Raw genomic sequence first — 115343 nt, 5'->3', positions numbered from 1 at the left:
GCGCTTCATTATTTCCGGATCGTTCCGGAATATTGGCAGGATCGTTTGCTGAAGCTGAAGGCTTGCGGATTGAATACTGTTGAAACCTATATTCCTTGGAATTTACACGAACCAGAGGAAGGAGACTTCAATTTCGCAGGCTTTGCTGACATCGAGGCTTTCGTTAAGCTCGCCGGAGAGCTCGGATTGCACGTGATTTTGCGGCCAAGTCCTTATATTTGTGCGGAGTGGGAATTTGGTGGATTGCCAGCTTGGTTACTTGCAGACGATAACATCCAACTGCGTTGTAATGATAAGGTTTATTTATCTAAGGTGGATGCCTACTTCGATGTGTTACTTCCAAGATTGCGACCTTTGTTAAGTACTAAAGGTGGACCTGTGCTCGCCCTTCAGGTAGAGAATGAATATGGAAGCTTTGGAAGTGATAAGACTTACCTGAAGTATCTGAGAGAAGGAATGATCGCCCGCGGCATGGATGTTCTGCTATTTACCTCAGATGGAGCTGAAGATCATATGCTCCAAGGCGGTATGATCGACGGAGTGTTCGCCACAGTAAATTTCGGTTCACGGGCAAAGGAAGCCTTTGCTAAATTACGTGAATATCAGCCTACGGGGCCGTTGATGTGCATGGAATTCTGGAATGGATGGTTTGACCACTGGATGAAACCGCATAATACCCGCCCCGAATCAGAAGTAGCGGAGACTTTGGATGAAATACTGGCTCTAGGAGCCTCTGTTAACTTCTACATGTTTCATGGGGGGACGAATTTTGGATTTATGAATGGGGCAAATCTTTTTGACAAATATGAGCCCATCGTAACCAGCTACGATTATGATACACTGCTGGACGAATCTGGTAAGCCAACAGCAAAATTCTACGTAGCTCGAAAAATAATTGAGAAATACGTGACGTTGCCGCCACTGGAATTACCGCCGTTAATAAAGTCACAAGCTTATGGTAAAGTGTTGATGACAGAAGCAGCACCACTGTTCACTCAGGTAGACGTTTTGTCTCACCCAGAAAGTAGAGCATGTCCCGAGCCCATGGAGAAACTGGGTCAGCATTATGGATTTATCTTGTATTCAACGAAGATCAGTGGACCGCGTAGTCATATGGAGCTCGTTCTTCAAGAAGTACGCGATCGTGCGCTTGTATTCGCGAATGGGGGCTTTGTCGGTACAGTTGAACGCTGGGATCCGAGAGGAATTTCACTAGAGATCCCGATTGAGGGACTGCAAATCGACATTCTTGTGGAGAACATGGGGCGTGTAAATTATGGCCCGCTGCTCCGTGATCCGAAAGGCATAACCTGTGGCGTTAGACTCGGCTATCAATTTTTGCATGATTGGACCATTCGTTCCTTGCCATTAACCGATCTTAAAGGATTATCATTCACTTCGATAGATTGCGAAGAACGTCAGCAGCCCACTTTCTATCGGGGGTGTTTTCAAGTTAGTAAGCCTGAGGATACTTTTTTGCGGCTGGACGGATGGAGTAAAGGTCAAGCTTTTATAAACGGCTTTAATTTAGGTCGCTACTGGGAGAAGGGTCCGACAAAAACGCTTTACATACCGGCACCGCTTCTGCGTCAAGGTGGGAACGAACTAATCTTGTTTGAATTGCATGGCGTATTGGAGCCAGTGGTTACTTTTGTAGATATACCAGAGTTCACATGATATTTAATGGGTGAATAAGTATCGTGATTCTATAGTATTGATCTGATGATTTTTAATATATAATCAAGACAATTGCCATTTCATTAAATTACCACTTGAAGTGAATGATTGAAGTTTTTTCAATCCCGAAACTTTTTAGGAACTGAAAATGCACGATTAGGGTGGGTTAGAGGAGGATTTTAAATGAGCTATGATTTGATGGCGTTCGAGACGTCTAAAGCACCGCAAGAGAGAGCAGCGTTTATGAAGTGGTATGAGCAGCAAGTGCAGTGGTCGGAAGACCATGCCTATAGTGATCCATCAGTTTTATCGGAGGCGCTGCAACGCTTTTATAGTGAGTTGTCCGAGCAATTTCCAAATATGAATGTAGAGGATGAGATTTTTGAGGCGATGGAGGAGGCCGGAACGGATAACCGGTTGACTGACTACTCGCTTGGCACATCCGTCATCTATGCGGCGTTCGCGTATTCCGTAGCTGACGAAGCTTACACTTCGATGCGGGAGTTGGCTATAAAACACAAAGTAGGATTTTTTGATGTAAGCAGCAACGAAGGAGATATTATTTTTCCTTGAAGTAAAATGATTTAGAGTGTAGACAGCTGGTTGCTCTTCTTGATGTTAATGAAGTGGCAACCAGCATGTTTCTAACATTACTTTTTTACTCTACTACAGACGGAATTATACAATCCTTAATCAGAGGCCACCGGTCACGAGGCTGAAGTGTGAATTCTGAGGCGATAGCTACGACAAGTTTTTTTTCTGGAATGCAGCAAATGACATTACCACCATCCCCTAAAGCTGAGTAAGTGTAAATCCCATCTTCTTCGCGTAGCCACCACAAATAACCGTAATGATTAGGGTTCATCGCTGTTGATTCTTCAATCCATGTCTCCGAAATAATCTGATTGTTCTCCCATTTTCCGCGGTTCAAATATAATAAACCAAAGCGCGCCATATCGCGTGGAGACAACGTAAGTCCCCATCCTCCTGTGGTGATACGATTGGGGTCTTCTACCCATCCCTTCACATTTACCCCAAATAAATCATCAAATCCAAATGATTTCATCTCATAATCCGGGATTTCCGTCATACCGATCGGACTGAATAATTGCTCGTTACCAAATTCACGGGCACTTTTTCCTGTGCAACGAGTGATGATCGCCGACAGTAAGTGCGCCCCTGCGGTGGAATATTTAAAATCACCAACATTCCCTCGGTGGCCAAGGATATCAAGTGTGAATTTGACCCAGTCGGACGACTTACAGAGTTGCTCCAGTGGTTCATGCCAGTCTTCAAAAGCATAGGGAGCGGTCATGTTGAGCAAATGGCGTATCGTGATTTCTTGTTTTTGCGGGTGGGAAGCAGCATCGTCGGGAACATAGTCAGGGAAAAAATCCAGCACCTTCTGATCAACATGCTTGATATATCCGGCATCAATGGCAATACCAATGAGGGCGGATAAGATGCTTTTCGTTACAGAAGCCACATGATGCAGATCATCCGGGCCATAGCCATTGAAGTATTGTTCATAGGCAATATATCCATTGCTCACCACTACAATTCCGTTTATATTACTATAGTCGGATTTAATCTTAGCTTCTAGTTCTGAAAGTTGTTCAGTATCCATTTTTAAGCTAGCCGGATCTGAAATTTGCCAGTCTTTTGTAGGCCGGTAGTTTTTGTGCATATCGATAACTCCTTTAATCAAATTTTTATGTGATGATGAGTGCGGCTACGATCTTTTCTTAACTGGAAAATACACCTCAGTAACAAGATCCTCAGGATCAGTAGTTTGCGAGGGGTCTGTTATATATTTTTCATAGGGTGAGTTCACCATTTCATAACCTTCATTTTCTATCCATTCTGTGAGCTTCGCATAGACCGATGTCAATTCTGAATAAGGGCCTTTATAAACCGACCTCGCACATAGTTCCTCAGATAATTCTCTCGTTCCTTTTATATTCTCCTTAATAGGTAGGGCAAACTCTGTATCATTCCCGGCAGGATTATATTCCTCACTGTGATAAATGGTTATTGGCGTGCCCAGCAAGGTCAGCCTTTCAGTGGCAATGGTTTCATACAGCTTGCTAAAATAGTTACCATATCCGAGTGCATAATCATCACTGCTCAACATTTGACGCGTGAAAAGAATATGCATTGGTTTGGTTTCAACAAGTTGCACTTCTATCTTATTTAGGTAGGACATCATAGATATTCCATTCTCTAAATTTAGAACATCACTATTAATTTGCTTTAACGTATATTCGTAAGTTCGTAGTTTCTCTTGTATTTCTCTTTTTTTGAGATGAAGGACTGCACTAAGTTTCTCTTCAAACTGATCCTGCTCCCATTCCAGAATAGCTTTGATTTCTTCCAGAGAGAATTGATAAGATTTCAAACGGTTGATAAAGAGCATTTTTGATAGTTGTTTGATGGAATAATACCTATAACCGTTCTCAGGATTAATCTCATCGGGATGAATTAATCCGATTTCATCATAATACCGCAGCGTTTTGGTTGACACCTCGCATATCTTCGAGAATTCTCCTATAGAAAGCAACAATCTCATCTCCATTTCTTCGATATTAAATGATATATAAACTTTGAATTTCGTTGGTTTGTTCAATTCCACTATGCACCTTCCCCTAAGGGTAAAGTCAATAGCCAAACATGACAATCAGTGATGTAGCGGAGTGAAGATCGCAGGTCTTACTTTTTGCAGGTCCAGTAAATTTACTTTCTCTGTTGGAAGTTGGAGCTAGCTGTAGCGCGTTGAATCATGCTGCAAATCCAACATCACTTCACGATCTGACTTTTAGAACAGGAGGGGCATTCTCAGGAAATAATGATATCAGTCTAAAGATCAATAGTAATGATGTTATTGCTGATCAGCTCTGGATCTGGCGTGCGGATCATGGTGTGGGTACCGGCTGGACGTCTAATATCTCTAAGAACGGTCTTGTTGTAGATGGTAACAATGTGACGATCTATGTTTTGTTTAACGAACACCATAATGAAAACCAGACATTATGGAATGGTAATGGTGGTCGAGTATATTTCTATCAGTCGGAAATTCCTGGTGATGTTCCAAATCAACCGAGCTGGAGGAGCAAGAACGGAATTCGCCTGGCGGAAGCGATGGCTACACGCTGGAGTACCGGAGCGGCGATGGTACCCGTGCAATCGTTTAACGTGGACATGAAGGCGGTGAAGAGCATTAACCAGATCGTCATGGATTCAACAGGTAGCGATCTGGATGATGCACGGGGCTATGAGGTGTACGTCTCGAATGACGGAACGAATTGGGGTAACGCTGTGGCAAGTGGTAACGGCAACTGGTCCAGTTGTAACAGCAACCTTTGCAGCTCAGAACGCGAGGTAAATCAAAGTGGTGCAGACGGGGACAGCTTCAAGTTGGTGGTCTGTACGTGAAGGGATAGTCTTTTTTTGTAGTAGCTGTGTCTTATGAGTCGGAAGTGTTGGACAAAGTGTTTGGAGAGAATTTTTGATTTTCAACTGCTTTACAGTTTTATTATTATTATTTCGGCTTTCACATGATACGACTTGAAGTTAAAAAAATAATATTTATAATTTCAAGTGATAAGGTGGTGATAAAATGTTTAGAATAGGTGAGTTTTCAAAGCTAACCCAAGTATCAATTCGTATGCTTCGATACTATGATGAAGCAGGTCTTTTGAAACCACAAGAAATTGATAAATGGACAGGGTACCGTATGTATTCAATTGAACAAATACCCATTCTTAACAGAATAGTATATCTTAGAGATAGTGGATTTAATGTTTCGGAAATTGCAATAGCTCTTGATAAAAATAATGATATATCATTTATAAAGCAACTTGATAACAAATACGCTGAAATAGAAAAAGTTATTCAAGATGAACAAGAAAAGTTAAGGAAAATTGAATTGGCAAAAATAGAAATATTAGGGCAAAAGAAAGAAATGTACTATAATATTTCGATAAAAGCCATACCCAGTTATGCGGTTGTATCCTTGCGTAAAATAATTCCGAATTACTATGCAGAGGGAGAATTATGGCAAGAATTATCTACCTCCATACAAAGGCGCACCTGAAACTATGGGTATCTTTGCCACAAGGTCGCCGATGCGCCCAAATCCTATTGCTTTGACGGCGGTAGAGGTTATTCATATTGACTTGGAGCATGGTAAAATTCAAGTTCCCTTTATTGACGCAGACGACAATAAACAGAAAGGCTTATGCTTTGAAGAAACAGAACTGAAACGGTTACGGTCTATTGGCAAATTCGCGACGGTAAAATGGTGAAATGCTTACTGATAATTATTTATTCAGCTTAACTATTCGCCTAAACTATTCGCCTAAACAAAATAAAGATAGCCTAACGGCGGTTTTGAATAACAATCAAAGCCGCCGTTTCTCTTTTTAAAAAATACGAATACGGAGGGTATGTTAAAGTCACCCTTATTTGATATCGCCGTGTTTCTTCTATCGAAAAAATCCGATAATCTGTTACTTGTTAAAAAAAACAAATCAATAGGGTGAAGGAAATTCTAACACCATTCTACTAAAGAGTGCGGCCTTTTCTCTGACATGGTCAGGGAGTGGATAATCGCCATTCCATTATTTTGTCGAAACATGAAGGAAAATAGAAAATTTTATAGAATTATCTATCGTTATCTATTCTATTTATTCCAAGTGTGCACGATGCCCCAAGCGTTTGCTGCAGCTTTACTTCTCCATAGAAAAGGGGCCTACGATGCTCAAAAGGACGTTACTTATTTATTTAATCGCTTTCATCTCGATAGCAACAATACCGCTATCCGTTTTTATAGACAACGATCGGCATGCGAATCACCTGCAAGTTCAGAAGGGTAGTATGGATCTTTCAACGTGGGATTACCAAGAACAAGAGATTATCAAACTAGATGGTGAGTGGGAATTTTATTGGAACCAGTTGCTAACGCCTGAGCATTTTATAGGAGCAAACACAGAAAAACCAGTTCCTTCAGCATGGATGGAGGTCCCTTCACAGTGGAATGGCAAAGTGATTGATGGGGAACCATTACCTAAATTTGGTTCTGCTACTTATCGGATGGTGCTGAAAAATGTACCTGTAAACGGTGTATTTGCCATAAAAAAAACGAACATCCGCTTTTCAAGTGCGATATATGCGAATGGACATCTACTGATTGAGGATGGAAAGCCAGCTATGAGTACAGCCGATTACAAGTCGGGGAATATTCCGCAGGTTGGGCTGTTTTCATCTGAAAAGGGTGATGTTGAGATCATCATTCAAGTGTCTAATTATGAATATGTAAATGCAGGCATTCCCGTATCTCTGACTTTTGGCGAAGAAGCCGCGATGATGGAGAACCAGCAGAAGAGTATGGCTCGTGAATTTAGCACAGTTGCAATTTTGGGAACGTTATCCCTTATTTTTGTTATCTGCTTTGTAGCGGCTGCGTTATACCGTAAGAAGGACTACTCCTTATTAGTGTTTGCTATTATTTGTTTGGTGCTCGCGATTTATCATGGATTGATTGGAGAACGTTCGCTGTTACTGTTTTTCCCAAACCTTTCGTTTATTGTCTTATACAAAGTGAAAGATATTACCTCCATATCGGGTTTTATTGTTCTGGCTATATTTTTCTACCAAATGCAGAAAAGCATAATCTCTTTAAAACTTGCGCAAGCCGTAACGATTATACTAGGCAGCTTTATAATTCTGGTAGTGATTCTGCCTATTCGTACTTATACGGTCTTCTCTTCGTATGTGATTTTTGTATATGAATTGATGTTAATTTGGATGTTGTTTAGAGTGGCTCTCTTGTATATTAGAAGCGCAGAAGTAAATCGGATCAAATCGTTGCTGCTGTTCTTGGCGATTCTTGCTATTAATCTGTACTCCATAGACATTATTCTGTTTGCGCTTTCGATGAAAGAGAATCTTTGGCTTGGACAGTTCTACATTGTTGCTTTTAATATCATTATGATCGTACTAATTGTTCTCCGTTTTTTCGAGGCTTATCATACGATAGACGAAATGAAAAACCAGCTAATTGGATTGGACAAAATTAAAGATGAGTTTCTCTCCAACACCTCTCATGAGCTGAAAACACCATTGAATGCCATAGTGAATATTACCGCTACACTTCTTAATGGGGTTGAAGGTCCAGTTACCGACAGGCAAGCGCAGAATCTAGCGATCGTTTTGGGAAGTGGCAGAAGATTAACTTATATGGTAAACGAATTGCTCGATTATTCTAAAATGAAGCATGGAGATATCACATTATATAAAAGCACGTTAGATCTGAAAGCTGTAGTTGATTCTGTCATCGGTATTCATTCGTTCCTGCTCGGAGAAAAGTCGATCCTGCTCATAAACAGTGTTGCTCCAGATTTCCCTACGGTGCATGCGGATGGCAATCGGCTGATTCAGATTTTGCACAACTTGGTAGATAATGCGATTAAATTTACGGAGCAAGGTGAAATACATATTAGTGCAAGAGCTATGCATGAATGGGTTGAAGTTCGTGTAGCAGATATGGGAATTGGAATTGCACCGGATATGCAAAAACGTATTTTTATGGCCTATGAGCAGGTGGACGAAGCTGAAATCCATAGTCATGGTGGAACAGGTCTTGGACTCAGCATTACCAAAAAGTTAGTGGAGTTACATGGTGGGAACATTAGAGTGGAATCTAATATAGGTAAAGGTTCGGTTTTTATTTTTACCCTTCCACGCTGGGAGAAGTTATCTAATCAAATCACGGGTCCAATGGTTGAAAAGACACTTCCTTATAGAGAGGTTGTCTTCCCTCGTCAGGAGTACCCCGTATATATTAAAGGTAAAATCAATGAACCGATCTTGGTCGTGGACGATGATTTTGCTAACCTTCAATCGATGATCAACTTGTTCAAGCTAGAGGGATATCCCATTGTTGTCGTGAACCGCGGGCAGCTGGCACTCGATGAGCTATCGAAGAATTCAGACTTTTTCCTGGTTGTTCTGGACATTACAATGCCTGATATTTCTGGCTATGAGGTGCTGCAAAAGATCAGAGAAAGGTTCACTGCCTTTGAGCTCCCTGTATTAATGTTAACGGCGAAAAACAGACTTACCGATATGAAATTGTCCATGGACAAAGGGGCAAATGATTATGTGGGGAAACCGTTTGAAGCGGAGGAGCTAATGGCACGAGTGAAAAGTCTGACCCGATTGAGAGCTTCCGTGAAAATGGCAAAAGATGCCGAAATCGCCTTTTTACGTTCTCAGATTAAACCTCATTTCTTGTATAATGCCCTGAATTCAATTGCTGCATTATGTGTGGAAGAACCTGAGCAGGCAGAGGAATTAACACTGGAGCTATCACAGTATTTGAGAAGTAGCTTTGATTTCAAACAGTTGGATTCGTTAACGACCCTGGAGAGCGAGCTAGAACTGGTTAAAGCTTACGTTAATATTGAAAAAGTGCGCTTTGGTTCGAGATTACAAGTCCAATATGATATAACCGCAAATTCAGATAGCCGGATTCCTCCACTGATCTTACAACCATTAGTGGAAAATGCTATAAGACATGGACTGATGTCCAATTTACGCGGAGGAAAGGTCACTATAGCTGTGAAAGAGTCGTCGGATCTTGCTGTGGTCAGCTTTGTTGTAGAAGATGATGGATGTGGAATGAGCGAACACAAGCTGAAGGAGATTATGCGATCAGATGTAGATAAAAGAGGCGTAGGGCTGTGGAATATCAGTCAGCGCATCAAACTTCTTTATGGAAAAAGTGTATGTATTGAAAGTGTTGAAGGAAAAGGTACACGGGTTTCTTTTGACATCCCCAAACAGCATAGCAAGCGGGTAGGAGGTTGACACATGCTTCGAGCTATTATCGTAGATGATGAAGAACTATCAATTAAGCGGTTAAAAAGAATATTGTCTCAGAGTGGTGAGATTGAAGTATACAGTACTTTTCTGGATCCGACAGAAGCCTATGAATTTGTAAAGGGAAATTCGATTGATGTTGCATTTTTGGACATTTCTATGCCTGACACGAATGGAATGAAGCTTTCTGCCTTTTTACATGAACTAGATGAATCGATTGATGTGGTTTTTGTTACAGGGTATGACGAGTACGCACTGCAAGCCTTCGAACTGAGTGCTGTCGATTATCTGTTGAAGCCTGTAACTGCTCAGCGATTAACTAAAACTCTGGATAAGATCAAAAAAATAAATCGAGGAGTGACGGTTCAGCCTGTTATGGAAGTGCTTTTATTTAATGGACTAAAGATATACCGCCGGACGCAAGACAGAGAGCCCATTAAGTTGAGAAGTCCAAAAACCGAAGAGTTGTTTGCTTTTTTGGTTAGTAAAGGAACCGTTAGCCGTGAAGAAATTATCGACACCTTATGGAGCGGGCTGGAACCTGAAAAAGCGCTCAAAAATCTGAACTCTACCTTATATTATATTCGAAAAGCAATCGGTCCTAGTGTAATAAAGGCGAGTAGAAATGAAATTAGTATAGATGAACGCAGTGTTTATTGTGATTTGTATGAATTTGAGCGATTGTTGAAGCAAATTAGACATGTCTTGAAAAGAAATTCAGCATGGTTCAATCTAGTGGAAACATTGTATACGGGAACCTTTCTCAAAGGAAAATCATACGATTGGGCCAGTGGGAAGACACTCCGTCTTGAACAGGATTTTATTGGACTGCTGGAACTGGCTGGTAGATTTCACATGGAGCAGAACGAACCTCAACCATCTCTGCACTACTTTGAGAGAATATTGAAATTGGACCCCTTGAGGGAAGATATCCATCAGGAAATCATCCATTTATATATTGAACTAGGGCGAATGAATGAAGCCTATCGGCGATATGGGCAATTGGAAGAGACCCTTCAACAGGAGCTTGGAACTTCACCTGATCCTAAGCTCAAAGCGTTGATTAAGAAGATGATGAATTAGTATAAGAAAAAGAGAACCGACGAATCGATTAGATTTCGAGGGTTCTTTTTTTGTTTATTTTTCGTTTATCATAATTTTGTATAATACTCTCGATTATTGTCGAAATGATGACATGATTTAAGCTAGAGGGGGAAAAAGAGTTTGAAGCCATCATTTATGAAAATAGGCATTAGTATTTCGTTAGCCACTGGACTTGTGGTGCAAGGTGTGGGGCCGATCCATCCTCAAATCATGAGTGCAAAATCGAGCTTTGGTTGGCTCGAGAATAGCCCAGTAGTGATACCGTCCATTAATGAAGATGATACTTCCAACGCGGGCGTTGTTGTGTCAAGTCTTTTGGCAGCAAAGGTAACCGATCCAGCGACAACAGGGATTGCTGTGGTATCTTTTGATAATACCAATGGGGCCTGGCAATATTACAACACACAAGGAAATATCTGGTATAATATCGAGCCGGTGTCGGACACTAAAGCTTTTCTGCTGCTGAAATCGGAGAAAATACGTTTTGTCCCAGGGAAAGATTGGAACGGACAAGCTTCCATTCGCTTTAAGCTATGGGATACTACAGTAGCCGGTTATCAAAATTATCAAAAAAATGCGAATACCACAGTTTCTGCCGCATTCAATCCAGATTTAGGCACTGCCACAATTACTGTAAACCCAGTGAACGATGCACCTTATCTGACAGAACTGAATGGTGGGGACTATCTTAGTTTTGACGGTAGCGGGGATTATGTGTCGTTCCCGGATCAACGTATTTATGGGAACTCTTTTACAGTTGAAGGATTTTTGAAGGTCAATGGTTTTAATACATGGATGAGATTTTTCGAATCTTCAATCGGTGAGGCAGACCACAATATTTTTGTAGGCTTTAACGGAAAAAAAATGAACTTCACCGCGTACACCAATAAAGGAGACATTAATGTCGCTGAAGATTTTCCGATTTCCAAGTGGGTTCATGTCGCGATTGTTTATGATCACACTCAGAAAAAGGGACGTATTTATTGGGATGGCGTTCTTAAAGCAGAAGGACCTATGGATTTAAGCACGGTTGGTAACGTTGCGCGTCCGAACAATTGGCTTGGTAAAAGCACTTGGAGACAGGACGGAGACTATAACGGTGGAATGAGAGATGTTAGGTTCTGGAGTAAAGCCAAAACTCAGAGTGACATTGTGCGCGAAATGAACGTCGATTTGAAAGGGACGGAGCCTAATCTGGCTTTAAACTATAAATTAGCGAATAGTAATGATGGTAATGTTGCTTATAATACACTGGTCACTGCAGGTAAGAACGGAACAATTACGGGAGCAAGCTGGAAGCAAGACACTGGCTTCATGGGAAATACTACAACGGACAAAAATAAGTCGGTATCACGATCTTTTAAGGTCATTGATGTAGATGGAGATGACCTACAAGTATCCGCTACCTCCTCAAATACTCTTTTAATTCCGAATAGTGGCCTGAAGGTAAGTGGAAGTGGTGAGCAACGAACGTTAGAAATTACACCGGCGGTAAATGCTTTCGGTACCAGTGTGATTTCTGTCAAAGTAGATGATGGGAAATTAAGCAACACTTACACCTTTAACTTGACGGTAAACGATGTGGGGGATGTCATCGTAACCGGATTGACCTTGAATAAGACAACACTCCAGTTAACAGAGGGAGAAGCGGGAGATACATTGAAAGCTGTCATCGCACCTGCTAATGCCACGAACAAAACAGTAATTTGGAGCTCCAGTGATGAAACGGTTGCGACCGTTGTGAACGGTGTGGTGACACCGGTAGGTATTGGAACAGCAACGATCACAGCAACCTCTATGGATGGAAGTTATACGGCTACATCCGTAGTTACTGTGAGTGCTCCAATCCCACCAGTTGTGAACGTAACTGGAGTGAAGCTTGATCAGGAAACGCTAGACTTAACTGCTGGTGAAGCGGATGCCTTACTGAAGGCGACAATAGAACCTGCAAATGCGACGGACACAGATGTGTTCTGGAACTCTAGTGATGAAACTGTCGCAACCGTAGTGAACGGTGTTGTCATTCCGGTGGGTAAAGGAACAGCAACGATCACCGTGACGACTAAAGATGGTAGCTTTACGGCTAAAACGACCGTTAATGTGGCAGCCCCTAAACCGCCTATCGTTATCGTAACGGGAGTAACGTTAGACCAGACCACACTTAATTTAACAGTTGGAGAAGGCGATGAAACGCTACAAGCGACAGTGGCACCTGCCGATGCAACGAATAAGGGTGTCATCTGGAGCTCTAGTGATGAGACAGTAGCCAAGGTTGTTTACGGAGTAGTCACTCCAGTTGGTGTGGGCACAGCAATCATCACAGTAACGACCAAAGATGGAAGTTTTACAGCTTCAACAACAGTACATGTAAGTGAACCCATTCCACCAGTTGTGAATGTGACTGGGGTGAGGTTAGATCAGGAGACGCTCGATTTAACAGCTGGTGAAGCTAGTGGAACACTAAAAGCAACAATTGAGCCTTCAAACGCAACGGATCCAGACGTGATCTGGAGCTCTAGTGATGAAACGATAGCTAAGGTTGTGGATGGAGTAGTAACACCAGTTGGTGAAGGAACAGCCATCATTACAGTTACAACGAAAGATGGCAGTTATAAGGCTTCAACAACCGTTACTGTGAAGGCTCCTGCTAAGCCAATTACAGCACCGAGTGCTCCAACATCCATCACTGCAAGCGCAGAGAATGGTCAAGCGATCATCACCTTTACGCCACCAGCTAACGATGGTGGGAGTGAGATCACAGGGTATATTGTCACGGCTATTCCAGGAGGATTGACGGTTACGGGAACGGGAAGTCCGCTTACGATCAGTGGTTTGACGAATGGTACAAGCTACACCTTTACGGTACAGGCCATCAATAAGGCTGGATTCAGCGAATTCTCTGTGGCGTCCAATGCGGTCATCCCGAGCGCTCCATCCAGTGTTGATGTTCCTTCACAACCAACCCCATCAGCAACGCCGGCACCTTTGGCAAATGATGCTTCCATTCTAATTAATGGTAAAGCGGAAAGTGTGGGGTCCGCGACCAATGGTAAACGGAAGGATCAAACGCTAACTACTATTGCTTTAGACCAGAAGAAGCTGGAAGACAAGCTCGCCGCTGAAGGTAAAGGTGCTGTGGTTTCTATCACTGCCACTAGTAAATCGGATGTTATTGTTGGCGAACTAAATGGACAAATGGTTAAAAATATGCAGGGAAATCAAGCAGTACTTGAAATCAAAGCCGGAAATGCGACATTTACACTGCCTGCCGGGCAGATTGATATTGATGCCTTATCCGCGCAGATTGGCAAATCTGTAGCTTTACAAGATATTAAAATACAGATTGAAATCAGCGCACCAACTGCTGATCAAGTTAAAGCATTAGGAGCTGCTGCGCAAAACGGATCATTTTCATTAGTCGGGGCACCGGTGAACTTTACGGCTAGAGGTATTTACGGAGATAAGAGTATTGAACTATCTCAATTCAATACGTACGTAAAACGTACCATTGCTATTCCGGAGGGAATGGACCCGAACAAGATTACAACGGGTGTATATGTTGATGCTGATGGCACAGTGCACCATGTACCTACTAAAGTGGAAGTCATTGATGGTAAATATTTTGCTACAATTAACAGCCTTAGTGCCGGCACTTACTCTGTTATCTGGCATCCACTTGAATTTAACGATGTTGCTAATCATTGGGCAAAAGATGCAGTGAATGATATGGGTTCCAGATTAGTCATCGAGGGATCTGGCAATGGCCAATTTACGCCTGACCAAGCGATTACCCGTGCAGAGTTTGCGGCAATTGTTGTACGAGGCCTCGGACTTGAATTGAATCAAGCGGCAATACCATTTGCAGATGTTAAGACTACGGATTGGTATAATAGTGCGATCAATACTGCATATGCCTATCAATTAATTAATGGTTTTGAAGACGGCATGTTCCGCCCTGATGAACAAATTACCCGTGAACAAGCGATGCTAATTATCGCCAAAGCAATGAAAATCACAGCGTTAAAAGCTAAGCTTCCTAATCAATCCACTGAAGGATTCTTGAACCCATATACCGATGCCAGCAAAGCATCTGACTGGGCGATTAGCGCAATTACTGATTGCTTACAGGCAGGCGTAATCATGGGACGAAGCAGCAATGTGCTTGCTCCTAAAAATGATATGACCAGAGCTGAGGTTGCTGCAATCGTTAAACGTCTTCTTCAAAAGTCTGATTTAATTTAATAATTGACTTACAATAAACATTGAAAAGAAAGAGTATTCATTTGATAACCTTCGAATGAATACTCTTTTCTTTTTTTAGCAGGAGAATGGTTTAACTATCCAGAAAAAATAAACTAGATCGTTTATCAGATCAATCGAAAAGAGGCGAAATCTAATGGAATTACAGCAAAGCATTAATGAAGTTTTTCAGTCGGCACAACAAGGTGATGCTGTACGGCTAAAACAAATTCTAGAATCCCATCCGGCTCTGGTGAATACGGAAAATAATGAGGGACTTACCCCTTTGGGATATGCAGCACATTTTGGCAAAGAAGCAGCGGTGCAGGTGTTATTAGACTTTGGAGCTAACGTTGATGCTGTGTCTCACTCTAAGCTTAGCTATATTCCTTCCAATACTGCACTTCATGCTGCGATTGCTGGGGAGCGGGATATGGGAGTTATCCAGCTGCTATTGAACAAGGGTGCTCAAACACATATTTTTGATAGCGATGGGCATTCTGCCTTGCATTCTGCAGCTTTTCATTCGGATAATGTGGAGCTGATACGCTTGTTAATCGAACACGGAGCTGACGTCCATGCTAAAATTGAAGGTGGTGAATCCGTATTAGCAATAGCCATCCAACAAGAAAACCACAATGTAAAAGAGATTCTTATCGAAAAAGGAGCAATTTGAATGCAAATCACATTAAACCGTAAAGACAATTCAACAGTAGCCTTGATTTCCAGCGAGGGCATTGTAATTAATAATGTAAATGATGCATTGGATCTAATGGCGAACGTTAGATATCAAGAATGCGATAAAATGATTCTAAGAAAAGAGCAAATCACGGATGATTTTTTTGAGTTAAAGACGGGGCTTGCCGGAGAGATTCTTCAAAAGTATACAAACTACCAGATGCGAGTTGCTATTGTGGGAGAATTTACTGGCTATAATAGTAAAAGTCTGAATGATTTTATTTATGAATGCAATCAGGGGAATAAAATATTGTTCAAGAGTACTGAAGACGAAGCATTGGCAGCACTTCATCAAAGTTAAATGTGACTAGAAACAGTGAGGGTCTTAACATGGAAGGTAAAATCACGTATGAATCGATCGATGACTATATTTCCAAGTTTCCACTGGAGCTTCAAGAAATCCTTAATACAATAAGAAAAGTGATCAAAGAAGCGGCACCTGATGCAAAAGAAAAGATTAGTTATCAGATGCCTACTTTTGCACTGCACGGAAATCTGGTGCATTTTGCAGCTTTCAAAAACCATATTGGATTTTATCCAACACCTAATGGGATTGAGGCTTTTAGGGAAGAACTATCCGTCTATAAAGGTGCAAAAGGATCCATTCAATTTCCACTTAATCAGCCGATGCCCTATGAATTAATTAGTAAGATCGTGAAATTTAGAGTGGCTGAGAATATCAAAAAAGCTGAAGATAAGCGTAAGTAATTGGTGTGTAAAGAAAAAAGCGTCCAATTGCACACCTGAAGCTTTAGATCCTCACTGGTTTCAGGTGTACAATTCTTCCGTGTTATCATGTACCCGATACTGAACGACGCACAAACGACAGGATAATATCCTGTGAGTAGTCTCCGAAACCACTTCCGAATAAATTCAGGCCTCGTCTATTGGGGGCATCCTCGCGAATCTCAAAGCGTACTCGAATGGGCTCATTGAATGCCAGCTTTAGTGAGCTAATTGTAGTAGGGGAAGAAGCAATTCCATTTATTTTGCTACCCTGTTCTGAGGTACTCCACTCTGTCAGCATTCCATATTCTGTACCACTCTTCCAACGTTCGGGTGTTAACTTTCCTTTCCGGTTACCGAAATCTGATGGACAAGTCCAAGTACCGACATGTAGGTCGTTTATAGTTAATGTGATGTCACTTGCCCAATTTTCTCGGAATGCAGGTGCTTCAGAACAAACCTCAGCAGAAATCCGGATCTCATCAAGCTCGACACCTGGGGGTAGTGGATTGGCAAAATAGTATTCGACATAGCCAGAGTCAGCGAACCATAAGAGAGATGCATCAACTCTTTCCGGCATGTAGAATACCCGAGGATCATCCTGAGAACCGATGACTCCGCCGTCTTTTCCTGCCATACCACAAGAGGGTTGAATAGAGCAGTGGGAGAACATCCCGATGGGCATATGTAGTTCTTCCGTTTGATGCAGACCATCACCTAACTTCGAAGGAAGATCGAGATGGATGGATCGGCAGGTGACCGCGCATATTTTCTCACGATTTGCACCTTGTGTAGATGAGATTAAGTTAACTTGCTCAAGGGTCTGTACATTGATTGAAATTGTAGGTTGAGCTACACCAAGTGTCTCGGCCAATTGACTTACACTCATAGGCTTGTCACCAAGGGCTTCAAGAATGCGGACTCTGACATCTCCAGAAAGTGCTTTAGCAACATCTAAGATGCGTGATGCAGGGTAGCGTATCGTTTCTTGCGAAATATCATTCATGGGTTATATTCCTTTTCGTTAGGATAGGTTGAGGATATTGTACACTGAAGTTTAAATATTGTAAAATTATAATATACATTGCGAATTTTATATACTGATGCTAAAATGAGCTCAACTTCTTATTTTGAAAGGCTGTGCTCATATCATGACAACTCCCGTACTGAATGTTGAGAGTCTTCCGATTCCTCGTCCCGAACATCCGCATCCACATTGGCAGCGCAACGAATGGATGAATTTGAATGGGGAATGGTCATTTAGCTTTGATCCGAGCAACGAAGGAATTAGCGAACATTGGTATTCCAATTCAGAAATCACTTACAGTTCGAGGATTACTGTTCCTTTTTCATGGGTAAGTTCATTATCAGGTATTGGCAGTGATCATAAAGGGATAGGATGGTATCGGCGGACTTTGAAATGGCAGTCTATCGACTCACAGACACGACTATTTTTGCGATTCGGGGCAGTAGATTATTCATGTGACGTTTGGATAAACGGAGTGCATGTTGGTTCACACCAAGGTGGATATGGTTCATTTGAGTTCGAAGTTACTCAGTACTGGGTTGAAGATTTAGACAATACAATTGTCGTTAGAGTAGAGGACTTCGATCATGATTACCAAGCCCGTGGCAAACAAGGTTATGGAGAAATTCGCGGAATCTGGCAGTCCGTATGGCTAGAATCTCGGCCCCAGACTTATATGAAAGATGCTAAGTTTGTGACCACTATTGATGGGCAAGTGAATGTGACTGCAAGAATCTTTGCACAAGAAAATGGATCGGCAGAGTTCACGCTGAAATTCGCAGAGAATTCTATATTGCATACTGAGAACATTGATCTTACCGCAGGGGAGAATGAATTTAAGCTCTCTATCCATATAACAGATCCAATGTTATGGAGTCCAGATACACCTTATTTGTACGAAGGCGAACTACAGCTTAGCGGATCTTTTGGCACAGACACAGTCAGCACTTATTTCGGAGTTCGAGAAATCCAAACTGTACGCTATGATGAGCGTGGTTATCGCTGGATTACCCTTAATGGCAAGCCGATTTATTTAAACGGTACCCTTGACCAGTCTTATCACAAAACGGGCTATTTCACTTATCCGACTGATGAAGACATGCGGGATGAAATCTATCTAATGAAACGTTTGGGACTGAACTTTGTGCGTATTCATATCAAGCCAGAGGAACCACGCAAACTATATTGGGCGGATAAACTAGGTATTTTGGTGATGGAGGACATGCCTTGCTTTTGGGGAAATCCGGATGAAAAAGCACGTGCTGCGTATGAATGTGAAGCACTTGAGATTATTGAACGAGACTATAATCATCCATCGATTTTTTCTTGGGTAATGTTTAACGAGACATGGGGTTTGAAGACGAACGCTCAGGACACTAGTCTGACGAGTGATGTAGAGCAGCAGAACAGCTATCTTAAAGAAACACAGGAATGGGTTCGGGAAAAATATCATTGGGCAAAACGGCTGGATCCATCTAGAATCGTTGAAGATAACTCACCATGTAACTATGATCATGTGGAATCTGATATCAATACTTGGCATTTCTACATTAATGGTTATGATCAGCTTAGATCTCATTTGAATGAGGTTGTAGACAAAACTTTTCCGGGTTCAGACTTTAACTGTATCGGAGGTAATGTACAATCTGATGCCCCGTTGATGAACAGTGAATGTGGAAACGTATGGGGTATCGAAGGCGGGGCAGGGGACAGTGATTTAGCATGGCATTATCGCTATATGATGAATGAATTCCGGCGGCATGATAAGCTATGTGGTTTCGTATTTACCGAATTTCGTGATGTTACGAACGAGTTCAATGGTTATTATCGGTTAGACGGTAGCGATAAAGATTTTGGTTATGATGCCTTTGTTCCTGGGATGACGATTTCTGATTTGCATTCGCCGGACTTCATCGTGATCGATGCGCCGCCATGCCAGACAGTAAACGCAAAGGCTGAAGTTAAAGTTCCCCTTCTTCGTTCCAGTTTTTCAGATAAATATCATGGACAGCTTTTAAAGATAAAATGGGAACTTTGGTACGACAATTTGGGAACACGAGTTGTTTCACAAAGTGAGCATATGTCAGTGGAGTGGGACGGATATGGAGTAGCAGATTTACCTCCTCTTTATGTCCTTATGCCTGATCAGGACGCAGTTGCAGTGCTGGCAGTTTCATTGATAAATAATAAGGATGAGGTAATTACACGCAACTTCATTACGTTTGATGTTAGAAGCGGTAATCAGAGTGTAAGGTTTGAAGGGGATGGAGATTGTATTAATATCCCTGTGGATGCGTATAAAGAACACAATTTTGGACAACAATGGGAAGCTATTCAGTGCGCAAAAATCAATGGGGCTGGGCAAGGCCATTATGCATATGATATAACTCTTCCAGATGGTGTGGAGAAAAAGATGATTGGCGAGATCGAAATCATGTTCGAAGCCAGCGCAAAGCGAGTATTGGCTCGAAATCTTGAAGGTGCAAAACAAAATGAAATGGGACTTGATCTCATGCACGGTGCTGATGCCAGGGTGGAGTATAATCCGAATACGTATTATATGACCGACGAAGAACGTCATCCTTCATGTGTGAATGTTCTGATAGAAGGTCAACGGATTGGCTCCTTCTATTTGCCGGATGATCCTGCCGACAGCCGAGGTGTATTATCTTGGCATTATCAGCCATTAGCGAATAAGTTGGATGAGGCGGGCTCTTACGGCTATCTGTGTAAAGTAAGTGTACCGGGGCAGTTAGCAGCTAGACTAGACCGCAATCGTACTTTCCGTTTGGAGCTTCAAACAGAGGGGAGAGGCTTAGCCTTATATGGCCGCAACGCGGGTCGTTACCCCATAGATATATTGATTCGTTATCGATAACATAGATGGGTGAAGTTGGATCATTCCATTTTAAAAAGCAATCCAAGCCCTAAGGCAAGGATTGCTTTTTTTGTGATGAGCTTATCAGAGAATGGATTAAAGCTCTTTATCATTAATGCTGTTTAGCCAACCTTCAATATCCCCAATAACGGAGCTAATGCAGCCGTCTTCAAATGGTGAAGTCAGACCCGCTAGTTCAACTAGTTTGATAAAGGACTTGCTTCCACCAGCTTGGCATAGCTCCAAATAATCGCTCCAAGCAGATTTGAAATCTTCGTTCGAACGTTTCCAGAATTGGAAGGCACATAGCTGAGCTAGTGTGTAGTCGATGTAGTAGAATGGCGAGGCAAAGATATGGCCTTGTTTATGCCAGAACCCCCCTTGTTCCAGATAAGTGTTACCTTCATAATTACGATGTGGTAAGTATTTCTTCTCGATGTCTCTCCAAGCTTGCTTGCGTTCAGCAGGAGTTGCGTCAGGGTTGCTATAAACAAAATGTTGGAATTCATCGACAGATACCCCGTAAGGAATAAACTGAAGGCTGTCAGATAAGTGATTAAAGCGGTATTTATCCGCATCTTCCTCAAAGAACAAATTCATCCAAGGCCAAGCGAAAAATTCCATACTCATGGAATGAATCTCACATGCTTCATAGGTTGGAAAAGCATATTCTGGTACATTAATATTGCGGCTTTCATACACCTGGAACGCATGACCCACTTCGTGAGTTAGGACATCAATATCTCCAGAGGTTCCGTTAAAATTCGAGAAAATAAAAGGAGCTTGGTATTGGCTGAAATAAGTGCAATATCCACCGCCTTGTTTTCCTTTTTTGCTTACTAAATCCACCAGATTATTGTCTAGCATGAAGTTGAAAAACTCATCCGTTTCAGGTGAGAGTTCTTTGTACATCTTCTTACCATTAGCTACAATCCAGTCTGGATCCCCTTTAGGTGTAGCGTTCCCAGTCTTAAAGCTAAAGTTCTCGTCGTAATATTTCAATTCATCGAGACCCAGTCGTTCAGTCTGACGTTTCTTTAACTGCTGGGAGACGGGTACGATATATTCAAGTACTTGTTTGCGGAAATTTGCAACCATTTCAGCATTATAGTCGGTACGCATCATACGGTCATAACCAAGCTGAACAAAGTTGCTGTACCCAAGCTTTTTAGCTATGCGGTCACGGACCTTGACAAGCTCGTCATAGATGCGGTCAAATTCAGCCTCGTGTTCGGACATAAAACCAAATCGGGCTTCAGAAGCACTTTTACGCATATCACGGTCTGTAGACAATTCGAATGGTGCGAGTTGAGGCAGTGTACGCTCTTCACCTTCAAAAAGAATCTTGGCAGATGCGATAAGCTGGGAGTATTCTGTTGAAAGTTTATTCTCCAATTGTAAATCTTCAATGATTTCCGGACTAAACGTCCGCAGCGATACTTCAGCAAGCTGGAGTAACTGCGCACCCCATTCCTTTTCAAATTCGGCTCTATATTTGGAATGTACGAGTGCTTTGTAGTAGTCGGTTATGTATTCCTGTACGACAGGCCCGATTTCGTCCATGAATTCTTGTTCGGCTTTGTAAAATTCATCTGTCGTGTTGATAGAATGACGAACGCTAACCAATGTCTGCATCGTGTCAAACTCATTGCGAAGCTTGTTAATGGCAGTGACGGAAGCTTTTTGTACCTCTAGTGGTGATGTGTCGTTGAGATCTTTCAGCAGGGTGTTAAAATCTTGCTTGAATTTCTCTACATCCGGCCGCTCATAGCGGTAATCATCAAATTTCATAAAAAAATCAACTTCCTTTCTATACCAGATAGTCTCTATTATATAATCTGAACAGCCATTTACGATAGACCTGTGTAAGCTTTTTATGCTTGAAAAAAGAACAAATCTACAAAAGTGTAAAAACTTGTTAGATGAAGTGCGGTTTGATATTATCTATGAATATACTAGATCTCATCAAGAAAAAAATGGTCCATCCAGATATACGAGAGCAGCGACCGAAGGGATCAATGGCAGGTAAAGATGGTCCATGGTATATTGAATGTACAAAGAAATCGCTCCTTTGGGAAGGGTTGGGTCGTACCTCCATTTTTCCAAAACGAGCGATTTCTTTGTTTGTTTTTAAAGGATACAAGAGTCAATTCCCGCTTAAACAACGGTCCGTTCATGCAGCGTCCACTTAAGTGCACACGTTAATCCGACTCAAAAAAAGGAGGCGTCCCCGAAGCCATTACTTGGCTTTTGGGACAGCCCCTTATCTCTGTTTCTATACGAATCTTAGAATTTTTCCACTTTAAGCTATACTTCCTTCCTCCCTCTTTTTTTACCTGCTTCCGTTCAAATGTCGACAAACTTAATATATCATGATATATTATTATGTATAAAGATGAAAAAATTAGAGTCAGGAGATAACGAAAGTTATGAATGAGACAACGTCATCCAAACCGATGTATGAAAAAATATTTGATGAAGTAAAGCAGCTTATTGTTAATAAATCCTATGGACAAGGGGAGCGAGTTCCTTCAGAAAAAGAGCTGGCCGAAACCTATAATGTAAGTCGGATTACGAGTAAAAAAGCTCTGGAAATGTTAGCCGCCGAGCATTTGATTGTGAGAAAACCGGGAAGGGGTTCGTTTGTGGCTGATCCGGCAGTTGACTACTTAGATTCAGCTATGTCTTCTGAGACGATCTCCGACGGGACTGTTTTTAATTCCTTTAATCATGAGGAAAAAACGATTGGTCTGATTATTACCGACTTTGGCAACAGTTATGGAACAGGCTTGATTTATGGGATGGAACAGGCTTCCCGTGATAATGATTGCTTCCTCGTTCTACGAAGAACATTTGGCGTACCAGAGAACGAGGAACAGTCTATTCAGAAGTTGCTTAGCCTAGGTGTAGATGGTCTGATTGTTTTTCCGGCTCAAGGCGAATTTTTTAATGCTGAGATTCTAAAATTGGTGATTGGGCGCTTCCCTTTAGTTTTGGTAGATCGCCATCTGAAAGGAGTAGCTGCTGCTTCGATAGGCACGGATAACATACAGGCTGCACTTAAAGGGACGGAGTATTTATTTGATCTCGGGCATACTCATATCTCTTTCCTCTCTCCGCCTCCAGCGGATACGACAGCTCTTGAGGAGCGGGTGGAGGGATTTATTCAAGCGCATGCGGAGCGGGGGATAGCTGTAGATAAAGGGTTGTGGGTTAGTGATTTAACTTCAACATTACCTAATTCCTTTAATGATGCAAATATTGAACACGATATCTCACGGCTGGTTTCTCATATACAAGAGAATCCAACAATAACGGCGCTTTTTGCTGTGGAATATAATATTGCTCTGCTGGCTAGAACTGCGGTTGAACGGCTTGGGCTGCAGATTCCGGGGGATATTTCGATCATTTGCTTTGATAGTCCGCCAACTCCACTCGGCTCGGGTTATTCGTTCACTCATTTGCGGCAGAATGAAGAAGAAATGGGGCGACTCGCAGTTGAAAATGTATTGCAAATTATGAACGGCCAGGCTGTATCGAACAAGATAATGCTGGAAGCTAAGTTGATTTCTGGTGAATCCACAGGTCCTGCTAAATCATCCAATTCTAAATAATTTTATACGATTATCCATAAATTAGTTGCTATGAAAACCTATCTTTTGGGATAGGTTTTTTGTTTGTTTTAGATAGATGTTTATCATTACATAACTATTGATATATCATTATTGATAAATAAACATATTGACATACTAACTACATGACAATATACTAATTTGTGAAAGCGCTTCAAAGGAAAAAGAAAAAAGGGGGTATTATAACTGAAAGCAACCAGAGAAATCCCTGAGTCGATGAAGAAACTGGCATCTAATGTAAAGGTCCAGCTGAATGATCGTCCAAAACTAGCAGAGATGTTCGAGAAATGTATGGCTAATACCTGGAATACAACGTTGAAACGAATGGCGAATGGTACCACTTTTGTCATTACCGGAGATATCCCAGCGATGTGGCTGCGGGACTCGGCCGCTCAGGTTAGACCTTTCCTAATCCTTGCTTCCGAGGATGAAGATATTGCCGACATGATTGAGGGACTTGTACAAAGACAATTCGCCTGCATCCAGCTTGACCCTTATGCGAACGCGTTTAATGAAGAGGAAAATGGGAATGGTCATCAGGAGGATCTAACGGAGATGAGCCCAGGAGTATGGGAAAGAAAATATGAGATTGATTCGTTATGCTATCCGATCCAACTGGGTTATCTGCTCTGGAAGAATACGGGCCGAACTAGTCAGTTCAATGATTCATTTGTTAAGGGTGTAGAAAGAATCATTGCATTATGGACTACCGAACAGAAACATGAGAGCGATTCCAACTATCTTTTTCAACGCCTGAACTGTCCATCTACGGATACATTAGTACGTGAAGGAAAGGGGACGTTGACAGCTTATACCGGAATGACTTGGTCTGGATTTCGTCCTAGCGACGATGCCTGTGAATACGGGTATTTGGTTCCTGCCAATATGTTCGCTGTGGTTGTTTTAGAGTATGCATGTGAAATTGCCCGAGAGATTTTAAAGGATCAAGAACTGGAATTGAAAGCCAGAAGACTTTCTGAACAAATTAATGAAGGAATACGCCAGTATGGAATCGTAGACCACCCAGAGTATGGGTCAGTTTATGCCTATGAAGTAGATGGCCGCGGACAGGTGAATTTGATGGATGATGCCAATGTGCCGAGTCTGCTCTCTATCCCTTATTTGGGTTATGTGAGTGCCGAGGATCCTATCTACAAAAATACCCGAAAGCTTATTTTAAGTAGCTATAATCCTTATTTCTTCGCAGGAAAAGAGGCTGCTGGTATTGGAAGTCCGCATACGCCACCGCGTTACATCTGGCCTATCGCTTTAGCGATTCAGGGAATGACATCTACCAGCGATGAAGAACAGGATTCCTTGCTTAATCTGCTGGAGAAGACGGATGCGGGCACCGGATTTATGCATGAAGGATTCCATGTAGATCATCCGGATGAATATACACGTCCATGGTTTTCTTGGGCAAATATGATGTTCTGCGAGCTGGTGCTTATGCGCTGCGGTATGCAAGTGAAGCGAAGCTGATATTTGCAAGGTTGTAATTATCAACGCTAAAGGGGATTGAGAACATGAAAAAATGGCTGGTTACCATGCTTGCGCTGGTTATGACTACATCTCTTATCGCAGGCTGCGGGGGGACGAACGGATCAATCGATAAAGGAACAGGAAATGCAGGGAAAACTGGAAGTAATGTTGGGAAGAAAACGGAGCTTACCTTTTGGGGTGACTGGGGCGGAGAAGGGCAGAAACAATTCGAGACCATGGTGGATGCTTTTAATAAATCGCAGGATAAGATCCATGTGAAATACGTGCTACAGCAGGATATGATTACGAAATTCCTGACTTCAGCAACGAATGGCGGTACGCCAGATGTACTGTTTTGGGATCGCTGGAGAACATCGTTGTATGCGCCTAAGAACGTGCTGCATCCAGTGGACGAATACTTAACGCGTGACGGCCTTTCCAAAGATGATTTCTACGCTGAATCGCTTCGTGAACTCTCATATGCTGATAAATTATACGGGTTGCCACTTACGGTAGATGCTCGTGCTCTTTTCTATAATAAAAAACTGCTTGCAGATGCAGGACTTCAGCCTCCAACTACGTGGGATGAGCTAGAAGCAGCAGCTACTAAACTGACTAAATGGAATGGTAATAAATTGGAGACCGCAGGGTTCTCTATGGGAGATTTGGGGCTTTTTAATATGTATCTTCAACAGGCTGGCGGCACCATGCTTACGGAGGATGGAAAGACCAATTTTAACAATGATAAAGGCAAACAGGTGCTAGAGTTCTGGGATCGCCTGATGAACAAAGATAAGGTGTATAAAGTAGGGTTCGAGCTTGGACTTGGGGAAGGGCAGGATGCTTTTGTCACAGGTAAGGTTGCTATGTTGTATTCCGGTCCGTGGATGCTCAGCACTTATAACAAATATGGTAAAGATTTAGATTATGGAATCGTTCCCCCTCCAGCTGGACCAAACGGGGATAAAGGCAGTGTGATGGGCGGATTTGGTCTGGTGATTCCAGAAGGTTCCAAACATAAGGATGAGGCATGGGAGTTCATCAAATGGTGGACGGCGAACAAAGATAATGCGCTGCTCTGGGCTAAGACCAGTCTGAATTTGCCGGGCTTTAAGCCGTCCATGGAAGATCCGTTCTTCAAGGATGATCCCAAATGGCAGCCGTTTCTTGAAACATTGGAGTTTGCTAAGGTCCGTCCAAATCACCCAGGTTATTCTGTGATGGAGACCGATGCGTTGGCACCTAATTTGCAGCTCAATCAGCAAAACAAGATGAGCATTGAAGAAACCTTGAAGAAATCTCAAGAAGAGGGCGACAAGATGCTTAAGGATAATGAGGCAGTGAAGTAAGACATTAGAAGCGATGGGGAGGTTCTGCCTCCCTTTTGCTTAGGAGGGGGAGCTAATGGCTTCTATCAGAAGACTTGAAAAACATCAGGCGCGGACGGCTTATTTGTTCATTACACCCACGGTGTTGCTGTTTACAGTATTCACGGTGATCCCCGTGTTCATGGCATTATATCTAAGTTTCACTAACTATGATGTGCTCAGTAGAAACGACTGGATCGGTTTTGATAACTATCGTCGATTATTAGAGGACAATCTGCTGTGGAAAACATTCCAAAATGTATTTCTGTATTCGATTGTTTTCGTCCCATTAAATATCATTATTTCGTTATTACTTGCGATTCTGCTTAGTCGCACATGGCGCGGGGTGAAATTGTTCCGCACGTTGAATTATCTTCCAACACTTACATCCGCAGTTGCTGCGGCTACCGTTTGGATTTGGCTTTTACATCCTGAATTCGGATTAGTTAATGGGTTGTTGTCTTATGTAGGTATAACTGGACCCGCTTGGTTATCCGAGACTCGGACGGCGATGCTGTCGATTATCATGCTCACATTATGGCAGTCGGTAGGTTCGAATATGATTATTTATTTAGCAGGTCTGCAAGGCGTACCTGATTATCTTTATGAATCCGCAAGGTTAGATGGAGCCAATAAGCTCGATTGTTTCCGGTATATTACATGGCCGCAGCTACGACCAACGACCTTTTTAGTCAGTACGATGGCTATTATTGGTGCTCTGCAGTTATTTGATCAGGCTTTTGTACTAACGCAGGGAGGTCCGGCGAATATGACGAAGACTCCAGTCTATCTGATCTATCAGCAGGGCTTCAATCAGCTGCAAATGGGGTATGCGTCGGCACAGGCATTTGTGCTTGCTGTGGCTATTCTCATTTTCTCATTAATTAACATGCGGATCTCAAAGGCGGAAGAGCCCATTGTATAGGGTGGGCTTGCCGAGGAGAAGGAGGTTTAAGGTATGGATAATAGCGGAGGATCGCTACTAAAAAGAAACATAAGTAAATCAATTTATTATATAGCCTGCATTGTTATTGCAATTGTAATGTTCCTTCCCTTTTATTGGAGCGTACTTACATCCCTGAAGCCGGACGAAGAAATATTCGCCATGCCGATTCGATGGTTTCCATCACATATAACCTTTGAGCATTACCGCAAAGCGTTCACAACGGTTCCGTTTGCCCTATTTTTCTGGAATTCACTTGTGCTTGCTGTGGCTGGTGTGCTGGCGAATTTGTTCTTCGGTTCCCTCAGTGGTTACGCGTTCGCGAAGCTGAAATTTAAGCTCAATAAACCGATATTCCGCGTGTTGCTAGCAGCGATGATGATCCCGGGCATTGTGACGATGATCCCGACTGTTTATGTAATGCGTCATCTTCCGCTCTTCGGAGGCAATGATATTTTTGGAAACGGTGGAAACGGATTGATGAACTCCTTCTGGGGGATTATTCTGCCGGGAGCCTCCGGAACCTTTGCGGTGTTCTTTATGCGGCAATTTTTCCTTACACTGCCTAGCGACATGATGGAAATGGCCCGAATCGAGGGTTGTGGAGAATTTAAAATCTTTTGGCGCATTTACTTGCCGCTGACGAAACCTGCACTTGCTACCCTAAGTATTTTCACTTTTCAAGCGGGATGGAATAGTTTCCTATGGCCAATGATTGTGCTGAATGACCCGGATAAAGCGACGATTCAAATGGGGCTTCAGGCCTTTTCGTATAATTTCCAAACCGATTATGGTCCAATGATGGCTGGAGCGTTGGTAGCGATCATACCGATACTGGTGCTGTTTTTAGCGCTTCAGCGTTATTTTGTACAGGGGATAGCGTTCAGCGGGATTAAGGGTTAAGGGCTTCATAACCTATCGGGGAGATGATGTTTGTGTTGAAAGCCTTGAAGAAAACGTCGTTATTCGCACGTGGCGCGTTGGCGGCGGTTTTGCTTATTGCCCCTTTTAGTGGATATCAGCGAGCGGATGCGTTTACGGCGGCCAATGCCGATACGGCTATGAATAGCTTTGTTAATACTTTCTATGATGCATCTGCAAAATATTTCTACACAAACAGCGACCATCTTATTCATTCCGAACATGCTAGTGGTCCAAACGGTGGGCTGTATACCGATTTTTGGTGGGAGGCCCAGTTATGGGAGACGGTCATGGACGCGTATGAGAGAACGGGCAGTAGCACGTATCGAACGATGATCGATGATATCTATACTGGATTTAATACGAAGTATCCCGATATGATGCTCAATGATTTCAATGATGACTTAGGTTGGTGGGCCTTGGCTTGTATGCGTGCTTACGAGATTACAGGCACTGCTGAATACCGCAACCGAGCCTCTTTTCTATTTGACCAAATCTGGAGCGATTGGGATTCGACCTATGGTGGCGGGATATGGTGGAAGAGGGATGGGACCTCACCTCAGAAAAATATGGCTACAAACGCTCCGATGATCATGACAGCCATCAAGCTCAAGACTGCGACTGGAAATGCGGATTACTTATCGAAAGCACAAACGATGTACACCTGGATTAAAAGCAGACTTGTGCGGGCGAATACCATTTTAAAGCCCGGGGAATCGTTCTCGCCCTCGTACATCAAGGAATAAGAAAGCGTCATCTTATCCATCACATAAGCTGCGGCGGTATGTGCATCGGTCAAGTAAGACGGTCATGAGTAATAATTTGATTTTTACAAGCACAGGCGGCTGGAGTAATTGGAATACGGTCATGCTGAATGTACCTCTGAACGCTGGCTATAATTCGATTGAGATCGGCTTTGATACGGCCAAGGGCAATAATAACTATTTGAATCTCGACAAAATGACAGGTCTATAAGATCGGAATAGGGAGAGCGTCTAAATGAACAAATTGGAGATTGGGGTTTGGGAGGAACGGGCGAATCAAGCGCAGGAAGCGTTGGATACGTTATTCTGGAATGAAGCAATCAAAATGTATAATATCGAAACACCATGTCCAAACGGAGTATGCAATACGATTTTTCATTATTGGTGGATGGCTCATGCCGTGGATGTACTCGTAGATGGATTACTGCGAACAGGAGAGAAACGGTACGCCGAAAGGCTTGCCGCGCTTCACACAGGTCTTCTTAAGCGGAATGGGGGAGTGTGGCCTAATGAGCTGTATGATGATATGGAATGGATGGCTCTTGCATGGCTGCGTGCATATGAGGCAACAGGACTAGAAGTTTATAAAGAAACAACCCTTCTTCTATGGAAAGACATCCAGACGGGCTGGAATGAGCATATGAGTGGTGGGATCGCTTGGCAGAAGACACAGTTAGATTATAAAAATACACCTGCCAACGCACCTGCTGCTATTCTTGCAGCGCGGTTGTATCAAGCTTTTGGAGAAGCTGAGGATCTCGACTGGGCGCTAAAAATATACAACTGGCAAAAAGGGCATCTCGTAGACCCGGAGACGGGATTTGTATGGGATGGCATGAATCGAACCGGCGATGGCTTGATTGATAAGGATTGGAAATACTCCTACAACCAAGGTGTCTATATTGGTGCAGCAGTAGAACTGTATCGTATCACTAAAGGGCAGGGTTATTTGGATGATGCTCGCCAAACCTTTACTTCTGCTGCCCGTGAGCTCGCTGAACCTCAGGGCGGTGTTCTTCCTGACGAAGGGAATGGTGACGCAGGACTGTTTAAAGGGATCTTGATCCGCTATACAGCAGAATGGGTCAAGATGGACTTTACAGCAGTTGAAGCTGTTGATTTCCTGCGTACAAATGCTGAATGTCTCTGGGAACAAGGGAAGTCCGTTGACGCAGTCTTGTTCGGTACAGATTGGACTTCGGCATCCAATGGTGTCATCCAGCTAAGTTCCCAACTCAGTGCGATCAAGTTACTGGAGAAAATGAGCGAATTGACTAAGGAACAGGTCTGAGGTGATCTATTTATGACACAACCGAAGGAAACGCTGGAGATGATCAACTGGAAGGAACGGGCGGAATGGTTCCAACAATGTATAGAGCGCAATTATTATAATGCTGAGACGGGTATCATGAACCAATGGTATCCCAGAGCGTATAACGTTGAGGGCGAGAATTTTTATTATTGGTGGCAGGCGCATGTCATTGATATTCTTGTGGATGGTTATGAGCGCAGCGGAGATCCTGCTTATTCCTTGAGAATTAAGGAGCTCAGTCAGAGTCTTGCAATCTATAACGGTGGGACGTTCTTGCATAATTATTATGATGATATGGAATGGACCGCATTGGCGTTGTTGCGTGCTCATAGAGTCTCGGGTGATGAAGCTTATTTAAGCGCTGTACTTGATCTGTGGGCGGATATAAAAACCGCTTGGAACGATAAACTCGGTGGGGGAATGGCGTGGAAGAAGGATCAGCTTGACTATAAAAATACGCCTGCCAATGCGCCCGCTGCCATTCTAGCCGCCCGTTTATATGAACTTTGTCATAAACAGGAAGATCTGGAGTGGGCACTCCGCATTTATGAATGGAACCAGAAGAATTTGGTTGATCCGGCTACAGGTTTTGTGTGGGATGGCATGAACAGACTTGGGGACGGACAAATCGATTTCGATTGGGAGTTCACGTATTGTCAAGGTGTGTTTCTAGGAGCTGGTCTAGAGCTGTATAAGAATACGGGTGATGTCCACTACTTGGAAGATGCGAATCGAACCGCCGAGGCTTGTATAGAACGTCTATGCAATAAGGATACACTGATGCTTCCTGATGAAGGGATTGATGATACAGGGTTGTTTAAAGGGATTCTGATCCGCTACTTCGTACAGTTGTGTAAACAATCTCCTGAGGCAGCCCGCATTTATGAGGTAATAATGGCCAATGCTAACCGCTTCTGGGAAGTGGGGCTGGATAAACAGTTAGGTCTTTGTAGTCCATCGTGGGAAGTGAAACCGGATCTTCCGGTTCAGCTGAGCGCCCAGCTCAGCGGCTTGATGCTGCTGGAGGGTGCAGCGGCACTGATGGAAGTATAAGATACAGGTTTTAAGATAACCAAAATGTTAGTGAATTTAGGGATTTACCTTGCCTGTAGGCGTGGTGAAGCCCTTTTTTGCGTGAGATAAAATATCTAATCATGCATTTCGTTTTACGTTCCTATGACATTCAGTTGATATAATGATCTGAATTTTGAAATGGGAGAGGGGTCAATCAATTTGAAAAAAAAATAGTTCAGCGCTGGATTTCTGTCGCCCTTGTGACAGCAATGGTGGTGCAATCCTTATGGGTTCTGTCGGGGACGGGCTATGCGGCCGCAGAATCGGCGAACACCGATAATCTGGCGGAGAACATAGTAATCAGCCATTTTTATGGAGGGAAAAAAGACGATGTTCTCGATGTGTACTCAAGCGACTTTGTTGAATTATTTAATCCTACATCGAAGCCTGTTTCATTAAACGGCTGGTCTATACAATTCGCTGATAACCAGAAAAACAACTGGAAGATAGCAAATTTAGGCGCACCGACAGCACAGATTCCTGCTTACGGCTATTATTTGGTAGCGCTTGGCAGCAACGGAAGTGTCGGAGCTGAATTGCCACAAGCGGATGCCGTGGAGAGTTCTTTTAAACTAGGGAATAACAGCGGTAAGCTAGCCCTATTAAATACGAACCAAAAACTAACCGACAATGATCCGATGAAAGATTCGCTAAAGGATAATGTCGTGGATTTCGTTGGCTACGATGCGGTAGATGCATTTTGGGGAAGTCCAGCGCCGCAGGCTGGCAAGCAAAATACGATGCAGCGCTTAGTGTTCGATCCATTGGAGCCTGTGACCTACCAGACTTCGGCATCCTTCCCGAATAGCGGAAACAACTGGGATACGAAGAACAACGGAAAGGACTTTGAAAAAGTCAAAGGCGCAAAGGCCCGGAATTCCAGCAGCCCGGCGGCTTATGCTTTTGTGGAGAATAATCAGACTGTACAGATGAAGTCCAGCTCTGCCGTAGATTCAGATCATAATACTATTATTCTGAAAGCCTTCAATGCTGTTCTAAAACAGGGAGTATGGGCTTCGGCTGATTTCAACGTATTCGGTCTTCCGGCAGGTTTATCTGCAACGGCAGCCGCTAGTGGAGATCAAATCACTATTACGATTTCTGGAAATGCCTCTGGCAATTTAGATTCTGATGCCAATCTTACGTTTAATATTCTTCCTGGGGCATGGAATCAGGCCAACAAGCCTACTGAACCAGTGAGTGTTTATCAAAAGACCAATACAGTGACCTTGGCTAAGTTTACGCCTTCCAATAAAATTGTTGCTGTTCCAGATTCCTCTGCGATCCCTATGAGCAGCGCGAAGAATGTAAACGCACTTCTGCGGTTGCAGGTTAATGCAGGTGTTGCTGTTGATGGCTCGCTAAGTGCAAATGCTTACAGCGTGGAGGGGCTTCCTGCAGGAGATTGGAAGCTTACGGCTGAAGGACAAAGCAGCAGTAATACGATCACTATCGCCATCTCTGGTGCAGCAACATTACCGGTTATGGACACTGTGCCGCTTAATGTGACTTTGAAGCCGCAGGCAGTACAGGATAGTGGTTGGATAGAATCCGATGCTATCGGAATCTCATTACTCCGGTATAGTCAACCTGTTCTTTCTGACGAAGCTCGAAAGCAAGTGGTTGAACAAAGAATTATAGCGGACAATACCGGATTTAATGATCCGGTTACTAAAGCATATAAATATGGAAGTGATGCGATGGGAGCTAATGCTTATACTTTTTTACGGGGTACGAATTCATTGTTCAAATCCGATCAGGCGAATCATCTCATTCCATCCCCCGATTCGGTTATCGCAGGGTGGAAAGACAAAGATATTCAAACCTACACACAAGGTGATGCCCATATTCAGAATGTGGGAACCTTTAATGACAGCACAGAAACGATGGTATTTAGTCTGAACGATGTGGATTCTGCGGGAATCGGAAGCTTCTATAACGATTTGGTTCGTTTTGTGACAAGTGTTTACGTCGTGAGATATGATAAAGACAGCTCTGGCATCTTAAATTTACAGGACGCTGATTTCCGTGAAGTATCTGATAAATTCTTGGAAACGTATAAAGATACTCTAGTAGAAATTAATAACGACAATAGTAAGAAGACTACCAAGTTGACCAAAAGCAATGTCACGCCCTATACGAAAAACGTAATGGACAGTGTCTCCAAGGTGTCTTACCCTGAGGCACTGCAAAAACTATTAGGTAAACGCACCTTGAACGGAAAACTTAACATTGCCGGCAATTCGGATAAGTTTGAACTTGCGACTGAGGCTGAAATGACATCCTTGCGTGCAGATTGGGAAAATTATAAGACTCAGGTCAGAGGGAATTTCCCGAACCTAACCGATGAGCAATTTGAGGCTTATTTCACCATCAAGGACATCGCACGCCGCATCCACCAAGGGATAGGCAGCATCGGTGTTGAACGCTATAACGTGCTGATCGAAGGTCGAAGCGTGGCGAACACGGATGACATCCTGCTTGATGTGAAGGAGCAGAATACCAGCGCGTACATCTCCAAAGACGCTTATATCAAGACAGCGGTAGACCCTGATATTTATCTGGGTGTAGTCGAAGCTGCGAACCGTTCTTATCTGATCCGGGAAGTCTCGCCTTATAAAGGAGATTACACAGATAAGCCATTCAAAAATAAAGATGAATTGGAGCAATATTTAATAGATGCGGCAAAAGCCTATGCTTATTCGGATTCTCGTCTAGACAAAGTATCCGAAGCACTGAACTACAAATTTGAAGAGCGTTTTGTAACAGATGTACTTCCAGTGTGGAACGATCTTAAGAGCTTTATTCTGAATGCTGCCGAGGATTATTCACACCAAGTGGTAGCGGATTTTGCATTAGTCCAAAGCGATATGCTGGCAGGCAAGCTCATTGATGTCTCGACACTGAATGATTTGACTGTTCAGACAGGTACGTTATTCCCGTCATTCGCTACCGGTATCACCCAGTATGCAGTTAAGGTAGAACACTCCGTCGATTCTATTGAACTAATGGCGAAGGCTACCGATGACAAAGCGGAGTTGACTGCCCAAGGACAACCCTACAGCAACGGAACCGGAATATCATTTGAGCTTTCAGTTGGAACGAATGAAATCCCATTCACAGTGACGGCACGGGACGGCTCTACCAAGACTTATACCGTGATCGTGACAAGATCTAAGGCAGAAGAAGTGAAAGGTGTTACAGACTTGAGTGCTCTTACATTATCTAGCGGCACATTGGACCCTTCATTTGCTTCAGAAACCACCGAGTATTCGGTGCATGTGAATAAGGAAGTAACAGGCATTACGGTAACAGCTAGTGTGTACGATAGCTCAGCCACACTTACGGTGAATGGTAAACCGTCCACAAGCGGCCAGCTCAGTGACATGATTCATCTTGAGGTTGGAAGCAACAACATTCCGGTTGTGGTGACCGCGGTCGATGGCACGAGTAAAACCTACAACGTAGACGTTGTAAGAGGAGCTGAGGAAGCAGCCAGTCATGACATGGATTTAAGTGCTCTGATCCTGTCTAACGGTATACTGAACCCGGCCTTTAAACCAGAGGTAACAGACTATACTTCTAAAGTGGGCAATGAAGTGTCCAGCATTACGGTAACAGCAAGTGTATATGACAGCTCTGCTGCCTTTACTATAAATGGTACTCCGGCAGTGAATGGACAAACCAGTGAAGCGATTTATTTGAATGTTGGCAACAATGTTATTCCAATTATAGTGACATCATCAGACGGTATCCGCAAGACGTACTCTTTGACTGTGATCCGAGCTGAAGCTGTTACAACGTTACCAACGGAGCCTTCTAATCCGTCGACCTCGACAGGAGGGACGAATCATGTTAATCCTTCGGTCAATAGCGGAACAGTCACAGTAAATGGTGGTGTACTGTCTTTGAACGGGATAGAAATTAATGTTCCGGCTGGGGCAAAGGATAAAGGATTTACGGTAACAGTAACTAAACTAAGTGATATCTCGAACCTTTTCACTGAAGCTGAATTGATATTGCTGGGTGATATTTATGAGATCATCAAGAATGTGGAAGGGGATTTTGCTAAAGCGATCACAATTACACTACCTTTTGACAAGCAGAAAGTGGACTTTAACAAATCCGATGTAGGGTTGTACTGGTTGAACGAGCAGACGAAAAAGTGGGTGAAGCTGGATAATCTGCAACTGGATCTGGAAAGTGGAACGGTGTCGGGAACAGTTACGCATTTTACGAAATTTGCTGTTCTGGTCTCTGATAAAACAGTGGCCCCGACCCCTTCACCGGATGCGGATTTTGTTGATATCAAGGGACATTGGGCTGAAGCAAGCATCAGAGATTTGGTTAAACTTGATGCGATCAATGGCTATCCGGACAATACTTTTAAACCAGATAGTAAGATTACAAGAGCCGAATTCGTAACTATAATCGTCAAAGCCTTCCAGCTTCAGGCCGAAGTCGGCAAAGTGTTTGGCGACACGAAGACGCATTGGGCTAATGAAGCCATTGCAACAGCGGCAGCACTCGGAGTTGTTAATGGTTATAACGCTGGCAACTTCGGACCAGATGAAATGGTTACTCGTGAGCAGGTAGCTACAATTGTCGTTCGCGCAGCGCAGCTTGCAGAAGCAAATATGAGTATGAACTTCTCGGACAGCGCCAAGGTCTCCGCCTGGGCTCGTCCTGCGCTGGGTGCAGCTATAGCTGAGGGACTTCTTAAGGGATATACAGATGGTACATTAAAGCCGCAGGGCAGTACTACTCGTGCTGAAGCAGCAACTATTATTCTGAGAGCACTAGCTTTGAAAAAGTAAATCCAAATGAAAAGGGCTGTTTCCTGGCAGGCATTCACCTGCCAAGGAAACAGCCCTTTTACGTGTCTGGCATCTTTACGAAGAGAATAGCTGCTTATTGATTAGAGGCAGCATATATCGCTTCTACAGATTTGGAGAGGAGCGCGTTAAACTCTTCGTCTGACTGCCCGGCGCTTAGTCCTTGCGATAACGCACGCGAGAAGCTGGCGATTAATCCTTGATTACGGGCGAGTTTATCGTTGGCCTCTGCTTGTGTGTAACCGCCGGACAAAGCGACAATTCTTAAAACGTGAGGATCATCCATTAATTCACGATAGAAGTTATTCTCCGTGGGAATGGAGAGCTTAAGCATGACCTTCACATCTTTGCCCAGCTTAGACAATTGAGCTGAAAGTTCTTCTTTTAACAGTTTTTCGGACGCTGTTTTATCATCAGAATGGATATCAACCTCAGGTTCGATAATCGGGACCAGTCCCGCTTCTAAAATTTGCTTGCCGACTTCAAATTGCTGTTCAACCACTTTTTTGATGCCGGAAGGATTGGCTTCTTTAATCACCGAGCGCATTTTCGTTCCAAAGATACTCCGTTCGTTGGCCCGCTTCAGAAGATCACTTAAGCCGGGAATTGGCTTCATGAGCTGTACCCCGTTTTCTGGTTCGGCAAGTCCTTTATCGATTTTCAAAAAGGGCACAATGCCTTTTTCCTCCCACAGATAATCAGCAGTATATTTTCCGTCGATGAGACGGTCCATTGTGTTCTCGAATAAGATGGCACCCAGTATATACTTCGAATCAAATGCAGGGCTCTTGATAATGCGCGTTCGCATCTCGTGAACCATTGCATACATTTGATCTTCATTGGAGTAGCTGTCCTCTGTAATGCCATATTGCAGCAGCGCTTTAGGTGTACTTCCACCACTTTGGTCCAAAGCAGCTATAAATCCCTGTCCCGTCCGAATTCGATCCCATTGTTTCATATTCATGAAAAAATCTCCTTCCTTTCGTGAACTGAATGGCTATTCATGCGTTCTTTAATTATAACACTTAATATACTGGCCTTAAACAAGAGGCAGGGTGAACAAGGGGGTTGCCGTCCAACATGAGTGGGTCTCAAGCAAGGAGTTAGGGCTTCTGAGTCCGATTCAACCAAGGAGATCAGCACGAGTTAAGCATACTCTGATAATCTTCCTCGAAGAGGACCTTTTTTATGCTTAAAAATCTAAGTTGAGATAAAGCAAGATCGATTTGTAATATTTTATTGAAGTCGTCCATTTTAAAATGATCAATTACTTGAAGTTAGTTTAAAGATACAAGGGAGCGTGAGTAAAGTTGACGACTGGAAATTTTATTCTTGTTACTAATTGGCTGTTGTGATGGATTTTAAACCGGAGGGAGAGGATTCAAGTTTGTTAAAGCCGCACTGGGATTGGGATTTTTCTTTAATCAACGTGAATATCCGAGTAATTTAATGCGAATGATCCCATACTATTTTCTTTGTGACATTAATCATAATTTCCAATTCACAGCTTTGTGAAAATAATAACTTTTCGTAAATGTCGAAATGAGGTTGACGTATGAAAATATCAGTCGTATGATTGATTCTACTGAGTATGTTAGTAATTAAAAGTAAGTATATAAATAATATATAACAACAGGAGGAATGAAAGTGGAATCATCAACATTTGTGCTATTCGGCGCTACAGGAGATTTGGCAAAACGTAAAATCTATCCTGCACTATATAACCTCTTTTTAGATGGTCAAATTTCAGGTCCTCTTTCTGTGATTGGATTAGGAAGAAGAGAAGTTTCGAACGAAGCCTTCCGTAAGCAAGTACTGCAATCCTTACAGACTTTTTCTAGACAACCAGCCGTTGACTCACCGCAATTACAGGTGTTCTTGGAGGCTTTTGAATATAGTGTTCTAGATGTGGGGAATACCGAAGATTACTTGAAGCTCCTGGAGCATGTTAAACGTCGCGAGCAGTTGTTCAATATTCCAGAGAATCGGATGTTCTATTTGTCTGTGGGTCCTGAGTTCTTCAAGGAAATCGCAGCTAATATTCACTCAAGCGGTCTGGGTTCCACGAAAGGCTGGAAGCGTCTGATTATTGAGAAGCCTTTTGGCACAGATTTAAAATCAGCAAGAGAACTGAATGATAGCTTGAATGCCGTATTTACTGAAGAAGAAATCTTCCGTATTGACCACTTCCTGGGTAAACCGATGGTCCAGAATTTGGAGGTTCTGAAGTATTCTAATCCAGTGCTAAGAGCACTGTGGAAAAATAGATATATCGCGAATGTTCAAATTACAGCGAGTGAGACTGTCGGCGTTGAAGAACGGGCAGGCTATTATGATAAAGCTGGTGCACTTCGTGATATGTTCCAGAACCATATGCTGCAGTTGATGATGATGATGGCAATGCAGCTTCCTAAAGGCAGTACACCTGAAGAAATCCGTGGGAAGAAAATATACGTCATGGAACATCTCATTCCAATTAGCAAAGATGAGGTTAATAAACATGTTGTCCGTGGACAATATGCAGAGGGTGAAATTAAAGGGAATGCTGTAACAGGTTATTTGAATGAGCCGGGAATTAATCAATCCTCGCAAAATGAGACGTTTATCGCAGCGCGTTTATTTATAGATGATCCGCTATGGAATGATGTACCTTTCTATGTTCGTACTGGGAAGAGAATGAAGGAGAAATCCACACGTATTGTTATTGAGTTTAAAGAACCGTTTAATGATAGTAATAACTTGAATAAAGGAAATGACGTACCGAATTTACTAATTATCGAGATTGGACCGAATGAAGCCATAACGCTACAGCTTAACACGAAAGATCAGCTGCAAAAAGGAAAGCTTGAGCCTGTCCGCGCGACTTATGAAGCGGGTACCTCAGATGTTCCGGAAGCCTACGAGAATCTAATCTTCGATGCACTTCGTGGAGATGCTACCTTCTTCGCTCACTGGAGAGAAGTAGAGCTGTCATGGCAGTGGGTTACACCTATTCAGGAAGCGATGGAAGAGGGGCTTATGCCACTTCACACTTATGCGTCAGGATCATATGGTCCAGATGCGGCTATGGAGCTATTGGGTGAAGATCGCTGGTGGTTCGATGAGGCAGATCAGGAGACAGAAGTTACGTCTGCTCAAGCTGAAGTTGCAGCAACGCAAGAATCTATACGGCCAGGGGCGTAAGCCCCTGCCTGTTTTTTTTACCAAATTTGGAGAAATTACATCACAAGAAGCTATATATCGGAGGGGAATTACATGAAAGTAGGATTAGTTGGATTAGGAAAAATGGGCTTTAATTTGGGCCAGAATTTGCTGGATCATGGTCATGAGGTTGTCGCATTTGATTTGAATGCACCTGCTGTGGAGGAAATGAAAGCAAAGGGCGCTAAAGGAGCAGTAACACTTACTGAACTGGTACAACAATTGGAAACGCCTAGAATCATTTGGATTATGGTACCACATCAGGTTGTGGACTCTGTCATCGCTGAGATCACACCTTTTTTATCCAAAGGAGATATCGTCATAGAAGCGGGGAATTCCCATTATAAGGAATCCATTCGCCGTTATGAGCAATTGAAAGAATACGGAATCAGCTTTATGGATGCAGGTACCTCAGGAGGAATGGAAGGCGCGCGGAACGGCGCTTGTTACATGGTTGGTGGAGATCCTGAAGCTTGGGAGGTTGTGGAGCCCATCTTCCGTGATACGGCTGTGGAAAGCGGCTTTTTATATGCCGGTAAAGCTGGTAGCGGCCATTTTCTGAAAATGGTGCATAACGGTATCGAATACGGCATGATGGCTGCCATCGGTGAAGGCTTTGAGGTGCTGGAGAAGAGTGAGTTTGATTACAACTTTGAGGAAGTTGCCCGGGTGTGGAATCATGGATCTGTTATCCGTTCTTGGCTGATGGAACTGGTTGAACGTGCTTTCTCGAAAGATGCTAAATTGGATGAGATCAAAGGGATTATGCACTCCTCCGGAGAAGGCAGATGGACCCTCGAAACCGCATTTGATCTGCAAGCTGCAACACCAGTGATCGCGATGGCGTTATTAATGCGCTACCGTTCACTTGAGACCGATACCTTCACTGGTAAAGTAGTGGCTGCACTCCGGAATGAATTTGGTGGACATGCCGTTGAAACGAAGTAATTAATGTTAATCATTAGCCCGAATTTCCTCGCAATTCATTCTGCGGTGAAATTTGGGCTTTTGTTTTGCAAAAATTAATAAATGGAGAGAATAAATCGAGTACGACTTTAATCCTTTTAACATATTTTAGAGTTAGATGGGGAAATTACGATAAGGGGGAGTTGACATGCGAAGCGGAATTCGAGAAAGAATTCATTTTCTGTATAAATTTCTGCATGCGCCCCGACAATTAGGAAGCGTTACTCCCAGTTCACGCTGGCTGGCAAAAACGATGCTTGACATCCTTCCGTGGCAAGAAATGCATAACATCGCTGAACTGGGTGCGGGCACTGGAGCCATCACAAGATTTATTCCAAGCAGGGAAGAGACCGGGATGAATGTGCTCCTGTTTGAGAAGGATCCTGATTTTCGTCATCAACTAAGACTTAAATTTCCTGGCCGTATTTTTCTAAACGATTGCCTGCGGCTAAGGCTTGCACTTCATAATAGAAGGTTAGAGAAGTTAGACTGCATCGTGAGCAGTTTGTCTTTTAGGAATTTCTCAGCCTCAGATCGGACGCTTTACTTTGAACAAATCATCTCTTCTTTAAAAGAGAGTGGCTGGTTCATCACTTTTGAATATTTTCCTCAAATGAAGAAGGAATTAATGCAGCATTTTGATATAGTGAGTGTTAAATGGGTACTGTTAAATTTCCCGCCAGCGCTTGTTTACATCTGTAGGAAGAAGGCTTCTACACAAGTAAAGCAGGCAGATCCTATTCATTCTTCCATAGATGTAATATCAATTTCTCAGGTTTCTACAGAAAGATAAGGCTGAAAAATACAACAAATGCCGTCACCCATAGCGCAATGGGAACGGCATTTGTTAAATTAGGCTCAGTATGTTATTACCTATGTTAATAGAGAACCTCAATATTGTCCTCGTTCAGACGTTTCAGCCAAGCTTCAGAAGGCTTGCGGTCCGTGATCAAGAAATCAATTTGGCCAAGCTCAACCAGCTTCGTAAAAGCAGTCTTATCGAATTTGGTGTGATCCGCCAGGAGCACGACCTTGTTCGCTTGCCGTAGCATGAACTTCTTAAGCTCACACTCCGGTTCGTTGGAATCTGTGATGCCTCGTTCCATATCCATTCCTTTACAACTGATGACCGCAGTATCCACATTGTATCTTTGAATGGTGTCATGGGCTACGGGTCCCACCAGCGATAATGACCGGTAGCGAAGTGACCCGCCGGTAGAGATGATATCCATTCCTGAATTCGAGAACTCATGCAAAATATTAATGGAGTTTGTGATGATGGTTAAATTGTTTTTGTTGCCGAGCAATTTTAGAAACTCAAAGGCTGTAGAGCTTGGATCTACCATTAATGTATCTCCATCATTGATTAAATCGAGTGCCTTCAAGGCGATTCCCCGTTTAATATCTGTATTCAAGGCATTTCGTGTAACAAAAGGCAGATCCTCATTCGTATGACGATTCAGCATAGCACCGCCATAGGTACGACTAAGGATGCCATCCTTCTCAAGCTTCTCCAAATCTCTGCGTATCGTCTCTTCTGTAACTTCAAACATCCGGCTCAAATCAGAGACCAGTACCCGTTTATCTTGATGGACGAGATCTATAATTTTTTTACGTCTTTCGGCTGCAAGCATAGGAATCACCTTTCCAAAGCTATATTTTACAATCATAGCGCTAAATATCTGTGTTTTGCAATGAAAACAACGTAAAAACATCTGTACTTTTCAATAATATTCACAAAACAGATATAAAACAAACAAAAACAACATAAATTATATTTAAAATGTTGACAATAAAGATTTAGGGGCATACGATGAAGAAGGAAATAATTCCCTTAGAGATTAGTCGAGTTAGTGTGATGCAAGGCCGGCCCAGCTGCTATTCAGAGGCCAGCCTGAGGCGCAGCAGCCGGAATACTGCGCTCTAGAATGCAGAGTAAAGTGATTAAACTTGGTGTTGATGAATTAACATTAGGAGGCTGGTCAAGAAATGAGCACACATGTGTTTTACGTTCCACCCGATCAATATTCGTGAGTAAGTGGTGTATGCATTTTTCCTAGGCGGACTTGGTTATTTGCATGCGATGGTGCATCAGCTTGGAGTAGATGAGGTCGATCTTGATCTTTTAGCCAGAGAACTCCATGAAGGACGCTTGTGCACCGGGTAATCCTTTTATTCCTACGAAGGAAGAAGTCATTGCACTATTCAAAAAAATACTATAATTCATCCCTTACTTTAGGAGATTCTTTATGAATAATCATATCGCCGTGGATATTGGTGCCTCTAGTGGGCGGTTAGTACGCGGAATACTGCAAGAGGGCGTCCTCACCTTAGAGGAGCTTCATCGGTTTAGCAATCGTTTTGTAGAACAAGAGGATTCTTATTTCTGGGACATAGATTATTTATTCGAGCAGATTATTATAGGGCTTCAGAAAGCTAAGGGGCAAGGCATTACAGCGTGTACGCTGGGGATAGATACATGGGCTGTAGATTATGTTCTTGTGGATGCAGAGGGAACACGTATTCAAGAGGTTTACGCTTATCGTGATCGTAGAACCGATAAGGCTATGGATGAGGTAGCTAAGCATATTTCTCCTCAAACTATATATGAAAAGACTGGTATTCAACAGTTATCTTTTAATACGTTGTATCAGCTTTATGTTCACAGTGAAGAAGAAATAGCCCAAGCGGATCAAATCTTACTCGTGCCTGATTATCTGTATTACAGATTAACGGGGTGCAAGATCAATGAGGTTACTAATGCATCTTCAACTCAGCTATTGAATTTAGAGAGTCGAAATTTCGATAATGACCTGTTGGATTTTCTGAATATTAAAAGAGATCAATTCGCTACATTGACTGAACCTGGAGTAATTATTGGCCCCCTCGATGAAGCACTATTTCAGGAATATGATCTTCCGGATTGCCAACTGATCTGTGTAGCCACACATGATACAGCTTCTGCAGTGCTGGGTGCCCCTCTTCAAAGGGACTCCGCGTATATCAGCAGTGGAACATGGTCATTGCTCGGTGTTGAACGAACTCAGCCACTCAATTCTATGATGGCCATGAAGGCCAATTACACCAATGAATGGGGCGCATACGGAACCTATAGATTCCTCAAAAATGTTATGGGCCTTTGGCTCATCCAAGAGGTTCGCAGGCTAATGGACGATCGTTATAGCTTTGCGGAACTAACAGAGCTTGTACATGGAGAAGAAGGCTTCCGGAGCCTGATCTCCTGTAATGATCCAAGATTTCTCAATCCTTCAAATATGATAGAAGAGATTCGTAATGCCTGCGCAGAGAGCGGGCAGCCTGTTCCTGAGACGCCAGGTCAGTTGGCTCGCTCTATTTTTGACAGCTTGGCATTAACGTACCTTACTTACTTGGAAGAACTAGAAGAATTAATAGAAAGCCGGATCGAGGTTCTGCAAATTGTGGGTGGAGGTGCTAACAACAGCCTGTTATGCCAACTGACTGCTGATGTTATAGGCAGAGAAGTTAAGGCTGGCCCAACGGAATCCACAGCACTTGGTAATCTAGTGGTGCAGATGATTAGCACGGGAAGCCTAACTGATATTAATGAAGCAAGAGATATTATCGCTGAATCATTTGAGATAAAGTCGTTCACACCGCGCCAGACCGCTCATCTTGAAGAAATTCTAATTCGCTGGAAAGAGCTTCAGTTGTCCAAAATACAACATCAAATCTAATTAAACTTACGCTATATGATTTTAGGAGGTACTACAGCATGGATCAGAGTATTATCACTAGCTATAATGAAGCCAAAAAATTATACGCAGCCCACGGGATTGATGTGGAGAACGTGCTGGAGCGGCTCGCGCAAATTAAGATTTCCATCCATTGCTGGCAGGGCGATGATGTACAAGGGTTTCTTTTTAAAGATAAAGAACTAAGCGGGGGAATAGCGGTAACAGGAAGTTATCCCGGCCGAGCTCGCACGCCAGATCAACTGCGTCAAGATTTAGAAAAAGCATTATCCCTTATTCCTGGTAAGCACAAAGTAAATTTACATGCGATCTATGCAGATACAGATGAAAAAGTTGATTTAGATGAATTGGAGCCACGCCATTTCCAATCTTGGGTAGACTGGGCGAAAGAGCAGGGGCTGGGCCTTGATTTTAACCCTACTTGTTTCTCACATCCTAAAGCTGCAGACGGTTTTACGCTAAGTCACTCTGACGAGAAGATTCGTAACTTCTGGATTAAGCATTGTAAGGCTTCGCGGACGATTGCTGAACATTTTGGTAAAGAGCTGGGGCAGCCTTGCGTAACTAACTTTTGGGTGCCAGACGGATATAAAGATGCACCAGTCGATCGTTTAGCGCCAAGAGTGCGGTTAAAGGAGTCGTTGGATGAGATTTTCAGTGTGGAAATAGATCCTCTTTATAATATTGATGCTTTAGAAAGTAAATTGTTCGGAATCGGTTCTGAGAGTTATGTGGTTGGATCACATGAGTTCTACATGGGCTATGGTTTAACTCGCGGTAAAGCTATCTGTTTGGATGCCGGACATTTCCATCCTACGGAGATGATCTCAAATAAGCTATCTTCGATTCTTATGTTTAGCGAGCAGTTGCTGCTGCATGTAAGCAGACCCGTCCGTTGGGACAGTGACCACGTTGTAACGATGGACGACGAGCTGCTGGAAATTGCCCGTGAACTGGTGCGTGGGGATTTACTCTCCCGAACGAATATCGGACTCGATTTCTTTGATGGCAGTATTAATCATATCGCTGCTTGGGTGATTGGTACACGCAATACCATTAAGGCGTTACTTCGCGCAATGCTCGAACCGGTGGAAGAATTAAAGAGAATAGAGCGGATTGGTGATTACACTTCACGACTAGCGCTTACGGAAGAATTCAAATCGTATCCGTTTGGAGCCGTGTGGGATTATTATTGTGCATCACAAGATACATCCGTTCGGGAGCAATGGCTGGCGGAAGTGAAGAGTTATGAACAGGAAGTTCTGTCTGCAAGATAGAGTGCTAGAGTGGATGTGGAGAGCAGCATATACAAAGGAGAGATTGACAATGAGTACATCTGTTTTGGAATCCAAAGGGTATATTGCAAATAGTGAGGCTCCATTTATTCAGGAAATGTCAGAGATTACCCGTCATATGTGGGAGCTTGGCTGGGATGAGCTGAATGGCGGTAATGTCAGCTATCTGCTGGATGAAAATGAGGTTGCTAAATATATTAACGTCCTAGAGCCACTACGCACCATTAAACTTACCTTCCCTGTAAAAGAATTAGCCGGCAAATACTTCATCGTGACAGGCTCTGGCAAGTATTTCAGAAATGTGATCAAAGACCCGGAAGCCAATCTCGGTGTGCTTCGTGTTAGTGCCGACGGTGAAAGCGTAGAAGTGTTATGGGGATTACGGAACGGGGCTGTACCTACAAGTGAATTGGCTTCACATTTCATGAGCCATATTGAGCGACTGAAGGTTGACCCTACGCACCGTATCGTATTGCATACACATGCTACGAATGTTATCGCGATGACCTTCACGCATGATCTGGATGAATTGAAGTTTACGAAGACGCTTTGGGAAATGTGCACAGAATGCCTTGTTGTTTTCCCGGATGGCGTTAGTGTCATTCCATGGATTGTTCCTGGCAGCAGTGAAATCGGCCGCGAAACGGCTAAGAAAATGAAGGATCACCGCCTAGTGATCTGGCCGCAGCACGGGATTTTCGGCACAGGCTCCACTATGGATGCCACTTTTGGTCTAGTAGAGACTGTTGAGAAGGCTGCTAAGATCTACAACTTGATTGGCGGAAGAGAAATGAAGCAAAAGATCACGGATCAGCAGCTGTGGGATTTAGCTAAGGCGTTCGGAGTAACTCCAAAAGCTGGTATTCTTGAGGGTTAAGAAGTTCGTAATAGGATAAAACCGGGCATTCGCAGATTTTGCGAGGTCCGGTTTTTATGATTTTTTCTTACATGAAGATCTTAAAATTTGCATTTCCCATCTTTTGGGTGGATAATAAGCTTACTTAAAGTTATCTAATAATTAAATGGAGGTAACATATGAATACTGAACTCTTATTCACACCTTTTCAAGTGGGGAATCTTACATTAGCCAACCGAATTGTCATGGCACCTATGACACGGGTATACTCTCCGGATGGTGTACCAGGGAGTAATGTTGCCGCGTATTATCGCAGACGGGCAGAGGGTGGAGTAGGATTGATTGTTACCGAGGGCACAGCCATTAATCATCCTTCGGCAGTCAGCCACGCCAATATCCCCAATCTACATGAAGAAGCGGCTTTAGAGGGCTGGAAGCAGGTGGTAGAAGAAGTTCACGCAGCTGGAGGTAAGATCATACCCCAATTATGGCATGTGGGAATGGCGCGGACTATAGGGGAAGGCCCTAATGTTGAAGCCCTTCCTATTGGCCCTTCTGGTTTGAATTTAGCAGGAGAACCTGTGACAGAGCCGCTGACTACAGCTGAAGTTGAAAGCTTAGTCTCAGCATTTGCTCAAGCAGCAGCGAACGCGAAAAAAGTGGGTTTTGATGGCATTGAGATTCACGGCGCACATGGGTATCTGATAGACCAGTTCTTCTGGGAAAGAACGAACAAACGTACCGATCGATACGGTGGTGATTTGGCAGGTAGAACAACATTTGCTGTTGAGATCATTGAAGCGTGCCGTAAAGCGGTTGGGCCAGATTTTCCGATCGTGTTACGCTTCTCTCAATGGAAATTGGGTGCCTATGATGAGAAGCTGGCAAAAAATGCAGCTGAGCTCGAAAGCTTTCTGACCCCACTTAGCAATGCTGGGGTGGATATTTTCCACTGCTCCACTCGTCGCTTCAGTCAACCTGAATTTGAGGGATCTGAACTAAATCTGGCGGGATGGACTAAGAAGATTACTGGGAAGCCATGCATTACAGTGGGCTCTGTTGGCTTACAAAGCGACTTTTTCGCAGAAGATAAAGCTCAGAAGCCAGAAGATAACATAGATGAATTGCTGGAAAGAATGGACCGTGAAGAGTTTGATTTAGTGGCAGTTGGCAGAGCACTTATTAGCGATCCAGCTTGGCCTGCCAAAGTTCAAAGTGGAGCTATAGATGAGATTATTTCGTTCACTCCGGACGCTACTAAATCACTGTACTAATGCTTGTTGAACACAGCATGGCATTTTTTTGTGTAAGAGACCGTTTATCTGTTTCAATAGGATAATATCTGCTTATATTACAAGCATACCCCCCTTTAATATAATGGAATTTGACCCTGCCAATCGTTGGCGGGGTATTTTTTTGTAGAGAAGAACTATTCTATTCCGTCATTCAAAGGTCGGGTACTTCTAACTTAGCCCAGCAATATGTTATAATTTTAAATTAGCAAAGTATAAAAATAATTGTTTAACAATAGAGGACGTGAAAACAGCATGACTAAGGGGAACCATAACTCACCGGACTTAAAATCCGGCAAGGGTTCTAAAGATTATTCGAGATATTTTGATTTTAGCGACGCTAAGGTGATTAGTGAAGAAGAAGGTAAGATTACTTACCGGATTAAAGGAAGAAATGTGCAAATTAATAGCCAGCCTGATTACAAAGAAGGAAAACGGCGTGGCAAGGAAGAAATAGAAGTGCATTATGATTTCCAGATTCCTGAAGAAATGCAGAATTTCGGAGTAGACAAATATTATCATATTACGACTTATGGCTGCCAAATGAATGAGCATGACACGGAAACGATGAAAGGCCTATTAGAACAGATGGGCTACAAAAGCGTTGACGATCGGAATCATGCGGATCTCATTCTGCTCAACACTTGTGCCATTCGTGAGAATGCCGAGGATAAAGTATTTGGAGAGCTTGGTCATCTTAAGAACTTGAAGATTGAAAAGCCAGGTCTTTTGCTGGGCGTGTGTGGCTGCATGTCGCAGGAGGAAGGCGTTGTCAATCGGATTATGTCTAAGCATGGATTCGTGGATATGATCTTTGGTACGCATAATATTCACCGTCTGCCCCATCTCATTAAAGAAGCTGTATTCAGTAAAGAGCTTGTAGTGGAGGTATGGTCTAAGGAAGGCGACATTATTGAGAACTTACCGAAGAAACGTGAAGGTATGCGTGCTTGGGTAAACATCATGTATGGCTGTGATAAGTTCTGTACGTACTGTATCGTACCTTTTACACGGGGAAAAGAACGAAGCCGCCGTCCGGAAGACGTCATTGCTGAAGTAAGAGAGCTAGCGCGTCAAGGATTCAAGGAAGTGACTTTGCTAGGGCAGAACGTAAACGCATATGGTAAGGATTTTACAGACATCGATTACACCTTTGGTGACCTAATGGATGATATGCGTTTAATTGATATTCCGCGCATCCGCTTTATGACCTCGCATCCACGTGATTTTGACGATAAATTGATTGAAGTACTCGGCAAGGGCGGCAACCTGGTGGAGCATATCCATCTACCGGTTCAATCGGGAAGTACTGCCGTACTTAAGAAAATGAGTCGCAAATATACTCGTGAAGCTTATCTGGAATTAGTTCGTAAGATCAAGATAAGTGTGCCTAATGCGGTATTAAGTACCGATATTATCGTTGGTTTCCCTGGAGAGACTGATGAACAATTTGAAGATACCCTATCGCTAGTGCGCGAGGTTGGGTATGATATGGCATATACGTTCATTTATTCACCTCGTGAGGGTACCCCTGCAGCAGCTATGGAGGACAATGTACCGATGTCAGTGAAGAGCGAACGTCTGCAAAGACTCAATGATCTCATTAAAGAGAATAGTCGGATCATTAATGACCGTATGCTAGGTGAAGTCGTCGAGGTACTGGTAGAAGGCGAGAGTAAGAATAACTCGGAAGTCCTTTCTGGCCGTTCCCGTGCGAACAAGCTGGTCCATTTTGAAGGTTCGAAGGAGCTTATTGGCACCTTTGTAAAAGTGAGAATTACAGATACCAAAACATGGTACATCAAAGGGGATATTGTGGCAGAAGCTGCTGCTGTTCATTAATCATCACATACGAATGGGGAGATGGCTTGTGAGTACAGAGGAACAACGTTTGAATAAATATGGGATGAAGACTTATAATACCCGTGACTTGATCGTACGCGAGGATATTATGGGTAAAGCTAAAGAACTAGCTTCATTGATCTCGACAAGTGAAGAAGTAAAGCATTTTCAGCAGGCTGAGCAAAAAATCCTGAACCACGAGCGGGTTCAAGGTCTAATTGCAACGATTAAGAAAAAGCAGAAGGAGATTGTCGCCTTCGAAAGCTTTAATAATAAAGATATGGTAGCCAAGATCGAGCGTGAAATTGAAGTGTTGCAGGATGAAATTGACGGCATTCCAGTCGTGAACGAATTTCAACAGAGCCAGAGTGACATCAATTATCTTCTCCAGCTTGTCATTTCCGTGATTAGAGATACGGTTTCGGAAAAAATAAATGTGGAAGCCGGCACCGAAGCGCCTCCGACCACATGCGGATAACCCACACTCAGTTTAGGGGGCGGATGCAGATCCGCCCCTTTAAGTTTTACACTATACATAATCCTAATCTTTCTAAGTCCAGTTGTTGATTTTAGAAGTTAAGGTTTGGTACATTTAAAGATACGAATTAGTAAAATTATAGCTTCGGAAAAGGATGGGGCAAATATGAGCGAAAATGGGGAACAAACCTATAACGCCAAAAAATATCGTACACCGGACGGAGTTCCGGCCGACATCGTAATGTTTACACTGACCAAACGCGAACGTAAGACGGTCACGAAGACGCTTCCCTTACGTGAGCTTAAGGTAATGTTAATTAGACGAAAGAAATGGCCATGTGCTGGAATGTGGGCTCTCCCAGGCGGATTCTGTCAGGAGGATGAGTCCATTTATGCTGCGGCTACACGTGAACTCAAAGAAGAGACGGGTGTAGATGGCGGTCATTTGGAATATCTGGGTGTTTACAGTACACCAGGCCGCGACCCTCGCGGATGGATCATCAGTCATGCTTTTTTTGCTCTTGTAGAAGAATGGATGTTGGAGCAGAGACAAGCTTCGGATGATGCTGGCGAGGTAGGTTTATTTACGTTGCAGGAAGCACTTGAAGAGCTGGAGCTCGCTTTTGATCACCATGATATCATCAAGGATGCATACTTGCGAATTCAACAACAAATGCTTCAGACTACGATCGCAAGACAGTTTTTACCTAGACATTTTACTCTCAGTGAGCTCTATCAAGTCATTCAAACGGTAGTGCCGGAATTTAAGGAACCGAATTTTATTCGTAAAATCACTTCAACACGTAGCCGTCAGGGTATATTAAAAGAAGTAAGAGATGAAGAGGGAAATGCGCTTAGTTCAAATCAATACTCCCAGCGTCCAGCTCAGCTCTATATGTTCACAGATCATGAGCCTTTGTTATCCATCTACACGTAGTGGTTTAAATCAAGAGAGGGGATTCATCTCATGAGAGCACTAATAGTGATCGACTTTACGAATGATTTTGTCAACGGAAATCTGCCGGTGGGTCAGCCAGCCGTAGATATCGAGCCTAGAATCAGCCAATTAACGTCGGAGTTTGCCCAAAATGGCGATTATGTCGTTATGGCCGTGGATTTACATGAAGAGCAAGACCCTTACCACCCGGAGAGCAAACTATTTCCTCCTCATAATATACGCGGAAGTGAAGGACGTGAGTTGTTCGGAAGTTTGAAATCTGTGTATGAGCACAATCGAGGTTCTATTTATTGGATGGACAAAACGCGTTATAGCGCTTTTAGTGGAACGGATCTGGAAATTAAGCTGCGGGAGCGTGGCATTACTGAACTTCATTTAATTGGTGTCTGTACAGATATTTGTGTACTGCACACCGCAGTGGATGCATATAACAAAGGATTTGCAATTATTGTGCATGAAGATGCAGTTGCCAGCTTTAATCCAAATGGACATACTTGGGCGTTAGAACATTTCCGGGGAAGTTTAGGAGCAGACGTTATTAAGGCATAATACTAGAACAGAACATACACATATAGCAGCGTAGATATTAGGAGATGAGGACTTGAGAAGAGAACTTGCGCTACATACGGATAAGTATCAGATCAATATGATGTACGCTCACTGGGTGAACGGAACGCATAAACGGAAGGCTGTATTTGAAGCTTATTTCCGTAAGCTACCTTTCGGTAACGGCTATGCTGTTTTCGCTGGGTTAGAGCGTATTGTTGGTTATATCGGCGGTTTGCGGTTTACCGAAGATGATATCCGTTACTTGTCTGAGCAAGAAGAGAACTATGCGCCAGCTTTTTTGGAGGAACTGTTACAGTTTCATTTTCAGGGAACCGTTCATTCGATGAAAGAAGGCGCATTGATTTTTCCAGATGAGCCATTAATCCGTGTGGAAGGGACAATTATGGAGGCTCAGCTGGTGGAGACAGCCATTCTGAACTTCATGAACTACCAGACGTTGATCGCTACTAAGGCTTCACGAATTAAACAGGTGGCTCCGAATGACATCTTGCTGGAGTTCGGTACCCGGCGTGCGCAAGAAGCTGATGCAGCGGTGTGGGGGGCTAGAGCGGCCTATATTGGCGGCTTTGATGCTACTTCCAACATGCTGGCAGGCAAAATGTTTAGTATTCCAACCAAGGGAACACATGCACATTCCTGGGTCCAGAGCTTTGGCAGCGAGCAGGAGGCTTTTGATGCCTATGCTAAGGTGATGCCGGACGAAGTTACACTTTTGGTCGACACCTTCGATACACTCCGTAGTGGGGTGCCTAATGCAATCAATACGGCCAAGAAGCTTGAGGCTCAAGGTAAAAAAATGGTCGGTATACGTTTGGATAGCGGTGACTTGGCTTATCTATCCCGTCAAGCGCGTAAGATGTTGGATGATGCTGGTCTGGACTATGTGAAGATAGTCGCTTCCAACGATTTGGATGAGAACACGATCATGGATCTGAAGCTGCAAGGCGCAGCAATTGATACTTGGGGCGTGGGTACACAACTGATCACCGCCTCGGACCAACCCTCTCTGGGTGGCGTCTATAAGCTGGTGGAAATTGAGTCCGCTACTGGAGAAATGATCCCGACGATCAAGATTTCTTCGAATCCTGAGAAAGTATCCACGCCTGGCAAGAAGGACGTATTCCGGATCATAGGTAAAAATGGCAAAGCACTTGCGGATTATATCTGTTTCCCAGAAGAGGAAGCTCCGCGTAACGGTGCACGTTTGAAGCTGTTTAATCCGCTCCATCCATACATGCATAAGTATGTTGAGCGTTACGAGGCATTGCCTATGCTAGAACCTATTTACGTTAATGGATTTCAAGTGTATACTTTGCCGGATTTGAATGAGGTTCGCCGTTATCATCGGGCGCAAAAGGATCTATTCTGGCCGGAGTATCAACGTAAGTTAAATCCCGAGGTATATCGGGTGAATTTAAGTGAAAAGGTCTGGACTAGCAAGCAGCAGTTAATCGCTGAGCATATACGACCGGATATAGAGTAGATTTTGCAGGAGCAATTCTGTCAACAGTGTTAACGCGGGAGAGTGAAGTACCCGCGTTTTTTTGTTTTTTCGGGAGCAAATAAGGAGGAGAACCTGATGGACAAGGCTAAGCATGCTTTTACCTCGAACATGAACTTTAAGCGGGGCGAAATCATTACTTTTGGCACGTATTCACAATCGAAGGATGCTAAAGAACTGCCGATTGAATGGCGAATTCTACATAACTCAGGTAGTGAACTGTTTGTTTTGAGCGAGTACATTTTGGAATGCAAGAGGTATCACGGCAAGAGCGCAGATATTAAATGGCGTGATTGCGTGGATATTACGTGGCACGAAAGTGATTTACGAGTGTGGTTGAACGATGAATTCTATCATACCGCATTCAATGCTGCCGAGAAGGAATTAATAAAGACGACTCATTGCACAGACAACGGAGAGGGTACCCCTGATACAGAGGACAACGTTTTTTTGCTTAGTGTTGAGGAAATAAAGGCATTCTCAGAGATACATGGCAAAGAACTACGGCGTGCGGTTGGCACGGAATTTGCTAAAATGAAAAAGTCCGATGGATGCAGCTTATATGTATATGATAAAACGGATAAAGATAACTATATCATCAAAGACGGCGAAGAGACTGGTTGCTCCTGGTGGTGGCTGCGAACACAGGGAAACAAACCTTCGCGTGCTTTTTTTGTCGGTCCGAGTTGTAGCATTCGCAGCTATGCGAATGTTAGTGTAGCCCGTGACGGCGTGCGCCCGGCTTTGATAATTAATCTTCCATGATCAAAAAAATTGGTCTAGAATGTATACATTTAAAAGAGGCGTATCCCACTCTTCGCTAATGTGAAGAGCAGGGGATACGCCTCCCATTCTAATAACTACAGTCCGATAAACATATTTCTACTAAACGGCCCCCAGTTTGCCCCTGTATACCCGGATCTCCCTTCTAAATTAACAAAACAAGGGAGCAAGATATAAAGAACACCCATAGTAGCATTCGTATTGAAGGTCATAACAAATCTCATTTTTGAATTATCAATTGCAGCTATCATTCCCTTATCAGCACGAATCGTATTCTCTCTAGTAAGAGCCTCTCCCATTCCTACACTTGCTATGTCATTTGGATTTGGCATATTACTTCTTATCCAATAATTCGAAATATTTGTTGCTGATGCTAAATCCGCAGGTTGATCGTAAGTAACTAAAATTTGATTCATAGCAATTTGTCTTGCCTCTACGACGACAGGATGAGACATCACCATTTCTCTTTCGTTAACAGTTGTATTTCTCATCCCATTGGGATAAATCGAAGTAGGATTATTATACATAGACATTTCTGGTCCCCCCATTATTAATTACAATAGTCATTTGTCACGAGACATTGTATGTAAGGGAGTCATGATTAGTGTTAAATAAATAAATATACAAAAAAAGCGAGGGAGAGTAATGTAAACGCGTGGCTGCGAACTCGTTTTGAATGGCAACAATTAAAAGAGGCGCATCCCTCTCTTCGCTATTGTCGAAGAACAAGGGATACACCTCTTTTTGATACATCTGTCCTAGCTAAATACTTTAGTTCTTTTTCTTGAATTTTACGAACGACCAAATCGTTAGCATCAACAGGACTCCTAAACAGGTGCCTATGCTGATACGGTTCTGGGCATCAAAGAGAAAGGAAACCGCAATAATAGTTAAACATGCAAGTGTAATAGCAGTTATATAAGGGAATCCCCATACCTTAAAGGTTGGTTCTTTCGGATAGGATCTTCTCAGCTTAAGCTGTGACATACAAATACTGATCCATACGAGAATAACTACAAAGCCTGGAACAGCCATTAGTAAACGGAACAGTCCATCCTGTGCGAAGTACGCTAACAATGAACCGATAACAAGAACAACGGCACAGAGCTTCAGACTGTTGATGGGTACACCTTTTGCAGAGGTTTTTGCTAAGCTGCGTGGTGCTTCGCCCTGTGACGCCATAGAGTGCAGCATCCGGGTGGCGCCATAGATTCCAGAATTGGCAGCAGAGAGTACCGCTGTAATCAAAATGAAGTTCATAACGTGATCGGCACCCTTAAGTCCTGTAGCGGCTAACACCTGAACAAACGGGCTTGTATGCTCATTCAGTTGATTCCAGGGAATTAATCCGCAGATGATTAAGATCGGTAAGGTATAAAACAGAATGACGCGCAGAATGAAGCTTTTGACAACCTTAGGTAAGACCTTTTCTGCATCCTGAGTTTCTGTCAAGGTTAGCCCAATCAACTCTGACCCGCCGTATGAGAACATGACGACAAGTAGTGCAGAGAAGATGGGGGTCCATCCTCGTGGGAGAAATCCACCATAGTCCGTAAAGTTGTGTAAGTATGGAGTAGCTTCCGTCATTGGCAATAGCCCAAAAATCAATGAGCTTCCTAAGATAATGAAGATGATGATCATAGCAATTTTGATACCGGCTAACCAAAACTCCGTTTCTCCGTAACCACCTACACTCATCATGTTGATGCCGATAATTAAAGCGCCACTTGCTAGACTAAGCAGCCATAATGGAACATCCGGTAACCAGTATTGTAAGAAGCTTCCTGCTGCCAGTATTTCAATTACACAGACGGTCAACCACATAAAGCAATATAACCAACCCACGATAAAGGAGAGTCGTTCTCCAAAAGCTTCACGAATGAAGTCCTTCATGTTCCTATTCGGGTACACCGTAGCCATTTCGGCTATTGCTCCCATGACCACTAAGAGTAGCAAGCCTGCTAATACATAAGTAAGAATAACCGCAGGTCCGGCAATGCTTATGGTCTCAGAACTCCCTTTAAAAATCCCCGTACCGATTACTCCGCCCATCGCCATAAAGCTGATATGCCGAGGAAGCAATTTCTTCTGTAATGATGCTTCGTTTGACTTCACAATTAATGCCTCCTAAGCTGTCTTCGAAAAATTACACCAAGCATCAGTTTATCCTGAAATGGACTAGTTGAAAAGTAAAAATAACACACATTTTTATAAAGAAGGCTGTCTTTTCACTGGAGTGTGATATTTATCATGAAGAATGTGATGAATTTAACATCTTAATTTTTAATTTTATTGCTAAATAAAAGTAGCTAAATAAGTTTAGGTAACACATGGAAAATGCAAGATTTGTCACTTCGCGACTTGCAAAATCAAGATACAATCTTTGAAAAAGTCATAAGGATATTATACGGATGACATTCTGAAAGGGGCTATGTCGGTGGTACAGTTACCAAAAGTGAACGAACTCGGATTTTTTGAGATTCGTCTGGAATCAATTGGAGGGCTAGGCGCGAACTTAGCTGGTAAAATGCTTGCAGAAGCAGGAGTAGTCGGAGCTGGAATGAATGGAGTGAGCTTCTCATCCTATGGTTCTGAGAAAAAGGGATCAGCGGTAAAAGCACATATCCGTTTTTGTGATTTGAACACGCATATTCGCGACACTTCACCGGTAGAACGACCACATGTCGTAGGAATATTCCATGAAGCGTTGGCTAAGACCGTCAACGTGACTAGCGGAATTTATGATCATAGTACAGTGCTTGTGAACTCAGCCAAGTCACCGGAGGAATTGAAGTCTTCTCTAAACATGATGGCTGGAACTATTGCCGTTGTTGATGCTACGACGATCGCATTAGATGAGAAGAATCGCGTAAACATGGCGATGTTAGGTGCGTTGTTCCGGATGTGCGATTTCTTGGATCCTGAAATTATGAAGGGTGTTATCGAGAAATCTCTTGGCAAAAAATATCCGCAGGCTGTTCAATCCGCATTAACTACTTTCGAACGTGGCTTTAATGAGGTTACTTTCATGCATTTTCCATTGCCTGAAGGTGCGATTATGCCTGAGTTCGTCCGGTCCGATATTTCGGCCTTAGGTTATGAAACACAGCCGATCGGGGGTACCATTACAAATCCTGGCAGCAGCTTTTTAAAGAATCTCAGCATTTCAAGATCCGGTTTATTGCCTCATTTTAAATTAGATGATTGTATTCATTGTGCGCAGTGCGATACGGTATGCCCTGATTTATGTTTTGTTTGGGAGGAGCAACCGGATAAGAAGGGACGTCCGCAAATGTTCCTGCAAGGAATCGATTATCAATACTGCAAAGGCTGTCTGAAATGCGTAGAAGCTTGCCCTACAACGGCATTGTCTGGCGAGCGCGAGGAAGATGGCTACGCAGAGAGCCATACGGTCCGGCATATTTTCGATCTCGTTACTCAGGCCTAATATACGGAGGAAAGGTGGAACATACGTGGCTATTGATTATGAAAAAGAAGTAAGTTCTACGAAGGTAGAACAGAAATTCCTATATGAATCCGGCAATGAAATGGCAGCTTATGCTGCTCATCAGATTAATTATCATGTCATGGGTTATTTTCCGATCTCCCCATCGACAGAAGTGGCTCAATTTCTTGATACGATGAAAGCGAACGGCCAACATGATATTATGCTTATTCCATCAGATGGAGAGCATAGTTCTGCTGGAATTTGTTATGGCGCTTCGACGGCTGGCGGTCGTGTATTTAATGCTACAAGTGCCCAAGGATATATGTTTATGCTTGAGCAATTGCCGGTACAAGCTGGTACACGGATGCCTATGGTTATGAATTTGATCTGCCGCTCGATTTCCGGTCCGCTTAATATTCACGGTGACCATTCTGATTTGTACTTTGCGCTGAATACGGGCTGGCCGATACTGATGTGCCGTGATCCACAATCCGTTTATGATATGAACCTGATGGCATTAAAGCTTGCTGAACACGCCAAAGTACGTCTTCCAGTAATGGTAGCTTCAGACGGTTATTTTACTTCTCACCAGAAACGTCGTGTACAGGCATTTGCACATCGTGAGGATGTTCATAATTTCGTTGGGCCACAACCTCCGGTGGGCTTTACGGATACATTGGACCGCAATAATCCGGTTACTGTAGGTCCGTACATGAATGAACCTGACTACATCAACAACCGTTATCAGCAGTCGGTAGCCATGTATAATGCGGGTGAAGTCTTCGAAGAGATTGCGAAGGAATTCGCTGAATTGACTGGACGACACTATCCTATGATCGAAGAGTATCGGATGGAAGATGCGGAAGTAGCCGTATTCCTGATGAACTCTGCCTCAGAGATCATTAAAGATGTTGTAGATCAGCTTCGTTTGCAAGGGATCAAAGCAGGTGCAATTTCGCCGAATATGATACGTCCTTTCCCGCAGAAGCAAATTGCGGAAGCGCTGAAAAATGTAAAGGCAATCACCGTAGGCGACCGTGCAGATTCGGTTGGGGGTCACGGCGGTAATATGGTAAATGAGATCAAGGCAGCACTGTTCACCTATGGTAACACTACTACAAAGGTCATTAGCCGTATTTACGGGTTGGGCGGTAAGGACTTCTACGCAGAAGATGGTCATGCGTTCTTTGAATTGGCACTAGATGCTGTTGCTGCAAACCGTGTTGAAGTACCGTTTGACTACTATGGTCACAATCCAGGTACGCCGGACAAAGCGCCACAGCGTCTATTGAAGCCGATGAATTTTGATGCGTTGAAGACGGGGTTAATTACGGTTAAACAGGATGAAGCTACAGGGAGATTAAGTGTGCGAATACCCCCACTGCGCAGCTTGACGAAGAAACCTAAACGGCTGGCACCTGGTCATGGCGCATGTCCGGGCTGTGGGATTTTCTCAGGGCTGGAGACGTTCTTCAAAGGGATCGAAGGGGATATCGTTGCTCTGTATCATACAGGGTGTGCCATGGTAACAACTACAGGATATCCATATTCTTCTCATAAATCTACGTTTATTCATAACCTATTCCAAAATGGTGCTGCTACCTTATCTGGTGTGGTAGAAATGTTCTGGGAACGCAAACGCCGCGGTGAATTGGACGGACTTGGACTTCAAGACGACTTTACATTTGTAATGGTAACGGGTGATGGTGGTATGGATATCGGAATGGGACCTGCGATTGGGGCTGCACTACGCGGTCACAAAATGATTATCGTAGAGTACGATAATGAAGGCTACATGAATACAGGGGCTCAGCAGTCCTATTCCACACCATTGGGTCACCGTACTTCTACATCCAGCATTGGTAAGAATCAGCAAGGTAAAGTTACACAGCATAAGGATACTGCGCAAATCATGGCAGCTACTAACATTCCATATGTTTTTACTGGCTCTGAAGCTTACCCGCAGGATCTCGTGAAGAAAGCGGCAAAAGCACAGTGGTACGCTCAGAACGAAGGTTTAGTGTACGGTAAAATCCTGATTGCATGCCCGCTGAACTGGATGTCTGAAGATAAAGAAGGCACCAACATCGTCTCGCTGGCAGTAGAATCTTGCTTCTTCCCTCTATATGAAGTGGAGCATGGTTCTACGAATATTACGTACAATCCAGAAGATAAAGGCAAGCGCGTTGAGCTCTCCGCTTGGCTGAAGACCATGGGCAAAACCCGTCACTTACTGAAGCCTGAGAATGAGCCGGCTTTACGCAGCTTCGAGGCAGAAGTGGAGCGTCGCTGGAATCGTCTGAAAGCAAAACATGAGCATCCTGATTTGTAAAAGATAATGATGAATAACCCGGCAGATTTCTCTGTCGGGTTATTTTGTATATAACTGTATAGAACAGATGTACGGTTGACATAGAATACGTCAAAATGTAAGATGGGTTTAATTGGATTAGACATATTTTATGTCAATGAGGAATGGTGATCATGGAAAGTAATACTACTGTATCTGCCCTAACAATTTTGCAATACCTTGCATTAATTCATCAAGTGACGTACACCAATGTATGCAGAGAAGTAGGGCTGACCCCGCAACAATTTAGTGATTGGGTCAAGAAACGTCGTCCTGTACCCAAAGAAAGACTGCAAGCATTGGCAGAATTTTTCAAAGTGGATGCTGATCTGTTGATTGATGAGAACAATTACTTGCTTGATCTAACACCAGAAGTGAAAATCGAGGTGCAAATTCTTTTTTTAACCCGGATGTTAAGGAATGAAGAGGAGAATCCGGAGAAGGAAGGCTATCTACAGAAATTGCAACAGCTGCAATGGGAAAAAAGAAAGCAGACCTTGATTACAAGATTCTCAGCCCTCTTAGATCAAAAGAATAAGCAGATTGAAGAGTTATGTTTAGCTTTTCTGGATCATATGGAAAATGAAAATAAAGAGGTTCTAAACAAGCTGCTATAAGAAAAGGGAGATGAACATGAGTACGACCTTCCATATGCTTAAAAATGAATTCAATAGAGTCTGTAAAAATCAAGATGTAATCTACGATGGAGTGTATCTTTTTACGAACCAAAGAGGTTTACAGAAGACTGCATTAATGATGCCTCCAGCTCAGCCCGCTTCTTGGATTTCTCAGTATGGAAGCCTAACCATCTCACAAATTGGAAAAGAAAATCCTAATGGGGGGATGAATGAAGCAGGGCTGGTGGTGGAGCAAACGACACTTTGGCAGACTAAATATCCTGCGGTGGATGAACGACCCGCTTTAGGTGAACTGCATTTTATTCAATATTTACTTGATACCTGTGCTACTGTTCAGGAAGCATTGGTAGCAGCTACGACGGTTCGTATCGATCAAAGCACTTCTAGTTTACATTATCTGTTGGCTGACCGGAGGGGCAATCAAGCGATTCTTGAGTTTTTAGATGGAAGGTTGGTTGTATATAAAGGCAAGCTTTCCATGCCTATTATCGCTAATACAGTGTATGAGGAAGCTGTACAGGAGATTCAGAGGGTGGATTTCAAGGGCTGGGAAGATCGGGATGCTTATGAACAGAATTCACTGGATCGCTATAAGATTGCCTATGAAGCATTAAGCACATTAGCGGAGCAAACGCCTGACACGGATTTTGCATTTAAAGTACTTGCCGCAGCACGGCGCGAGGATACTGTATATAGCCTGGTATACGATCTGAATCAGCTACAGATAGAGGTGATGACTCAGCGAAACCAAGAAAGAATTAAGATTCGTTTAGAGGACTTTGATTTTTCTGTAAAGGGGCCAGCTCAAGCTGCTAACCTACAAAAGCTGCGTGCAAACCACGAAAGAGCCCAGTTCGAGAATTACTCAGCTGATTTTAATCATAAAGCAGTCCAATCCTTTTTTAGAGATCCGGTTCTGACTTCCGTTTTTAGATGGGAGATCTCTGATGACATGATTCAATTTGTAGCCAATTATCCGGATTCTTTTATAAGGACTGAGTAATAATTTTGGGTTGTAAGACATCCAAGGGAGTCCTCTTGGTACCCCCTTGGATGTGGTATTATATGGAGAATGTAGGAGAGAGGAGGACTGGTTTTATTGAGCTGGATCTTTTGGATTTGTTTTATTGTTTCATTACTAGTGTCCTATTGGGATCAGCGAAAAACATTGAGATTAAAGGATTGGGCGTTAATTATTGGAGCCTTTTTACTTTGTGAGTTCTACATCAATTTGTTCGGCTTACTGATTCCTGTGGGCTTTTTTATTGCATTAATTTATATGTATAAAAAGAAGCAGTTTCTTTTCTCGAAAGCGCTTATTTTTGGGTTAATTAGTGTCTGTGTTATTTTCTATGGGCCTAAGATTAGTTTGAATGAAATCCATGAGCTAACGAAGGCTAATAAATATACTGAGCAATTTAATCAGATTAAATCCGTTTCACAATTTTCCGTCGAATCAGATATGAATGGAGTTCTTAAGGCGGCTGCGAGTCAATTGAAAGAAAAGAATCCAAAGTCAGAAATACCTGTAGAGGATCCTCATGTTGCCCTCAGTATATGGGTTCTCCAGCATAGAAATGTAGCAATTAAGGATTTAGATTGGTTATGGTATGAGGCTCCGTTAGAATTACATTATTATTGGCAATCTAACCGCCCAGATCAGCGGGTTACATTGGAATACGTTATTTTTAATGAGGTTGGATACACGGGTGTTTTTGAAAGGAAAAATGAAAAAGAACCCTATCATCTCCGAACGATCTATGAGTTTGACCGCCTTAAAGCATGGTCTCCGATGATACCCTGACTCTGAGTTTAACAAAGATAAATCATGAGTACCGATTCACGACCCAAAATGGAATTTTATTCTCATAGTCATCCAAACTCTTCGCTAGACAAAAGAAAACTGCAATTACGGCTTGACCCCCTTAATCTGTAGTTCACCACGTTTCATTAAAGATGTACTTTTTGCAGGTTTATTCGACATTTTGTCTTTTACAGTGAGCGATTAGTTAAACGGAAGTATCTTCGAGTTACATTGTGCTGCTGTTTGACTTCTGATCGATCCTTTCTTTGAAAAAACAAGCCATTTGATTTTCAGAGGCTTGCTTTTATAGCTGTGCTATCGTGAATGACTAGAACAAATTCCAGTTGGCCCTTAACTCTAGCATATTGTTCTGTCTTAACTAATAGATAACGGGTAGAGATCACTGTCCCTGCGCTTCCCGCGATTGGTGCTCCGGTTAATAGAAGACATACAGACTAGATAAACGATCCATTTTGTCAAATGTTTTCTGCAAAAGAAGCGAGAGAAGACCCAATGCATTTAGCACGGGTCTGTCTCTCACTTATAGGGGACTTTTAATAGTGGTGTGAAGTAGAGTTATCTTCCGCCTCTAGGCATCATGTTATTGTCGCAAAAAACATCTTTCACAGAATAGGTGTAGCAATGGCGAGGAACGGGTACACAGTGATGACGTCTAACGATTTCAACTGGATGAATCACATTTACTACTTGTGGATGGAAGTGATCTTGATAAACCACCTTAGGTGGGTCAGTAACCGTTTGGGCCGGGCATTTTGGACATTCAGACATTTCCTTCAGCTCCTTTTGTGTGTGGACTTACCGTATTATACGCACAGAACAAAAGCCTGCTTGGTTGTTTGTCTATTGTATTTAAAAATGGGTATTTGCTTAACGCTTGTAAATTTCACGCATAACATGGCGAAGTTCCGGGATAATTAACCGTTCCATAGCCAGTTTTACGGCTCCAGCAGAGCCAGGCATAGAAAAAATTGCGGTCTTTCCCATGGTGCCTGCGATGGCTCGACTAAGAATAGCTGCCGAACCGATGTCCTCTGTAAAGCTTAGCATCCGAAAAATCTCACCGAAGCCAGGTAATGTTTTATCTAGCAAAGAGGCAACAGCTTCATACGTCGTATCCCGTGGAGAAATCCCTGTTCCACCTGTGAGGAGTACAGCTTCTATTCCGGCCTGGTCAACACATTTATACAATAGCTCACGGATATCCTGATAATTATCTTTCGTAATGGTGCTGCCTATCACTTCATACCCGGCTTCTTCGAGCATAGATTTAATCAAAGCTCCTCCGGTATCTGTTTCAGTAGTTCTGGTATCCGAGACAGTAATGATATAGCAGGAAACGGTTTGAGGCGCTTCTTTCCGATGTTCTTCAACAGATGACAAATGGCTCAACTCCTAGATTAGAGATGTTATCATGATAGGGGATGGCAGAAGTAAAGACAAGCTTACTTGTACACACAGAATACAGCTGGAATTTGGGGTGCCGCTTGCGTGCTTCGCGCGCATGTAGTACACTCGCTACACATAACTGTAATTTGCTGGGGAGCGATGAAACATGGAACAGGTCGTACCTGTGTATATATTGTCAGGATTTCTGGGGAGCGGCAAAACAACATTGCTGCAGCGCCTACTAGATCATTGGAAAAATCAGGGTTTACGCCCTGCAGTAGTGATGAATGAGTTGGGTGAAGTGAATTTGGATGGATTGCTAGTTGAGCAAACTGTCCCTATGGCAGAACTACTTGGTGGATGCATATGCTGTTCTATCCGAAGTGATCTTAGTACAGAGCTGGCAACACTCATTAAGAAGGAGACTCCGGATGTCGTAGTGATCGAGGCAACAGGAGCTGCAAATCCGCTGGAAATTGTAGATGGCGTAACCGAAATTTCGTTGTATCAAAAAGTAGAACTAAAAAGCTTGATCACCGTAGTTGATGCCGTGCATCTTCTTGAACTGTATCGCGCACAGCAGGGGGCAACTTATCGTTTGATGCAGGAGCAGATTCGCTGCGCTTCTGTCTTGCTATTGAATAAAATTGACCGTGTAACCGCTGAAGAGGCGGAAGAGGTTACCGCTGTACTACGGAAATGGAACGCTTATGCACCCATTCTGCCAACTGTGCGTTGTGATGTAGAACCGGAGGAATTGCTGCGTGATGCAGGTGGAGTTCTTACGGATGCACAATTGGAAGAGGTTGAGGATGCCAGTGAGAGCTTCTTGCATGATGAAGATGAACACACGACTAGAGGCACACATACTAGCCACGATCATGTTATGGCGTACACACATTATTTTAAACGTCCAGTAAACAGTGAACAATTCGAACAGTTCGTTAAGGAATTACCGCGTGATGTTTATAGAGCTAAAGGTATTGTGACCTTTAATGACACCTCCAGCCGCTTTCTTTTCCAATATGCCTATCGTGAAGCTGATTTTATGAAAATCACACCACAAGGCGAAGTGCCTGACGTTGCCGTATTCATCGGTGAACATTTCTCATCAAATGAACTGCGCACTAGGTTACTGGAGATGGAAGGGCGTACCTTCGTTCGTCCTAGTACAATTAAGAGAAGTCTATAATCAGATCTCCTTGTCAGAAGTTGTAATGGTTCATTCCTAATCTTGTAGGTTAATAGTATCGCATACCCTATAAAAATACAGGAGGTTTAAGGCTATGACCCGAATTCATTATCAGGAGTGCATTGACGCTTGTTTAGAAAGTATGAATGCCTGTAATTATAGCTATGTCTCAAGCCTAAAAGAATATGATCTTGCTTCTCTGCGTGAAAGCATGCGGCTAGATCGTGAATGTGCGGATATTTGTTCATATGCCGTACAAGCGATGACTCGCCAAAGTCCGTTTGTAGCCGGAATTCTCCGTCTATGTGCCGAAATTTGTGAAGCCTGTGCAGATGAAAGCAGCAAGCATATACATACACATTGTCAGGAATGTATTGATGCCTGCCGTAGATGTGCTGAGGCGTGCCGTCTAATTAGCGATGCGGTTGAGGTTTATGCGTAAATACATGTAACCTAACTCTCATATATGAACCGATAACCAGATTGTTGCTGTAGAAATATAGCAATAGTCTGGTTTTTTATATTCAGAACAGATGAAACCATTTATATAGCCAGAGCTTGCACAGATCTTTGAATATATTTTAATGGGTGGAGCAAAATAGCAGCCCGATGGACCCGCCTGATCCGGTTGGCTCTTCAGAGGGGACAGGTTTATTACGTGAGCTATATGATTTGCTTATGTTCAGTCAGATTACACCAGAGAAAGCTGCAGAACAGTTCCAGCTTCGAGCTGAAGATATTCTGTCACATACCAAATAAACAAAAAGAGGGAAAGGATTAACGGAAAGCAAACAATTTTATAATAAAACTTCTGGATTTAAGAAAGGGCTGCTTTAGCAGTTCTTTCTTTTTTTGATTAAAATTTGGTTCGTATAAGAGGAAATTCGTAGGGAACCGGAGAATTAACAGTAGATATGAAGGGAGCGCGATTAGTGACACACAGAGAAGAACTTAACTTTACTGACATTGGCATAGATGCTACTCCCCTAATAGTACTAGAACAAATTAGTAAGCAATTTGCACGACGAACAGTGTTGGAAGAAGTTTCGATGGTCGTTGAAATGGGAACTGTCACTGCACTTATCGGAAGGAATGGTTCAGGTAAAAGCACGCTGCTGTCTATCTTAGCTGGACTCATCCATGTTTCTTCAGGGAAGTTGAATCGCATTCATCATCATATGAGGATTGGATATGCGCCTGAAATTTTTCCAGGGTCGAAGCTTTCCCCAGAGCAGTATTTGCGAAGCATGGGTCAGATTAGCGGACTTGCACCAGCTCAGATCGAGCAGGAATTAACAATGTTATTCGAACTGTTTCTGTTGGAGAATTTTCGTACACAATCTATGCTAAACTTCTCCAAAGGGATGCTGCAAAAAATAAATCTGATCCAAAGCTTAATGGGAAGTCCTTCATTGCTGCTTCTGGATGAGCCTATGTCGGGATTGGATCTCACTTCCATGAATAAGCTTGTTGACCTTCTGATAAATTTGAAGAAAAAGGGCACAGCCATAGTATTCTCGGTACATGAGCCTCAGTGGATAGAAATGCTAGCCGACCATGTCCATGTACTTCAAGGAGGAAGGATTGTTAAGTCCATTGTGGGGTCTCAGAAGTTGAGAGCAAACCCCACTACTTATATCCGATTATCCAAGCTGTCCATTCAAAATCAGCAGTATCTGAAGGGTATGACAGGGTTTATTTCTTTAGGGGAAGTTAAGGATAGTGCTTATAGTGATTGTATAGGGCTGACTGTAGAGGCTTCACATTCTGACATCTTTCTGCGGTTTGTATTAGAAGCGGGTTGCTCAATACAATCGGTAGATCCCCGTGGGGGACGTGACGGTATAGAACTGTGGATGAGCCCAGCGACCAGAGCTAAGGAGGTCGATTCATGAATTCGCTTATCGCTTATATGCTGCGAAGCTATACCCGATCTCAGCGATATTTCGGCCCATTAGCAGGGATTGTGATTGCGGTGCAGATTTTGTATTCCTATAAACCTAATCCGGTAATGAATAGCTATGCAGCTACTGCAGTAATGCTTTTTATCAGCTGTGCCTGGATGGGCCTCAGCTTTCTAAATCATGAACATCCTGTACATCGGCAGATCGCAGTGGTTCATCTGCGGAGCGCGGTTAAGCATAGTGTAGGGGGTATTCTTTCACTTGCATTTCTTACGTTGCTGCTTGATTTAATCCTTGTTATTTATCCTTGGGTAACGGGCCACTTCGCAGAATCACCAGGGGTGTATCGGTTCAGCTTAGCTCTTGCTGGACATGGGTTATTAGGGATGCTTGGTGTGTCCATTTCCTTATATCTGCAATCTTCGTGGGTTAAGAAAGGCAGCCATGCTGCCGGTATCATGCTGGGAATTGTTATAATGTCACTTGGTGGGACCCAGATCAGTGATAGTTTGCCCGGTTCGTTACATTTTCTGATCTGGTTGTTACCACCTGTCGCCCCAGTTATGGAGGTTATGATGAAAGCTGATACTATACCATTAGCGGAGTTGTTAGGTTCATTTGCACATGCGCTCTTATATATAACACTGCTTATCGGTTTTTATTTGTACAGATCAAGACAGAGAGACTACAACAAAACATAAATTGTATAGATAAAAGTAAAAAGGATATTGAAGTGGAGGGGAAAGATGAAGCATACACAAGTACCAGAGAGTGAACAATCCAAGGAGTTATTTGCGTATTTTGGACTAGCAGTCTATTATGGTCAAGCCCTAGAACAGCAGTTGACCAATTTGTTATTGCTCACCAAATTATCGCAAGGCAAGACGCCCACTGAAGCAGATCTGACGGATCTGTATCAGCGAAAACTCAGCAATTCACTCGGTCAACTCATCAAAGAAATACAGCATCACTTTCCTTTCTCGGAGCAAGAAACCGCTCAGCTAGAAGAAGTATGGAAACAGCGAAACCATATCGTTCACGATTATTTCAAAGAACGGATACAAGAAACATTCACCCCTGCTGGAAGGGCAAAGATGATCGAGGAGTTAAAACGATTCAAAAATAAAGCTAGACGGCTAGAAATCAAATTACAAGGCTATTGTACAGAAATGTTCACGAAACTGGGGCTAGAAGAGGAGACCTTGCACTAATAACTCTTTTAATCCGCTGTCCTCTACAACCTCCGGTCTAAAATGAATCTTAGAAGCTCTAACGCAGCGTGATAGTGCAGATAGAGCTTCGCCTAATGCCGGAAGCATCTCTGGTGTTAGGCGCTCACCCGGTTCCCACCACCAATTCATAATATTCAATGTTTGGCTCTTCTTATCCACCACCGGTTCAAATCTCGCAATAAAACGATCATTATATAATAAAGGCAGTACATAATATCCATATTCTCGTTCCAAAGCGGGTTTATAGACTTCCCAGCGGTAATGAAATCCAAATAATTGTCGGATCAGTTCTCGATCCCATATCAAGTTATCGAGTGGAGCTATTACAGCTGCAAACGAATAACCTGATTGACTCTCAGCATCTTCTGACTCTTGCTGTATTACAGCTTCTAAAGTTAGAGCGTCCATGCTACGGATGTAGAGTGGGAGCTTAATACCCTCCACTAGAACTTCCCTGAGGCTATCGCTTTGTAACAGCCTTTGGATCGCTGCCGCACGTTCCTTGCTCTTCAGACCGGAAATCCCCAGCCATCCGTCTCCGGATTTATTCCATAACAGTCCGATACTGCCTATTCTACGCAGCACATACCAATCATGAAATTGTTCATCGGTGGGGTTAGGGTCTTTCGTGTTCAAAAGATGATGTGGTAGCAGACGTTCAGCGAAATCGTAATACCGGCGGGTATGAACACGATGATGAACGACTATCTCCCCCCAAAAGTACATACTTTCCAAAGCGGCACGTGATAGTCTAGCCGGAGCCCAAGCCCAATCCACCTTGTCCTTTCCTTCTACATCCAAGGAGGAGAGAGGACCGCGCTTTATTAGCTCCTCACGAACCTGCTGTACGGCAGCCATTACAGGTTCATTAACCTGATGGTACAAGGCAGAAGCTTCTCTTCTCCGTTTGAAATAAGGCCAGTCCTCTGTACAATAAATGGACATGTTCTTGTCCCAACCATCGAATAGAAGTCGGTCTTGATACAGTAGCTCTTGGGCTTGCTCAGGCGTAAACCCGGGAACTCGTGCTTGGAGGACAAGCTCATGGTTATGGCCTGCGATGTTAAGAGGATCATATTGGATACAGCCTACGTGACGAACATAATCATAAATACTAAGTTTACCGGCAGGAAGAGCGCCCCTGGTTAACTTTTGGTGTGCCAGGAGAAAAAGTCGAGCTTGTTTCTTAGTTATAGTGTATGTACGCATCAAATGCCTCCTTCACCTATATGTATTATTTTTCATTTTACAGAACAAACGTTCTAATATCAAGTGTAGAAAAACCCTGAATCACAGATGTGACTCAGGGCATCGATTACATTTTCTCTAACGATGGTTGCAAGCTGCCTAACGAAGTTCGGGAGGATGCACTCTTATTATTGTCTATACTGTTAGAACCAGCACCTACTTGCAGCTGATACATCCGGAAGTATCTGCCGCCGAGTGCCATCAGCTCATCGTGGCTACCGCGCTCTACGATCTCTCCGTGATGCAGAACCAGAATCTGATCTGCACTTCGAATCGTGGATAAACGGTGTGCGATGATGAATGTCGTGCGTCCTTTTTTAAGGACTTCTAATGCATCTTGAATGACGCTTTCGGTCTCCGTATCGATATTGGAGGTGGCTTCATCAAGAATCAGAATAGCAGGGTCGAAGGAGAGCGCTCTGGCAAACGAAATCAATTGTCGCTGACCTGCAGATAGGGTGCTCCCTTTTTCAATAACGGGTTCATCAAAACCTTGAGGAAGGTGGGCCAGCAATTTATCTGCTCCGACTTCCCGTAAAGCCCGTTCAACCCGCTCGCGTGAGATTCGTTCATCCCCCAGGCTGACATTAGAAGCAATCGTACCAGTGAAGAGGTAAGGGTCTTGAAGAACAATCCCCATGTGATTACGCAGCCATTGCTTCGGAATATCTGTGACATTCTGGCCATCAATCGTGATTTCACCTTTTTGCGGATCATAGAACCGGAATAACAAGTTGATTATCGAGCTTTTTCCGGAACCGGTATGACCCACTAGAGCAACCGTTTCTCCCGGACGTGCTTCAAAGGAAATATCGCGAAGGACGAAGTCTTTTTTATAAGCAAAGGACACGTTCTTAAACTCCACTTTTCCTTTATATCGCGGCATGGAACCGTCGGTAACATTTTCCCCAGGCTCATCCATAAGAGTAAACACACGACCCGCAGATACCATAGAAGTGTCGAGATTTGCAAGCTGATTCACCATACCTGTAATCGGTTGGAACAAACGTCCAAGCACATCGACGAAGGCGTATAGAACCCCTAAAGATACAAAAGTAGAACCCGTAATACTGCCATGTCCGAAATACCAAAGCACCATCACAAAAGAGAGACTGCGCAACGAGTTCACCAGGTTGTGGGAGGTAAAGGCATTCAAATTCAGCATTTTATTCTGATATTTCAAGTAGTCATCGTTCAGATGCTCAAATTCTTCACCAAGCTGCTTCTGACGGCGGAATATGCGAACAATGGACATTCCTTGAATCGATTCATTAATGATAGCGTTGATCTCACTCAGACGTGAGCGGATAATCGTATTATATTTTGTAGCGATTTTGCGATAGAGCACGATCCAAAGAATAAGAATCGGGATGATGAACAAGCTGATCAGACCTAGCCGGACATCGAGCAAGAACAAGGCGATGTATACGCCTGTAATATTAATAATACCGGTACTGAAATTGGAGAGAACGGCAATGAATAGATCTTTTATCGCCTCAGTATCATTGGTTACACGGGAGACTACCTTACCTGCTGGCAAGTTATCAAAAAAGTAAACCGGAAGTCGCTGGATATGCGCATACACATCGGTTCGCAGTTTTCGGATCACCTGATTCGCTGAAGATTGCAGCCAATAGGTTTTACCAAATTCGGCAAAGATCGAAATCACTAGGAAGATAGCGTACAAACCGACTAGCTGATAAATGCCTGGAAGCTCAGGTTTGTAAAAAGCGAACAGCTCATCTGCTGAAAGCTTAACCGCAGGATAGATGGCTTCGTCCTCACCACGTGTGATATGCATTTCACCATTGCTGAACTTTCGCTCACCATCTGGTTGTGTTACAGCTTCATTAATAAAGTAGAAGGTTCTTCCCTCTTGAAGAATGCGAATTTCTTGACCCTTAGCTTCCCCGGGTTCAAAACGATCTCCTCGTTTATAATAAGCGTTGTTATACTGAACGGCCTCATCTGGAGAAGTAGTGCTAAAATAAGGCTTTTCAATGGCCAGCATATGATTGTCAATCATACTTTTGGCGATAAACGGACCTGCCAGTTCAGCCGCTACCCCGATGGAGAGGAGTAGAAGGGCTGCAATAAAGGTTTTTTTTGCAGTCAATGCGTATTCAAGCAGGCGTTTGCCTGTACTCTTTGTCAACGGTGACACCTCCTAAAAGTTTTGCTTAGTCATAGCTAGTATGTCTATTAATCATTCGATAAATTATTCTCTACTTGCTGCCGGTCATACTGCTCGCGGTACCAGCCATTCATATCTAATAGCTCCTGATGCGTACCACGTTCAACAATGTGGCCGTTATCCAGTACAACGATGATGTCGGCATGTTGAACAGCAGAGAGGCGATGCGTAGAGATCAATGTTGTTTTTCCTGCACGCTCTTGGCGAATATTCTCAATAATCTGGGCTTCCGTACGAGCGTCAACAGCGGATAAAGCATCGTCCAGAATCAGTACATCTGGATTGGCGATAAAAGCTCTGGATAAGGATACACGTTGTTTTTGACCACCGGATAAGGAGACTCCACGCTCACCAACCAACGTATCTAAACCATCGGATAATGTGCCTAAGTCATTTTGGAAGGCGGCAGCTGTGATAGCTTTCAAGATCGTATCGTCGTCCGCGTTATCCAGACCAAATTGAATATTCTGACGAACAGATTTAGAGAAGAGGATCTGTTCCTGAGGAACATATCCCATCCAGCTGTGCAGTTGATCCAATGAAATCTGTTGAATTGGAACACCAGAGATGAGAATTTCACCATTACCTGTCGGATATTCTCGTAGCAACTGTTTGAGCAGCGTTGATTTACCGCTACCTGTACGACCGACTACACCTAGTGTTTGCCCTTGGTTCAAGGTCAGACTGACATTAGTCAAATTGTCAATCGTCGATGAAGGATAACGGAAGGTCACATCGTTAAGTTCAATTCGGGTAGGATTTGCAACATGAACCGGGTTAGCGGCACTCTGAACATCTGCTTTGGAGTTTAGCGTCTCATCAATACGTTCGAGAGAGGCACCCCCGCGTTGCATGATGTTGATCAGCTCACCAATGGCGAACATCGGCCATACAATCATCCCGAGGTACATATTGAAGGAGACTAGATCACCCAGCGTGATCTGATTACGGAATACAAGATAAATCCCATAGGTAAGACCGATAATGTAGCTGAGTCCAACGCAGAATCGAATTGTCGGTTCAAAGAAGGCATCTACACGGGCTACAGCCATATTCTTGTTGTATACATCTTCTGTAATATCCGAGAATCGTTTCTCATCGAGTCTCTCTTGCACATAAGCACGGATAACCCGCACACCGGAGACAGATTCGAGAACCTGATCATTCATATCTCCGAATGCATCTTGTGCTAAGGAATAACGATCATGTATTGCTTTGCCATAAAAAATCATAGCGATTGCAATTAACGGTAATGGTACTACCGCTGCGAGAGTCAGCTTCCAACTGACGAGAAAACCCATTGCAAACAGTACGACTGTGAGATAGATTGTTGAATCCACCAGAGTGAGCATTCCGAATCCCACGGTAGCTGAGACCGCTCTAATATCGTTGGTTGCCCGAGCCATCAGGTCACCGGTTCTATTGCGTTCGAAGAACGATGGGGTCATGGTCATCAAATGATTCATAAATCTCGAGCGCAGAAGGCGCTCTACGAGGTTGGAGCCTCCGAATAATTTGTGCATCCATATGTAGGTAATCCAATAAATGACTAGCAGTAAAATGAGGATCATGCCGATATACTTGGCTAATGATGCTGTAGTAATAGAACCGCGTACTATGTCGTCAATGGCATTGCCTAGCAGACGTGGGGGTAATAATTCAAGCACACCTACTCCAATAAGTAAGATTAGGCCAATCAGGTAACGCCTTTTTTCTCGGCGAAAGAACCAGCCGAGATTGCGGAGAACGGAGAACAAGTAAATCCCTTCCTTTCAAGTTAAAGTAATAGCTGTGATGTTGGAAAAAAGCGCAAGTGGTTATCTCTATAGCCAGAAGAATCGACGTTATCGTCCTTCAAAGAGGACAATCGTTTCTCGTAGAAATATAAGGAAAATTTATATCGTGAAATATATAAATTCTTATATTTAAACAAAAAAGGCATATCATCCGAAAACGGACGATATGCCTGTAATTTACAGCTATCATGCGCACGGTGCTATACAGCACCAGGCATGTGAGAGACCTACAAGAACTAAAGTTATACGATCGATCATTTACACTCGTATGAACTTCAGGATGGGTTCACCACTTGGGCTGCTTCGGTATTCAGTTGATTGGAAATTCCAACAATAGTTATTTGATATGGCTGTAACTTCGTAAACACCGCGCTCACCCCTTTCATTGTTTTAATGATTAATTTTGGTAATAACTAGCAGACGTTTAGTTATGTTCAGAGTTTATCACTCCGTTTGCAAAGTTGTCAAACTAATTTTTGAGGAGCTTGGGAAAACATTAATTACATAAAGGTGTTTGAAAATCGATTCATTTTCAGTATGATTAGACTATACAAAGGAGCTGAGAGAGATGAACATGGAAATTAGTCAAGCAGCGGCAGCTTGGTTTAAAAGAGAACTGGATCTTAAGAATGGCGACTATATTCGTTTATTTCCCCGCTATAGCTCGGGAGGTGGACTTCACCCTGGTTTCTCCTTGGGTATCGGGATGGAGGCACCTGGACGTCCAGCAATACAAGTTGAACAAGACGGTATTGTGTTCTACATGGAAGAGCAGGATTTATGGTATATGGAGGGCTACGGCTTAACTATTGTGTATTCTGAGGCAGAGGATGACATTGAATATAAGTATGAAGCCAATTCGGTGCCTGGCGGAGTACAGGTTTAAATGTCTTAATTTTGTTTTTTTACGAATGTGAAAAGCCCTTGCCAAAAGGCAGGGCTTTTTCTACGTTGATATAATCAGTGCGAATTGTGGAACGTTTCTTCCTCCATTGCAAAATCGAAATCGTCAATGTCGTATACTTGAACAGGGACCCCACCTTCAATAATGCGTTGAATCAGCTCGAATTGATCGGTAAGAATGGGCACCTTCTCACGTTGTGAAGACAATAGAAGCTCCGTTTCGATGGGATCGAATGTTTCGCCGTAGACAGCGGTATCCATGCTGTTAATGATGGTAATCTTTGATTGTCCGCCTAGTAGAATACCAGAGCTTTTTGCCCAAGGAACGGCCAGACAGCGGTTGATTTTTTTAGCATTTAGCGGCTCTTCGAAATAGGCAATGAGCTCACCAATCTTGAGTTTGACATGCTTGTCATCATCTGGACGGTTCATTAACGGATCATCACTGTCCCGAAGTTCGTATAATTCCATCACGGTCGTATAAGGCACTATATATTCTACAGGGCTGCTCGATATGAGAAGCTGGCCGTAAATCGCCATCATGACGGCTTCCGTCACAAATTGTCTAGACATCTTTATCCTCCTGAAGTTCGGGTACTGCAATCGTACTTATGGACTTAAAAATATAAAAACACTGTAGAGCGCAAAAGTCAACTGTACTTAGCAACTCAGTAAAGAGAAAGGATAGAATATCTCTGTGAAACAATGGAAATCATATTTTACTTTTGTACGGCCTTACATGAAATGGATTGTGTTTACGCTCTTTATAGGTATGATCAAGTTTAGCATCCCGTTGACACTGCCTATGATTCTGAAATACGTGGTCGATGACCTGCTGATGAACCCTGCCATGAGTGCTCAGGAGCGGGTATCGCAATTGATGCTTATTCTCGGAGGCGCTTTTATTTTATTCGTAATTGTAAGGGGACCGGTGGAGTATTACCGGCAGTATTTTGCCCAGCTGATCACAAGTAAGATATTGTTCGATATGCGCAATAAGCTATACAGTCACTTACAGCGCTTGTCGCTGCGGTATTATCAGAATACAAAAGTGGGCGAAGCAATTTCGAGATTTATAAATGATGTGGAACAGACTAAAAATTTAGTGGAAGTCGGAATGATGAATGTATGGCTGGATTTATTTACGCTAGTGTTTGCGCTTGGTTTTATGTTTTATTTGAATCCAGTGCTGGCGCTAGTATCTATCGCTGTACTTCCGTTTTACGCCTTTGCGGTGAGTAAACTATATAAACGACTTAAGGTGTTAACCAAAGACCGTTCACAGGCTCTAGCTGGCATTCAAGGCTATCTTCATGAACGGATTCAAGGCATTTCGATTATCCGCAGCTTCACGATGGAAAAAGTGGATCAGAAGCAGTTCGAAGATATCAACGGTAACTTTCTCAAAAAAGCGATGGCTCAAACCCGTTGGAATGCGATTACCTTCGCGATTATTAACACACTAACGGATATTGCACCACTGCTAGTCATCGGATACGGGGGTTATCAAGTGATTCATGGCCATTTGACTGTGGGAACCTTTGTTGCTTTCTTCGGCTATCTGGACCGGATGTATGCGCCGCTGCGTCGATTGATTAATTCCTCGACAGTGCTAACTCAAGCCTCGGCTTCCCTTGAACGGGTGCTTGAGCTGCTAGAAGAGCCTTATGATATCGTGGATAAACCGGGAGCAAGACCTCTGACGAATGCACGTGGTGAAATTGATTTTCATAAGGTTTGGTTCAAATACAACGAAGAGAATGATTGGGTACTGAAGGATATCAATTTAAGTATCAAACCTGGGCAGACGGTCGCTTTTGTCGGAATGAGTGGTGGTGGGAAGTCCTCTCTCATAAGCTTGATTCCGCGTTTCTATGACATCAGCAAAGGTAGCCTCCAGATGGATGGTCAGGATATACAAGGTTTGACGCAGGAGAGTTTACGAAGAGCCGTTGGAATGGTGCTTCAAGATAATTTCTTATTTAGTGGGTCTGTAAGAGATAATATCTTGTTCGGTAATCCTAATGCTACAGAGGAGGAAGTCCTCTCGGCGGCGAAAGCTGCCAATGCGCATGATTTTATTGAGCAGCTGCCGCTAGGCTATGACACAGAAGTGGGAGAGCGTGGAGTGAAGCTGTCCGGTGGACAAAAGCAACGGGTTGCGATCGCAAGAGTGTTTCTTAAAGATCCGAAGGTTCTTATATTAGACGAAGCTACATCAGCGCTGGATCTGGAGTCAGAGCATTTAATTCAACAAGCGCTGCAATCCCTCTCATCGGAACGTACTACACTAATTGTTGCACATAGACTGTCTACAATTACACATGCAGATCAGATCGTAGTGCTCGAGAATGGTGAGATCACAGAGCGTGGTACACATGAAGAACTGATGGGGCTAGATGGAAGTTATGCGAGATTGTTTAACGTACAGCATTTGGATACATGATAAGAACTAACCTTACAATAAATTACTTAGGTGGTCTTCTCGGGAGAGAGGGCCATTTTTTTTAAACCCATTTGAGTCTTTTTGAATATCACGTGCGTCTAAAAAGTATAAGCAACATGAAAGGTAGTGAGAACTTGAATACAACAGAGCTGGAGGAAAAGGCGATAGCGGGTGATGAAGACAGCTTTACTGCATTAATAGATGGGATGCAGGAGCGTCTTTACCGTATGGCATACTCCTATGTGAGGAATAAGGATGATGCGCTGGAGATTGTACAGGAGACCGTCTACAAAGCGTATATCTCTATTCATAAACTGAAGCAACCTCAATATTTTAAATCTTGGCTTACAAAAATAGCCGTCAATTGTGCTTTGGACTTTATCCGGAAATCTAAAAAAATCGTGTATATGGATAAAAATCCTGAAGTCAGCTATGTTTCAAAACCGATAGAAGATGTCATTGATCTAAAGGAGGCGTTAAGTGTCCTTGATAAAAAATCAAGAATGATCATTGTTATGAGATATTTCGAAGACTTACCTATTAAAGAAATTGCGGGAGTAATGGAAATGCCAGAGAGCTCTGTAAAAACCGTCATCTATCGGGGTTTAGGGAAATTAAAAATAAATATGAAGGGAAGTGAGTACTTTGGATAATCAACTTGAACGGTTACAGAAAGCATACAACGATATTGAAATCCCCGAAGAACTCTCACAAGCTTCTCGTAAAGGGATTGAAAGAGGAAAACTTCATAAACAACAGAAAAGAGGAACGAAAATGAATGGATTAAAGTGGACAGGATCAGTTGCAGCAGCAGTTATTATTTCTTTTACAGTAGGGGTAAATACGGTGCCAGCCTTCGCGGATAGTATGAATGATGTCCCAGTGCTCGGTAAGCTTGTAAGTGTATTGAAATTTACGGATGGAAGTGCAGGCGGCGGTACGATTCAGGATGGAGTAGATGTCAATTTCATTTCATTGAAACATCAGAAGAACAGTGATCAAATGATTTTAAACTTTGCAAATTCGGACAATACGCAAGACCTAGCAAGCTCTTATAACGTAAAATTCACTGACAATCCTTATACAATGACCGTAACCGTGAGCGGGGCAAGGAACTTCTCAGCTGTTAAAGATCTCGAGACATTAAAGGAAAGCAAGTATGTTCAAGATGCTTATCCTTTAATTACATTGGATGACTCGATGATACGTTTCAATGTAACCTTCAAAGAGCCAGTTGCTTATGAGGTGAAGGAATATAAGGAACCGGCACAGGTTGCAATTACATTGAAGGATAAGAAGGGTAATGTGGGGGAAGGAATTTCTATATATTCCCTTAGAACACTCTCAGAGCCAGCTGGCGAGAGCCAAGGAATGGCTGAAGAGATGTTATTCGGGTTAGAGAACGTGCGCGTATTAAAGGATCAGAAGGGATTATTCCTGGTGGAAGCTGGGTATTTCAATACAGAAGCAGAAGCTTTGGCTCAACTGAAAAAAATTCAAACAGAGCATGAGGTTGGTGATCTGTTGTTTGTAGAAAAACGATCGTCACATGAAATTCCACAGTCCATTTCTCAGGCTGAGTAAATACACAATAGAGCAGCGATTCTCTCGTTAGTGGAGAATTGCTGCTCTATTTTTGTGTTGAATGGTTACCCACCGGTTACATTTTGCCAATCAAGAGCGACAATATACCGGCTGCGATAAGCGGCCCTACAGGGACACCCTTGAACAATGCAACGCCAATCACTGTTCCGATCAGGAGACCCGCAACAACTGTGGGCTGGTTGGTCATAAGGATGGCTCCACGCCCGCCAAGATAAGCGACGAGAATGCCGATCGCAATTGCAAGAAGAGACTTCCAGTGGAGGAAGGACTGACCGACCATCTGCAGCGATATTTTACCGCTGGCCAAAGGCGTCATGACCCCGATCGTAAGAATGATTATCCCGATGGTTAAACCATATTTCTCAAGCCAAGGGAAGGTCTGCTGCAGGCCAAGAACTCTTAGCAGTAGTAGGACGACCATTGCTATTGTTACAGGGGAATTACTGCTTATAATACCGAGCGCAGCAAGACCAAGCAAAAGCAAAGAGGTCATGTCCATCTTAATCGTTCAACTCCTTATTGTGAGAACTGCGCTTCGCAAGAATGTGATCCGCGATAAGTTTACCATGCCCACGACCTGTCTCGATAAATACTTCATTCGCATTACGGCCTGAAGCGATTACTCCTGCAACATAAAGACCTGGAACATTACTTTCCATAGTTGAAGGATTAAAAGCTGGCTTATCCATATCGTCATCCATAACAACGCCGGCAGAAGTGAGAAGCACTCGGCTGGGCCGGAAGCCAGTCAAAGCAAGGACGAAATCATTATCTATGGATTTTTTGTCTCCATTATGACTTGTAACTATAACCGAACTAGCCGTAATTTCAGTAACACGTGATTCCAGATGTAGAGTGATCTTGCCCTTTTGTACCATCCCTTCAAAGATTGGCCGAACCCAAGGCTTAATATTCGAGGAAATGCTCTCACCACGATAGACCATATCGACTGTAGCTCCAACACGCATAAGCTCCAGTGCTGCATCTACTGCAGAATTACTGCCACCAATGACAGTAACTTTCATCCCTGTATATGGATGAGCTTCACCGAAATAGTGGGTAACTTTAGGGAGTTCTTCCCCTGGAATACCGATCATATTCGGTTGATCAAAATAACCTGTAGCGATAACGACATTTGCAGTTATACGTGTGTGATGCTCACCACGCATATTGGACGTATGTACAGCATAGGTTCCATCTTCCAGTGGCTCAATGGATAACGCTTCTTCATAAGCAGCAATATCTAGACTATACTGCTCCGCAGCCCGGCGGTAATAGACAAGAGCTTCGTGGCGGTAAGGTTTATCATTGGTCGAGGTGAAAGGAACGTCTCCGATTTCTAATAACTCAGCAGTACTAAAGAATTGCATACTTGTTGGATACAAATAAATGGAGTGAACGATAAAGCTTTTTTCAATAATGAGACTGGACAGTCCTTGGCGCTGGCATTCGATAGCTGCCGAGAGGCCGCATGGACCTGCACCGATAATAATTACATCTTTCATACAGTGGGTTACCTCCTGATTGTTACTATCTTTTCTTTAAATCCTACCCTAAATTCATTCATTTTGCCATAACCATAAGATTAAACATAATAACCATTGCAAGCATAATGTTGATTGTTATATAATTAGATATATATCTAATGTTCATCTAGCTTATGAAGGTGAAGGAGTGTGATTCCAATGCAGTTAGAAAAAATAGTGAACTATCATAAAGCTTTGGCTGACCCAACGCGTCTTCGTTTATTGTTGCTTCTGTCACAAGGAGAAATGCACGGACAAGCGCTGGCTGAGAAATTGAATTTATCGCAACCAACAGTAACTCATCATGCTGCGAAATTACGTGAAGCGGCATTAATTAAGGAACGACGTGATAAAAATACGGTTTATTTCAAGTTGAATCCAGAGTTCATTAGCAGTGGTGCTGAGTCTTCACTTCAGTTTATTTTTTCGAAAGGAGCGAGGAATATGGAGGAGAAGTCACCTGGAAGTAGTCTAAAGGAGTCTGTACTGCGTAACTTTTTTTCGAAGGATGGGCGGCTTCGGCAAATTCCGGCACAATATAAGAAGAAACTGATCGCACTTCAGTACATGGTTGAGAAGCTAGAGCCGGGGGTGGTTTATTCTGAGAAGGAAATTAACGAGTTCATTAAGCAGTTTCATGAAGATTTTGCTACTATTCGGCGTGAATTTATAATGCATCAGTTTATGTATCGAGAGAATGACAAATATGAGCTTAATCCTCAAGAAGTATGGACTCGTTGGGAAGATGTCAAATAATGTTCATGAAGTTATTAACAAAGTGTGTCTATTAGGTTTATCTTGATTAAGAGGGAGGAATTCGAATATAATATAATTGTAAGCGTTAACAAAGATAGTTTTTCGAAAGGAGACTTGTCTTATGTTTTTCAAACGCACAAAAAAACAACCCCAATCGGAACATTTCACCGTTACCCTAAATCAAGTCAAGCAGGCGATCAGACAGTTTGAAGAGGATATGCCTGCGCTCATTAATAGAACAGCTTTAATCCTTGATGACAAAAGAATAGATTTGAGCAGACTAACACGATATTTAGGAGGCATTCCAGAACAGAATTTCTACATGTCACGCGAGACATATGAAGTTTTCGAGGAAGAAGATAAGCTTGTTCCATATTACCTTGATATGGTCCAGTCGGCTGTCGATAATTATATCAGTGATACAGGTCAGCTGCCACTTGTTGAAGATGCCTGGTTACCTGAGGTCCATTATCGATTGTTAGCGACAGAAAGTTATCTCAAAGAAACCCCTCCTTTTCCACTGTATATTACAGAAGAGGAAATGATGCTGACACATCGAGCGGAGCATTTTGAGCAATGAAACAATCTAATTTAAAGCATATAGAGACTGTTCGGTAGAAGGGGAGACAGCTTTTCCTTTTTACAGAATGGTCTTTTCATTGTCTTTAGAGACATAGTACAATAGATTTCTGAATATTCAATTCTGAAATCAACAGCATATAAGGGGAATCGCTTGATGAAAGAGATACAAGCTATATTATTTGATTTGGATAATACGTTAATGGATCGTGATCATACCTTTCGCAGTTTTAGTATACAGTTTGTTCAGGACTTCCTAGGACATTTGGAAGCTGAAGAAGCGCAGAGGGTAATCGAGGATATGATTCACAGAGATGCTGATGGATACCGTGATAAGGACGGATTCTTCGTAGAGCTAAGCGAGGTACTGCCTTGGGAAACGCCAGTTACGGCTGAACATATTCGTGCGTATTATGATGCAAGTTATATCAATCATGGTGTTACAATGAAGGATGCGGTGGACGTTCTGAAGTACTGCAAGGAGCGAGGTTATATACTTGGTCTGGTTACCAACGGCAAAGTAGATATCCAGAACACCAAAATTGATACCCTTGCCCTGCGAGACTACTTCAAGGCTATTGTTATTTCTGGAGAAGCAGGAATGGCTAAGCCCGATCCTAAGATTTATCAACTTGCATTAGACAGATTGGGAGTTACTGCAGATCAGACTTTGTTTATTGGAGATCACCCTGTAAATGATATTTGGGGTGCAGGCAAAGCAGGGCTACAAGGCATTTGGCTGCAAAGAAAACATGCCTGGGACGATCAGTTGGACATACAACCTTGGAAGATAATCTGCGAGTTGAACGAGCTTAAGTCCATTTTGTAATTTATCAAAATTTATAGTTGACATTATACGGCAGCGCCGTTTATGATAACAGCATCTTATTTCGGAAGGAGACGATGTTTTATGACAGTTTTAAATGTAATGAACTCAACTGTTGTGGATACGTGTCTTCCGGGAACAGCGGCTGCCGAATAAGTTATTCGTGCAGTTTAGCAGGTAAGCTCTATTACGCTTATTAGAGCCGCGGGAACCGTATTGGGTCCGGCGGCTTTTTTGCGTATATAGAATCGATAGGAATTGTAGTTAATTGTCTATTTCTCTATATATCGCACGGGAAAATGAACTTATCCTTGTCTTTAGGATGAGACATTTTTCTGATTATGTGTGCACTTTTTGTCCTTTTCGCCCTAGAAGAGTTCATGAAGTGTGACCGCCGCCGGAGTCTTAAATCCTGGCGGCTTTTTATGTTCTCGGAGAATGCTGGAAGTACTTAGTAAATAAAAATAAAAACTTAAACAGATCTTTAGGAGGATTCGAATGACTAACATACAGCAATATGGTTGGAATGAAAATTGGAGTTCAAAATGGGGTGAAAAGTGGAAGGAGACGGAGGATAAACGCCTTGTTCCCGGAAGAATTGTAGGCGATTTTGGTAGTAAGTATAGGGTAATGACTGATTTGGGAGAGACATGGGGTGAGCTATCAGGCAAGCTGAGACATACGTTTGTCGCTTCAGGTGATTTTCCGGCGATCGGCGACTGGGTGGCTCTTTCCATGCAGGATGGCGGCGAGCATGCGATTTTACATGGGATATTGCCTCGGCATAGTGTCATCTCACGCAAGGTAGCTGGTAACACACAAGAGGAGCAGATTGTTGCCTCGAATGTAGAAACTTTATTTCTGGTCAGTGCTTTGAATGATGACTTTAATGTTCGGCGGATGGAGAGATACTTAATCATGGCTTGGAACAGCGGAGCCAATCCAGTCATTCTACTGACCAAAGCGGATCTTTGCCTAGATGCAGAGAGTAAAATTGCCGAAATGGAAAGCGCCGCTCCAGGTGTGCCAGTTCATGCGGTTAGTGCATTGCAAGATAATGGCCGTGAGAAACTGCTGCCTTACATTGGGAATGGACAGACAGTAGCTTTAACGGGTTCATCTGGCTGCGGCAAATCAACGATGGTCAACTGGTTATGTGGAAAGAACCTTCAGCTTACACAGGATGTAAGAGAAGGCGATAGCCGTGGACGCCATACTACTACCCACCGTGAACTGTTTATTATGCCGGACGGAGGAATCATAGTGGACACACCAGGGATGCGTGAGCTGCAGCTATGGGAAGATGAAGGTGGATTAGATCTGGCGTTTAGTGATATTAGCAGCTTAGGTGCTGGATGTCGGTTTAGTAACTGTAGACATGAACGTGAGGAGGGCTGTGCGGTACTTGAAGCGGTTCAAAACGGTGAGTTGGAAGAGAAGAGACTGCTGAACTACCGGAAGACACAGCGGGAGCTGATGTACCAAAGCACGAAAGAGGTGAAGCTCAAGAGAAAAACCGCAGCTTCTTCTAAAGTTCATTCGACAAGGACTAGAGGGTACGGCTGGCGTAAAGAACTTGATGAGTATTAGAAGAACTTTATAGACAGCGACGGGGCCAAGGGTAGTATTTAAATAGGCTAGATAATCAAAAAAAAGGGTGACCACTCAGGGTCACCCTTTTTTCTAAATTCTTTTATAGGCTTGTATTAGAACGATGCAGCAGTTTCCTTAGCCAATTGTAATCCGTTCTCAATGATTTCAGCGGATTGTGCAGGAAGTTGGTTATGACCTTCGATGATGACTTGAGTAATATCTTTAATACCCCAGAGGTTAAGGTTACCAACGATGAAGTTTACAGCCATTTCAGCACTTGCTGCAGGACCTTCGGAATAAATACCACCTCTAGCGTTCAGAACGATTGCTTTTTTACCTGTCAAAAGACCAACTGGACCTTCAGCAGTGTAAGAGAAGGTTTTGCCAGCTTGGCAAAGGTAATCGACATAAGTATGCAATACAGCTGGTACAGTCATGTTCCACAGTGGGAAACCGAATACTACTTTATCAGCAGCGATAAACTGTTCCAAATATTTATTAACTACAGCAGCACCTGCTGCTTCTTCAGCTGTTAGTTCGTAGCCTTGAGCAGCTTTGTACATACCAGAGATCAGGGTATTATCGTAGTAAGGAAGTTGCTCTGCAAACAGATCAAGTTCAGTGATTTCATCTTCTGGATTGTTGAGTTTGTAGTTCTCCAAGAATTCATTGTAAAGCTTAACGCTTACGGATTGTTCTGCTGGACGGTTGTTTGCTTTGATAAATAAAACTTTAGACATTATGATTGCTCCCTTGAATGTGTGTATTTAATATTAACTATAAATAATATAGCATGTATTCTTTTGTTTGTAAATTATTTTTTTGTAATTGTTTTTTGGGGGAAATGAGTATTTTATAAAGGAAACAGAGTTTGAAAAATACAAATCCCGGTTAATAAACTTACAAGGTAACAGGAAAATATTCCCTATATCCATAAGGATCTGAATGAATTAAAAGGAGCGATGGACATGTCCATTGATCGGTTTATCATTAAGAAATTGGATAGCTGTCACGAAGAGCATACACGCCAAAATTTAGTGAGACTCTTTAAACTTCGGATACAGAAAGCTGAAAAAGCAGAGAATAAGAACTATAAAATTAGCTGAAATTGCTCCAAACTCATGTAATCATTCATTACTAAAGCAGCAAACTTAAAAACAGCAAGTCTCTTTCTGAGACTTGCTGTTTTGTCTGCCAAAGGATAAAAGAAACTTAACAAAAAAACTACCCCTCTATTAATAGAGGGATAGCGCCAATGAATCATTCTCACTATAACTGTGCAATATAGCCTCAGAGCCTTTAATTTCGATACTAATTAATGAATTCAGGCATTTCTGGATGGCATTCTTGCCCTTTTGAATTTTGAGCTCCAACGTACTGTTAAGTAATCTAAGTACTTTTTGAGTGGGCTGTTTATTTTCTGTTGTGAAATACACAGGTACAAGTTTGTTCTGAAATGTGATGAGCATTCTCATTTTGAAGACACCTCGCTAAAAGTATTTCATGTTAATGATAATACCCTTTGTTTCTTAATTTTACCTTAAAATTAGCTTATGATAACATAAAGATTGTTAGATTAATATACATATATATGAAATACAGGAAGGATACAATGATGTGAATGACAATGGATTGGCCGATTTAACGCATTTTTTATTTCCAGATGAAGCAAAGGGGCAAGCAGTTCTGGATCAGTTACATACAGGTTTAACCGCAGAACGGATCTGTAGATTGAAATATAAAGAGAAGGAGGAAATGAAGGATCTGTGTCTGCAAATACATAAAGACAGGATACTAGTAATCTGCAATAGTAACCCGGAAACCCTTCCCTATGAATTAAAGGATGAAAGTGAAATGGAGAGCTTTTGTCTTCAGCTGTTCGAATGTGAGAACATGAAAGAGCTTTACAATCATGGGATTCCGGCATTACTAATGTCAAAAATAAAGTTTGAGGAGCTGAAAAAAAGCTCATGTTCATCCACGCTGCAAATGCTCTCAGATTGTTTAGCAGCTGAGACAGGGGATGATGTACATTCCATCCAGCTGGCACGGGTGATGAAGTGCTTCATGTCGGAGGGAGAATTACGACTTTGCACATCCAGTGACAGTGGATGGAGGTTCCAGAAAGCACGCTTCTTGGGCGATCATTCCAGTGGCTGGTTGTTACGAATGAGCAGTGATCCATCCAAAGACTGGCTTATAGCCCTCCCGATTACAAAAGCTCAATTATGTGGGTCAGTAACAAAGTGGGTGTTACATTCTTCCTCATTTCTCACTCCACAATAGCGGTTGAATAAGGAGGGAGGGTAAGTTGATCTGAATTCAAGATCGATTTGACAGCAATCGTCTTTAGGATCTTGGAGTAAGAGAAACCCTCGACATTGGGTTGCAGTACAACGGTTTGTTCTTCTCCAGTAAGGTTATGAACGACGAGCACCTGATCCTGTGTTGTTAGTCGTTCGTAAGCCATAACCCCGGGATTGCCAGAAGCATAGTCACGGATTCCGCCATCCCGGAGCGCAGGAATCTCATTTCTTAGCGCAATAAGCTCACGATATCTTTCTAGCATTGAACCACTGTCATTCAGCTGGCTCTCAACATCAACGTTTATCGCACCCGCATTATTACGTCCGGCCTCCCATGTAGTCTGCCCCTCTCCTTGATCGGCTGCACTCCATCTCATAGGCTCTCGAAGTCCTTCATCTGGCTTCACACCGAGCATTCCAATTTCTTCACCATAATAGATAAAAGGATTCCCAGGCAAAGTTAACAGTAGGGCTGCTGCCATTTTTGCATGATTCGGGTTATTGTCTAATTGACTCATAACTCTGTTTTGATCATGATTTGTCAAGAAAGTAGCATCGGTAAATTGGTTATCGGATATTTTGGAATACAATTTATAGGTTCGTTCCAGCGTAAAGGCCGTCCCGCTATCTTTTTCAGTTTTTACAGAGTTCACTAGTGTTTCTGCTAAGCCAAAGTTAAAGCTTGAGTCAAATGCTTGATCTAAATAAGCTCCGACAGTGACAGCAGAATTCTCCCAGACCTCGCCAACAATGTATGCCTCTGGGTTTACTTCATTCATAGCCTTGCGGAACTCCTGCCACCAGGATACATTTTTAGCAGTAGTAGCCTCACTTTTGTCACTCAAAAGATCTTCGTAGATATGCTTCGCAGCATCTAGTCGGAAGCCATCCACTCCTTGCTCCAGCCAAAACTTTCCGATGTCCTTCATTTCAGTACGAACTTCTGCATTATCGAAATTCAGATCAGGCATGCCTTCCCAAAATCCGCCCAGATAATGACTGCCAAGGATAGAATGCCACGCATTGCCACCGCCAGCAGCGCTGGCTCCATTTGCGGGACGACCTTGATCCTCGGCCCAGACGTACCAATCACGATATTTGCTGTCACTGTTTTTAGCCGAGTCTACGAACCATGGGTGTTCTTTGGAGGTATGATTCACAACCAAGTCCATAATTATTTTAATTCCTCGTTTATGCGCCTCTGTAATAAGCTCCTGCATATCCTCAATCGTCCCATATTCAGGATTAATCGCACGATAATCAGTTACATCATATCCATGATAGCTTGGTGATGGGTTGATGGGCATGAGCCAAATCCCGCCAATCCCCAAATCAGTCGTGGTTTCAGGATTCCCATCATTTAAGTAATCCAGCTTCTGGGTGATCCCTTTGAGATCTCCAATGCCATCGCCGTCTGAATCATAGAAGGAACGAACAAATAATTCATAATAAACGGTGGAAGGTTGTTCGTCCGTCTTATTTATAACTTTTCCAGCTTGGGGTGCAGCGGTGCTCTGAATGGAGCCTGCTCTAGGGGAGGGCGTGGCAACAGGTGTTTTGTTGATTGAATTACCAGTGCAACCAGACAGCAGTAATGTGGTTAGGCTGATGCCCACCAGAGAGCATATTGTAATTTTTTTGGTTTTGAACGTAGCACCTTTATACATATGTAAAAACTCCTTCTATTGCAAATTTTCTAATACAAGAAATGGAAAGCGCTTTATTTCCTATAGTACTCGAATGCATCCCCTTAGGTAAAACGTTTGCACAGATACAAAAACAGCAAATGAATCGATATTTATCCATTATTTCAATAAAAGTCGCTAGTATCATGGTTATTCTCGGATTTCCCTATGTTATTGAAGGTTTTAACCTTTTAGTAGGCATCTGCATATGCTTTAAGCAAGGGTGAAGGACCCGGTAAGAAAGGAGAATGAAGAATGAAGATTAGGAAAAAGCTGTCATTGTCGCTCATGATCATTACTTTATGCTTTTCAGTGCTTGCCGGTTGCGGCGGAAAGTCAGAGTTGGTAAAGGTGAAGATTGGTGAGGTCACCCGTTCTGTCTTTTATGCACCCGAATATGTTGCCTTATCACAAAATTTCTTTAAAGACGAAGGACTTGACGTAGAACTACAGACGATTCCCGGTGGAGATAAAACCATGACTGCACTCCTCTCAGGTGCCATCGATGTTGCATTGGTAGGTTCAGAAACCTCCATTTATGTGTATCAACAGGGTTCAGATGATCCGGTCATTAATTTTGCACAGCTGACTCAGAGGGATGGAACGTTCCTGTTTGCCCGCAAGGCAGACGGAGCGTTTAACTGGGATAAAGTGAAGGGTTCTACCTTCCTGGGGCAAAGAAAAGGCGGAATGCCACAAATGGCAGGTGCGTTTACTTTATCTAAAAAAGGAATAGATCCAACAAAAGATATAACCTTGATCCAAAATATTGACTTTGCCAATATTGCCGGTGCTTATGCTTCAGGTACAGGCGATTATGTGCAGCTGTTTGAACCGCAGGCTTCAATCTTTGAACGTGAGGGCCGAGGGTCAGTAGTGGCTTCGTTTGGTGTGGAGAGCGGCTATTTACCGTACACCGTGTTTATGTCTAAGAACAGCTATATTAGTAAAAATGGAGACACGGTGCAGAAGTTCACAAATGCGATCCAACGTGCACAGCTTTGGGTGAAGGAACATAGCCCTGAAGAAATTGCGGATGCGATAATGACTTATTTTGATAAGACAGACAAAGATATCGTGATTTCTGCAGTCAAACGTTATAAGGAACAGGATACCTATGCGGTTAATCCGATTATTGATCAAGAAGAATGGAACAATCTGCTCGATGTCATTGATAATGCTGGTGAGCTTAAAGAACGCGTTCCCGCTGACAAAATAGTGAATAATAGCTTTGCTGAGAAAGCAGAGAAGAGCATAAAGAGCAGCACTTCAAAATAAGAGAGAACCGAAGATCCTAAATAAGATGTGTAAAATTGAAGGAGGGGCTGACAATGCTTCCAGTAGTGCAATTAAAGGGAGTAACGCATGCCTATCTTGGCGACCGAGAAGCTTCACTGGCCGTTGAGGACCTAAACCTTAATGTCGAGCAAGGAGAGTTCGTTAGCTTAGTGGGACCAAGTGGTTGCGGCAAGACGACTCTTCTATCAATTATTGCAGGACTGCTGCAGCCCTCTCAAGGCGATGTATTCGTAAATGGCCAGCCCATTACGGGTCCCTCACCAGAGGTTGGGTATATGCTGCAGCAGGATTATCTTTTTCCTTGGCGGAGTATTCTGGACAATGCCGTGCTAGGTCTGGAGCTGACTGGAAGCTTGAACGAGGAGAGCAGAAAGCGGACTTTGGAGCTTCTTCAAGAGATGGGTTTAGAGGGAAAAGAGAACGCCTATCCTTCTCAGTTATCAGGTGGGATGCGCCAGAGAGTCGCTCTGGTACGTACCTTGGCTACGAATCCTGGACTGCTTCTATTAGACGAGCCGTTCTCGGCGCTTGATTACCAGATCAAATTACAGCTGGAGGATTTGGTCTCTGAGACCTTACGCAGCAGGGGAACGACTGCAATCTTAGTCACGCATGATCTATCAGAGGCTATTGCAGTAAGTAGCAGTGTTATTCTTCTACAACGAAATCCAGGGAAGATCCGTAAAGTATTTTCAGTGCCAGAGCAAATTCGGTCAGCACCTCCGCTGTTTGCGCGAGATCTGCCAGGCTTTTCGGAGCTTTTTCATGAAATATGGAAAGAGATGGAGATTGCAGGGAGGGAAAGCTAATGAGGCATACGGAGCAATCGGGATTATTAGCTTCCCGTGAACAGTGGCTGCAGCAAATGCACGGAAATTATAAAAAAAAGAAGCACCGCTGGCGTAATCAGGTGATGGTCGTAAGAAGCAGCCTGTTACTTCTGTTTTTTGTTCTCTGGGAAGCAGGGGCAAGGATGGGATGGATTGATGAGCTATTATTCAGCTATCCCACAAAAATCTTCCGACAGATTTGGGGAGATATGGTTAGTGGAAGCCTGTGGCCACATCTGGGGATGACGGTAGGTGAGACTGCGGTAGGCTTTGTACTGGGAACGCTGCTAGGGACACTGCTCGCTGTAATTATTTGGTGGTCTCCTTTTTTATCAGCAGTGCTTGATCCGTATATGGTCGTATTTAACAGTATGCCGAAGGTGGCGCTGGGGCCGATTTTTATCGTCATGTTCGGAGCCGGATTCACTGCTATCGTTGTTACTACTTTATCTATAACGGTAATTATTACGACGCTTGTTGTATACAACAGTTTTTGTAGCGTGGACCCGAATCTGGTCAAGGTGGTTCGCTCTTTCGGAGCTTCCAGAGTTCAGGTGTTCTTTAAAGTGATTCTCCCAGCTTCATTCCCAACGGTGGTATCCACCCTAAAGGTGAATGTAGGGATGTCATGGGTAGGGGTTATTGTAGGGGAGTTTCTGGTCGCTAAATCGGGTCTCGGATATCTGATTATTTATGGTTTTCAGGTGTTTAATTTTACGCTCGTAATGTCCAGTCTTTTGATTATCGCGGCCGTGGCTACGGCAATGTATCAATTAGTGGTATATCTTGAGAAGCGATTGTTATCCCGGCGATGAACCTTATGTAATATTGTGTCTGTACACAAAATCTTGTAACATGTCTATATCTTTACCTATTTATTGGGTTAGTGCTTGTAAGGAGAGATAAGGCTATGGGATTTCGTGTGATTAAAACAGCAGCAGCTACGTTATTATCCGTACTAGTTGCATCTGCAGTAGGTATACCTAATGCGCAGAGTGCAGGCTTGCTGGCAATTTTGGGTGTAGAGGTTACTTTGAAAAGGAGTTTCCGAACGATAACGGCTCGTTTTTTAGCCTCGCTCGTGGGACTCTTTTTTGGCTGCATCCTATTCTGGCTTCTAGGGTTCCATTACTGGGTGCTCGGGCTGTATGTACTCATAGGCTTCCCGATGATTGTAAAGTCTGGCTACAAAGAAGGGATTGTCACCAGCTCGGTTATCGTGTTTCGCGTGTTTGGACAAGCTGAACTATCGCTTCATGTCCTGTTGCAGCAAATAGAGCTTCTGGCTATTGGGCTCGGTTCAGCAGGGCTGGTAAACTTGATTTACATGCCTCAGACTAGTGGAGTCATTTATGGAATCCGTAAAGAAGTGGATCGCTATTTTTCGGTTATTTTTACCCAGATGGCCCGAACGCTTCGAGATCCTGCGTATATTTGGGACGGCAAAGAATTAATTGACGCAGATAATGCAGTACAGCGGGGACTAACGGCCGCTACCCGTGAAATGGAGAATCATGTTATTCATCCTGATGAAGCATGGAATGTTTATTTCTACATGCGGAAGGAGCAACTGGAATCGATTCAAAGTATGGTGCAGCTGCTCTCTCAAGTGTATCGCCATTTACCACATGGGGAGATGGTTGCTGAGTTATTTGACCAGCTTAGCGGGGATGTGCTTGCGGAAGAATATACTGGACGAACTGAGCATTTACTGGACGAGTTGACACGAGAATTCGAAGAAATGGATCTGCCAGAGACACGTGAGGAATTTGAAGTGCGCTCAGCTATCCTTCAATTATGCAGGGAACTGGCACTTTATTTAAAGATCGCTAAGCGACATAAAATCCCGGTCAGTTACAAGCCGGAGAAACGTCTGAAGATTCGAAATAAGGCTTAAATTGAGGCTTTAATAAACTGAAGTATTAACTATCTCTGTCAAAATCACGATAAGATATGTATGAGCTAAAAGTTGATCACAGGATATGATTAACGATTTTATGGTGAGTTCAAATAATAGCAGGAAGTTCGGTAGGCGAATTTTCCGCATTGGCAGGTGAGGCGTATGGATAAAGTTATGGAATCATTTATAGGAAAACAGCTTATAGCTAATCTTTTTAATGACAAAGGAGTATTTGTTTTACCCGCATTGACTTTATTAAGTGCTGAGCATATACGATTAATCCATCAACATAAGATCACGCTAGAGTCTCATGACGTCGTACAGCTGGATAGCGCGGAATTTTTCCAACTTGCAATCGATGATTGCACAGCTGCAATAGAGAATATTTTTGAACAGCTTCGTCAGAACAAAAACAAACGGATTCCTATGCTTGAAGTTCGAAATGAAGTCATTCCGTTTATCCAGCAGGTAAGCGAAAAGAATGACTTCTACGGCGTATTGGCTGCCTTGCAGTCCAAGGATGATTATACATACAGACATAATGTAGCGGTTGGTATTTTATCTACATTGCTAGGTAAATGGCTAAAATTAAAGCCTGAGGATTTAAGTATGCTAACGATCGCAGCGACCCTTCACGATATCGGAAAAATGAGGATTCCGGATGAATTATTAACCAGGCCGGGCCCGTTGACCGCTGAAGAGTATCAGCTAATGAAAAAGCATACGACCTATGGTTACGAAATGATCCGGGACACTATTGGAACCAATCATTTGCAAGCGCTCGTCGCCCTGCAGCATCATGAAAGAATGGACGGCAGTGGTTATCCCTTCGGCGTACTTGGGAATCGGATCACTGATTTCAGTAAAATTGTTGCAGTAGCAGATGTGTTCCATGCGATGACATCCGACCGGTTCTATCGTAAAGCTTCACCTCTTTATGAAGTGTTGTTGCAGATGGAGGAAAGCGTATTTGGCAAGCTTGACCCTTATATTTGTAGAGTCTTTATTAATAAGTTAATGCAGTCAATGATAGGGAATGAAGTGGAATTGACAGATGGACGGACAGGAAAAATCATTATGATTCTTGCTACTGATCCACTGCGTCCCCTCGTGAATATTGATGACGATTTTATTGACCTGAGCAAACATAGATCTATTGGTATTGTGCGCGTAATCCCGCAATAACGGGCTTTATAAAGGTTTTTTAACGTTCAGAACGGATATGTATTAGGCTGGACCATTTTTATAATCTACTCATATCTGTACAAATTTTGAAATAAAATGAACTATAAGTCTCCTGATAAGACGCTCTGGAGGGCTTACTCAAATTTATTTATAGACTAACAATCAACAAATGCCTAGAACCTGCATACACTTGATAGTGAATGATTGTATGGAGGAGGTTTAAAGATGTCATTAAGCCATAAACGTCAAACAAGGGAGATCATTACGAAGGCAATTTGCGGCAAAGGTCGTAAGTTCTCTACAGCAACCCATACCGTGACTCCGCCACATCACCCGACTAGTATTCTGGGGGCTTGGATTATCAACCACCAGTACGAAGCGGTTGCCGCCGGGAACGGAATCGAAGTAATTGGTACTTACGATGTAAACATCTGGTACTCGTACGACAAGAACAAGCAGACCGAGGTAGCTAAGGAAACGGTCTCCTATGTGGAGCTCATTCCGCTTTCGTACCTGGACACGAGACACCGCACTTCTACCGTTGAGGTCTCTGCGGAGGCAACGCAGGAACCCAACTGTGTAGAAGCGGGCGTATCGCCAGGCGGAGGCAGTGTGACGCTTCGCGTAGAGCGCGAATTCGAGGTGGAGTTGGTGGCTGAGACCAAAGTCCGTGTGTATGTCACTGAGCAAAGCGATGATCCGGAAGACAAGGATTATGATTTTGAAGGTGATAGCTTCGATTACGATGATCTAGACCCTGACAATCTGGATGATGAGCTGTAAGGAAGGATACGCCGCCGCTAACTGAGTACTGATGGGTTATGGTCCATTATATGTAGGGAGGGCGGCGGCGTAGAGGGCGAATGCCCTCCTTTTTTTTATTTATTTTTAGAATTAAAAATGGAATCAGAGCGGATTATGAACAACTTGATTCGTATGAATGGGCAAGAAGTGCTAATGCAGGGCTTTCAATCTTAGGCTGCGATGGATGGAGGGTCTGAAGGATGAATGAGGGCTTTAAGGTGTATTCGGGATTATCAACAGCACAGAGAGTGTCCAGATTATTACGGAGTGGGATTGAAGCGGCTCTTACTTCGTCTAGTAAGCAGGAACTATTGCAAATGAAGGGCTCAGAAGTATCTCTGCGGAGAAAACAGATCACTGGTGAAAGAAATCGCTTAGAAGTTACATATGATTCTCTGTCTTCCCATAAGGCCCATAAACAGTGTTATAACATACTCGTGTATAATTTGAGTGTTCTGCAGATCACTCCACTAGGAGCAGGTCCGGGTATGCGCGCAGCCTCCGATGTGCTAGCCGGGGCTGTACCAGGAGAGTGGCGAGGAGTAATGAAATTACTTCAGCGTATTGCGGTCCGGACTTTGTACAGCTTGGGGCTGGATAGCGGTGAGGTCGTGCTGAGGGCAATGGGGAACCGGAGGTATGTCGTGGAGGGAGTCACTCCACTACTACAAGGTTCCGGCAAATCATTGCCAGAGCCTTACCGTTCCGCAGCATTAGCGCTGGAACGTAGCCTTGCTCTGGAGCAGCCAGGCCGCAGCGGCATGCTCATGGGCATGGACCCGGAGTTTATCATCCTCCGGGAGTCCACAGGCCGCGTCGTGCCTGCGTCGCGGTACCTGCCCACGGACGGCGTCGCAGGCTGCGACGCCGGACCTCCGGGAACACGCGGCGCGTTCCCGGTCGCCGAGCTGCGCCCCCAGCCGCGCGGGGAACCGCGCGCACTGCTGGCGCAGCTGATGTCCGCCGCGGCTACGGCGGACCGGCTTATCGCCGACCGCTCGCTGCGCTGGCGGGCGGGAGGCATGCCGCTGACGGGCTGGGCCCTCGGCGGCCATTTGCACTTCAGCGGTGTGACGCTGACGGCGCCGCTCTTGCGCGCGCTCGATAACTATCTCGCGCTGCCGATGCTTTTGCTTGAGGACGTCCGCGCGGGAGCGCGTCGTCCTCGTTACGGCGTGCTCGGCGATTTCCGGATTCAGCCGCATGGCGGCTTTGAGTACCGGACCTTGCCGAGCTTCCTGGTATCCCCGGTCATCGCTAAAGGCGCGGTCTATCTGGCTCACCTAATCGTGAGCCATTATGAAGACCTGACGCTGCGCCCGCTCGACCGGGAAGAACTGCATATCGCCTACTACGGCGGCGATAAATCCCCGCTGCGCGACGCAGTACCCCCTCTGCTGGCGCAGCTACGCTCTCTAGGCGGCTACGAGAAGGCCGCCCAATACATAGAGCCTTTATTTCAGTATATCGCCGCTGAACGAACTTGGGATGAATCTCGCGATATCCGTGAGCTGTGGTGCAGCAAAGTTAAAGCTTGAGCTTATATTTCAAAATATTAGAAAGTATAAGTTTTTCACATCTCCCTTATATCTAATATTTCTCGCATAACGTTTACCGTCCTAATAAGAACGCCGAGGGCGTTTATGCTTGTCTACATGTACACGATGCTCCAAGAACCGATATCTTGGAATCCAAGTCGTTTGTATATGACCCCGGCATGAGGGTTGTCATAAAAGAGGCATAAAGTTTTCCCTTCAGAGAGTAAGTCTGTGCATAGCTGTGCAACTACGCTTGTAGCTAATCCTTGCTCTCTGAATGCTTGATGAGTGGCAACCCCTACGATCATAGCTGACATGGAATTTTCCGCTGATGTTGAGGCCGTTGTAATCACTTGATCTTCACGTTTCATGTAATATGTGCGGCCAGTGCCAGTAGACAATGTTTTACGTAGGCTTGTCCTCGATCCATCCCGACTGCTTTCAAACTCTTCGATTGTATCTGTAAGCGAACAAATCGCCTCCACATCCTGAATGGTTGCTCTATTAATGTCTTCAACGGAAGAAGAGTACCGTTTAATTTTGGAGTTCATTTCCTTTAATTCAGCAAAGTACAATTGCTTTTCTTGTTTAAAGTTAATTACTCCGTCAAAGGCTTTTACCACTTCGGTTACACCGGAAATCATATGGATATCGTTATCTTGTCGCATGATTGTTGCGAATCCTTCCACATCAAACGGCCCATCTGCATAAGGAAGATAGCTTCTATAGAAACGTAATAGAACGGCTTTTATAAGGCCATCAGATGGATCTATCTCTCCCCACAATGCCATGAAATCCTGTTCAAACCCGAAATTCTCTACATCTCCAAGGATGAACAAATTAAGAGCAGGCTCTTTTTGTAGCAACGCCATTAGAAGTTCCCGGTCATCCTCCGTAAGTCTTCGTATCATTTGATATTCTCCTTTGATTTTCTTATGATTTAACGCTCTGTGTTAAGATTCTACAATATTAAAATGCAGAAGAATACACCTCTGTCTAATGAATAATGGATGCTTGAAAGATAAACAAAAGGTACTACCCTTTGAGCTTCAGTAATAGTGTCGGATTTTGTGTTTTTTTGTCTGAGGATCGAGAAAAATGAACTTTTATGCGGTTGCAGGGTGATTTTGTACAAATTTAAGATAGTATAAGTTTCACCCTATACATAATCCTTATATTTCTCGCACAAACGCTTAACGTCCTTTAAGGGACGCCGAAGGCGTTTTTGCTTGGCCTACTTTCTGTTATAATGGAGGACAGCAATAAATAGGCTTGGAGGTTGACCATGGCACAATATACGCCGATGATTGAGCAATATTTAAAAGTGAAGGAAGGGGCAAAGGATGCCTTCCTATTTTTTAGACTGGGCGATTTCTATGAAATGTTCTTTGAAGATGCCATTTTGGCTTCCAAGGAGCTTGAAATTACGTTGACAGGTCGCGAAGGCGGGGGCGCAGAGAAGATTCCGATGTGTGGAGTACCTTATCACGCCGCCGAGGGTTATATTCAACGCCTGATTGAAAAAGGATATAAAGTCGCTATTTGTGAACAGTTAGAGGATGCTTCTGTCACAAAGGGAATGGTGAAGCGGGATATCGTACGTGTCGTGACACCTGGAACGGTTATGGATGGAAAAATCATTGCCGACAAAAGCAACAATTATCTTGTTTGTGTAACCGAAAGTGATGGGATGATGGCATTAGCTGCATGTGATTTAACTACAGGTGAATTGTATGTTACTTCAGTTTTATCTGGTGCAGAGTGGCTGCGCGATGAGATTGGCATTTATGAACCGGCTGAGATCATCGGGGACCCGACGTTATTAGAGCTTTTACGTAGTGAAACGCCTCTGTTGGCGAAACCTGTTGTGTACACACCTTGGGAGAAACGTGAGGAGGAGCTGGCACGTAGACAATTCGGTGAAGCCGCATGGGTTCGTCTGGAGAAAGAACGTGGACAATGTCTAGCGCTGCTAATCTCCTATCTAAACGAGACGCAACGGCGTTCAATGGGACAACTTAGTCAAATTTCTCCTTATGAACCAGGTAATTATATGATTCTTGATCCCTTCACACGCCGGAATCTGGAGCTGACAGAGACGGTCCGAGAACGTTCTAAAAAAGGATCTCTTCTGTGGCTGCTAGACCGTACTGAAACATCCATGGGTGCGCGATTGTTACGTCGCAGAATAGATAAACCGCTGTTGCAGCGCGCTCCGATCGAACGCCGCCTAGAAGCAGTTGATTATTTGTACAATCAGTTTATTGTTCGAGAGGACCTGCGTTTAGCGTTGAAGAAAATTTATGACTTAGAGCGGCTGGTAGGTCGTATTGCCTTTGGTAGCGCGAATGGTCGTGACATGAATGCCTTAAAGCTATCGCTGGCACAAATCCCTGCTTTGAAGGAATTATGTATGACTTCGGGATCTGCAACCTTACGCGAGATCGGTGCTAGCATGGATGAATGTGCCGAGATACGGGAGGATATAGATCGAGCAATTGTTGAAGATGCGCCGGTGTCCGTGCGAGACGGAGGGATTATCCGTTCTGGTTATCATGCCCGGTTGGACGAGCTGCGGGAAGCTAGCAGTAATGGTAAACGTTGGATCGCCGAACTGGAAGCGAAAGAACGGCAAGCCACAGGTATCAAATCACTGAAGATCGGCTATAACAAAATCTTCGGTTATTTCATAGAGATCACCAAATCCAATCTGGCTTCGTTGCCGGAAGGGCGTTATGAACGTAAACAGACGCTTGCAAATGCAGAGCGATTTGTTACACCTGAGCTTAAAGAGAAAGAGGCTCTGATTCTTGAAGCGCAAGATAAAATGACGGATTTGGAGTACAGCCTGTTTACTGAACTGCGTGATCGAATCAGCGGCCAAATTCCGCGACTGCAGAATCTTGCGGAAAAGGTAGCTGAGATTGATGTGTATCAATGTCTGGCAGCCGTCAGTGCCGAGCATCGCTTCGTAAAACCTGTCCTATCGGATGGGTACGGTCTCCGGCTTGAAGGTGGTCGTCATCCTGTCGTGGAGGCTGTGTTAAAGGATTCGGCATTTATAGCAAACGGAAGCACGCTAAGTAAGGAAGAAGGAAATATTCTTTTGATCACCGGTCCTAATATGGCTGGGAAAAGTACTTATATGCGGCAGGTTGCACTTATTTGTATTATGGCTCAAATTGGCTGTTTTGTTCCGGCCGCCAGTGCGGAAGTTCCGCTTATTGATCGAATCTTTACACGTATTGGGGCAGCTGATGATTTGATCGGAGGTCAGAGTACGTTTATGGTAGAAATGGCCGACATTCAGGTCATGACAGAAAAAGCAACAGCCAGGAGTTTGATTATTATTGATGAGCTTGGAAGAGGAACCTCGACCAGTGAGGGCATGGCGATCGCACAAGCGGTAATTGAGTATGTGCATGATACCATTTCTTGTAAAGCTTTAGTTTCGACGCACTTTCATGAATTGGCCCACTTGGAAGAAAGTCTTAAGGGGCTTAAGAATTACTCTATGGCCGTACAGGAGAGCGGGGATAAAGTAAACTTCCTGCGTAAGCTTGTTCCGGGAGCGGCAGACAGTAGCTATGGGATTTATTGTGCACGCCTAGCAGGGCTTCCTGAAGGGATCATTGATCGTGCTTACGGTCTGCTTCAGAGTATCGAGCAGGCGGCTCATCCAGGTGGTTCCTCTATTCATTATGGGGGTGGACTAGAAAGTCAGGCCGCTGCAAAAGAGATCGCGACTACATCTATCCAACAACCCGAAAATGTCATCGCAGAAACTTCGGGCATTCCTGCGGACTCCTATTCATCAGTAGCAGATGAAGTAGTTCAACTGTCTATCTTTGGCGAGGAAGAACCGCGTAAGAATCGGAAAGGTAATGCGAATCAGTCGGCTGTAGTAACTGAAGTACAAGAGGATCCTGCGATAAAAGAATTCATCACTTCTGTGCGTAACGCAGACCTTATGAATATGACTCCGCTTCAAGCTATGAGTCTGCTGAACGACCTGAAGATGAAAGCAAAGGATCTTTAATTATTGATTGCCTAAATAAGAGGTGAATGAAATTGGCCAAAATTCATATATTGGACGAGCATATTGCCAACCAGATTGCTGCAGGTGAAGTTGTAGAGCGACCAGCTTCTGTTGTGAAGGAGCTAGTTGAGAATGCTATTGACGCAGGAAGCACAAGGATTGAGGTTTCGGTGGAGGAGGGCGGTTTACAGAGCATCCGAGTAAAAGATAACGGCTCGGGGATCGAGCCTGAGGATTGTGAGACCGCCTTTTATCGTCATGCCACAAGTAAAATCGCTAATGGGCGTGATCTATTCCAGATCACTAGCTTAGGGTTCCGTGGTGAGGCACTCCCCAGTATTGCTGCGGTATCCAAAGTCTCTCTTCTAACGGCTACTGCCGATGACGGCAAAGGACGCCTGATTGATATTGAGGGTGGTAATTTAATTCGGAATGAGGATTCCCCTTCGGGCCGCGGGAGCGATCTAGCGGTGCGTGAATTATTTTTTAACACACCGGCACGGCTGAAATATATGAAGAGTATCCAGACAGAGCTTGGTCATATATCGGATGCCATGTATCGAATGGCGCTTGCCCATCCGGGAATCTCTTTTACCTTGCATCATAATGGCAATCAGCTGCTGCACACGCTTGGTAATGGTGATCTGCTGCAAGTGATCGCAGCGGTGTACGGAACCTCCGCAGCCAAGGCTATGCTGCCGATTACGGCAGAGGATTTGGATTATCGTATTTCTGGTTATATAAGTCGTCCGGAATGGACACGCTCAAATCGAAACGCTGTCACTACCATTGTGGGAGGACGATATATTCGCAGCAATGGTCTGAACGCAGCGATCATGCGTGCTTATCATACTTTGCTTCCGATTAACCGCTATCCACTGCTGGTGCTCGAACTGGACATGCATCCTACACTTGTGGATGTCAATGTTCATCCAGCTAAGCTGGAGGTTCGGTTTAGTAAGGAGAATGAGCTATACACGTTTGTTGAACAAGAAATTCGTAAAGTGTTGTTAGGGCAAAGTTTGATCCCGCGTCCAGGTAAAGAAACCATTGGGCCAAAGGGCAGCAGTTCATTTATACAGGAGCAGTTTGCTTTTTCTAAAGGGTCAGTTCCGGTACCCCCACCGTCGGAGGTAGGCAAGGATTCAGTTCCTCATGGATCTGGTAGTTCCTTTAGTAGACAACAACCATCAAATGTTGAGCAGAGCGCCAGTGAGTTCAGAAAAGAGGGGCAGATTGATACTCCGATGACCCGTGAAACGGCTCCATACTATGGGTCAGGATACCCGTCTTCCTCTTCGCAAGGACGTCAAAATAATGTAAGCAACAATTATGCTAATAGCTATCGCCCGCAAGAGAATTTAAGCTCGCCCAAGCAGATTCTTTCTGCTCAAGCGATATGGGCACCGCCAGCCGAGGAAGAAGCTGGGCTTCCTGCCTTCCCGGAACTAAATTATATCGGACAGCATCATGGGACTTATATTATCGCTCAGAATGACGGCGGGCTGTATCTCATTGATCAACATGCGGCTCACGAACGCATAAATTACGAGTTTTTTTACGAGAAGTTCGGTCGTCCTGAAGACGCTTCTCAGGATCTGCTTTTGCCAATTACGCTTGAGTTCACGCCTTCGGAAAGTCGTCAGCTTAGTGAACGTCTACATTGGTTTCAACAGGCTGGAGTGTACCTAGAACATTTTGGAGGTCAGACTTTTCTGATTCGATCTTTGCCGTATTGGTTTCCTGAAGGCGAGGAGAAAGCGATCGTAGAAGAAATGGCGGAGTGGGTCTTGAGTGAACGATTGATTGACCTAGCAAAGCTACGAGAGAAATCGTCTATTCTATGCTCGTGTAAAGCCTCCATCAAAGCCAACCAGAAACTAACAGAACAGGAAGTCGAGGCGTTGTTGTCTCGTCTGGCAGTATGCAGACAACCGTATACTTGTCCACATGGGCGTCCGATTGTGATTTCTTTTTCATCCTATGATTTAGAGAAATTGTTCAAACGGGTGATGTAATTGTACGATTAGAAATTTGTTGTAAGTATGACTGGAGGCAACATGATTATAACTACGGGTTATAGCCCGATAATGGAAATTGTAGAGCGAGCTCAGCATCTCGCAGAGAGAACGGGCTGTAAATACGCTCCACGCGAGAAATTCTCCATACCCAAGATGGTGGAACATTACGGAGATGAGGATATACTAATTATTTCTCAAGAAGCCGTTCGTTTACACCGTTTAGGGATGGAGCCAATGGAGTTTCACCCAAGCATGGGTTTCGTTCGTGCGAAACGGATTCTGAAGGGTGATATAGAACCGATGCTTGTCGCTGCTCGAATGCTTCCCGGAGATAGCGTACTAGATTGTACAGCGGGTCTAGGCGCTGATTCCTTGCTGTTTGCTGTGCATGGGGGGGAGTCCTCGGTGATAACCGCTCTGGAGAGCTCATTGCCGCTGTACGCGCTGCTCTATGAAGGGATGCGGCACTATACCTCTGGACAAGTAAGGGTAAATGAGGCCTTGCGTAGAATTAATGTCGTGCATAGTGAACATTTAGACTACTTACGTGCGCAACCGGATCGAAGTATAGATATTGTGTACTTCGATCCGATGTTCCGCGTGCCACTGACTGGTTCAGCTTCGATTTCCCCGTTGCGGCAGTTTGCTAATCGTGCAGCGTTATCACCAGAGAGTGTAGCTGAGGCAGTGAGAGTTGCTCGTAAAACTGTTCTTTTGAAAGAAAAGGCTCTGAGCGGCGAATTCGAGAGGCTGGGCTTTACAGAGCTGCTCCGGAGCAACTCCAAAACATCGTACGGGGTGATACACATTGACAACTAAAGAGAGACATAAGGTTCTAGTCTTACTAGGACCAACAGCTGTTGGTAAAACCAGGTTAAGTTTGGAGCTTGCTGCTGCATATAACGCAGAGATTATTTCTGGCGATTCGATGCAGGTTTATCGTGGTATGGATATTGGTACAGCTAAGATTACTCCAGCTGAGATGATGGGAATTCCTCACCACCTAATCGACATTCATGATCCACAGGACCCATATTCTGCTGCTGAATTTCAGGAACAAGGGAGCAGACTTATCGAGGAGATAAGCAGTCGTGGGAAACTTCCATTTATTGTTGGTGGAACGGGTCTCTATATTGAGTCCTTGTGTTACGGTTTTCAATTCTCTGAAGCTGTGGCTGACGAAGCTTTCCGGAAAGAACAGGATCAATTTGCAGAAGAACATGGAGCGCTTGCACTGCATGCCAGACTTGAAGCCGTTGATCCGGTCAGTGCAGCGAAATTGCATCCGAATGACCGTCGAAGAATTATACGGGCACTGGAAATTCATCACCAGACAAATACCACACTTTCCGCTTCTCATGCAGCTCAAAAGAAGGAGTCGCCCTATGACTTATGCCTTATCGGTTTGACAATGGACCGGAAAATACTATATAAACGTATTGAGGACCGAATTGATAGCATGCTTGCGGATGGTCTTGTTGCTGAGGTGAAGGGACTGCTGGAAAACGGCTACAGCAGAAGCCTTGTGTCCATGCAGGGATTGGGCTACAAGGAAATTGCCGCTTACCTCGCAGGGGAACTGACGCTTGAGGAGGCTGTGATACTGCTTAAACGCGATACTCGCCGATTCGCCAAAAGACAGTTGTCATGGTTTCGCCACATGAAGGAAATCGAGTGGATCGATGTCGAAGGTGAGCAAAACTTTTCTGAGAATTTCTCGAAAATACGTGCTATAATAGCAGGAAAGTTTCTCTCAGGTCTTGAATATACTTCTGAACAATATAATTGAACCATTGGGGGTACGTCATATGAACAAGTCCATTAACATCCAAGATACATTCTTGAACCAACTACGCAAAGAAAATATCCCTGCTACAGTATATTTGACCAACGGCTTTCAAATCCGGGGAATTATTAAAGCATTCGACAATTTTACAATCGTTATTGACAGTGATGGACGCCAGCAAATGGTGTATAAGCACGCGATTTCCACCTTTACACCACAGCGCAGTGTGTCGCTTATGCAGGACAATAGTAACGAAGAATAACATTAACAAAATTGAAGTGAAACCTTTCTTGTTAATAAATCGTTTGAATAGAGTGTGAGAGAGCAACCTGAGAAGGTTGTTCTTTTCATTCAGAGAAGTCCATACATGATTTATTCAAGGAAGGGAGTCAGGAGGCATCATGTCTAGAGATGATACATCAAGGACGAACAACAATAGAAATAGAGGATCGTCCAGTTCCAATTCAAAACCAAAACCGAAAAGTAAGAAGAAAAAGAAGTTTTTGACTAAAAAGCGTGTGCTGTGGAGCTTGTTCTTTGCTACAGCTTTGGCCATTTTCTGTGCGCTTGGCGGTTATCTGTTCATTATGCTGAATGGGCAAAAACTACTCCTAGAGAACCAAGATAAGCTAACTGTTAATGAAACGACAAAAGTATATGACCGCAATGCTAATTTAATCGGTGAATTATCACTTGAGAAAAGTGATCCTGTAGAGTATGAGAAGATTCCACCGTTATTGATCAATGCCTTTGTGGCTACGGAAGATAAACGCTTCTTTGAGCATTCTGGTGTGGATTTATGGTCAATCGGCCGGGCAGCGGTAAAAGATATTGCTGCACGCAGCATGGTAGAAGGTGGTAGTACCATTACTCAGCAGTTGGCCAAAAACATCTTTTTGACACGGGATAAAACATTTTTCCGTAAAGCCACTGAGGTGTCCATTGCTGTAGCATTGGAGAACCAGAAATCTAAAGAAGAGATCATTACGATGTACCTGAACCGAATAAACTTTGGGGGTACGATCTACGGAATTAAAGCAGCATCGGAAAGATATTTTGGTAAGAGTAATCTGAATGATCTGAAGGTTTGGGAAATTGCGACATTGGCTGCGATGCCTAAGGGGCCGTCGCGTTATAACCCTCTGCGTAATCCAGAGCTTTCAAAGGAACGACGCGCAGTAGTACTTCAGCTTATGAATGAACAAGGGTATATTACGGAACAAGAGAGAGACGAAGCACAAGCCGTGGATTATAATTATAAGCCACCTGAAAAGAAACAGCGTTATCAAGCTTTTATTGACTTCGCAGTGGAAGAAGCAGAAGAAAAGTTTGGACTATCCGAAGATGATCTGAATATTGGTGGTTACAAGATTTACACTACCATGGATAAGCACGCTCAAGAAACCGTAGAGGATGCTTTTGCAGACAGTGATAACTTCGAGAAGAGTGTAGACGATGAGCTGGTACAAGGTTCTATGACCATCGTGAATCAGGAGAATGGCGGCATTGTCGCACTTCTAGGTGGACGGAATTATGAGAAAAAAGGCTACAGCCGTGTAAATGGCAGCCGACGTTCTCCAGGTTCAGCCTTTAAACCAATCGTTGCTTATGCTCCAGCACTGGAAACTGGAAAGTACGACATGTATTCTACGTTAAGCAACGAGAAGCAGTGTTTTTCTAACTACTGTCCAACTAACCTTCACGGGTATTCCAAGAGCATCAGTATGAGTGATGCTATACAGAAATCAGAGAATATTCCTTCGGTCTGGTTGCTTAATGAAATTGGAGTGAATACCGGATTTAAGTTTGCTAAGAAATTGGGGATTGGACTGGAAGATGAGGACAAGAACCTCTCTTTGGCTCTCGGTGGCATGAGCAAAGGAACGAATACACTGGAAATGGCACAAGCCTACAGCGCTTTTGCAAATGGCGGTGAACTTCGAGAATCGTATTCCATTAAATCGATCACTGATAGTAGTGGAGAGACCGTCTTCAAAGCAAATATTTCACCTGAGCGTGTTATGAGTCAGGAGACGGCTTTTCAAATGACCGAGATGATGCAAAAGGTTGTAGAGAGTGGTACGGGCAGAAAAGCAAGGATTGATCGTCCAGTTGCTGGTAAGACCGGTACGACTCAAAGTGGATATTCTGGAATCAGCTCAAACCGTGATGTTTGGTTTGTGGGCTACACACCTGAATGGACAGCTGCGGTGTGGATGGGTTATGACAAGCCAAGCAAGAAACATCTGCTTAAGAATAGCAGTGGGCTTGCCGCAGCATTCTGGGGTAAGGTGATGGAGGAAGCGTTAAGGGATGTTCCTAAGAAGTCCTTCCCACAGCCGGACAATGAAATCCCTCCTGCACCTACAGAAACACCTGAGCCAGCTAAGAATGTTAGTGGACTTACTGCAGCTTATGATCCATCTACGATGACAGTAAATCTAAGCTGGCAGGCAGTTCCTGTTGCAGGTGTAGAATATCGTATTTATCGCAGGGAGACATCCGAGGCTGATTTCGGTTTACTGTTAAATACGGTCACGACTAGTGCAGGAGACTTTAGTGCTATGCCTGGTCTGGTTTACGAGTATTATGTTACTTCCTACGATCCTGCAACCCAAGTAGAAAGTGAACCATCGAATGTGGTAACTGTCGCTGTGCAGGATGAGATGCCAACACCTGAGCCAACCATTGATCCTAATCTTCCGACACCAACCCCTGAGAATGGTGGAGATAATGGCTGGGATAATGGCAACGGTGGTAATAATGGTGGTGGTAACGATGGAAGCGGGAATAATGGTGGAACAGGAACCTTGCCTGAGTTCACTACGCCTCCACCGTCAGCAACACCGATACCTACCGCTCCGCCAGATGTACCTTCTGGAGGCGGAAGTTCGGGGAATGACAGTGGTAATGCAACACAAAGCCCTGATCAAGAGGCTAGTAATGTGAATGGCGATACTTCTGTTCAATAGTGACGCTTTGAATTTATGAAGTTAGCTTTTCTTTTCCTGAGGCTGTCTCAAAAGTAGTGAATGCTACTTATGGGACAGCTTCTTTTTTATAACTCCATATGTTCTATTATGATCAGTGATAAAAATTTGCTGTATTTTGCGGGATGTTTTGAGTGTATCCTCTAAATGTGGTAAGCTGAAGAAACCATACTGGAGAGGGTAATTTCTATGAAACGTAAATTCGGAGACCGGGCCAACTGGCGCCGGATTACGCGTCGCCATTTTGCCTGCCGCTATGTGGAGAGCCGGGAATTCAGCGGATATATTACGCTTTATACCATCTACGGGCTGAAAGAACCACTGTGGAAGAGCTATGGACGGCATACATATCGTATTGCGGATAAAGGTTATTCCTGGCTGCAATATTTCCCCAAAGACAGTCACTATATTGTGACGGCTATGTTCGACGAACGGCAAAATATCATTCAATGGTACATAGACACCTGTAAGGTTCAAGGTGTCACAGACCAAGGCGTTCCATGGTTTGATGATTTGTATCTGGATGTGGTTGTGCTTTGGAACGGCGAGGTGTTCTTGCTTGATGAGGATGAATTAGAGGAAGCGCTGGAGAGGGAAGATATTTCCGAAAGTGATTATAAACTCGCCTGGGAGACAGCCAATACTATTTTACGCGGCATCGATGCTCATGCTTTCCCTTATTTCTCACTATCTTTGAAGCATCGTGCCGAATTATTTCATCATGGAGAATTCAGGAGGAAATAAAGAAATGGAATGGTACGTCTACGGAAGAGGTTCTTCCCCGATTCGGATTGTTTCCAAAAAACGAAAATTCTGGACTAAACGAACGTTGTTTGTTGCTTTAGCGTTTATTGTAATTGCTGGATTGTTGTGGTGTGCTTATGCGTTAAACAATATAAACAAAGCTGCCACGACAAATCCTATGCAAAAGGCGGATGTTGGGATCATTCTTGGCATGTCGATGTGGGGGGATGAGCCTAGCCCTGGTCTGAAGGAACGGCTGGATTACGGGCTGAAGCTTTATCAAGAAGGAATGTTCCCGCATCTTATTGTATCTGGTGGTTTAGATAAACCTGATTTACAATACACCGAAGCACAAGGAATGCGTAATTATTTGGTTGCTAAAGGCGTGCCAGATAGCGCCATTTACGTAGAAAATGAAGCTACCAGCACTTACGAGAATCTTTTGTTTAGTAAAGAGATTATGGGACGTGAGGGTTTGTCTTCGGCAATAATCATTACGCATACTTATCATGGGTGGCGGGCTCATGAAATTGCTGACGAGCTTGGATTTGTGAATTCTGAGCTGGGACTTACAGAATCCACCGTTCTATCGATGACAAGACATAAAACACGTGAGGTTCTAGCCTATACGAAATGGAAGCTTCAGCAGCTATTCCTGTGATTTGTCCAAAAAATCCCGAATCTTCTAATAACACTTCATTTACTGGAATAGACTTGATTAGAGAAGTCAGCCCTGGATAATGAGGTGATACCGATGAGCGGACGCGTAGCAGCGGCCAGTGGACGGGAGGAAGAAAGACCGTCCCGACAAATCAATATTGTATTGCGGAGTCAAGAGCCTCCGGCTATAACTAACCCTTCTGGAGAGAGTCGGCCGGTACCTCCCAAAAATCACGGCCACACTAGCCTGTTCCAAGAGTTAACGCAAGAATTGGAAGGTTTAGTGGGTCTGGACAATATCAAAGAGCTAGTCTTTGAAATCTACGCCTTGTTACAGATTGCTCAAATGCGAACTGAGGCAGGCCTTGCAAGCGGCGGGCAAGCTTATCACATGGTTTTTAAAGGGAATCCCGGAACTGGCAAGACAACCGTGGCTAGAATCGTAGCTAAGCTGTTCCAGCGTATGGGTGTACTGACCAAAGGACATCTCATTGAGGTGGAAAGAGCCGACCTTGTAGGAGAATACATCGGTCATACTGCACAGAAGACTCGCGACCTGGTAAAAAAGGCTTTGGGCGGTATTTTGTTTATCGATGAGGCTTATAGCCTTGCTCGCGGTGGAGAAAAGGATTTTGGAAAAGAAGCGATTGATACGCTCGTCAAGGCCATGGAGGATCATCGCAGTCAATTTATACTTATCTTAGCAGGGTACTCTGGAGAGATGGAGTATTTTTTGATGAGCAATCCCGGATTGCCTTCACGGTTTCCGATACAGGTCGAATTTCCTGATTATACGATCGATCAACTGCTGCAAATTGCTGAACTGATGGCTAAAGATCGCGACTATATTTTGATGCCACAGGCGATACTCAAATTAAAGCAGCATTTGTTAGTAGAGAAGACGGAGAGTCTTCATGCTTTCAGTAATGCGCGGTATGTTCGCAACGCCATTGAGAAAGCTGTTCGGGGTCAGGCTGTAAGACTGTTAAACCAGTATGAAAGTACCAGCCCTGGCAAGCAGGAATTAATGACGCTTCGAACTGAGGATTTCAAATTATGAACTACAGGATACTATCACCGTCATAAGGAGCATGACATACATGGCAATAACTACGCATGATACGGAAACAGATGTACAAGATCGGGCGATATTGGTAAGTCTCGTCACAGATAAAATTAAAAGAACCGGAATTGATCCGGAACTTTCACTACAGGAATTAGTACAATTAGCTGAAACGGCTGGAGTTGAAGTTCTGGATGTGCTGCGTCAAAACAAGGAAACGCCTGATTCTAGATGGTTTATTGGTAAAGGTAAAGTAGAAGAGCTACGGATGGCTGCAGATGCTCTCGGCGCTAATACAGCTATCTTTGATCAAGAATTGTCCGGAGCCCAAGTACGGAACCTTGAGGAGGCTCTGGATCTTAAGATTATTGACCGGACGCAGCTTATTCTGGATATTTTTGCGGGGCGTGCGAAGACGCGAGAAGGAATTATTCAGGTAGAGCTGGCACAATTGTCCTATCTGTTACCTCGGCTTTCCGGCCAGGGGAAGAACTTATCCAGACTAGGTGGAGGAATTGGTACCAGGGGGCCGGGTGAAAGTAAACTGGAAACCGATCGCCGACATATTCGTGATCGGATTACAGAGCTGAAACGCCAGCTGGATGAGGTTGTTAAGACTCGTGAGCTGCATCGGGAGCGTCGCCGCAAGGCAGGAGCGGTGCAAGTCGCACTTGTTGGGTATACGAATGCAGGGAAATCAACGCTGCTTAAGCAACTAACCGATGCGGATGTCTATATTGAAAACCAGTTGTTTGCCACACTGGATCCTACTTCTCGTGTACTTGAGCTAGCAGGTGGTAAAGAAGTTGTGCTTACGGATACTGTAGGCTTCATTCAGAATCTTCCGCATGATCTTGTCGCATCTTTCCGTGCAACGCTGGAGGAAGTGAATGAGGCCAATCTGGTGCTACATGTGGTGGATGCCTCTTCGCCAATGCGTGAGGAGCAGATGGAGATTGTCCAATCCATCTTGCAGGATCTAGGTGCATCTGGTACTCCGCAAATCGTACTTTTTAATAAAATTGATCTATGTCAGCCTGAGCAACTGGAAATGTTGCCTACAGGTACAGGGTACTTGAAGATCAGTGCATTTAATCCTGAAGATTTAACTCGAATTACCGAAATGATCGCCGATGAACTGGCTGGCGACACACTCAATTTCCGCATTCCCGGAGACCGAGGAGATATTTCTTCCTTGCTCTACAGGGTGGGAGAGGTTTTGGAAACAACTTATGATGAGAACGATGTGCTCTATAACGTTCGTCTCAATAAAGAGGATTATGAAAAATGGGGTTACATGCTTGCTGATTTTGTAGACCAGCAGTAATCTTGTCAGTCATTCCTAAAGTGAAATGCTTCGTTTATAGGTATAAAATAATAGCTAATCTAGAAAGCGTCAGTTTACTGCCGCTTTCTGTCATTATGATGGCAAGTAAATGTAAGGAGCGAATAAGAACGAATGGTAGTTTTTGCAGAGGATATTTTGAGCGCGGCAGAGGCCGCAGAAGTTGAAATAGAAGGCGCTGTCAAAGCCCTTGATCGTATTGTAGATAAGAATCAGTGGAAGGTTATAGAAGCATTCCAGCGTCATCAAGTCAGTGATTTTCACTTTGCCGGTTCAACGGGGTATGCGTATAATGACCGTGGCCGTGAAGTGTTGGATCTTGTCTATGCTGACGTTTTTGGTGCGGAATCTGCTCTGGTGCGCCCGCATTTCGCTTCAGGAACACATACCATATCAACAGCCCTGTTTGGAGTACTGCGTCCAGGAGATGAGCTGCTATACATCACAGGACGTCCGTACGATACCTTACATAAGGTGATTGGTCACCTAGGGGATGGGACAGGTTCTCTTGCAGATTTCGGAATTACTTATCGAGAGGTCGCTCTTACAGCAGATGGTAAAATCGATTGGGATGAGGTAGCTCTCGCTATTAACGAAAATACTAAAGTGATTGGTATCCAAAGATCTCGAGGATATGATTGGCGTGCTTCTTTCACGGTAGCTGAAATTGGTGAAATGACTTCGAAGGTAAAGGTATTAAAACCGGAAGTGATTGTCTTCGTAGACAATTGTTATGGTGAGTTTACTGAGGAGCTTGAGCCACCTCAAGTTGGTGCAGATCTAGTGGCTGGCTCCTTAATTAAGAATCCAGGTGGAGGCATTGCTGAGACGGGCGGTTATATCTGTGGCCGACAGGATCTCGTGGAACTGGCAGCTTATCGATTAACTGCTCCTGGCATAGGTGGTGAAGTAGGCGCTATGTTAGGAACAACTCGTGGGCTTTACCAAGGGTTGTTTATGGCTCCTCACACTGTCGGACAAGCTTTAAAAGGGAGTGTTTTTGCTGCATCCGTATTTCAGCGTTGCGGTTTTGAGACAAAGCCAGCGTGGAATGAGCCTCGTACAGATTTGATTCAGGCGGTTTCCTTTGATGGACCAGAACACTTAATTGCCTTTGTTCAGGGCATACAACGCGCTGCGGCTGTGGACAGCCATGTGGTACCAGAGCCTTGGGATATGCCAGGTTATGAACATCCTGTTATTATGGCTGCAGGTACGTTTATACAAGGTGGAAGCTTGGAGTTATCTGCAGATGCGCCTATACGAGCTCCTTATATTGGCTATATGCAAGGTGGATTAACCTATTCACATGTTAAATATGGCGTTTTGATGGCACTTCAAACTATGCGTGAAAGAAAATTGCTGTAAGAATATCTCACATACCATTGACACGCTGTATTAGGAAATGTACAATGAAATCAGAAAAAGATCATTGGAAGGTTGGATGAGTCATGGGTGATGAAATCCGCAGAAATATGGCACTATTTCCTATTGGAATTGTAATGAAGCTGACAGATTTGTCCGCGAGACAAATTCGTTATTATGAGCAGCACAGTCTGATCGTACCAGCACGTACGTCGGGGAATCAGCGTTTGTTCTCATTTAATGATGTTGAGCGCCTATTAGAAATTAAAGCTCTGATTGAGAAGGGTGTTAATATTGCTGGCATTAAGCAAGTAATGAATCCTGTCTCTAAGGAATCCGAGGAAGCTACTGTTATTACCCCTGACACAGAGGTTAGACGTAGAGAGCTATCCGATTCCCAGCTTCACCGAATGCTGAAGCAAGAACTAGTTTCCGGTAAAAGACCGGGACAAGTGTCTCTGATTCAAGGTGAGTTATCCCGGTTTTTTAATAAATAATAATATATAGAAGTTCGAAAGGGAGAGGATCACATGAGCTTTTCTAAAGAGGATATTATACGCATTGCCAAGGAAGAGAATGTTCGTTTTATTCGTCTGCAATTTACGGATCTATTAGGTACTATCAAGAATGTAGAGATTCCAGTTAGCCAACTGGAAAAAGCACTTGATAACAAAATGATGTTTGATGGTTCTTCCATCGAAGGTTACGTACGGATTGAAGAATCTGATATGTATCTCTTCCCTGACCTAGATACATGGGTAATCTTCCCTTGGGTGACAGATAGTCGTGTAGCTCGTCTGATTTGTGACGTCTACATGCCAGATGGTACACCTTTTGCCGGAGACCCGCGTGGTATCCTCAAACGTTGTCTGAAGGAAGCGGAAGAAATGGGTTTCACAGCTATGAATGTTGGACCAGAACCTGAATTCTTCCTATTCAAGACAGACGAAAGAGGCAATCCTACAACGGAATTGAATGACCAAGGTGGTTATTTCGATTTAGCGCCAACAGATTTAGGGGAAAATTGTCGTCGTGAAATCGTCTTGACCCTTGAAGAAATGGGCTTTGAAATCGAAGCTTCCCACCATGAAGTAGCTTCCGGCCAGCATGAGATTGACTTTAAATATGCTGACGCGATTACTGCTGCTGACCAAATTCAAACCTTCAAGCTCGTCGTGAAGACGGTAGCCCGTCAACACGGCCTGCATGCAACTTTTATGCCTAAACCATTGTTCGGTATCAACGGATCGGGTATGCACGCTCACCAATCCTTGTTTAAAGGTAAAGAAAACATGTTCTACGACGAAAGCGACAAGCTGGGTCTGAGCAAAACTGCACGTTACTACATGGCTGGTATTTTGAAGCACGCTCGTGCTTTTGCAGCAATTACGAACCCAACAGTGAACTCATACAAACGCCTTGTTCCTGGTTATGAAGCCCCTTGCTACGTAGCATGGTCTGCAAGTAACCGTAGCCCAATGATTCGTATCCCGGCTTCTAGAGGTCTTAGCACACGTGTTGAAGTTCGTAACCCGGACCCAGCAGCTAACCCATACCTTGCACTTGCTGTTATGTTGAAAGCAGGTCTAGACGGAATTAAACGTAAGCTTGATCTTCCAGCTCCGATTGACCGTAACATCTATGTGATGTCTGAAGAAGAGCGTATCGAAGAAGGTATTCCAAGCTTGCCATCCGATTTGAAAGAAGCACTTAGCGAAATGATCCGCAGTCATGTGATTACCGAAGCTCTCGGCGAACATGCTTTGGCTCACTTCTACGAGCTAAAAGAAATCGAATGGGATATCTATCGCACACAAGTTCACGAGTGGGAAAGAGCACAATACATGACTCTTTACTAGGACTTTAAAACCCTTGACGCCTTTGGCGTTGAGGGTTTTTTTTGTGGGCAATTTAGCATTTTTTTTCATTGCATTTATTAAGTGCCCACAAAATGCCACGAGCAGAGTTTTCGCCAAACATAGTAAAAGAATTGATAAAAGAAACGGATGGTATCTGCCAGCAATGCTTATCAGAGCCTGGAACAACAACCCATCACGTTTGGCCTCGTGGTTGAAAATACTTCAATATAGGATTGATGTGTTTCGGGAACGGCATGGTGAATACTTCTGGTTTGATGCTCTTAATGGCTATGCTGCATAGGGATCTTTTCAAGAAAATGGCCGATCTGAAGATTAGAAAATTTATATCACAACGTTATAAAGGTGGAATGGATCGGGAAGAAAGAACAAATAACTGCAAGGCAACAAGACATGCAAAAAAGAGCTGTTTTCACAGCTCCTCATAATCGTAAATTACTCAGGCATGATCCAAACAATCTCACATATCCGGACAAAGAACTTTCTACCTCTAGCATCTAACACAACATGGTCTGGTTTGACATCAACTACGCATCCGCTGATTCCACCACGAGTAGTTTCTAACACGACTTGTTTTCCAATAACGGATTTTAAGGTTTCTACAACATATGGATCAACAGGGTATACCACGATGGATTGTGGCATTTGGTGCATTTGATGCATTGAGTTCATTTGATTCATTGGATAGTTCAACATATTACCTCCCAATTGGTTATACGTCATCCTATGCTGATGCCTAGCCAATGTACTGGGCAGTAACCCATTTTCAAAATAAGCCTAAGCCATTAATTGGGTATAGCCCATAAGGAGAGATACACGATGCACTCTGAATGTAAGTATTGCGATAACTCTATGCCCAGTAGACCCATACGGTGACATAAAAAAAGATAAAAGTGATTATACACCCTTATCTTTTTCAAGCAATTCTATTATTCTGTCAAGTTTTTTCTCTATGCTAGCAGTTTTATCTGGAACTTTGTCTTTGGTTCCACCTTTTAACAGTAAAACCAAGGGAATTGCCCAAACAAATGCCAACGGTATTAAAAAATAATATTGCAAGATAACACCTCATTAAAATGTTTTTATTTTATTATAACAAATTTCAAAAAAAAGGATCTAATTAAAGTATTTACTGCGCAGTACGAATATACACCACAATACCAATCTATTAAGGGGTGAGAGGATACAAGAGCAAACTTAAAAGTGTTTCGAAATTGATAAATATTTCATAAATGGACGGATGGAAGTCGATAGCGTTCCATGGAAGATAGAGAAAATCAGAGGATTTAGGGTTGAATATTTGCCACAGGCCCCCGAATCGACCGAACAAGCTCAAGCCGTAAAAGAGGGTTAGAGAGTTAACCCTCTCTATCTACACAAGGAGGATATAAGAGATGAATGAGTTAGGAAAAACTCAAAAAACACCCATGACCTATGAACAGTTGAGGCAGTCTCCTGACGAATGGAGAATGCTTGCAATGAACAATTACGGAGTGGCAATAGCAGCAGAGGGACGGGAACAACGACTGAAAGAGGCAATCGAGAAAAGGTTCGAAAAATTCCAGCATAGCAGTGTAGCAATGATGATTATGATCCTTACAGACGCTTGACATCCTTTACCCAGATACCCCAGCACCCAAGGAGGGCGAATAGATCATGAATGCCCTTGAATCAATAAATCATATGCGGAAATATAACGAATGTACAAACTGTGGAAACGACAAAATTATACCATATTTTGCAAACCGAATAATTTTAGTGATCAACCATTAAAGATAAACCATAGTAATCCATAAGCTATTCCGAAGTAAGTAAACACAACCAGTAAAGAGATGGACAGAAGAATAATTATAACTTTCTTGCCGTTCATAAAATTCACCTCGTAATTCGAATAAAACCAATCTTCAGTGTAGGGGAGAGGCCGAGAAAGAAGGATTGGGCACAGCCCTCATCATCCAACTTGATTATAAATTAATAAATACTTACCATCAATTGATTTAATAACTGGAGGTCATACCAAATGAACGATTTTTTTGAATTAGCATGTCGAGCAGTTTCACAAACGAAGTTTGCGAAACTTCGTAAGCGAACTAGGATTAATGACTTCATCTTCCGGCGCTATATCTAAAAAGTATTTCAAGGACATGTCATACTTGGAACGTTCTACGACATCCACATCGGATAGATCAAAGATCGACCTGAGCAATAAATATTTAAACATACGAATCGGAGGCGCGGCATTACGACCATTATCAAGGCAATAGTTATTCTGTAATTCTTCATGGATGAAAGAAAAATCCACAAGGTCCATATTATCTTTAAGTACGACAATATCGTAAATGGGCATAAATGGGCATAAATGGACTGAGGTTAAGGGATTGTTG

98 protein-coding genes and 2 pseudogenes (1 of these 100 running past the window's edge) are annotated in these 115343 nt (G+C 43.5%); 77 read left to right on the top strand and 23 right to left on the bottom strand.

The annotated features are described in order from the left end of the window. Together CA598_RS02560 and CA598_RS02555 are read left to right on the top strand one after the other, a co-directional pair. A protein-coding gene (locus tag CA598_RS02560) for a glycoside hydrolase family 35 protein (RefSeq protein WP_094875230.1) crosses the window boundary here: on the top strand, positions 1-1677 show its 3' portion. 69 nt of this gene lie to the left of the window's left edge; 1677 of the gene's 1746 nt are visible here — the last part of the coding sequence; the start codon falls outside the window, past its left edge; its stop codon occupies positions 1675-1677. 183 nt (positions 1678-1860) lie between these two features. Further along, positions 1861-2250: a hypothetical protein gene (locus CA598_RS02555; protein WP_094875228.1), complete on the top strand. Its 390-nt coding sequence runs from the start codon at positions 1861-1863 to the stop codon at positions 2248-2250. An 85-nt stretch (positions 2251-2335) separates the two neighbouring features. On the opposite strand, the gene CA598_RS02550 is transcribed toward CA598_RS02555, so the two are convergent. Together CA598_RS02550 and CA598_RS02545 are read right to left on the bottom strand one after the other, a co-directional pair. Further along, the gene (locus tag CA598_RS02550; RefSeq protein ID WP_094875227.1) at positions 2336-3364 is read right to left on the bottom strand and encodes a serine hydrolase domain-containing protein; all 1029 of its coding nucleotides are present in this window, start codon (positions 3362-3364) and stop codon (positions 2336-2338) included. A 45-nt stretch (positions 3365-3409) separates the two neighbouring features. Further along, positions 3410-4237 carry a MerR family transcriptional regulator gene (locus CA598_RS02545; RefSeq protein WP_094875276.1) on the bottom strand — a complete coding sequence of 276 codons (828 nt, stop codon included), beginning with the start codon at positions 4235-4237 and terminating at the stop codon, positions 3410-3412. A 212-nt stretch (positions 4238-4449) separates the two neighbouring features. Here CA598_RS02545 and CA598_RS02540 point away from each other — a divergent pair, with 212 nt between their 5' ends. The 9 genes from CA598_RS02540 (at position 4450) to CA598_RS02500 (ending at position 16347) form a co-directional block, all read left to right on the top strand. Next, a complete protein-coding gene (locus CA598_RS02540; RefSeq protein ID WP_256990322.1) occupies positions 4450-5109 on the top strand; it encodes a discoidin domain-containing protein in 660 nt (219 codons plus the stop codon). Positions 5110-5293: 184 nt separating this feature from the next. Continuing rightward, positions 5294-5770 carry a MerR family transcriptional regulator gene (locus tag CA598_RS02535; RefSeq protein WP_094875225.1) on the top strand — a complete coding sequence of 159 codons (477 nt, stop codon included), beginning with the start codon at positions 5294-5296 and terminating at the stop codon, positions 5768-5770. Between the two features lie 4 nt (positions 5771-5774). Beyond that, positions 5775-5981, top strand: a complete 207-nt coding sequence (locus CA598_RS02530; RefSeq protein WP_256990321.1) for a TrmO family methyltransferase domain-containing protein — start codon at positions 5775-5777, stop codon at positions 5979-5981. A gap of 451 nt (positions 5982-6432) precedes the next feature. Continuing rightward, positions 6433-9546, top strand: coding sequence for a hybrid sensor histidine kinase/response regulator (locus CA598_RS02525; protein WP_094875222.1), 3114 nt, complete (start codon positions 6433-6435; stop codon positions 9544-9546). Between the two features lie 3 nt (positions 9547-9549). Next, positions 9550-10641: a response regulator gene (locus CA598_RS02520; protein ID WP_094875221.1), complete on the top strand. Its 1092-nt coding sequence runs from the start codon at positions 9550-9552 to the stop codon at positions 10639-10641. Positions 10642-10782: 141 nt separating this feature from the next. Next, entirely contained in the window at positions 10783-14904 is a 4122-nt protein-coding gene (locus CA598_RS02515; protein ID WP_094875219.1) for an S-layer homology domain-containing protein, read from the top strand. Between the two features lie 154 nt (positions 14905-15058). Beyond that, positions 15059-15577 carry an ankyrin repeat domain-containing protein gene (locus tag CA598_RS02510; RefSeq protein WP_094868854.1) on the top strand — a complete coding sequence of 173 codons (519 nt, stop codon included), beginning with the start codon at positions 15059-15061 and terminating at the stop codon, positions 15575-15577. Further along, on the top strand, positions 15578-15940 hold the full coding sequence (locus CA598_RS02505; protein ID WP_076283444.1) for a DUF4180 domain-containing protein: 363 nt from the start codon (positions 15578-15580) through the stop codon (positions 15938-15940). Between the two features lie 29 nt (positions 15941-15969). Next, complete coding sequence (locus CA598_RS02500; RefSeq protein WP_094875218.1) at positions 15970-16347, top strand: iron chaperone; 378 nt, start codon at positions 15970-15972, stop codon at positions 16345-16347. An 85-nt stretch (positions 16348-16432) separates the two neighbouring features. Here the strand turns inward: CA598_RS02500 and CA598_RS02495 are convergent, their stop codons facing one another. Beyond that, on the bottom strand, positions 16433-17371 hold the full coding sequence (locus CA598_RS02495) for an ArsR/SmtB family transcription factor (RefSeq protein ID WP_094875216.1): 939 nt from the start codon (positions 17369-17371) through the stop codon (positions 16433-16435). A gap of 145 nt (positions 17372-17516) precedes the next feature. Between CA598_RS02495 and CA598_RS02490 the strand changes: the two genes are divergently transcribed. Next, positions 17517-20270: a glycoside hydrolase family 2 protein gene (locus CA598_RS02490; protein WP_094875215.1), complete on the top strand. Its 2754-nt coding sequence runs from the start codon at positions 17517-17519 to the stop codon at positions 20268-20270. Positions 20271-20366: 96 nt separating this feature from the next. Here CA598_RS02490 and CA598_RS02485 read toward each other — a convergent pair whose 3' ends face one another. After that, positions 20367-22061, bottom strand: coding sequence for a M3 family oligoendopeptidase (locus tag CA598_RS02485; RefSeq protein ID WP_094868858.1), 1695 nt, complete (start codon positions 22059-22061; stop codon positions 20367-20369). Between the two features lie 638 nt (positions 22062-22699). On the opposite strand from CA598_RS02485, the gene CA598_RS02480 reads away from it, so the two are divergent. From CA598_RS02480 to CA598_RS02440, 10 genes are all read left to right on the top strand, one after another. After that, entirely contained in the window at positions 22700-23884 is a 1185-nt protein-coding gene (locus tag CA598_RS02480; RefSeq protein ID WP_094875214.1) for a GntR family transcriptional regulator, read from the top strand. A gap of 234 nt (positions 23885-24118) precedes the next feature. Then, a complete protein-coding gene (locus CA598_RS02475; RefSeq protein WP_094875212.1) occupies positions 24119-25384 on the top strand; it encodes a glycoside hydrolase family 125 protein in 1266 nt (421 codons plus the stop codon). 44 nt (positions 25385-25428) lie between these two features. After that, the gene (locus CA598_RS02470) at positions 25429-26733 is read left to right on the top strand and encodes an ABC transporter substrate-binding protein (protein WP_094875211.1); all 1305 of its coding nucleotides are present in this window, start codon (positions 25429-25431) and stop codon (positions 26731-26733) included. 55 nt (positions 26734-26788) lie between these two features. Then, positions 26789-27676 (top strand): carbohydrate ABC transporter permease, encoded by an 888-nt coding sequence (locus CA598_RS02465; RefSeq protein WP_094875209.1) that lies wholly within the window; start codon positions 26789-26791, stop codon positions 27674-27676. 33 nt (positions 27677-27709) lie between these two features. Beyond that, positions 27710-28597, top strand: a complete 888-nt coding sequence (locus tag CA598_RS02460; protein ID WP_094868864.1) for a carbohydrate ABC transporter permease — start codon at positions 27710-27712, stop codon at positions 28595-28597. Between the two features lie 32 nt (positions 28598-28629). Continuing rightward, positions 28630-29361, top strand: coding sequence for a glycoside hydrolase family 76 protein (locus CA598_RS02455; protein WP_179283564.1), 732 nt, complete (start codon positions 28630-28632; stop codon positions 29359-29361). Between the two features lie 40 nt (positions 29362-29401). Next, the gene (locus CA598_RS02450; protein WP_218832577.1) at positions 29402-29590 is read left to right on the top strand and encodes a carbohydrate-binding protein; all 189 of its coding nucleotides are present in this window, start codon (positions 29402-29404) and stop codon (positions 29588-29590) included. Positions 29591-29614: 24 nt separating this feature from the next. Beyond that, positions 29615-30670, top strand: a complete 1056-nt coding sequence (locus CA598_RS32845; RefSeq protein ID WP_256990320.1) for a glycoside hydrolase family 76 protein — start codon at positions 29615-29617, stop codon at positions 30668-30670. Between the two features lie 12 nt (positions 30671-30682). Next, positions 30683-31744, top strand: coding sequence for a glycoside hydrolase family 76 protein (locus tag CA598_RS32840; RefSeq protein ID WP_256990319.1), 1062 nt, complete (start codon positions 30683-30685; stop codon positions 31742-31744). Between the two features lie 230 nt (positions 31745-31974). Beyond that, positions 31975-36582: a cadherin-like beta sandwich domain-containing protein gene (locus CA598_RS02440; RefSeq protein WP_256990330.1), complete on the top strand. Its 4608-nt coding sequence runs from the start codon at positions 31975-31977 to the stop codon at positions 36580-36582. 94 nt (positions 36583-36676) lie between these two features. On the opposite strand, the gene CA598_RS02435 is transcribed toward CA598_RS02440, so the two are convergent. Further along, the gene (locus CA598_RS02435) at positions 36677-37564 is read right to left on the bottom strand and encodes a fructose bisphosphate aldolase (RefSeq protein WP_094875204.1); all 888 of its coding nucleotides are present in this window, start codon (positions 37562-37564) and stop codon (positions 36677-36679) included. Between the two features lie 683 nt (positions 37565-38247). Between CA598_RS02435 and zwf the strand changes: the two genes are divergently transcribed. From zwf to CA598_RS02420, 3 genes are all read left to right on the top strand, one after another. Beyond that, complete coding sequence (gene zwf, locus CA598_RS02430; protein ID WP_094868868.1) at positions 38248-39783, top strand: glucose-6-phosphate dehydrogenase; 1536 nt, start codon at positions 38248-38250, stop codon at positions 39781-39783. A gap of 72 nt (positions 39784-39855) precedes the next feature. Further along, entirely contained in the window at positions 39856-40749 is an 894-nt protein-coding gene (gene gnd, locus CA598_RS02425; protein WP_094875203.1) for a phosphogluconate dehydrogenase (NAD(+)-dependent, decarboxylating), read from the top strand. Positions 40750-40915: 166 nt separating this feature from the next. Next, a complete protein-coding gene (locus CA598_RS02420) occupies positions 40916-41560 on the top strand; it encodes a class I SAM-dependent methyltransferase (protein WP_256990318.1) in 645 nt (214 codons plus the stop codon). 85 nt (positions 41561-41645) lie between these two features. On the opposite strand, the gene CA598_RS02415 is transcribed toward CA598_RS02420, so the two are convergent. Next, a complete protein-coding gene (locus tag CA598_RS02415) occupies positions 41646-42401 on the bottom strand; it encodes a DeoR/GlpR family DNA-binding transcription regulator (protein ID WP_094875201.1) in 756 nt (251 codons plus the stop codon). Between the two features lie 458 nt (positions 42402-42859). On the opposite strand from CA598_RS02415, the pseudogene CA598_RS02410 reads away from it, so the two are divergent. The 11 genes and pseudogenes from CA598_RS02410 to CA598_RS02360 form a co-directional block, all read left to right on the top strand. After that, a pseudogene (locus tag CA598_RS02410) lies at positions 42860-42989 on the top strand (lactaldehyde reductase); the annotation flags it as partial. Positions 42990-43016: 27 nt separating this feature from the next. Beyond that, the gene (rhaB, locus tag CA598_RS02405) at positions 43017-44483 is read left to right on the top strand and encodes a rhamnulokinase (RefSeq protein ID WP_094875200.1); all 1467 of its coding nucleotides are present in this window, start codon (positions 43017-43019) and stop codon (positions 44481-44483) included. Between the two features lie 38 nt (positions 44484-44521). Beyond that, complete coding sequence (rhaA, locus tag CA598_RS02400) at positions 44522-45778, top strand: L-rhamnose isomerase (protein ID WP_094868871.1); 1257 nt, start codon at positions 44522-44524, stop codon at positions 45776-45778. A 49-nt stretch (positions 45779-45827) separates the two neighbouring features. Next, a complete protein-coding gene (gene rhaD, locus CA598_RS02395) occupies positions 45828-46673 on the top strand; it encodes a rhamnulose-1-phosphate aldolase (RefSeq protein ID WP_094875198.1) in 846 nt (281 codons plus the stop codon). A gap of 158 nt (positions 46674-46831) precedes the next feature. Then, entirely contained in the window at positions 46832-47926 is a 1095-nt protein-coding gene (locus CA598_RS02390) for an NADH:flavin oxidoreductase (protein ID WP_094868873.1), read from the top strand. A 273-nt stretch (positions 47927-48199) separates the two neighbouring features. Then, positions 48200-49786 carry a tRNA (N6-isopentenyl adenosine(37)-C2)-methylthiotransferase MiaB gene (gene miaB, locus CA598_RS02385; RefSeq protein ID WP_094868874.1) on the top strand — a complete coding sequence of 529 codons (1587 nt, stop codon included), beginning with the start codon at positions 48200-48202 and terminating at the stop codon, positions 49784-49786. Between the two features lie 28 nt (positions 49787-49814). Continuing rightward, positions 49815-50264: a YlbF/YmcA family competence regulator gene (locus CA598_RS02380; RefSeq protein WP_060623306.1), complete on the top strand. Its 450-nt coding sequence runs from the start codon at positions 49815-49817 to the stop codon at positions 50262-50264. Positions 50265-50429: 165 nt separating this feature from the next. Further along, entirely contained in the window at positions 50430-51200 is a 771-nt protein-coding gene (locus CA598_RS02375) for an NUDIX domain-containing protein (protein ID WP_042128449.1), read from the top strand. Between the two features lie 30 nt (positions 51201-51230). After that, positions 51231-51770: a cysteine hydrolase family protein gene (locus CA598_RS02370; protein WP_094875197.1), complete on the top strand. Its 540-nt coding sequence runs from the start codon at positions 51231-51233 to the stop codon at positions 51768-51770. 52 nt (positions 51771-51822) lie between these two features. Further along, positions 51823-53274: a nicotinate phosphoribosyltransferase gene (locus CA598_RS02365; RefSeq protein ID WP_094875196.1), complete on the top strand. Its 1452-nt coding sequence runs from the start codon at positions 51823-51825 to the stop codon at positions 53272-53274. A 96-nt stretch (positions 53275-53370) separates the two neighbouring features. Beyond that, the gene (locus CA598_RS02360; protein WP_094875195.1) at positions 53371-54057 is read left to right on the top strand and encodes a DUF6273 domain-containing protein; all 687 of its coding nucleotides are present in this window, start codon (positions 53371-53373) and stop codon (positions 54055-54057) included. A 95-nt stretch (positions 54058-54152) separates the two neighbouring features. Here the strand turns inward: CA598_RS02360 and CA598_RS02355 are convergent, their stop codons facing one another. Both CA598_RS02355 and CA598_RS02350 read right to left on the bottom strand, forming a co-directional pair. Further along, complete coding sequence (locus tag CA598_RS02355) at positions 54153-54608, bottom strand: hypothetical protein (RefSeq protein ID WP_306440448.1); 456 nt, start codon at positions 54606-54608, stop codon at positions 54153-54155. A gap of 238 nt (positions 54609-54846) precedes the next feature. Then, the gene (locus CA598_RS02350) at positions 54847-56190 is read right to left on the bottom strand and encodes an amino acid permease (RefSeq protein WP_094875193.1); all 1344 of its coding nucleotides are present in this window, start codon (positions 56188-56190) and stop codon (positions 54847-54849) included. A 322-nt stretch (positions 56191-56512) separates the two neighbouring features. Here CA598_RS02350 and CA598_RS02345 point away from each other — a divergent pair, with 322 nt between their 5' ends. The 5 genes from CA598_RS02345 to CA598_RS02325 all read left to right on the top strand — a co-directional run bounded on the left by CA598_RS02345 (position 56513) and on the right by CA598_RS02325 (position 62315). Next, entirely contained in the window at positions 56513-57523 is a 1011-nt protein-coding gene (locus CA598_RS02345) for a 2-oxoacid:acceptor oxidoreductase family protein (protein WP_094868878.1), read from the top strand. Positions 57524-57548: 25 nt separating this feature from the next. Continuing rightward, positions 57549-59855 (top strand): thiamine pyrophosphate-dependent enzyme, encoded by a 2307-nt coding sequence (locus tag CA598_RS02340; RefSeq protein WP_094875192.1) that lies wholly within the window; start codon positions 57549-57551, stop codon positions 59853-59855. Positions 59856-60007: 152 nt separating this feature from the next. Further along, the gene (locus CA598_RS02335) at positions 60008-60490 is read left to right on the top strand and encodes a helix-turn-helix domain-containing protein (protein ID WP_094875190.1); all 483 of its coding nucleotides are present in this window, start codon (positions 60008-60010) and stop codon (positions 60488-60490) included. Between the two features lie 16 nt (positions 60491-60506). Further along, positions 60507-61514, top strand: coding sequence for a carcinine hydrolase/isopenicillin-N N-acyltransferase family protein (locus tag CA598_RS02330; protein WP_179281506.1), 1008 nt, complete (start codon positions 60507-60509; stop codon positions 61512-61514). 96 nt (positions 61515-61610) lie between these two features. Beyond that, entirely contained in the window at positions 61611-62315 is a 705-nt protein-coding gene (locus CA598_RS02325) for a hypothetical protein (protein ID WP_094875189.1), read from the top strand. A 576-nt stretch (positions 62316-62891) separates the two neighbouring features. Here CA598_RS02325 and CA598_RS02320 read toward each other — a convergent pair. Together CA598_RS02320 and CA598_RS02315 are read right to left on the bottom strand one after the other, a co-directional pair. Next, positions 62892-63104, bottom strand: coding sequence for a hypothetical protein (locus CA598_RS02320; RefSeq protein ID WP_094868883.1), 213 nt, complete (start codon positions 63102-63104; stop codon positions 62892-62894). A gap of 99 nt (positions 63105-63203) precedes the next feature. Beyond that, a complete protein-coding gene (locus CA598_RS02315; RefSeq protein ID WP_094868884.1) occupies positions 63204-63716 on the bottom strand; it encodes a MogA/MoaB family molybdenum cofactor biosynthesis protein in 513 nt (170 codons plus the stop codon). Between the two features lie 172 nt (positions 63717-63888). Between CA598_RS02315 and CA598_RS02310 the strand changes: the two genes are divergently transcribed. From CA598_RS02310 to CA598_RS02290, 6 genes are all read left to right on the top strand, one after another. Further along, complete coding sequence (locus CA598_RS02310) at positions 63889-64914, top strand: CobW family GTP-binding protein (protein ID WP_094868885.1); 1026 nt, start codon at positions 63889-63891, stop codon at positions 64912-64914. Between the two features lie 94 nt (positions 64915-65008). Beyond that, positions 65009-65356 (top strand): four-helix bundle copper-binding protein, encoded by a 348-nt coding sequence (locus tag CA598_RS02305; RefSeq protein ID WP_094875187.1) that lies wholly within the window; start codon positions 65009-65011, stop codon positions 65354-65356. Between the two features lie 167 nt (positions 65357-65523). Next, positions 65524-65673: a hypothetical protein gene (locus tag CA598_RS32100; RefSeq protein ID WP_179283563.1), complete on the top strand. Its 150-nt coding sequence runs from the start codon at positions 65524-65526 to the stop codon at positions 65671-65673. Positions 65674-65846: 173 nt separating this feature from the next. Then, positions 65847-66809 carry an ATP-binding cassette domain-containing protein gene (locus tag CA598_RS02300; protein ID WP_179283562.1) on the top strand — a complete coding sequence of 321 codons (963 nt, stop codon included), beginning with the start codon at positions 65847-65849 and terminating at the stop codon, positions 66807-66809. Continuing rightward, on the top strand, positions 66806-67519 hold the full coding sequence (locus CA598_RS02295; protein WP_094868887.1) for a hypothetical protein: 714 nt from the start codon (positions 66806-66808) through the stop codon (positions 67517-67519). Before CA598_RS02300 ends, CA598_RS02295 begins: the two co-directional genes overlap by 4 nt. A 45-nt stretch (positions 67520-67564) precedes the next feature. Continuing rightward, positions 67565-68029, top strand: a complete 465-nt coding sequence (locus CA598_RS02290; protein ID WP_042188942.1) for a hypothetical protein — start codon at positions 67565-67567, stop codon at positions 68027-68029. On the opposite strand, the gene CA598_RS02285 is transcribed toward CA598_RS02290, so the two are convergent. The 3 genes from CA598_RS02285 to CA598_RS02275 form a co-directional block, all read right to left on the bottom strand. Continuing rightward, positions 68006-69259, bottom strand: a complete 1254-nt coding sequence (locus CA598_RS02285; protein ID WP_094875184.1) for a winged helix-turn-helix domain-containing protein — start codon at positions 69257-69259, stop codon at positions 68006-68008. The genes CA598_RS02290 and CA598_RS02285 overlap by 24 nt on opposite strands. A gap of 106 nt (positions 69260-69365) precedes the next feature. After that, positions 69366-71453, bottom strand: coding sequence for an ABC transporter ATP-binding protein (locus CA598_RS02280; protein ID WP_094875183.1), 2088 nt, complete (start codon positions 71451-71453; stop codon positions 69366-69368). A gap of 47 nt (positions 71454-71500) precedes the next feature. Next, the gene (locus CA598_RS02275; RefSeq protein ID WP_094868890.1) at positions 71501-73249 is read right to left on the bottom strand and encodes an ABC transporter ATP-binding protein; all 1749 of its coding nucleotides are present in this window, start codon (positions 73247-73249) and stop codon (positions 71501-71503) included. 607 nt (positions 73250-73856) lie between these two features. Between CA598_RS02275 and CA598_RS02270 the strand changes: the two genes are divergently transcribed. After that, positions 73857-74174: a HesB/YadR/YfhF family protein gene (locus CA598_RS02270; protein WP_094868891.1), complete on the top strand. Its 318-nt coding sequence runs from the start codon at positions 73857-73859 to the stop codon at positions 74172-74174. 74 nt (positions 74175-74248) lie between these two features. On the opposite strand, the gene CA598_RS02265 is transcribed toward CA598_RS02270, so the two are convergent. Then, complete coding sequence (locus tag CA598_RS02265) at positions 74249-74764, bottom strand: ADP-heptose synthase (protein ID WP_094868892.1); 516 nt, start codon at positions 74762-74764, stop codon at positions 74249-74251. 124 nt (positions 74765-74888) lie between these two features. Here CA598_RS02265 and CA598_RS02260 point away from each other — a divergent pair, with 124 nt between their 5' ends. From CA598_RS02260 to CA598_RS02250, 3 genes are all read left to right on the top strand, one after another. Then, complete coding sequence (locus CA598_RS02260; protein WP_094875181.1) at positions 74889-76637, top strand: ABC transporter ATP-binding protein; 1749 nt, start codon at positions 74889-74891, stop codon at positions 76635-76637. 134 nt (positions 76638-76771) lie between these two features. Then, positions 76772-77290, top strand: coding sequence for a sigma-70 family RNA polymerase sigma factor (locus CA598_RS02255; protein WP_094875273.1), 519 nt, complete (start codon positions 76772-76774; stop codon positions 77288-77290). Beyond that, entirely contained in the window at positions 77283-78221 is a 939-nt protein-coding gene (locus tag CA598_RS02250; protein WP_094875180.1) for a hypothetical protein, read from the top strand. Before CA598_RS02255 ends, CA598_RS02250 begins: the two co-directional genes overlap by 8 nt. 76 nt (positions 78222-78297) lie before the next feature. Here CA598_RS02250 and CA598_RS02245 read toward each other — a convergent pair whose 3' ends face one another. Both CA598_RS02245 and CA598_RS02240 read right to left on the bottom strand, forming a co-directional pair. Beyond that, positions 78298-78741, bottom strand: a complete 444-nt coding sequence (locus CA598_RS02245; protein ID WP_042188929.1) for a DUF441 domain-containing protein — start codon at positions 78739-78741, stop codon at positions 78298-78300. Between the two features lies 1 nt (position 78742). Further along, complete coding sequence (locus CA598_RS02240) at positions 78743-79747, bottom strand: YpdA family putative bacillithiol disulfide reductase (protein WP_094875178.1); 1005 nt, start codon at positions 79745-79747, stop codon at positions 78743-78745. 180 nt (positions 79748-79927) lie between these two features. On the opposite strand from CA598_RS02240, the gene CA598_RS02235 reads away from it, so the two are divergent. The 4 genes from CA598_RS02235 to rsgA all read left to right on the top strand — a co-directional run bounded on the left by CA598_RS02235 (position 79928) and on the right by rsgA (position 83519). Continuing rightward, positions 79928-80524, top strand: coding sequence for a DUF2087 domain-containing protein (locus CA598_RS02235; protein ID WP_094868896.1), 597 nt, complete (start codon positions 79928-79930; stop codon positions 80522-80524). Positions 80525-80645: 121 nt separating this feature from the next. After that, positions 80646-81104: a DUF3939 domain-containing protein gene (locus tag CA598_RS02230; protein WP_094868897.1), complete on the top strand. Its 459-nt coding sequence runs from the start codon at positions 80646-80648 to the stop codon at positions 81102-81104. 156 nt (positions 81105-81260) lie between these two features. Next, positions 81261-81932, top strand: a complete 672-nt coding sequence (locus tag CA598_RS02225; RefSeq protein ID WP_094868898.1) for an HAD family hydrolase — start codon at positions 81261-81263, stop codon at positions 81930-81932. Between the two features lie 495 nt (positions 81933-82427). Beyond that, on the top strand, positions 82428-83519 hold the full coding sequence (gene rsgA, locus CA598_RS02220; RefSeq protein WP_094868899.1) for a ribosome small subunit-dependent GTPase A: 1092 nt from the start codon (positions 82428-82430) through the stop codon (positions 83517-83519). Positions 83520-83635: 116 nt separating this feature from the next. Here rsgA and CA598_RS02215 read toward each other — a convergent pair whose 3' ends face one another. After that, on the bottom strand, positions 83636-84262 hold the full coding sequence (locus CA598_RS02215) for an FMN-dependent NADH-azoreductase (RefSeq protein ID WP_094875177.1): 627 nt from the start codon (positions 84260-84262) through the stop codon (positions 83636-83638). Between the two features lie 495 nt (positions 84263-84757). Beyond that, the gene (locus CA598_RS02210; protein ID WP_042128392.1) at positions 84758-84997 is read right to left on the bottom strand and encodes a hypothetical protein; all 240 of its coding nucleotides are present in this window, start codon (positions 84995-84997) and stop codon (positions 84758-84760) included. 142 nt (positions 84998-85139) lie between these two features. Between CA598_RS02210 and CA598_RS02205 the strand changes: the two genes are divergently transcribed. Next, complete coding sequence (locus tag CA598_RS02205) at positions 85140-85808, top strand: hypothetical protein (protein ID WP_094875176.1); 669 nt, start codon at positions 85140-85142, stop codon at positions 85806-85808. On the opposite strand, the gene CA598_RS02200 is transcribed toward CA598_RS02205, so the two are convergent. After that, on the bottom strand, positions 85795-87495 hold the full coding sequence (locus CA598_RS02200) for an alpha-amylase family glycosyl hydrolase (protein WP_094875174.1): 1701 nt from the start codon (positions 87493-87495) through the stop codon (positions 85795-85797). The genes CA598_RS02205 and CA598_RS02200 overlap by 14 nt on opposite strands. A gap of 273 nt (positions 87496-87768) precedes the next feature. Between CA598_RS02200 and CA598_RS02195 the strand changes: the two genes are divergently transcribed. The 7 genes from CA598_RS02195 to CA598_RS02165 all read left to right on the top strand — a co-directional run bounded on the left by CA598_RS02195 (position 87769) and on the right by CA598_RS02165 (position 95069). After that, positions 87769-88791, top strand: a complete 1023-nt coding sequence (locus tag CA598_RS02195) for an ABC transporter substrate-binding protein (RefSeq protein WP_094868901.1) — start codon at positions 87769-87771, stop codon at positions 88789-88791. A 53-nt stretch (positions 88792-88844) separates the two neighbouring features. After that, positions 88845-89621, top strand: a complete 777-nt coding sequence (locus tag CA598_RS02190; protein ID WP_094868902.1) for an ABC transporter ATP-binding protein — start codon at positions 88845-88847, stop codon at positions 89619-89621. Continuing rightward, the gene (locus tag CA598_RS02185; RefSeq protein ID WP_094868903.1) at positions 89621-90457 is read left to right on the top strand and encodes an ABC transporter permease; all 837 of its coding nucleotides are present in this window, start codon (positions 89621-89623) and stop codon (positions 90455-90457) included. Before CA598_RS02190 ends, CA598_RS02185 begins: the two co-directional genes overlap by 1 nt. A 95-nt stretch (positions 90458-90552) precedes the next feature. Next, positions 90553-91539: an aromatic acid exporter family protein gene (locus tag CA598_RS02180; protein WP_094875173.1), complete on the top strand. Its 987-nt coding sequence runs from the start codon at positions 90553-90555 to the stop codon at positions 91537-91539. A gap of 165 nt (positions 91540-91704) precedes the next feature. After that, on the top strand, positions 91705-92727 hold the full coding sequence (locus tag CA598_RS02175; RefSeq protein WP_094868905.1) for an HD-GYP domain-containing protein: 1023 nt from the start codon (positions 91705-91707) through the stop codon (positions 92725-92727). Positions 92728-92952: 225 nt separating this feature from the next. Continuing rightward, positions 92953-93510, top strand: coding sequence for an outer spore coat protein CotE (locus tag CA598_RS02170; protein ID WP_036687755.1), 558 nt, complete (start codon positions 92953-92955; stop codon positions 93508-93510). Positions 93511-94076: 566 nt separating this feature from the next. Continuing rightward, the gene (locus CA598_RS02165; RefSeq protein WP_179283561.1) at positions 94077-95069 is read left to right on the top strand and encodes a putative amidoligase domain-containing protein; all 993 of its coding nucleotides are present in this window, start codon (positions 94077-94079) and stop codon (positions 95067-95069) included. A gap of 113 nt (positions 95070-95182) precedes the next feature. On the opposite strand, the gene CA598_RS02160 is transcribed toward CA598_RS02165, so the two are convergent. Further along, positions 95183-95980, bottom strand: coding sequence for a GNAT family N-acetyltransferase (locus tag CA598_RS02160; RefSeq protein WP_094868907.1), 798 nt, complete (start codon positions 95978-95980; stop codon positions 95183-95185). A 374-nt stretch (positions 95981-96354) separates the two neighbouring features. Here CA598_RS02160 and mutS point away from each other — a divergent pair, with 374 nt between their 5' ends. From mutS to glnA, 13 genes are all read left to right on the top strand, one after another. Then, positions 96355-99108 (top strand): DNA mismatch repair protein MutS, encoded by a 2754-nt coding sequence (mutS, locus tag CA598_RS02155; protein WP_094875171.1) that lies wholly within the window; start codon positions 96355-96357, stop codon positions 99106-99108. Positions 99109-99140: 32 nt separating this feature from the next. Continuing rightward, complete coding sequence (gene mutL, locus CA598_RS02150; protein WP_094875170.1) at positions 99141-101126, top strand: DNA mismatch repair endonuclease MutL; 1986 nt, start codon at positions 99141-99143, stop codon at positions 101124-101126. Positions 101127-101168: 42 nt separating this feature from the next. Continuing rightward, positions 101169-101948, top strand: coding sequence for a class I SAM-dependent methyltransferase (locus CA598_RS02145; protein ID WP_094868910.1), 780 nt, complete (start codon positions 101169-101171; stop codon positions 101946-101948). Next, entirely contained in the window at positions 101938-102918 is a 981-nt protein-coding gene (gene miaA, locus CA598_RS02140; protein WP_076283510.1) for a tRNA (adenosine(37)-N6)-dimethylallyltransferase MiaA, read from the top strand. Before CA598_RS02145 ends, miaA begins: the two co-directional genes overlap by 11 nt. A 19-nt stretch (positions 102919-102937) precedes the next feature. Beyond that, positions 102938-103177, top strand: coding sequence for an RNA chaperone Hfq (gene hfq / locus CA598_RS02135; protein WP_042128368.1), 240 nt, complete (start codon positions 102938-102940; stop codon positions 103175-103177). Between the two features lie 139 nt (positions 103178-103316). Next, positions 103317-105887: a transglycosylase domain-containing protein gene (locus CA598_RS02130; RefSeq protein WP_094875169.1), complete on the top strand. Its 2571-nt coding sequence runs from the start codon at positions 103317-103319 to the stop codon at positions 105885-105887. Positions 105888-106094: 207 nt separating this feature from the next. After that, positions 106095-106649, top strand: a complete 555-nt coding sequence (locus CA598_RS02125; RefSeq protein ID WP_042128364.1) for a ribonuclease FAU-1 family protein — start codon at positions 106095-106097, stop codon at positions 106647-106649. Positions 106650-106653: 4 nt separating this feature from the next. Next, the gene (locus tag CA598_RS02120) at positions 106654-107310 is read left to right on the top strand and encodes a YdcF family protein (protein ID WP_094875168.1); all 657 of its coding nucleotides are present in this window, start codon (positions 106654-106656) and stop codon (positions 107308-107310) included. Between the two features lie 93 nt (positions 107311-107403). Next, positions 107404-108369 carry an AAA family ATPase gene (locus CA598_RS02115; protein WP_042188887.1) on the top strand — a complete coding sequence of 322 codons (966 nt, stop codon included), beginning with the start codon at positions 107404-107406 and terminating at the stop codon, positions 108367-108369. 40 nt (positions 108370-108409) lie between these two features. After that, positions 108410-109699 (top strand): GTPase HflX, encoded by a 1290-nt coding sequence (hflX, locus tag CA598_RS02110; RefSeq protein WP_094875167.1) that lies wholly within the window; start codon positions 108410-108412, stop codon positions 109697-109699. Between the two features lie 132 nt (positions 109700-109831). Next, positions 109832-111085, top strand: coding sequence for a methionine gamma-lyase family protein (locus CA598_RS02105; RefSeq protein WP_094875166.1), 1254 nt, complete (start codon positions 109832-109834; stop codon positions 111083-111085). Positions 111086-111168: 83 nt separating this feature from the next. Then, the gene (locus tag CA598_RS02100; protein ID WP_042128355.1) at positions 111169-111579 is read left to right on the top strand and encodes a MerR family transcriptional regulator; all 411 of its coding nucleotides are present in this window, start codon (positions 111169-111171) and stop codon (positions 111577-111579) included. A 33-nt stretch (positions 111580-111612) separates the two neighbouring features. Next, complete coding sequence (gene glnA, locus CA598_RS02095) at positions 111613-112941, top strand: type I glutamate--ammonia ligase (RefSeq protein WP_094875165.1); 1329 nt, start codon at positions 111613-111615, stop codon at positions 112939-112941. A 453-nt stretch (positions 112942-113394) separates the two neighbouring features. Here glnA and CA598_RS02085 read toward each other — a convergent pair whose 3' ends face one another. Continuing rightward, on the bottom strand, positions 113395-113655 hold the full coding sequence (locus CA598_RS02085; RefSeq protein WP_094868916.1) for a DUF2642 domain-containing protein: 261 nt from the start codon (positions 113653-113655) through the stop codon (positions 113395-113397). Between the two features lie 201 nt (positions 113656-113856). Next, on the bottom strand, positions 113857-114018 hold the full coding sequence (locus tag CA598_RS31940) for a DUF4083 family protein (RefSeq protein WP_256990315.1): 162 nt from the start codon (positions 114016-114018) through the stop codon (positions 113857-113859). A 335-nt stretch (positions 114019-114353) separates the two neighbouring features. Here CA598_RS31940 and CA598_RS02080 point away from each other — a divergent pair, with 335 nt between their 5' ends. Continuing rightward, positions 114354-114569 (top strand): hypothetical protein, encoded by a 216-nt coding sequence (locus tag CA598_RS02080; RefSeq protein WP_094875163.1) that lies wholly within the window; start codon positions 114354-114356, stop codon positions 114567-114569. Positions 114570-115018: 449 nt separating this feature from the next. Here the strand turns inward: CA598_RS02080 and CA598_RS02075 are convergent. Continuing rightward, a pseudogene (locus CA598_RS02075) lies at positions 115019-115306 on the bottom strand (transposase); the annotation flags it as partial. Positions 115307-115343 lie beyond the last annotated feature (37 nt).

Source organism: Paenibacillus sp. VTT E-133291 (assembly GCF_002264395.1).
In the GTDB taxonomy this organism is placed as follows: domain Bacteria; phylum Bacillota; class Bacilli; order Paenibacillales; family Paenibacillaceae; genus Paenibacillus_AQ; species Paenibacillus_AQ nitricinens.
Note: the sequence above shows the minus strand (reverse complement) of the source record. Positions and strands in the feature narration are given on the sequence as shown.

Coding starts and splice junctions, on each gene's coding strand:
- rhaD (WP_094875198.1), top strand. CDS start 45,828: ATGAGTACATCTGTTTTGGAATCCAAAGGGTATATTGCAAATAGTGAG.
- CA598_RS02170 (WP_036687755.1), top strand. CDS start 92,953: ATGTCATTAAGCCATAAACGTCAAACAAGGGAGATCATTACGAAGGCA.
- CA598_RS02495 (WP_094875216.1), bottom strand. CDS start 17,371: ATGAATGATATTTCGCAAGAAACGATACGCTACCCTGCATCACGCATC.
- CA598_RS02105 (WP_094875166.1), top strand. CDS start 109,832: ATGGTAGTTTTTGCAGAGGATATTTTGAGCGCGGCAGAGGCCGCAGAA.
- glnA (WP_094875165.1), top strand. CDS start 111,613: ATGAGCTTTTCTAAAGAGGATATTATACGCATTGCCAAGGAAGAGAAT.
- CA598_RS02235 (WP_094868896.1), top strand. CDS start 79,928: ATGCAGTTAGAAAAAATAGTGAACTATCATAAAGCTTTGGCTGACCCA.
- CA598_RS02265 (WP_094868892.1), bottom strand. CDS start 74,764: ATGTCTAGACAATTTGTGACGGAAGCCGTCATGATGGCGATTTACGGC.
- CA598_RS02160 (WP_094868907.1), bottom strand. CDS start 95,980: ATGATACGAAGACTTACGGAGGATGACCGGGAACTTCTAATGGCGTTG.
- CA598_RS02145 (WP_094868910.1), top strand. CDS start 101,169: ATGATTATAACTACGGGTTATAGCCCGATAATGGAAATTGTAGAGCGA.
- CA598_RS02505 (WP_076283444.1), top strand. CDS start 15,578: ATGCAAATCACATTAAACCGTAAAGACAATTCAACAGTAGCCTTGATT.
- CA598_RS02535 (WP_094875225.1), top strand. CDS start 5,294: ATGTTTAGAATAGGTGAGTTTTCAAAGCTAACCCAAGTATCAATTCGT.
- CA598_RS02485 (WP_094868858.1), bottom strand. CDS start 22,061: ATGAAATTTGATGATTACCGCTATGAGCGGCCGGATGTAGAGAAATTC.
- CA598_RS32100 (WP_179283563.1), top strand. CDS start 65,524: ATGGACCCGCCTGATCCGGTTGGCTCTTCAGAGGGGACAGGTTTATTA.
- CA598_RS02375 (WP_042128449.1), top strand. CDS start 50,430: ATGAGCGAAAATGGGGAACAAACCTATAACGCCAAAAAATATCGTACA.
- CA598_RS32840 (WP_256990319.1), top strand. CDS start 30,683: ATGACACAACCGAAGGAAACGCTGGAGATGATCAACTGGAAGGAACGG.
- CA598_RS02130 (WP_094875169.1), top strand. CDS start 103,317: ATGTCTAGAGATGATACATCAAGGACGAACAACAATAGAAATAGAGGA.
- CA598_RS02210 (WP_042128392.1), bottom strand. CDS start 84,997: ATGAGAATGCTCATCACATTTCAGAACAAACTTGTACCTGTGTATTTC.
- rhaA (WP_094868871.1), top strand. CDS start 44,522: ATGGATCAGAGTATTATCACTAGCTATAATGAAGCCAAAAAATTATAC.
- CA598_RS02270 (WP_094868891.1), top strand. CDS start 73,857: ATGAACATGGAAATTAGTCAAGCAGCGGCAGCTTGGTTTAAAAGAGAA.
- CA598_RS02500 (WP_094875218.1), top strand. CDS start 15,970: ATGGAAGGTAAAATCACGTATGAATCGATCGATGACTATATTTCCAAG.
- CA598_RS02460 (WP_094868864.1), top strand. CDS start 27,710: ATGGATAATAGCGGAGGATCGCTACTAAAAAGAAACATAAGTAAATCA.
- CA598_RS02555 (WP_094875228.1), top strand. CDS start 1,861: ATGAGCTATGATTTGATGGCGTTCGAGACGTCTAAAGCACCGCAAGAG.
- CA598_RS32845 (WP_256990320.1), top strand. CDS start 29,615: ATGAACAAATTGGAGATTGGGGTTTGGGAGGAACGGGCGAATCAAGCG.
- CA598_RS02465 (WP_094875209.1), top strand. CDS start 26,789: ATGGCTTCTATCAGAAGACTTGAAAAACATCAGGCGCGGACGGCTTAT.
- CA598_RS02125 (WP_042128364.1), top strand. CDS start 106,095: ATGAAACGTAAATTCGGAGACCGGGCCAACTGGCGCCGGATTACGCGT.
- miaB (WP_094868874.1), top strand. CDS start 48,200: ATGACTAAGGGGAACCATAACTCACCGGACTTAAAATCCGGCAAGGGT.
- CA598_RS02115 (WP_042188887.1), top strand. CDS start 107,404: ATGAGCGGACGCGTAGCAGCGGCCAGTGGACGGGAGGAAGAAAGACCG.
- CA598_RS02390 (WP_094868873.1), top strand. CDS start 46,832: ATGAATACTGAACTCTTATTCACACCTTTTCAAGTGGGGAATCTTACA.
- CA598_RS02475 (WP_094875212.1), top strand. CDS start 24,119: ATGAAGAAACTGGCATCTAATGTAAAGGTCCAGCTGAATGATCGTCCA.
- CA598_RS02175 (WP_094868905.1), top strand. CDS start 91,705: ATGGATAAAGTTATGGAATCATTTATAGGAAAACAGCTTATAGCTAAT.
- rhaB (WP_094875200.1), top strand. CDS start 43,017: ATGAATAATCATATCGCCGTGGATATTGGTGCCTCTAGTGGGCGGTTA.
- CA598_RS02120 (WP_094875168.1), top strand. CDS start 106,654: ATGGAATGGTACGTCTACGGAAGAGGTTCTTCCCCGATTCGGATTGTT.
- CA598_RS02195 (WP_094868901.1), top strand. CDS start 87,769: ATGAAGATTAGGAAAAAGCTGTCATTGTCGCTCATGATCATTACTTTA.
- CA598_RS02290 (WP_042188942.1), top strand. CDS start 67,565: ATGAAGCATACACAAGTACCAGAGAGTGAACAATCCAAGGAGTTATTT.
- CA598_RS02225 (WP_094868898.1), top strand. CDS start 81,261: ATGAAAGAGATACAAGCTATATTATTTGATTTGGATAATACGTTAATG.
- CA598_RS02180 (WP_094875173.1), top strand. CDS start 90,553: ATGGGATTTCGTGTGATTAAAACAGCAGCAGCTACGTTATTATCCGTA.
- rsgA (WP_094868899.1), top strand. CDS start 82,428: ATGACTAACATACAGCAATATGGTTGGAATGAAAATTGGAGTTCAAAA.
- CA598_RS02490 (WP_094875215.1), top strand. CDS start 17,517: ATGACAACTCCCGTACTGAATGTTGAGAGTCTTCCGATTCCTCGTCCC.
- CA598_RS02305 (WP_094875187.1), top strand. CDS start 65,009: ATGACCCGAATTCATTATCAGGAGTGCATTGACGCTTGTTTAGAAAGT.
- CA598_RS02480 (WP_094875214.1), top strand. CDS start 22,700: ATGAATGAGACAACGTCATCCAAACCGATGTATGAAAAAATATTTGAT.
- CA598_RS02310 (WP_094868885.1), top strand. CDS start 63,889: ATGGAACAGGTCGTACCTGTGTATATATTGTCAGGATTTCTGGGGAGC.
- CA598_RS02335 (WP_094875190.1), top strand. CDS start 60,008: ATGGAAAGTAATACTACTGTATCTGCCCTAACAATTTTGCAATACCTT.
- CA598_RS02360 (WP_094875195.1), top strand. CDS start 53,371: ATGGACAAGGCTAAGCATGCTTTTACCTCGAACATGAACTTTAAGCGG.
- CA598_RS02525 (WP_094875222.1), top strand. CDS start 6,433: ATGCTCAAAAGGACGTTACTTATTTATTTAATCGCTTTCATCTCGATA.
- CA598_RS02285 (WP_094875184.1), bottom strand. CDS start 69,259: ATGCGTACATACACTATAACTAAGAAACAAGCTCGACTTTTTCTCCTG.
- CA598_RS02520 (WP_094875221.1), top strand. CDS start 9,550: ATGCTTCGAGCTATTATCGTAGATGATGAAGAACTATCAATTAAGCGG.
- CA598_RS02320 (WP_094868883.1), bottom strand. CDS start 63,104: ATGTCTGAATGTCCAAAATGCCCGGCCCAAACGGTTACTGACCCACCT.
- CA598_RS02100 (WP_042128355.1), top strand. CDS start 111,169: ATGGGTGATGAAATCCGCAGAAATATGGCACTATTTCCTATTGGAATT.
- CA598_RS02370 (WP_094875197.1), top strand. CDS start 51,231: ATGAGAGCACTAATAGTGATCGACTTTACGAATGATTTTGTCAACGGA.
- CA598_RS02215 (WP_094875177.1), bottom strand. CDS start 84,262: ATGTCTAAAGTTTTATTTATCAAAGCAAACAACCGTCCAGCAGAACAA.
- CA598_RS02330 (WP_179281506.1), top strand. CDS start 60,507: ATGAGTACGACCTTCCATATGCTTAAAAATGAATTCAATAGAGTCTGT.
- CA598_RS02085 (WP_094868916.1), bottom strand. CDS start 113,655: ATGTTGAACTATCCAATGAATCAAATGAACTCAATGCATCAAATGCAC.
- CA598_RS02420 (WP_256990318.1), top strand. CDS start 40,916: ATGCGAAGCGGAATTCGAGAAAGAATTCATTTTCTGTATAAATTTCTG.
- CA598_RS02190 (WP_094868902.1), top strand. CDS start 88,845: ATGCTTCCAGTAGTGCAATTAAAGGGAGTAACGCATGCCTATCTTGGC.
- CA598_RS02245 (WP_042188929.1), bottom strand. CDS start 78,741: ATGGACATGACCTCTTTGCTTTTGCTTGGTCTTGCTGCGCTCGGTATT.
- CA598_RS02080 (WP_094875163.1), top strand. CDS start 114,354: ATGAATGAGTTAGGAAAAACTCAAAAAACACCCATGACCTATGAACAG.
- mutS (WP_094875171.1), top strand. CDS start 96,355: ATGGCACAATATACGCCGATGATTGAGCAATATTTAAAAGTGAAGGAA.
- CA598_RS02230 (WP_094868897.1), top strand. CDS start 80,646: ATGTTTTTCAAACGCACAAAAAAACAACCCCAATCGGAACATTTCACC.
- CA598_RS02550 (WP_094875227.1), bottom strand. CDS start 3,364: ATGCACAAAAACTACCGGCCTACAAAAGACTGGCAAATTTCAGATCCG.
- hflX (WP_094875167.1), top strand. CDS start 108,410: ATGGCAATAACTACGCATGATACGGAAACAGATGTACAAGATCGGGCG.
- CA598_RS02295 (WP_094868887.1), top strand. CDS start 66,806: ATGAATTCGCTTATCGCTTATATGCTGCGAAGCTATACCCGATCTCAG.
- CA598_RS02440 (WP_256990330.1), top strand. CDS start 31,975: ATGGTGGTGCAATCCTTATGGGTTCTGTCGGGGACGGGCTATGCGGCC.
- CA598_RS02355 (WP_306440448.1), bottom strand. CDS start 54,608: ATGTCTATGTATAATAATCCTACTTCGATTTATCCCAATGGGATGAGA.
- CA598_RS02435 (WP_094875204.1), bottom strand. CDS start 37,564: ATGAATATGAAACAATGGGATCGAATTCGGACGGGACAGGGATTTATA.
- gnd (WP_094875203.1), top strand. CDS start 39,856: ATGAAAGTAGGATTAGTTGGATTAGGAAAAATGGGCTTTAATTTGGGC.
- CA598_RS02240 (WP_094875178.1), bottom strand. CDS start 79,747: ATGAAAGATGTAATTATTATCGGTGCAGGTCCATGCGGCCTCTCGGCA.
- CA598_RS02415 (WP_094875201.1), bottom strand. CDS start 42,401: ATGCTTGCAGCCGAAAGACGTAAAAAAATTATAGATCTCGTCCATCAA.
- CA598_RS02200 (WP_094875174.1), bottom strand. CDS start 87,495: ATGTATAAAGGTGCTACGTTCAAAACCAAAAAAATTACAATATGCTCT.
- CA598_RS02510 (WP_094868854.1), top strand. CDS start 15,059: ATGGAATTACAGCAAAGCATTAATGAAGTTTTTCAGTCGGCACAACAA.
- CA598_RS02185 (WP_094868903.1), top strand. CDS start 89,621: ATGAGGCATACGGAGCAATCGGGATTATTAGCTTCCCGTGAACAGTGG.
- CA598_RS02165 (WP_179283561.1), top strand. CDS start 94,077: ATGAAATTACTTCAGCGTATTGCGGTCCGGACTTTGTACAGCTTGGGG.
- CA598_RS02470 (WP_094875211.1), top strand. CDS start 25,429: ATGAAAAAATGGCTGGTTACCATGCTTGCGCTGGTTATGACTACATCT.
- hfq (WP_042128368.1), top strand. CDS start 102,938: ATGAACAAGTCCATTAACATCCAAGATACATTCTTGAACCAACTACGC.
- CA598_RS02530 (WP_256990321.1), top strand. CDS start 5,775: ATGGGTATCTTTGCCACAAGGTCGCCGATGCGCCCAAATCCTATTGCT.